Annotated in this window: 101 protein-coding genes, 1 tRNA gene and 2 pseudogenes (2 of these 104 running past the window's edge); 53 read left to right on the plus strand and 51 right to left on the minus strand. The window is 72.4% G+C overall.

Annotation, left to right across the window (positions count from 1 at the left end; all coding sequences use genetic code 11):
- The 3 genes from FQY79_RS04450 to FQY79_RS04460 form a co-directional block, all read left to right on the plus strand.
- A protein-coding gene (locus FQY79_RS04450) for a TonB-dependent receptor (protein ID WP_146311200.1) crosses the window boundary here: on the plus strand, positions 1-1,105 show its end. 1,247 nt of this gene lie to the left of the window's left edge; only the last 1,105 of its 2,352 coding nucleotides appear in the window; the start codon falls outside the window, past its left edge; it ends in the stop codon at positions 1,103-1,105.
- 92 nt (positions 1,106-1,197) lie between these two features.
- Positions 1,198-3,279 (plus strand): TonB-dependent receptor, encoded by a 2,082-nt coding sequence (locus FQY79_RS04455; protein WP_146311202.1) that lies wholly within the window; start codon positions 1,198-1,200, stop codon positions 3,277-3,279.
- A 10-nt stretch (positions 3,280-3,289) separates the two neighbouring features.
- Positions 3,290-5,434, plus strand: coding sequence for a prolyl oligopeptidase family serine peptidase (locus tag FQY79_RS04460; protein WP_146311204.1), 2,145 nt, complete (start codon positions 3,290-3,292; stop codon positions 5,432-5,434).
- Between the two features lie 156 nt (positions 5,435-5,590).
- Here the strand turns inward: FQY79_RS04460 and FQY79_RS04465 are convergent, their stop codons facing one another.
- Entirely contained in the window at positions 5,591-6,535 is a 945-nt protein-coding gene (locus FQY79_RS04465; protein WP_425463178.1) for a sensor domain-containing protein, read from the minus strand.
- Positions 6,526-6,900, minus strand: a complete 375-nt coding sequence (locus tag FQY79_RS04470; RefSeq protein WP_246122998.1) for a PadR family transcriptional regulator — start codon at positions 6,898-6,900, stop codon at positions 6,526-6,528. Before FQY79_RS04470 ends, FQY79_RS04465 begins: the two co-directional genes overlap by 10 nt.
- A 118-nt stretch (positions 6,901-7,018) precedes the next feature.
- Between FQY79_RS04470 and FQY79_RS04475 the strand changes: the two genes are divergently transcribed.
- Together FQY79_RS04475 and FQY79_RS04480 are read left to right on the plus strand one after the other, a co-directional pair.
- The gene (locus FQY79_RS04475; protein WP_146311206.1) at positions 7,019-7,936 is read left to right on the plus strand and encodes a peptidylprolyl isomerase; all 918 of its coding nucleotides are present in this window, start codon (positions 7,019-7,021) and stop codon (positions 7,934-7,936) included.
- A 75-nt stretch (positions 7,937-8,011) separates the two neighbouring features.
- The gene (locus FQY79_RS04480) at positions 8,012-8,308 is read left to right on the plus strand and encodes a hypothetical protein (RefSeq protein WP_027072260.1); all 297 of its coding nucleotides are present in this window, start codon (positions 8,012-8,014) and stop codon (positions 8,306-8,308) included.
- A gap of 107 nt (positions 8,309-8,415) precedes the next feature.
- On the opposite strand, the gene FQY79_RS04485 is transcribed toward FQY79_RS04480, so the two are convergent.
- The 11 genes from FQY79_RS04485 to FQY79_RS04535 all read right to left on the minus strand — a co-directional run bounded on the left by FQY79_RS04485 (position 8,416) and on the right by FQY79_RS04535 (position 22,574).
- Positions 8,416-9,369: an aldo/keto reductase gene (locus FQY79_RS04485; RefSeq protein WP_146311208.1), complete on the minus strand. Its 954-nt coding sequence runs from the start codon at positions 9,367-9,369 to the stop codon at positions 8,416-8,418.
- 97 nt (positions 9,370-9,466) lie between these two features.
- On the minus strand, positions 9,467-9,817 hold the full coding sequence (locus tag FQY79_RS04490) for a GFA family protein (RefSeq protein ID WP_146311210.1): 351 nt from the start codon (positions 9,815-9,817) through the stop codon (positions 9,467-9,469).
- 57 nt (positions 9,818-9,874) lie between these two features.
- Positions 9,875-11,704: a carboxypeptidase regulatory-like domain-containing protein gene (locus tag FQY79_RS04495; RefSeq protein WP_146311212.1), complete on the minus strand. Its 1,830-nt coding sequence runs from the start codon at positions 11,702-11,704 to the stop codon at positions 9,875-9,877.
- Positions 11,701-13,872: a hypothetical protein gene (locus FQY79_RS04500; protein WP_425463184.1), complete on the minus strand. Its 2,172-nt coding sequence runs from the start codon at positions 13,870-13,872 to the stop codon at positions 11,701-11,703. The genes FQY79_RS04495 and FQY79_RS04500 overlap by 4 nt, the downstream gene beginning before the upstream one ends.
- A 2-nt stretch (positions 13,873-13,874) precedes the next feature.
- Positions 13,875-15,026, minus strand: a complete 1,152-nt coding sequence (locus FQY79_RS04505; protein WP_146311216.1) for a BatA domain-containing protein — start codon at positions 15,024-15,026, stop codon at positions 13,875-13,877.
- Positions 15,023-15,919, minus strand: coding sequence for a DUF58 domain-containing protein (locus FQY79_RS04510; RefSeq protein WP_146311218.1), 897 nt, complete (start codon positions 15,917-15,919; stop codon positions 15,023-15,025). Before FQY79_RS04510 ends, FQY79_RS04505 begins: the two co-directional genes overlap by 4 nt.
- A gap of 14 nt (positions 15,920-15,933) precedes the next feature.
- Positions 15,934-16,932, minus strand: coding sequence for an AAA family ATPase (locus FQY79_RS04515; protein ID WP_146311220.1), 999 nt, complete (start codon positions 16,930-16,932; stop codon positions 15,934-15,936).
- 37 nt (positions 16,933-16,969) lie between these two features.
- Positions 16,970-17,680, minus strand: a complete 711-nt coding sequence (locus FQY79_RS04520; RefSeq protein WP_146311222.1) for a DUF4159 domain-containing protein — start codon at positions 17,678-17,680, stop codon at positions 16,970-16,972.
- Positions 17,681-17,783: 103 nt separating this feature from the next.
- Entirely contained in the window at positions 17,784-19,118 is a 1,335-nt protein-coding gene (locus FQY79_RS04525) for a TldD/PmbA family protein (protein ID WP_146311224.1), read from the minus strand.
- Positions 19,119-19,140: 22 nt separating this feature from the next.
- Positions 19,141-20,775 carry a TldD/PmbA family protein gene (locus FQY79_RS04530; protein WP_186759777.1) on the minus strand — a complete coding sequence of 545 codons (1,635 nt, stop codon included), beginning with the start codon at positions 20,773-20,775 and terminating at the stop codon, positions 19,141-19,143.
- Positions 20,776-20,939: 164 nt separating this feature from the next.
- On the minus strand, positions 20,940-22,574 hold the full coding sequence (locus FQY79_RS04535) for a TldD/PmbA family protein (RefSeq protein WP_146311225.1): 1,635 nt from the start codon (positions 22,572-22,574) through the stop codon (positions 20,940-20,942).
- A gap of 211 nt (positions 22,575-22,785) precedes the next feature.
- On the opposite strand from FQY79_RS04535, the gene FQY79_RS04540 reads away from it, so the two are divergent.
- The 3 genes from FQY79_RS04540 to FQY79_RS04550 all read left to right on the plus strand — a co-directional run bounded on the left by FQY79_RS04540 (position 22,786) and on the right by FQY79_RS04550 (position 26,048).
- Positions 22,786-23,631, plus strand: coding sequence for a DUF72 domain-containing protein (locus FQY79_RS04540; RefSeq protein ID WP_146311227.1), 846 nt, complete (start codon positions 22,786-22,788; stop codon positions 23,629-23,631).
- A 95-nt stretch (positions 23,632-23,726) separates the two neighbouring features.
- Positions 23,727-24,710 carry an aldo/keto reductase gene (locus FQY79_RS04545; RefSeq protein WP_146311229.1) on the plus strand — a complete coding sequence of 328 codons (984 nt, stop codon included), beginning with the start codon at positions 23,727-23,729 and terminating at the stop codon, positions 24,708-24,710.
- A 3-nt stretch (positions 24,711-24,713) separates the two neighbouring features.
- Positions 24,714-26,048 (plus strand): NTP/NDP exchange transporter, encoded by a 1,335-nt coding sequence (locus tag FQY79_RS04550; protein WP_146311231.1) that lies wholly within the window; start codon positions 24,714-24,716, stop codon positions 26,046-26,048.
- On the opposite strand, the gene FQY79_RS04555 is transcribed toward FQY79_RS04550, so the two are convergent.
- A complete protein-coding gene (locus FQY79_RS04555) occupies positions 26,030-27,289 on the minus strand; it encodes an amidohydrolase family protein (RefSeq protein WP_146311233.1) in 1,260 nt (419 codons plus the stop codon). The genes FQY79_RS04550 and FQY79_RS04555 overlap by 19 nt on opposite strands.
- Positions 27,290-27,453: 164 nt before the next feature.
- On the minus strand, positions 27,454-28,350 hold the full coding sequence (locus FQY79_RS04560) for a DMT family transporter (RefSeq protein ID WP_146311235.1): 897 nt from the start codon (positions 28,348-28,350) through the stop codon (positions 27,454-27,456).
- Between the two features lie 103 nt (positions 28,351-28,453).
- Between FQY79_RS04560 and FQY79_RS04565 the strand changes: the two genes are divergently transcribed.
- The 4 genes from FQY79_RS04565 (at position 28,454) to FQY79_RS04580 (ending at position 31,662) form a co-directional block, all read left to right on the plus strand.
- Complete coding sequence (locus FQY79_RS04565; RefSeq protein WP_146311237.1) at positions 28,454-29,338, plus strand: LysR substrate-binding domain-containing protein; 885 nt, start codon at positions 28,454-28,456, stop codon at positions 29,336-29,338.
- Between the two features lie 84 nt (positions 29,339-29,422).
- Positions 29,423-30,364: a DMT family transporter gene (locus FQY79_RS04570; protein ID WP_146311239.1), complete on the plus strand. Its 942-nt coding sequence runs from the start codon at positions 29,423-29,425 to the stop codon at positions 30,362-30,364.
- Positions 30,365-30,473: 109 nt separating this feature from the next.
- On the plus strand, positions 30,474-31,013 hold the full coding sequence (locus tag FQY79_RS04575; protein WP_146311241.1) for an RNA polymerase sigma factor: 540 nt from the start codon (positions 30,474-30,476) through the stop codon (positions 31,011-31,013).
- Positions 31,000-31,662, plus strand: a complete 663-nt coding sequence (locus FQY79_RS04580) for a hypothetical protein (protein ID WP_146311243.1) — start codon at positions 31,000-31,002, stop codon at positions 31,660-31,662. The genes FQY79_RS04575 and FQY79_RS04580 overlap by 14 nt, the downstream gene beginning before the upstream one ends.
- 62 nt (positions 31,663-31,724) lie before the next feature.
- Here the strand turns inward: FQY79_RS04580 and FQY79_RS04585 are convergent, their stop codons facing one another.
- Entirely contained in the window at positions 31,725-32,228 is a 504-nt protein-coding gene (locus tag FQY79_RS04585) for a DUF4019 domain-containing protein (RefSeq protein WP_146311245.1), read from the minus strand.
- A gap of 145 nt (positions 32,229-32,373) precedes the next feature.
- Here FQY79_RS04585 and FQY79_RS04590 point away from each other — a divergent pair, with 145 nt between their 5' ends.
- Together FQY79_RS04590 and FQY79_RS04595 are read left to right on the plus strand one after the other, a co-directional pair.
- The gene (locus FQY79_RS04590) at positions 32,374-32,928 is read left to right on the plus strand and encodes a LemA family protein (protein WP_146311247.1); all 555 of its coding nucleotides are present in this window, start codon (positions 32,374-32,376) and stop codon (positions 32,926-32,928) included.
- Positions 32,925-34,655, plus strand: coding sequence for a DUF2207 domain-containing protein (locus tag FQY79_RS04595; protein ID WP_146311249.1), 1,731 nt, complete (start codon positions 32,925-32,927; stop codon positions 34,653-34,655). Before FQY79_RS04590 ends, FQY79_RS04595 begins: the two co-directional genes overlap by 4 nt.
- A 10-nt stretch (positions 34,656-34,665) precedes the next feature.
- On the opposite strand, the gene soxR is transcribed toward FQY79_RS04595, so the two are convergent.
- Positions 34,666-35,103 carry a redox-sensitive transcriptional activator SoxR gene (gene soxR / locus FQY79_RS04600; protein ID WP_146311860.1) on the minus strand — a complete coding sequence of 146 codons (438 nt, stop codon included), beginning with the start codon at positions 35,101-35,103 and terminating at the stop codon, positions 34,666-34,668.
- A gap of 139 nt (positions 35,104-35,242) precedes the next feature.
- Here soxR and FQY79_RS04605 point away from each other — a divergent pair, with 139 nt between their 5' ends.
- Positions 35,243-36,184: a quinone oxidoreductase family protein gene (locus FQY79_RS04605; protein ID WP_186759782.1), complete on the plus strand. Its 942-nt coding sequence runs from the start codon at positions 35,243-35,245 to the stop codon at positions 36,182-36,184.
- Between the two features lie 77 nt (positions 36,185-36,261).
- Positions 36,262-38,115, plus strand: a complete 1,854-nt coding sequence (locus FQY79_RS04610; protein ID WP_146311253.1) for an ABC transporter ATP-binding protein — start codon at positions 36,262-36,264, stop codon at positions 38,113-38,115.
- Positions 38,116-38,119: 4 nt separating this feature from the next.
- Here the strand turns inward: FQY79_RS04610 and FQY79_RS04615 are convergent, their stop codons facing one another.
- Complete coding sequence (locus tag FQY79_RS04615; protein ID WP_146311255.1) at positions 38,120-39,262, minus strand: hypothetical protein; 1,143 nt, start codon at positions 39,260-39,262, stop codon at positions 38,120-38,122.
- Positions 39,263-39,511: 249 nt separating this feature from the next.
- Here FQY79_RS04615 and FQY79_RS04620 point away from each other — a divergent pair, with 249 nt between their 5' ends.
- The gene (locus FQY79_RS04620; RefSeq protein ID WP_146311257.1) at positions 39,512-39,871 is read left to right on the plus strand and encodes a DUF1428 domain-containing protein; all 360 of its coding nucleotides are present in this window, start codon (positions 39,512-39,514) and stop codon (positions 39,869-39,871) included.
- Between the two features lie 63 nt (positions 39,872-39,934).
- Positions 39,935-40,255, plus strand: coding sequence for a hypothetical protein (locus FQY79_RS04625; RefSeq protein WP_146311258.1), 321 nt, complete (start codon positions 39,935-39,937; stop codon positions 40,253-40,255).
- A gap of 34 nt (positions 40,256-40,289) precedes the next feature.
- Here FQY79_RS04625 and FQY79_RS04630 read toward each other — a convergent pair whose 3' ends face one another.
- Positions 40,290-40,556 carry a hypothetical protein gene (locus FQY79_RS04630; protein WP_146311259.1) on the minus strand — a complete coding sequence of 89 codons (267 nt, stop codon included), beginning with the start codon at positions 40,554-40,556 and terminating at the stop codon, positions 40,290-40,292.
- Positions 40,557-40,794: 238 nt separating this feature from the next.
- Here FQY79_RS04630 and FQY79_RS04635 point away from each other — a divergent pair, with 238 nt between their 5' ends.
- Entirely contained in the window at positions 40,795-42,666 is a 1,872-nt protein-coding gene (locus tag FQY79_RS04635) for an FUSC family protein (RefSeq protein WP_146311260.1), read from the plus strand.
- A gap of 43 nt (positions 42,667-42,709) precedes the next feature.
- Here the strand turns inward: FQY79_RS04635 and hutU are convergent, their stop codons facing one another.
- Positions 42,710-44,380: a urocanate hydratase gene (hutU, locus tag FQY79_RS04640; protein WP_146311261.1), complete on the minus strand. Its 1,671-nt coding sequence runs from the start codon at positions 44,378-44,380 to the stop codon at positions 42,710-42,712.
- A 149-nt stretch (positions 44,381-44,529) separates the two neighbouring features.
- On the opposite strand from hutU, the gene FQY79_RS04645 reads away from it, so the two are divergent.
- Entirely contained in the window at positions 44,530-45,111 is a 582-nt protein-coding gene (locus tag FQY79_RS04645; RefSeq protein ID WP_146311262.1) for a TetR/AcrR family transcriptional regulator, read from the plus strand.
- Between the two features lie 136 nt (positions 45,112-45,247).
- Here the strand turns inward: FQY79_RS04645 and FQY79_RS04650 are convergent, their stop codons facing one another.
- Positions 45,248-45,580 (minus strand): hypothetical protein, encoded by a 333-nt coding sequence (locus tag FQY79_RS04650; RefSeq protein ID WP_146311263.1) that lies wholly within the window; start codon positions 45,578-45,580, stop codon positions 45,248-45,250.
- Between the two features lie 172 nt (positions 45,581-45,752).
- Between FQY79_RS04650 and FQY79_RS04655 the strand changes: the two genes are divergently transcribed.
- The 3 genes from FQY79_RS04655 to FQY79_RS04665 are packed head-to-tail and all read left to right on the plus strand — an operon-like array spanning position 45,753 to position 49,127.
- Positions 45,753-47,021, plus strand: coding sequence for an alkaline phosphatase family protein (locus FQY79_RS04655; protein WP_246123000.1), 1,269 nt, complete (start codon positions 45,753-45,755; stop codon positions 47,019-47,021).
- A gap of 49 nt (positions 47,022-47,070) precedes the next feature.
- On the plus strand, positions 47,071-48,615 hold the full coding sequence (locus tag FQY79_RS04660; protein ID WP_146311264.1) for an AlkA N-terminal domain-containing protein: 1,545 nt from the start codon (positions 47,071-47,073) through the stop codon (positions 48,613-48,615).
- On the plus strand, positions 48,612-49,127 hold the full coding sequence (locus tag FQY79_RS04665) for a methylated-DNA--[protein]-cysteine S-methyltransferase (RefSeq protein ID WP_246123001.1): 516 nt from the start codon (positions 48,612-48,614) through the stop codon (positions 49,125-49,127). The genes FQY79_RS04660 and FQY79_RS04665 overlap by 4 nt, the downstream gene beginning before the upstream one ends.
- A 24-nt stretch (positions 49,128-49,151) precedes the next feature.
- Here FQY79_RS04665 and ubiM read toward each other — a convergent pair whose 3' ends face one another.
- Positions 49,152-50,333: a 5-demethoxyubiquinol-8 5-hydroxylase UbiM gene (gene ubiM, locus FQY79_RS04670; RefSeq protein WP_186759785.1), complete on the minus strand. Its 1,182-nt coding sequence runs from the start codon at positions 50,331-50,333 to the stop codon at positions 49,152-49,154.
- Between the two features lie 161 nt (positions 50,334-50,494).
- The gene (locus FQY79_RS04675) at positions 50,495-51,742 is read right to left on the minus strand and encodes a formimidoylglutamate deiminase (RefSeq protein WP_246123002.1); all 1,248 of its coding nucleotides are present in this window, start codon (positions 51,740-51,742) and stop codon (positions 50,495-50,497) included.
- A 152-nt stretch (positions 51,743-51,894) separates the two neighbouring features.
- Between FQY79_RS04675 and hutI the strand changes: the two genes are divergently transcribed.
- A complete protein-coding gene (gene hutI / locus FQY79_RS04680; RefSeq protein ID WP_146311269.1) occupies positions 51,895-53,115 on the plus strand; it encodes an imidazolonepropionase in 1,221 nt (406 codons plus the stop codon).
- Between the two features lie 87 nt (positions 53,116-53,202).
- Here hutI and FQY79_RS04685 read toward each other — a convergent pair whose 3' ends face one another.
- Positions 53,203-53,388 (minus strand): 30S ribosomal protein THX, encoded by a 186-nt coding sequence (locus FQY79_RS04685; protein WP_146311271.1) that lies wholly within the window; start codon positions 53,386-53,388, stop codon positions 53,203-53,205.
- A gap of 122 nt (positions 53,389-53,510) precedes the next feature.
- Positions 53,511-53,921 carry a MerC domain-containing protein gene (locus FQY79_RS04690; protein ID WP_146311273.1) on the minus strand — a complete coding sequence of 137 codons (411 nt, stop codon included), beginning with the start codon at positions 53,919-53,921 and terminating at the stop codon, positions 53,511-53,513.
- Between the two features lie 79 nt (positions 53,922-54,000).
- Between FQY79_RS04690 and FQY79_RS04695 the strand changes: the two genes are divergently transcribed.
- Complete coding sequence (locus FQY79_RS04695) at positions 54,001-56,241, plus strand: TonB-dependent receptor (protein ID WP_146311275.1); 2,241 nt, start codon at positions 54,001-54,003, stop codon at positions 56,239-56,241.
- A gap of 40 nt (positions 56,242-56,281) precedes the next feature.
- Here FQY79_RS04695 and FQY79_RS04700 read toward each other — a convergent pair whose 3' ends face one another.
- Both FQY79_RS04700 and gltX read right to left on the minus strand, forming a co-directional pair.
- Positions 56,282-56,809, minus strand: coding sequence for a transcriptional repressor (locus tag FQY79_RS04700; protein ID WP_146311277.1), 528 nt, complete (start codon positions 56,807-56,809; stop codon positions 56,282-56,284).
- Between the two features lie 31 nt (positions 56,810-56,840).
- Positions 56,841-58,244 (minus strand): glutamate--tRNA ligase, encoded by a 1,404-nt coding sequence (gene gltX / locus FQY79_RS04705; protein ID WP_146311279.1) that lies wholly within the window; start codon positions 58,242-58,244, stop codon positions 56,841-56,843.
- Between the two features lie 245 nt (positions 58,245-58,489).
- Between gltX and lpxH the strand changes: the two genes are divergently transcribed.
- Entirely contained in the window at positions 58,490-59,233 is a 744-nt protein-coding gene (gene lpxH / locus FQY79_RS04710) for a UDP-2,3-diacylglucosamine diphosphatase (protein WP_146311281.1), read from the plus strand.
- A 144-nt stretch (positions 59,234-59,377) separates the two neighbouring features.
- Here the strand turns inward: lpxH and FQY79_RS04715 are convergent, their stop codons facing one another.
- The 6 genes from FQY79_RS04715 to FQY79_RS04740 all read right to left on the minus strand — a co-directional run bounded on the left by FQY79_RS04715 (position 59,378) and on the right by FQY79_RS04740 (position 67,049).
- Positions 59,378-60,187 (minus strand): ferritin-like domain-containing protein, encoded by an 810-nt coding sequence (locus tag FQY79_RS04715; protein WP_146311283.1) that lies wholly within the window; start codon positions 60,185-60,187, stop codon positions 59,378-59,380.
- Positions 60,188-60,198: 11 nt separating this feature from the next.
- A complete protein-coding gene (purF, locus tag FQY79_RS04720) occupies positions 60,199-61,671 on the minus strand; it encodes an amidophosphoribosyltransferase (RefSeq protein WP_146311286.1) in 1,473 nt (490 codons plus the stop codon).
- A 61-nt stretch (positions 61,672-61,732) separates the two neighbouring features.
- Positions 61,733-62,743: an SPOR domain-containing protein gene (locus FQY79_RS04725; RefSeq protein ID WP_146311288.1), complete on the minus strand. Its 1,011-nt coding sequence runs from the start codon at positions 62,741-62,743 to the stop codon at positions 61,733-61,735.
- A gap of 40 nt (positions 62,744-62,783) precedes the next feature.
- The gene (gene folC / locus FQY79_RS04730; protein WP_146311290.1) at positions 62,784-64,079 is read right to left on the minus strand and encodes a bifunctional tetrahydrofolate synthase/dihydrofolate synthase; all 1,296 of its coding nucleotides are present in this window, start codon (positions 64,077-64,079) and stop codon (positions 62,784-62,786) included.
- 59 nt (positions 64,080-64,138) lie between these two features.
- A complete protein-coding gene (locus FQY79_RS04735; protein WP_146311292.1) occupies positions 64,139-64,783 on the minus strand; it encodes a histidine phosphatase family protein in 645 nt (214 codons plus the stop codon).
- A gap of 100 nt (positions 64,784-64,883) precedes the next feature.
- Entirely contained in the window at positions 64,884-67,049 is a 2,166-nt protein-coding gene (locus FQY79_RS04740; protein ID WP_146311294.1) for a S46 family peptidase, read from the minus strand.
- Positions 67,050-67,180: 131 nt separating this feature from the next.
- Here FQY79_RS04740 and tdh point away from each other — a divergent pair, with 131 nt between their 5' ends.
- Together tdh and kbl are read left to right on the plus strand one after the other, a co-directional pair.
- Positions 67,181-68,215, plus strand: coding sequence for an L-threonine 3-dehydrogenase (gene tdh, locus FQY79_RS04745; protein WP_146311296.1), 1,035 nt, complete (start codon positions 67,181-67,183; stop codon positions 68,213-68,215).
- A gap of 82 nt (positions 68,216-68,297) precedes the next feature.
- Complete coding sequence (kbl, locus tag FQY79_RS04750; protein WP_146311298.1) at positions 68,298-69,491, plus strand: glycine C-acetyltransferase; 1,194 nt, start codon at positions 68,298-68,300, stop codon at positions 69,489-69,491.
- Between the two features lie 45 nt (positions 69,492-69,536).
- Here the strand turns inward: kbl and FQY79_RS04755 are convergent, their stop codons facing one another.
- From FQY79_RS04755 to FQY79_RS04765, 3 genes are all read right to left on the minus strand, one after another.
- Positions 69,537-70,019: a hypothetical protein gene (locus FQY79_RS04755; protein ID WP_043741000.1), complete on the minus strand. Its 483-nt coding sequence runs from the start codon at positions 70,017-70,019 to the stop codon at positions 69,537-69,539.
- A gap of 143 nt (positions 70,020-70,162) precedes the next feature.
- Positions 70,163-71,209, minus strand: coding sequence for an OmpA family protein (locus FQY79_RS04760; RefSeq protein WP_146311300.1), 1,047 nt, complete (start codon positions 71,207-71,209; stop codon positions 70,163-70,165).
- Positions 71,210-71,415: 206 nt separating this feature from the next.
- Positions 71,416-72,465: an OmpA family protein gene (locus FQY79_RS04765; RefSeq protein ID WP_146311302.1), complete on the minus strand. Its 1,050-nt coding sequence runs from the start codon at positions 72,463-72,465 to the stop codon at positions 71,416-71,418.
- Positions 72,466-72,874: 409 nt separating this feature from the next.
- Between FQY79_RS04765 and uvrA the strand changes: the two are divergent.
- A pseudogene (gene uvrA / locus FQY79_RS04770) lies at positions 72,875-75,727 on the plus strand (excinuclease ABC subunit UvrA); the annotation flags it as partial.
- 45 nt (positions 75,728-75,772) lie between these two features.
- On the plus strand, positions 75,773-76,183 hold the full coding sequence (locus FQY79_RS04775) for an acyl-CoA thioesterase (RefSeq protein WP_146311306.1): 411 nt from the start codon (positions 75,773-75,775) through the stop codon (positions 76,181-76,183).
- Positions 76,184-76,190: 7 nt separating this feature from the next.
- Here the strand turns inward: FQY79_RS04775 and FQY79_RS04780 are convergent, their stop codons facing one another.
- Together FQY79_RS04780 and FQY79_RS04785 are read right to left on the minus strand one after the other, a co-directional pair.
- Positions 76,191-77,627, minus strand: coding sequence for a sigma-54 dependent transcriptional regulator (locus tag FQY79_RS04780; RefSeq protein WP_186759788.1), 1,437 nt, complete (start codon positions 77,625-77,627; stop codon positions 76,191-76,193).
- A 173-nt stretch (positions 77,628-77,800) separates the two neighbouring features.
- Positions 77,801-78,709, minus strand: coding sequence for a hypothetical protein (locus FQY79_RS04785; protein WP_222434247.1), 909 nt, complete (start codon positions 78,707-78,709; stop codon positions 77,801-77,803).
- A 411-nt stretch (positions 78,710-79,120) separates the two neighbouring features.
- Here FQY79_RS04785 and FQY79_RS04790 point away from each other — a divergent pair, with 411 nt between their 5' ends.
- Positions 79,121-79,870: an enoyl-CoA hydratase/isomerase family protein gene (locus FQY79_RS04790; protein ID WP_146311308.1), complete on the plus strand. Its 750-nt coding sequence runs from the start codon at positions 79,121-79,123 to the stop codon at positions 79,868-79,870.
- A gap of 11 nt (positions 79,871-79,881) precedes the next feature.
- On the opposite strand, the gene FQY79_RS04795 is transcribed toward FQY79_RS04790, so the two are convergent.
- The 3 genes and pseudogenes from FQY79_RS04795 to FQY79_RS04805 all read right to left on the minus strand — a co-directional run bounded on the left by FQY79_RS04795 (position 79,882) and on the right by FQY79_RS04805 (position 82,406).
- A complete protein-coding gene (locus FQY79_RS04795) occupies positions 79,882-80,733 on the minus strand; it encodes a sulfurtransferase (protein WP_146311310.1) in 852 nt (283 codons plus the stop codon).
- Positions 80,730-81,547: pseudogene (locus FQY79_RS04800) on the minus strand (NUDIX hydrolase). Before FQY79_RS04800 ends, FQY79_RS04795 begins: the two are co-directional and overlap by 4 nt.
- Positions 81,548-81,692: 145 nt before the next feature.
- Positions 81,693-82,406, minus strand: a complete 714-nt coding sequence (locus FQY79_RS04805) for an FKBP-type peptidyl-prolyl cis-trans isomerase N-terminal domain-containing protein (protein ID WP_146311312.1) — start codon at positions 82,404-82,406, stop codon at positions 81,693-81,695.
- Positions 82,407-82,612: 206 nt separating this feature from the next.
- Between FQY79_RS04805 and FQY79_RS04810 the strand changes: the two genes are divergently transcribed.
- The 8 genes from FQY79_RS04810 to FQY79_RS04845 all read left to right on the plus strand — a co-directional run bounded on the left by FQY79_RS04810 (position 82,613) and on the right by FQY79_RS04845 (position 89,934).
- Positions 82,613-83,395: an enoyl-CoA hydratase/isomerase family protein gene (locus FQY79_RS04810; RefSeq protein ID WP_146311314.1), complete on the plus strand. Its 783-nt coding sequence runs from the start codon at positions 82,613-82,615 to the stop codon at positions 83,393-83,395.
- A gap of 3 nt (positions 83,396-83,398) precedes the next feature.
- Positions 83,399-83,794 (plus strand): hypothetical protein, encoded by a 396-nt coding sequence (locus tag FQY79_RS04815; protein ID WP_425463179.1) that lies wholly within the window; start codon positions 83,399-83,401, stop codon positions 83,792-83,794.
- Positions 83,795-83,859: 65 nt separating this feature from the next.
- Positions 83,860-84,510, plus strand: a complete 651-nt coding sequence (gene nth, locus FQY79_RS04820) for an endonuclease III (RefSeq protein ID WP_146311872.1) — start codon at positions 83,860-83,862, stop codon at positions 84,508-84,510.
- A gap of 270 nt (positions 84,511-84,780) precedes the next feature.
- Complete coding sequence (gene asnB / locus FQY79_RS04825) at positions 84,781-86,751, plus strand: asparagine synthase (glutamine-hydrolyzing) (RefSeq protein ID WP_146311316.1); 1,971 nt, start codon at positions 84,781-84,783, stop codon at positions 86,749-86,751.
- Between the two features lie 3 nt (positions 86,752-86,754).
- Positions 86,755-87,012 carry an acyl carrier protein gene (locus FQY79_RS04830; RefSeq protein ID WP_146311318.1) on the plus strand — a complete coding sequence of 86 codons (258 nt, stop codon included), beginning with the start codon at positions 86,755-86,757 and terminating at the stop codon, positions 87,010-87,012.
- A complete protein-coding gene (gene prmC / locus FQY79_RS04835) occupies positions 87,009-87,923 on the plus strand; it encodes a peptide chain release factor N(5)-glutamine methyltransferase (protein ID WP_146311320.1) in 915 nt (304 codons plus the stop codon). The genes FQY79_RS04830 and prmC overlap by 4 nt, the downstream gene beginning before the upstream one ends.
- The gene (nadE, locus tag FQY79_RS04840) at positions 87,920-88,909 is read left to right on the plus strand and encodes an NAD(+) synthase (protein WP_146311322.1); all 990 of its coding nucleotides are present in this window, start codon (positions 87,920-87,922) and stop codon (positions 88,907-88,909) included. The genes prmC and nadE overlap by 4 nt, the downstream gene beginning before the upstream one ends.
- Complete coding sequence (locus FQY79_RS04845; protein WP_146311324.1) at positions 88,906-89,934, plus strand: hypothetical protein; 1,029 nt, start codon at positions 88,906-88,908, stop codon at positions 89,932-89,934. The genes nadE and FQY79_RS04845 overlap by 4 nt, the downstream gene beginning before the upstream one ends.
- A 24-nt stretch (positions 89,935-89,958) precedes the next feature.
- Here FQY79_RS04845 and FQY79_RS04850 read toward each other — a convergent pair whose 3' ends face one another.
- The gene (locus tag FQY79_RS04850) at positions 89,959-91,272 is read right to left on the minus strand and encodes an OprO/OprP family phosphate-selective porin (RefSeq protein ID WP_146311326.1); all 1,314 of its coding nucleotides are present in this window, start codon (positions 91,270-91,272) and stop codon (positions 89,959-89,961) included.
- Between the two features lie 250 nt (positions 91,273-91,522).
- Here FQY79_RS04850 and pstS (FQY79_RS04855) point away from each other — a divergent pair, with 250 nt between their 5' ends.
- The 11 genes from pstS (FQY79_RS04855) to FQY79_RS15335 all read left to right on the plus strand — a co-directional run bounded on the left by pstS (FQY79_RS04855) (position 91,523) and on the right by FQY79_RS15335 (position 101,705).
- Positions 91,523-92,542, plus strand: a complete 1,020-nt coding sequence (gene pstS / locus FQY79_RS04855) for a phosphate ABC transporter substrate-binding protein PstS (protein WP_027072725.1) — start codon at positions 91,523-91,525, stop codon at positions 92,540-92,542.
- Positions 92,543-92,710: 168 nt separating this feature from the next.
- On the plus strand, positions 92,711-93,772 hold the full coding sequence (gene pstS / locus FQY79_RS04860) for a phosphate ABC transporter substrate-binding protein PstS (protein ID WP_146311328.1): 1,062 nt from the start codon (positions 92,711-92,713) through the stop codon (positions 93,770-93,772).
- 69 nt (positions 93,773-93,841) lie between these two features.
- On the plus strand, positions 93,842-94,819 hold the full coding sequence (pstC, locus tag FQY79_RS04865; protein ID WP_146311330.1) for a phosphate ABC transporter permease subunit PstC: 978 nt from the start codon (positions 93,842-93,844) through the stop codon (positions 94,817-94,819).
- Positions 94,819-95,703 carry a phosphate ABC transporter permease PstA gene (gene pstA / locus FQY79_RS04870; RefSeq protein ID WP_146311332.1) on the plus strand — a complete coding sequence of 295 codons (885 nt, stop codon included), beginning with the start codon at positions 94,819-94,821 and terminating at the stop codon, positions 95,701-95,703. Before pstC ends, pstA begins: the two co-directional genes overlap by 1 nt.
- A gap of 19 nt (positions 95,704-95,722) precedes the next feature.
- Complete coding sequence (gene pstB / locus FQY79_RS04875) at positions 95,723-96,553, plus strand: phosphate ABC transporter ATP-binding protein PstB (RefSeq protein ID WP_146311874.1); 831 nt, start codon at positions 95,723-95,725, stop codon at positions 96,551-96,553.
- 52 nt (positions 96,554-96,605) lie between these two features.
- Complete coding sequence (gene phoU, locus FQY79_RS04880) at positions 96,606-97,310, plus strand: phosphate signaling complex protein PhoU (protein ID WP_146311334.1); 705 nt, start codon at positions 96,606-96,608, stop codon at positions 97,308-97,310.
- Between the two features lie 333 nt (positions 97,311-97,643).
- Positions 97,644-98,054 (plus strand): HvfA family oxazolone/thioamide-modified RiPP metallophore, encoded by a 411-nt coding sequence (locus FQY79_RS04885; protein ID WP_146311336.1) that lies wholly within the window; start codon positions 97,644-97,646, stop codon positions 98,052-98,054.
- Between the two features lie 22 nt (positions 98,055-98,076).
- On the plus strand, positions 98,077-98,949 hold the full coding sequence (locus FQY79_RS04890; RefSeq protein ID WP_146311338.1) for an HvfB family MNIO-type RiPP peptide maturase: 873 nt from the start codon (positions 98,077-98,079) through the stop codon (positions 98,947-98,949).
- Positions 98,942-99,724, plus strand: a complete 783-nt coding sequence (locus FQY79_RS04895; RefSeq protein ID WP_246123004.1) for an HvfC family RiPP maturation protein — start codon at positions 98,942-98,944, stop codon at positions 99,722-99,724. The genes FQY79_RS04890 and FQY79_RS04895 overlap by 8 nt, the downstream gene beginning before the upstream one ends.
- A gap of 111 nt (positions 99,725-99,835) precedes the next feature.
- The gene (gene rnt / locus FQY79_RS04900; RefSeq protein WP_146311340.1) at positions 99,836-100,471 is read left to right on the plus strand and encodes a ribonuclease T; all 636 of its coding nucleotides are present in this window, start codon (positions 99,836-99,838) and stop codon (positions 100,469-100,471) included.
- A 238-nt stretch (positions 100,472-100,709) separates the two neighbouring features.
- A complete protein-coding gene (locus FQY79_RS15335; RefSeq protein ID WP_186759791.1) occupies positions 100,710-101,705 on the plus strand; it encodes a hypothetical protein in 996 nt (331 codons plus the stop codon).
- Between the two features lie 27 nt (positions 101,706-101,732).
- On the opposite strand, the gene sugE is transcribed toward FQY79_RS15335, so the two are convergent.
- The 4 genes from sugE to rnr form a co-directional block, all read right to left on the minus strand.
- Entirely contained in the window at positions 101,733-102,056 is a 324-nt protein-coding gene (sugE, locus tag FQY79_RS04915; RefSeq protein WP_027072714.1) for a quaternary ammonium compound efflux SMR transporter SugE, read from the minus strand.
- 127 nt (positions 102,057-102,183) lie between these two features.
- Positions 102,184-102,441 (minus strand): CBU_0592 family membrane protein, encoded by a 258-nt coding sequence (locus tag FQY79_RS04920; protein ID WP_027072713.1) that lies wholly within the window; start codon positions 102,439-102,441, stop codon positions 102,184-102,186.
- A gap of 24 nt (positions 102,442-102,465) precedes the next feature.
- Entirely contained in the window at positions 102,466-103,227 is a 762-nt protein-coding gene (gene rlmB / locus FQY79_RS04925; protein WP_146311342.1) for a 23S rRNA (guanosine(2251)-2'-O)-methyltransferase RlmB, read from the minus strand.
- A gap of 64 nt (positions 103,228-103,291) precedes the next feature.
- Positions 103,292-105,712, minus strand: a complete 2,421-nt coding sequence (gene rnr, locus FQY79_RS04930) for a ribonuclease R (protein WP_146311344.1) — start codon at positions 105,710-105,712, stop codon at positions 103,292-103,294.
- 82 nt (positions 105,713-105,794) lie between these two features.
- Between rnr and FQY79_RS04935 the strand changes: the two genes are divergently transcribed.
- Positions 105,795-105,879: transfer RNA gene (locus FQY79_RS04935), tRNA-Leu, on the plus strand.
- A gap of 167 nt (positions 105,880-106,046) precedes the next feature.
- Positions 106,047-106,538 (plus strand): COG4315 family predicted lipoprotein, encoded by a 492-nt coding sequence (locus tag FQY79_RS04940; RefSeq protein WP_146311346.1) that lies wholly within the window; start codon positions 106,047-106,049, stop codon positions 106,536-106,538.
- Positions 106,539-106,636: 98 nt separating this feature from the next.
- Here the strand turns inward: FQY79_RS04940 and FQY79_RS04945 are convergent, their stop codons facing one another.
- Complete coding sequence (locus FQY79_RS04945; protein WP_146311348.1) at positions 106,637-107,230, minus strand: GIY-YIG nuclease family protein; 594 nt, start codon at positions 107,228-107,230, stop codon at positions 106,637-106,639.
- Positions 107,231-107,424: 194 nt separating this feature from the next.
- Here FQY79_RS04945 and FQY79_RS04950 point away from each other — a divergent pair, with 194 nt between their 5' ends.
- Entirely contained in the window at positions 107,425-107,925 is a 501-nt protein-coding gene (locus FQY79_RS04950; protein WP_146311350.1) for a YciE/YciF ferroxidase family protein, read from the plus strand.
- Between the two features lie 81 nt (positions 107,926-108,006).
- On the opposite strand, the gene FQY79_RS04955 is transcribed toward FQY79_RS04950, so the two are convergent.
- The 4 genes from FQY79_RS04955 to FQY79_RS04970 all read right to left on the minus strand — a co-directional run.
- The gene (locus FQY79_RS04955; protein WP_146311352.1) at positions 108,007-108,849 is read right to left on the minus strand and encodes an aldose 1-epimerase; all 843 of its coding nucleotides are present in this window, start codon (positions 108,847-108,849) and stop codon (positions 108,007-108,009) included.
- Entirely contained in the window at positions 108,839-109,861 is a 1,023-nt protein-coding gene (locus tag FQY79_RS04960) for a glycoside hydrolase family 43 protein (RefSeq protein ID WP_146311354.1), read from the minus strand. Before FQY79_RS04960 ends, FQY79_RS04955 begins: the two co-directional genes overlap by 11 nt.
- Before the next feature lie 22 nt (positions 109,862-109,883).
- A complete protein-coding gene (locus FQY79_RS04965; RefSeq protein WP_146311355.1) occupies positions 109,884-111,374 on the minus strand; it encodes an MFS transporter in 1,491 nt (496 codons plus the stop codon).
- Between the two features lie 221 nt (positions 111,375-111,595).
- A protein-coding gene (locus FQY79_RS04970; RefSeq protein ID WP_186759795.1) for a TonB-dependent receptor crosses the window boundary here: on the minus strand, positions 111,596-112,408 show its final stretch. The gene runs 2,100 nt beyond the window's last position; only the last 813 of its 2,913 coding nucleotides appear in the window; its start codon lies beyond the right edge, outside the window; the stop codon is at positions 111,596-111,598.

The following is a 112,408-nucleotide window of genomic DNA, read 5'->3' on the forward strand; positions in this document are numbered from 1 at the left end:
CACGGCGGGCCTGCTCGCCGTCGACGTGCCCGCCGAGCTTGCCGTCGGCATCACCGTGTCCACCTTCGAGGCGCGCTGGGCATCCACCGGGGGCGATCCGGGCTGGGTGTTCGGCTACAGCTGGCGCCAGGCCGACCGCGACGACCTCGTCGACGTGGACGGCCTCCCCACTTCCGCCAGCCAGCGCAACCACGCGCATGCCCTGTTCGCGGAGCTCGCCGGACGCAGCGACGACCGGCGCTGGTCGTGGTCGGGCGGCCTGCGCTGGTTCCGCGACCACGTCCACGCCGGGAGCGCCGCCACCGGCCACGACGCGGCGCTCGACGGCACGTTCGCGCGCTTCAACCCGAAGGTGAGCCTCAGTCGGCACCTGTCGCCGCGCCGCAGCCTGCACGCCAGCATCTCGACCGGTTTCCGCGCCGGGCAGCTGCAGCCGGCCAACTCGCGGCTGGCAGCCGAGGCGCTCGGCACCCACCTGCCCGGCCACGTCGACGGCGACCACATCGTCTCCTACGAACTCGGCTACACCCATGCCGCGGAATCGGGACGCGGCCTCTGGCAGGCCGCGCTGTTCCACGGCGACTGGTCGAAGCTGCCGGTGCGGGTCCCGCTCGACGGGGTCAACAACGGCCTGGCCAATTCCGGGGGGGCCCGCATCGATGGCGTCGAGTTCGGGCTGGGCCTGCTGCCTGCGCCAGGCTGGAAGATCGACCTCGGCACCACCCTGGTCGACGCGCGCTACCGCCGGGACGTGCCCGGTACGCCGATCGCGGCCGGTACTCCGGTCTACAACGTCCCGCGCAGTTCGATGTTCGCGGCCACCAGCTACCGCCAGCCGCTGCCGGGCGGACTGGAGGCGGTGGCCAGCGCGCATGCCAGCCACCACTCGGCGCGGCGCACCGGACTGGTGGAGGGCACCGCCGGCGATCCCATCACCCAGGTTGCGCTGCGGCTGGGCCTGGAATCCGCACGCGGATGGGCCGCCTGGCTCTACGGCGAGAACCTGCTCGATGAACGCGGCGCGGTGGATGCACGCGACCTGGCCGGCGCGGCCACCCGCCTGCGTCCGCGCAGCATGGGCGTGGAGCTGCACCTGGCCTTCTGAGCCGGGGCCGTTTCCATTTCCGCGTCCTGGATCGTCTGGATCCCTGACCGGCCACAGTCCGCGGCCGGCGCCACCACTTTCCAGGAGTCTCCATGCACCACGCCTCCCCCCCGTCCAGGCCGTTCCCGCGCAGCCTGCTGTCCTGCGCCATCCTCGCGTCCCTGCTCGCCGCCCCGGCGCTGCACGCCCAGACCGCCGTCGAGGAAGGGGCGGAGGATGAATCCACGACCACGCTGGGCACGGTCACCGTCACCGCACGCAAGCGCGACGAGCGCCAGCTCGACGTGCCGATCGCGCTGAGCGCGGTCACCGGCGAGGACATCCGCGAGCGCGGCCTGCTCAACGTCACCGACGTGCTCAACATCACCCCCGGCGCGGCCTCGATCGACGGCGGCGGCAGCTTCACCCAGGTGCAGATCCGCGGCGTGTCGAGCTCGCTGGGCGGCAACGACAACGGCTACTACATCGACGAGACCCCGTTCACCGGCGTGACCGTGCCGTGGTACCCGGACACCCGGTCCTTCGACATCGACCGCGTCGAGGTGCTCAAGGGCCCGCAGGGCACCCTGTTCGGCGAAGGCTCGATGGGCGGCACCGTGCGCATCATCACCAACAAGCCACAGTTCAACGAGTTCCGCGCCGGGGTGGAGATCGATGCCTCCACCGTGGACAAGGGCGGCGACGGCCACGGCGCCAAGGCCTACGTCAACGTGCCGCTGGTGGACGACCGCCTGGCCCTGCGCCTGGTGGTGACCGACGAGACCACCCCGGGCTGGATCGACGACAGCGTCACCGGCGGGAAGGACGTCAACGACAACGACATCCGCACCTGGCGCGCCAAGCTGCGCTTCGCGCCGACCGATCGCTGGAACATCGACCTGGCCTACTGGAAGTACGACTCCGGGTCGGCCGCGGGCAGCAACGAAGCGATGGACGACATGACCAACAGCTCGTTCCTGGCGGTCGACAACGTCTGGCATTCGGGCAGCCTGACCAGCACCTACGACTTCGACGGTTCGCAGCTCTTCTACGGCTTCTCCGACGCCAACCTCCTGTACGGCCAGGGTGGCGAACTGGCGCCGGGGATTCCGCTCGACGCGATCATCGACATCACCGTGCGCACCCACGAACTGCGCTGGTCTTCGACCGGCGACCGCACCCTGGACTGGACCGTCGGCTACTACCTGCGCGACGCGATCCGCGAGGATGCGCTCGACGTCCCCGGGATCCTGGTCAGCACCTCGCGCCAGACCAACGAAGCCTACGCATTCTTCGGCGAAGCCACGCTCAAGCTGCCGAACCCGGCCTGGGCGCTGACCGCCGGCCTGCGCTACTTCAACGACGAGCTCGACGCCTGGGACCGCGCCGAGGACGGGACCGTCAACTCGTTGCAGGCGGAGTTCGACAGCTGGAACCCGCGCCTGAGCCTGTCGTACAAGCCCTCGGCCGACACCACCTTCTACGCCAGTGCCGCGCGCGGCTTCCGCTCCGGCCAGCTGCAGCCGATCGGTTCGATCCTGCTCGCGCAGCTCTACGACATCGACCTGCCCTCCGAGATCGCGCCGGACTCGATCATGACCTACGAGCTGGGCGTGAAGTCGCTGTTCGCCGAGGGCCGCCTGCTGCTCGAGGCCGCGCTGTTCAGCAGCCGCTGGAAGGACGTGGCGGTCCGCGTGCCGATCACCGACCAGATCAACGGCCTGGCGAACTCCGACGGCACCCGCAACGTCGGCGTCGAGGCCAACCTGGTCTACAACCCGAGCCGCAACCTGACCCTGCAGCTGGGTGGCAGCTGGATCGACGCCACCTACTCGGCCGACGTCCCGGACACCCCGCTGTTCAAGGGCACGCCGGTCTACAACGTGCCCAAGACCAGCATCACCACGTCCGCCTCGTACCGCTGGGACATCGGCGAGAGCCTGCGCGGCAGCGCCTTCGTCTCGGCGCACCACGACTCCGCGCGCAAGACCTCGCTCACCGCGGGCTCCCCGGGCGATCCCATCACCCTGGCCAACCTGCGCGTGGGCGTGGAATCGCCGACCGGCTGGTCGGCCTACCTGTACGGCAACAACCTGACCAACGAGGACGGAGCCATCAACGCCCGCAACCTGTCGCTGGCCGCCAACCGTCCGCAGCCGCGCACCTGGGGCGTGCTGTTCCGCTACGACTACTGAGGGCAGACGCATGATCCGATCCTTCACCGCTCCGGCAAGGAGCCTGTTGCTGGCGGCCCTCGTGGCCGCCGGCGCCGCCGCCTGCAGCGCGCCCGCCGGCGACGACCCCCTGCTGTGGCTCGAGGACCCGCACGGCGCCGAGGCGCTGGAGTGGGCCCGCGCCGCCACCGAACGCACCCGCAGGGCGCTCGGCGCCGGGCCGAACCAGGCCGCGATCGGCAGGGAGCTCGAGACCCTGCTCCAGGCCGCGCCAACCGAACCGGACGTGCACGTGCTGGGCATGCGGGCGCTGCGACTGCAGCGCGACGCCGCGCATCCGTACGGCCTCCTGCAGGTGGCGACGCTCGACGACGCCGGCCGGCCAGGCGACTGGCGCACGGTGCTCGATGTCGCCGAACTGCGCGAACGCGAGGGCATCCCGTTCGAACTGCAGGCCTACGAACTCGACAGCGCCTGCCGCGCGCCCGATTACGGCCGCTGCCTGCTGCGCCTGTCCCCGGCCGGTGGCGACGAAGTCGAGCTGCGCGAGTTCGACCTCGCCCGGGGCAGCTTCGTCGAGGACGGGTTCCGCGTGCCGAAGTCGCGTGCCTTCGCCCACTGGCTCGATGCGGACACCGTGCTGGTCATGCACACGCTCGACGGTGCCCCCACCACCCTGCCCGGCTGGCCGGCCACCGCGCGGGTGTGGAAGCGCGGCGAGCCGCTGTCCTCGGCCACCGTGGTGTTCGAGGGCCAGCCGAGCGATGCGCTGCTGAACGCGACGGTCGTCGGCACCGGCGACGGCGCACGCGCGGTGATCACCCGCGCAATCGACTACTCGACGTTCGAGACCTGGCTGGTCGGCGCCGACGGCGAGCGGCAGGCGCTGCCGTTCCCGCAGGCGATCAAGGGCTTCGGCCTGAGCACGGTCATGGACCGCTACGTCGTGGTCCAGCTGGCGGCCGACGCGGATGTCGAAGGCAAGGCCTACCCGGCCGAGACCCTGCTGGCCTACGACACCGCGAAGACCGAAGGCGACCGGGTTTCGGTCGTGTACCAGCCGGGTGCCGGCGAGTTCGTCGACACCGCCTTCGGCGGCGTGGTCGGTACCGGGCGCGGCCTGGCCCTGGTCGCCGACCGCCACCTCGCGCAGCGAGTGGTGGAAGTCGAGGCCGGCGAGGACGGCTGGCGGGCGCGCGACGTGTTCGAGGCCACGCCGGGCGACACGATCTCGCTGCGGGCCGCGGGCGGCCGCGACGGCTTCGTCATGGCGCTGTCGGGCTTCCTGACCCCGCGCAGCCAGGTCCTGGTCGACGACTCCGGCGCGCAGGTGCCGCTGGCGCGCGACCCGGAGATCATCGACGCCTCGGGCTTCACCACCGAACTGGGCTCGGCGACGTCGAAGGACGGCACCAGCATCGACTACTTCCTGCTGCGTCCGAAGCAGGTGGTCGAAGGTGCGCAGCCGCTGCTGATGACCGGGTACGGCGCGTTCGGGATCTCGTTCCGCCCGGGCTACTTCGATCCGAGCGTGGGCGGTCCGGCGCTCAAGCTGTGGCTCGACCGCGGCGGTGCGCTGGCGATCCCGGCGATCCGCGGCGGCGGCGAGCGCGGCGCGCAGTGGCACGAGTCGGTGATCCGCGAGAAGCGCCAGACCTCGTACGACGACTTCATCGCCGTGGTCGAGCACCTCGTCGCCACCGGTTTCACCCGCCCGGAACGGATCGGCATTTTCGGCATGTCCAACGGCGGCCTGCTCACGGCCACGCTCGGCACCCAGCGACCCGACCTGTTCAACGCCGTGGTCAGCGACGTGCCCCTCACCGACCTGATCCGCATGCGCCACATGGGCATGGGCGCGGCCTGGATGAACGAGTACGGCAATCCCGACGTGCCCGAACAGGCGGCGGCGATGCTGGCCTACTCGCCATACCAGAACGTGCGTTCGGGCACCCGCTATCCGCCATTCCTGGTGACCATCTCGACCGAGGACAACCGCGTCGGCCCCGGCCATGCGCGCAAGTTCGCCCACCGGCTCGAGGAGGTCGGCGCCCCGGTGTTCTTCTACGAGGACGAGGAAGGAGGCCACGGGGTCAGCGACGCGCTGCGCAACCCCGAGCTCATGGCGCTGCGCATGGGCTTCCTGATCGACCGGCTGATGCCCGCCGCGAACTGACGCGGCGGCCTCCACCGGCCACGGCGCGGGGCCCCTCGGGGCCCCGCGTCGCATCCGCCGATCGCCAGGGCGGTCGTCCGCGGCCCGACGCTTCCGCCAGCCCCGGCCGAGGCCGGCAGACGGAAAGGAACGCGCGCCCTGCCGTGACCGTGCCCGTCAGGAGTACTGCGCGCTCTTGACCAGCAGGTGCTTGGCGAACTTGCCGTGGAACCGGCCGATGCCACGGGCGATGTGCATGGTGGCGAACAGCAGCAGCACCCCGGCCACCAGCAGCAGCGGCAGCCCCGGTGCCGGGACCGAGGTCGCCAGCACGTCGCCGTCGTAATCCAGGACCTGCCAGCCGTTCACCGAGACCCCGGCCTCGGCCACGCCGAGCCACACCAGCACCGGTGCGGCGATCGAGAACAGCGAGGTGGTCAACAGGGTCACCACCAGGGTGAAGTAGGCGATCCCCAGCGGCAGCATCAGCAGCATGTACAGCATCGTCGACCAGGTGCGCGCGTCGGTGAACATGTCGCCGATGCGTTGCCACAGGCGGCGCCCGCGCACGGTGTAGAGCGGGCGCCGTGGCATGCGCTCGCCGAGCATCACCTCCACCAGCCGCCCCTCGACCAGGGACAGCACCCGCACCGAGCCGAAGAACAGGATCAGCAGCGGGATGCCGATGATCGTGACCGACAGTCCCAGCGAAACCGACAGCCCGGTCACCACCCAGGTGAAGTAGAAGATGCCGGTCGCCAGCGCCAGCGCCATGTAGAACAGCGACGCATAGGCACGCGGATCGGCGAACACGCCGAAGAAGCGGCCCAACGCCGAGGCCCGGCGCGGCGGCGGCGGCGTGCGCAACGCGGTCTGCACCTTGACCTCGGTGTCGCGGTAGATCTCGGCCACCTCGTCCGGCGCGCCGTAGCTGGAGGCCACGGCCGCGATCACCTCGGCCTCGGTCTTGCCGGCCTGCTCGGCCAGCTCCGAGCGCAGGTACTCCTCGGCATCGTAGAGCGCATCCTGGACCAGGGCCGGGTCGGCGCCGGCCAGCGAGCGGCGCAGCTGCTCGAGGTACTCGGGGATGGTGGTCGGCAGCTTCTGGCTGTTCATGGACATGTCCCCTCCAGGACGGCGTCGACGGAGTCTCGGGTCGCGCGCCAGGCGGCGGCCCAGTCGCGCAGGGCCGCGTGCCCCGCGCCGGTGATGCGGTAGTAGCGCCGCGGCGGCCCGGCGTCCGAAGGCGCGACGAAGCTGTCCAGCAGCCCCGCGACCTGCAGGTTGCGCAGGACCGGGTACAGGGCGCTCTGCTTTCCGGCCAGCACCCCGTCGCCGAAGCGCTCCAGGGTCTTGGCGATCTGGTAGCCGTACATCGGCTCACCCGACGCGAGGACCGCCAGCAGGGTCAGCGCCACCGTGCCCGCGCTGAGCTCCTTCTGGAACTTGCGCAGCTGCGCCGCGCCCTGGTCTTCGCCTGTGTCCACGCCGCGATCCTCCGGATGGAGGACATGCTATTAAGGACTTCTCTATAGCGAATGTGCCATTAGTCGCCCCGCGTTCGGGAGGCCACAATCCGCGGACTCCTTCCTACGGCGCCCGCCCATGCCCCGCCAGCCCGCACTTGCCGTCCTGCTCGCCGCCGCCCTCGCGCTCCCGGCCGCGGTGGCCGGTGCCGACGCGCCGCCCACGCGCACGACCCAGGAGGTCCTGGAGGCCTCCACGCCCGCCGACTGGCGCACCCCGGATCCCGCCAACACCCTTTACATGGACCTGGACGCCGGCCGGGTGGTGATCGAACTGGCTCCGGACTTCGCCCCGCAACACGTGGAGAACATCCGGATCCTGGCCCGCGAGGGCTTCTGGAACGGGGCGGCGATCTACCGCTCGCACGACAATTTCGTGGTCCAGTTCGGCGACCCCCACGCCGACGATCCGGAACGGGCCAGGCCGACCGGCAGCGCGCGCACCCGGCTTCCGGCCGAGTTCGAGCGCCCCGCGCGCGACCTCGACTTCCATCCCCTGCCCGACCGTGACGGCTGGGCGCCCGAAGCCGGGTTCGTCGCCGGCTTCCCCGCCGCCCGCGAGGGCACGGACGGCGCCGCGTGGATGGCCCACTGCTACGGCGCGGTCGGCGCCGGCCGCGGCCTGGAGGCGGACAGCAGCATCGGCGCCGAGCTCTACGTGGTCACCGGCCAGTCCCCGCGCCAGCTCGACCGCAACATCACCCTGGTCGGACGCGTGATCCGGGGCATGGAGCTGCTCAGCGCGGTGCCGCGCGGCCCCGAGCCGCTGGGGATGCTCGAGGATCCGGCGCGGCACGTCCCGATCCGCGCCATCACCCTGGCCTCCGAGCTGCCCGCGGAGCAGCGAGAGCCGATCGAGGTGCTGCGCACCGACACCGCCACGTTCGATGCCTACGTCGAATCGCGCCGCAATCGTCGCGACGCGTTCTACAAGCGCCCGGCCGGCCACGTGGACCTGTGCAACATCGCGATTCCCTCGCGCACGCCGCGCGACTGACCCGCGCCGTCCTCACGCCGCGTTGGCCGAGGCCGCCCTAGTCTGCCCTGGAGCTTCCCGCAGCCCGAGGACACCATGGCCCTGCTCCGCATGCGCATCGCCGGCAACGACGACCAGGTCCGTGCGATCGCCAACCTGCTGCAAAGCCTCGACGGCATCGAGCACGTCGAGGAAGTCGACGACCTGATGCCGCACATGGACGACGCCGACTCCAGCTCGGCCGGACTGCACGACGTGCGCGGCACCGAGACCCACGAGATCGAGATCGAGGTCCCCAACCCCTCCACCGAACGCCGCGTGCGCGAAGCGGTGGAAGCGCTCGCCTTCGACCTGGAGGTCTTCGTCGAGTTCGAGACCGACGAGCCGGAGTAACCCGCGTCGCCGACGCGCGCCCCCGCAGGAGCGCTTCAGCCGCGACCCGCAGGCGGTGCAGTCCACGCGGCCATGGGCCAGGAGGCCGGTCGCGCCGGAAGCCGCTCCTACGGCGCGGGCGGCAGCGCGTCGATGAATTCGACCATGCGCCGGCGCTGGGCCTCATCGGGCAAGCGGCCGCGGCCGGCGCCGAGGTTGTCGAGCAGGTGGCGCGCCTTGCTGGTCGCCGGCGTCACGCAGGTCACCGCCGGGTGCGCGAGCACGAACTTGAGCATGAACTGCGCCCATGAGCCGCAGTCGAAGTCGGCCGCCCACTCCGGCAGCGGACGCTCGCCGATCCGGCTCCACAGCCGGGTGCGGCCGAACGGCAGGTACACCAGCACCCCGATCCTGCGTTCGAGCGCCAGCGGCAGGATGGTTTCCTCGACGTCGCGGTTGTCGATCGCGTAGTCCACGCCGATGAAGTCGATCTCCTCGTTGCGCATCACTTCGACCAGGCGCGGATAGGCCTGCTTGCTGGTGGAGGTGACGCCGATATGGCGGACCCGGCCATCGGCCCGGTAGCGCTGCAGCAGGCCCAGCTGGCTGGGGATGTCGGCCAGGTTGTGGACCTGCACCAGGTCCAGCGGATCCTTGCCCAGGCGCCGGAACGAGGTCTCGAGCTGTTCGCGCGCCGCCGCCGGGTCGGCGCTGTCGCCGCCGCGCGGCACGGCGTTGAGCTTGGTCGCCCAGAACACCTGCTCGCCGATCCCCAGCTCGCGCGCGATTGCACCGGCCACCTCCTCCGAGGCGCCGTAGGCCGGCGCGGTGTCGAACACCCGGCCGCCACCGGCCACCAGCGCCTGCAGCACCTCGCGCAGCGCGGAGACGTCCTCGCCGCGCGCCACCTGGGCGAAGGTCGCCGAACTGCCCAGCCCGACCACCGGCAGCCGTTCGCCGCTGCGCGGCACCGTGCGCGTCCGCATCGCGCCGGGGTCGGCAGCGGACAGGCGGGCATGCGGCAGCGTCGCGGCGGCGGCGGCGGCAAGCACGGATTTCAGGCACTCGCGGCGGGTGGTCATGGAAGGCTCCCTCGAAGATCGGATGGCGGGACATGGCCGCGCGTCGACGCCGGCGAGCGCGACGGCGGCCGGACCACGGGCATCGCCCGGGCCGGGTTCAATAGCTGGCGCCGTCGACCCGGGTCGGCTGCAGCGCGTCGAGATCCACCTCGGGCAGGCAGCGCAGGTTGACCATGGCCGAGGCGGTGCCGTCCGGGCCGATGCCCTCGCTGAAGGGCGCGATGCCGCAGGTGGCGCAGAAGTGGTGCGCGATCTTCTGGCGGTTGAACCGATAGGTCGACAGCTGCGCCTCGGGCGTCTTGAGCGTGAGCGCCGAGCGCGGGAACGGCGCGAGCAGGCCGCCGCGGCGCCGGCACATCGAGCAGTTGCAGTCGTAGACCGCCGTGATCTCGCCCTCCACCTCGAACGCGATCCGGCCGCAGTGGCAGCCGCCCTGGTAGGTCGCCATGGTGTCGCTCCTCGAACGGGTCGCCGGCGAGGATAACGCCACCGGCCGGCGCGTGCGTCATGGCGTTGCGACGGCGCGCAGGCCCCGGCGCGAACGTTCCAGCCACCAGGCCGCGCCCGCCAGCGCCAGCCACAGCACGAACCAGGGCCAGGCCGGACCCGGGACGCCGGGCGCGGCAACCGCGCGCGCGCGCGCGGCCGCGTCGGGCGCCGCGGCGGCGAGCGCCAGCGTGGCCTCGCGCAGTTCGGCCAGCCGCAGCGTCGGATCGGCGTCGGCCGCGGCCACGTGGAACCAGCGTTCGCGCTCGCCGTGGCGCAGCCGGTGCCAGCCCTCGACGCGTGGCCAGAACCCGGCGCAGCGGCGATCGCCGCTGGCCGGATCGGCCACCGGCGCGATCAGGCGGCCGTCGGGCGCCTCGACCACGGCGCCCTCCGGCCAGCCGCAGGCCTGGCTGCGCTGGCCCGCCCGTGGCGCGGCGGCGAACGCCGGCAGGGGCTCACCCCCGGCGCGCGCGAGCGTCGCGACCGCCTCGTTCCACAGCCCCGCGTACAGATCCTCGCGACCGTGCAGCGGCAGCACATAGGTGTCGAGCAGCGTCCACAGGCCGATGCGGCCGCGACCGCGCGCACGCCACCAGCCGGCGGGCGCCTGCACGCCCTGAGCCAGGGCCACCGCCTGTGCGCCCTGCACTCGCCAGTCGCGCCGCGACAGCTGCGGCACGGCAGCCTGGGCCTGCTCCAGGTCGAACGGCGCGTCCGGTCGGCCACTGCCCATCCACGCGCGCAGTGCCTGCTCGTCGTCCAGGCGCGGCGGCGGCAGGGTCCAGACGCGGCTGCCGCTGCCGCCGCCCACCTCGAACCCGGGGCCGCGGATGTCGCGCAATGCGGCCGCGCCCATCGCGGTGTCCGCGCGCAGCAACAGCCCCAGGCCGGCATCGACCGCGGCCAGCACGCGCGCGCGCGCCGTCTCGCCGAGGCCCGACCATGCGCGCGCATCGGCGATCACCAGGTCGGCCTGCGCGAGCGCACCGGCATCCAGCGCCGCCGTGCCCAGGTGCAGGCCGCCGCCGAGCGCGATACGTGCGTCCACCCGCGCGCCGGCATCCACCAGCCAACGGCGCAAGGCGCGGGTTTCCGGTCCCGGCGCACCGGCCAACAACAGCACCCGCGGCGGCACGTCGGCCTCGATCCACAGCGGCACGTCCAGCTGCGCCAGGATCCCGCCCCCGGCGTCGGCCAGGCGCAGCGCGAACCGCGCCGCCCCCGCCTCCATCGCCACGCCCCGCAGCTGGAAGCGCCCGTCGGCATCCGGTGCCACGGCGTCCACGCGACGGCCGGCCGGATCCAGCAGCTCGACCACGCGCTCCCCGTCGCCCGCGACGCGCCCGGCGACCGCGAACCCGGCGCCGCGGACCACCCGCGCGGGCAGCTGCAACTCGACCAGACCGGGCGTCGGCGGCAAGGGCTCGAACGCGATGTCGAGCCCACGCGCCGCCTCGCGGTCGCGGGCGGGCAATCCCGCGCCCAGCACCCGCAGGCGGGTAGTCCCGGGATGGCGGCGCAACGCGGTGGCCAGATCGGGCGTGCGCGGAATTTCCCCGACGTCGCCGGCCTCGGGCAGGGCCAGCACGCGGCCGTCGGCCGATGCCGCGTCGCCCGGCCCGGCGCCTTCCGTCAGCAGCACCAGGGTGGCCGCATCCACGGCCCGTTGCGGCGGGAACAGCGCGAGGTACAGCGCGCCGGCCAGCAGTGGCTGCAGCGCCAGCAGCACGGCCAGGCGCCAGGCGCGCGGTCCGCGCGGATCGCGGCGATGGGCCCTCCACAGCCGCGCCAACGCCACGGCCGTGGCCAGGACGAGGACCGCCAGCACCCACGACTGCAGGCTCATGGTGCCTCCCCGGACATGTCGAGCGCCTCGAGGTAGCGGCGCGACACCGGGTCGTCCGCGCGCGGCGCGCGGCCGCCGGCCGGCCGCGGCAGCGCGGCCCAGACCAGGCCGCGCAGGCTCCGCCGGCAGGACTCGCAGTCCGGGGCGTGGCGCAGCGCGTCGATCGCGGCCACCCACGCCAGTGGATCCTCCAACCGGTCGCCTCGTGAAGTGGCCCAGGCCTGGAGTGCGTCGAGCGTCTCCACGCGCACGCCGGCCGCTCCGCCCGACGACAGTTCCCGCCACGCCGTCGCCACTGCGTCCTCGCCCGCGCGCGGCGCCAGCGCCGGCAGCGGCCGGTCGCGCAGGCCGTCGCGGTCGCCGCCGAGCCGGCGCGACTCGTCGATCGGCGGCAGCCGGGTGCCGACGCGCTGCAGGTAGATGCGCTCGGCCTGCTGGACCTGCTTGATCAGCTCCAGCGCACGGTTTGCGTATGGCAACGCCTGGCGCGGGGCCGCCTGGCGCAGGTGCAGCTCGGACTGCCACATCTCGCGCAGGGCGCCGCGCAGAATCTCCCTGGTCTCCGGGTCGAGCAGGGTCGCGGCCTCGGCGATGTCGTGGGTATGCCCGAACTCTTCGAGCACGTCGCCGACCTCGCCAAAGCCGGAGGCGACCGGCGCGCCGGGAGCAGCGGCGTGGTCATGGGCGTGCCCGTCGTGGGCAGCGGAAGGAGGATCGCCGGTGGGCGGGTCGCCCGTCGGTCGATCGCTCGTGGGCAGGTCGCTGGTCGGCAGCGTAGGGCCGCCCTCGCTCTCTTCGCCCAGAAACTGGCCGTAGCGCAGCCGCAGCAGGCGCTGGTCCACGCCAAGCAGGTCGGACCGGCGCTCGAACTCGCCGCGCGCCAGGCGCGGCTGCTCGGCCAGCAGCGCCTCGGCGTCGATGATGATCTGGCGCTGGCTGCGGAAATACGCCGGCAGCACCTGGCGCGCGAGTCCGTCGAGCCCTTCCGCGCCCAGCACCGGCTCCGGCGGCCAGCGCAGGATCACGCTGGCGCTGCGCGCGCGCTGCGGCTGCGGCGCACGGTTGTCCACCACCTCCAGCCGCGCCACCAGGTCCTCGCCTCGCTGCAACCCGAACTCCGAGGGCCGCAGCACCGCCTCGAACCGCCGGTGGCGCGCATCGCCCTGCCCGCGCAGCACGCGCACGTGGTCCTGGAAGCGGATGTTCTCGCCGCTGCCCTCGGTGCGGGTCACCAGCAGTCGCGCGTGCGCCTGCACCCCGTGGTCGTCGCTGGCCTCGAAGCGCAGGGTCCAGTCGCGCTGCCCCGGCGCCATCAGGGTGAGGCTGCGTTCGGGCGCGAGCACGCGCACCTGCGGCGGCTGGTCCGGCACGGCGTCCAGGCGATGCAGCGGCGAGGCGCCGGCGTCCCCGCCTCCGGCGGGCACCACGCGGTAGAGCGTGGACGCCTGCAGCACGAACTCCGCCGTCCAGTGCTCGCCCTCGCGCGCCATCGCCAGGCGCTGTCCGTCATGGAAGACCAGGTCGACCGACTCGGGGCGCGGCGTGAAGCGCAGGCGCCAGCGCAGCGTGCTGCCGGCCGGCGCCTCGGCGTCCAGCGTCGCCAGCGCGGAAGGCTCGATCCCGGTGTAGCGCGGCGGCCGCACCTGCAGCGATTGTGCCACCAGGCGCGGCGCCGGGGCCTGCGGGGCGCCGCCGATGTCGATGCCGGCGGGCGTGGACGAAGGGCGCGGCCCCGGCCACCACGCGAGCAGCGCGCAAGCGGCCAGCAGGGCGAGCCAGGCGGCGGCGATCGCGCGCGGCGACCACGGCGGGCGCAGGTCGGGCGGCGGGCGCTCGCGCAGGCGCTGCAACAGCCGGTCGCGCTGCAGCGCCTGCAGGGGGCCGAGCGCGGCGGGCGCCGCGAACAGCAGCGCGCTGCTGTCGTCCAGGTCGCGGCGCGCGGCATCGAGGCGGCGCGCCAGCCAGGCGCGGTCATGGCATCGCATCGCCCGGGCCACCGCCAGGGCGACGAGCGCGAGCGCGGGCACGGCCAGCGCCAGCGCCACGGTCGCCGGCAGGCGCCAGGACAGCGCGAGCGCGGCCAGCGGCAGGGGACACCAGGCCAGCAGTGCATCGAGCCCGGCACGGCGGCGCGCCCGGGCCAGCAGCCGGTCGAGGTCCGCCACCACGCTCACGCCCCCTCCTCGCGCCGGCGCGACGTCGCCAGCCAGCGCTCGAGCAGCGCCAGCAGCGCGATGGCCAGCGCCAGCCAGGGCCGCAGGTCGAACGGTTCGGCGGCGACCGCCACCGCGCCGGCCTCGGGCGCGTAGTCCACGGCACCCACCACGGTCGGCGCCGGCGGCGGTTGCAGCAGCTCGCGCAATACGTGGGGAAACTCCGGTGCCAGCAGCTGCGGCATCTCCGCCGGCGCCAGCGCGCGCTCGAACCGCAGCAGGCGGCCCTGCCCAAGCCGTGCGGCCGACAGCAGCGGCTGGCCGGCATCGTCACGCCAGGCCGCGGCGGGCTCGACGCCGTCGGGCCAGGCGGCATCCGCCGCCAGCAGCGCCTGGGCGCCCTGCTCCACCCGCTGCAACAGCTCCGGCGGCAACTGGCCGGCGTGGAGCCAGGCCAGCGTAACGCCCGGCGCCGGCAGCCGGGTCGAGGCCGCCACGTCCGGCATCGTGCCGTCGTCCTCGTCGCGCCAGGCGATTGCCGCCGCACGCAGGTAACGCGCGGCGTCGCGATGCGCGTCGTCGTGCCGGACCGCGAGCACGGGCGCCTGGACCTGCGCCGTGGCGGGCAGCGCCTCGCCTTCGACGACGCGCCAGTCGACCTCGCGCGCCAGGCGCAACCGGCCGCCGTCCGCCCCGGCGAACCGCGCGGGCACCAGGACCGTCAGCGGCACGCCCGCAGGCAGCTGCGCATCGAACTCGCGCAGCAGGCTCGCCAACGGATGGGGACCGGACGGCGGCGCAACGTCCAGCGGCGGGAAGCCGGGCGCCAGCCAGCGCGCTTCCACGTCCTGCCGCGCGCGTGCCTGCGCGAGCGCGGCCGGCGCGATGCCGGGCACCGCCAGCAGCCGCGGCCGCGCGTCCACCACGCCCTGCAGCGCGGGCCGGGCCAGCAGCAGCGCGACCAGCGCGACCAGCAGCAGGCGTACCGCGAGCAGCCATGGCTCGTCGAAGCGCAGCTGCCGCCGCGGACGCGGGCGCGCCTGCAGCCAGCGCAACGCGGCGAACACCGTGGGCCGCTGCTGCTGGCGCCGGGCCAGGTGCAGCAGCAGCGGCAGCGCCAGCGCGGCCAACGCGGCCAGTCCCAACGGAAGCAGCAACACCGGGGTCATTCGCCGGCGCTCCCCTGGCCCGCGCCGAACAGGGCCTGCAGCGGCCGCAGCAGCGGCTCGCCGAGCACGTGCACCGCGTGGCGGATGCCGGCCCCGTCGAAGCGTGCGTGCAGTTCGCGCTGGGCCTGGCCGAACCGGGCCAGGAACCCGGCACGCAACGCGCGCGCGTCACCGGGCAGCGCCTGGCCGGTCTCCGGATCGATGAAACGGCGCCCGTCGTCGAACGGGAAATCGCGCTCGGCCACGGTCAGCAGCTGGATCGCCAGCACTTCCCGGCGCGCCGCGGCCAGGCGCGTGGCCAGCTCCGGCAGCGCCGGGTCGAGGAAGTCGCCCAGCACCACCACCAGCGCATCGGGCCCGACGCGCTCCCAGACGGGCCCCAGCCGCGCCTGGTCGGGCATGCCGCCCGCGGCCTCGATCCGGACCAGCTCGTGCTGCAGCCGCTCGCGCTGGCGGCTGCCGGCGGCCGCGGGCACCAGACGCAGCGCATCGCCACCCGCGGCGAGCAGTCCGGCATGGTCGCCCTGGCGCAGCGCCACCTCGGCGATGCAGGCGGCCAGCACCCGTGCCGCGTCCAGCCGGCTCCAGTCCGGGCGCGCCTCGTCGGCCTGCGCCATCGAGGCGCTGGCATCGAGCACGATCCAGGCCACGAGCGGACTGTCGCGCTCGGCCTCGCGCACGAAGAAGCGGTCGCTGCGCGCGTACAGCTTCCAGTCGATCCGGCGCGGCTCGTCGCCCGGCTCGTAGCCGCGGTACTGCGAGAATTCCAGCCCGGCGCCGCGGTCGCGACCGCGGTGCAGGCCGCCGCCGCGCAGCGGGCTGGCGCGGCGCGAGGCGATGCGCAGCCCGCGCAGCTGCGCGCGCAGCGCCGGGCCGACGGGATCCTGGACCATCGTGCCCGCGGCGCTCAGCCGCCCGGGAACGGCAGTTCGTCCAGCAGCGCCGCGACCAGCGCGTCCGGACGCTTGCCCTCGGCCTCGGCGGCGAACGACAGCAGCAGACGGTGCCGCAGTACCGGCGCGGCGAGCGCCTGCACGTCCTCGCGCGTGGCCGCCAGCCGCCCGTGCAGCAGCGCGCGCGCCTTCGCGGCCAGGACCAGCGCCTGTCCGGCACGCGGCCCAGCGCCCCATTTCACGTACTCGCGCACCAGCTGCGGTGCGCCTTCGCCCGGCCGCGTGGCGCGCACGAGGCGGGTGATCCAGGCCAGCAGGTCCTCGCCCACGTGCACCTGGCGCACCAGCGCCTGCAGCGCCAGCACGTCCTCGCCGCCCATCACCCGCGGGACCTGCGCCGGGGCCGCGCCGGTGGTCTGGGCGATGATCGCGCGCTCGTCCTCCTCGCCCGGGTAATCCAGGGCGATGTGCAGCAGGAAGCGGTCGAGCTGGGCTTCGGGCAGCGGGTAGGTGCCGGCCTGCTCGATCGGGTTCTGGGTGGCGAGCACGAAGAACGGCTCGGGCAGCGCGTGGGTCACGCCGGCGAAGCTCACGGTGTGCTCCTGCATCGCCTCCAGCAGCGCGGCCTGGGTCTTGGGCGGGGTGCGGTTGAGTTCGTCGGCGAGCAGCAGGTGGGTGAACACCGGGCCCTTCTGGAACCGGAACGCGCGGCGGCCGGTGCCGTGGTCCTCCTCCAGCAGTTCGGTGCCCAGCAGGTCGCTGGGCATCAGGTCGGGCGTGAACTGCACGCGCCGGAACTGCAGCTCCAGCGCCTGGCCCAGGGTCCGCACCAGCAGCGTCTTGCCCAGCCCCGGCACGCCCTCGAGCAGGCAGTGGCCCCCGGCCAGCAGCCCGGTGAGCAGCTGCTCGACCACGTCGTGCTGGCCGACGATCGCGCTGGCGATGGCGGCGCGCAGGTCGGCCAGGCGGGCGACGCGGGCCTGGATGTCGGATTCGGTGAGGGGGGCGTTCATGGGCACTCGGGGGCGGTGGATTGCGGGGCGGGCCTGCTCAGGCGGTGAGCGCGTAGACCACGATGTTGACCGCGAACTTCGTGTTGTCCTCGGCCAGGAAGCGCTTGTTGCGCCAGTCGTAGTCCCATTCGCAGCCATAGTCCTTGTTGCTGTAGAGCACCCCGAGGCGGCCGTCGATGCTGATCCCCTTGAGGTAGTCGTGGACCAGGTCGTCGCCCCAGCCGTTGAGTTCGTAGCTGGTGGCGGGCGGGCCGTCCGGGAACCGGAAGAAGCTGCTGTAGATCGGGTGGTCGTTTGGGAGCCTGGCCAGCGCGCGCGGGCCGAAGATCGCGGCCATCTGCGCCTCGAACGATTTCGCGAACAGGCCGTCGATGTCGTGGTTGCAGTCGTCGACGAAGACGAAGCCGCCGTTGCGCACGTAACGCTCGAAGTTGCGCCGTTCGGCCGGATTGAACTCGACCAGCTTGTGCCCGGCCAGGTAGCAGAACGGCGCCGAGAGCATCTTCGGGTCGGCCAGCTCGACCACGTGTTCCTCCGGGTCCACGCGCAGGCCGGTGTAGTCGATCAGCGCGGTGATCACGTTGGACGGCATGCGCTCGTCCACGTCCCAGTCGCCCGAGTCGTACTTGAGCCGGGTGAACCAGAAGTCGTAGCCCGCCGCCGACGCGCGCGCGGCCGGCGCGCGCGCGCCCAGCCAGGCGCCGGCGATCGCGCCGAGGCCCAGGCGCAGGAATCGCGCGCGGGTCATGGGCGTCCCGGTCATGCGCGCGCAACCGGACCGGGGACCGCGACGAGTCGTGGCGCCCGCCCCCCGCAGGCGGGGGCGGGGGCACGGCGGCTACGGCACGCGATCACACCGCGTCGGAGAGGGAGGTGAAGGTGAAGTCGCGCAGGCGCATCGGCGGGATCATCATCGCGAAGCGCGACTCGTCGCCGCTCACCCGCACCGGCTTGCCGAGCTCGTCGATGTTGTTGAGCATGATCACCGGCGACTCGTTGAAGCGGAAGTTCTTGATCGGATACCGGATCTGGCCGTTCTCGATGTAGAAGGTGCCGTCGCGGGTCAGGCCGGTGAGCAGCACCGTCTGCGGGTCGACCATGCGGATGTACCAGGTGCGGGTGACCAGGATGCCGCGTTCGGTCTCGCGCACCAGGTCCGCCGTGGACTTGGTGCCGCCGGCCATGATCAGGTTGCCCGGCCTGGCCACCGCCTCGCGGCCCTGCTGTTGCGCCCAGTATCGCGAATACAGCAGGTTGGCGACCTTGCCGTCCTCGATCACCGGCATGCGCGTGCGCGCCAGACCCTCGTCGTCCCACGGCAGCACCGGCACGTCGGGGTCGGCCGGGTCGGCCCAGATGCTCACGCGCGGGTCGTAGACCTGTTCGCCGAGCTTGTTGCCGCCGCCCTTCTTCGACAGGAAGCTGCGGCCCTCGTCGGCCTGGCGGGCGTCGAAGAAGTACATCATGAACGAGATCAGCCCCGCGGCCGCGTGCGGCTCCAGGATGACGGTGTACTTGCCCGGCTCCAGCGCCCTGGCGTCGGCGGACTCGCGGGCCTTGCGGATCGCGACGGCGATGTCGCGGCCGGCGTGGAACTGCGAGATGTCGGTGACGTTGCGGCCCACCCAGCCCGAGCCACGGCCGTCCTCGGTGCGCACGGTGCAGGTGTAGTCGGCGCTGGTCGCGGTCTGGTAGCCGAAGTTGCCGTTGCTGTTGGCGATCGCGGTGAACGAGCGGCTGTCCTCGAGGAAGCCGGCCGCCACCAGCCCGGCCTCGCGGCAGGGCGCGATGGAGCTGGCCGCCACCTGGGCGCGGTACTCGGGCGTGATCGCGGCGGTCGCCGCACTGTGGGTGGAGGTGGCCACGTAGGACTGCTTGCCGATCGCCGGCATGAACTCCGGGTTCTCCGGGGCGAGCTTCGCCAGGTCCTCGGCCCGGCCCACCACGCGCTCGAGCGAGGCATCGTCGAACTCGTTGATCGTGGCGGTGCCCACCCGCCTGCCGAAGGCGACCGACACCGCCAGTTCGACGTTGTCGACGATGCCGCTGGTGGACACGTTGTTCAGGGCGAAGCGGATGTTGCCGCTGTCGCCGCCCGACAGCACCGCGGTGCACTCGTCGGCGCCGGACAGGGCGATGACCTTGTCGAGGATGGCCTTGGCTTCGGCTTCGGTGAAGATGCTCATGTAATTCGTTCCTCCTGCGCCGTCAGCCGAGCGAACGCGCGGTGTTGATGACATTGATGCCGTTGAAGCGCGCGGTGCTCGCCCCGTGCGAGACCGCCGAGACCTGGCCCGGCTGGCCCTTGCCGTCGAAGAACGAGCCGCCCAGGCGGTAGTCGCTCTCGTCGCACACCGCCACGCAGGCGTTCCAGAACTCCGGGGTGCGGATCTGGTAGGCCACGTCCTCGAGCATGCCGGTGATCCGCCCGTTCTTGATCTCGTAGAACAGCTGGCCGCCGAACTGGGCGTTGTAGCGTTGCTGGTCGATCGAGAACGAGCCGTCGCCGATGATGTAGATGCCGTTCTCCACGTCCTTGATCATGTCGGCCACCGACAGCTTCGAGCGGCCCGGGGCCAGCGAGACGTTGGGCATGCGCTGGAACTGCACGCTCGACCACGAGTCGGCGTAGCAGCAGCCGTCGGACTCGGTCTTCCCCAGGATGTGGGCCTGGTCGCGGATGGCCTGGTAGTCGACCAGGATGCCGTCGCGGATCAGGTCCCAGCGCTTGCACTTCACGCCCTCGTCGTCGTAGCCGACCGCGCCGAGGCTGCCGGGCTGGGTCTTGTCGGCGAAGATCGTGACCTGGTCGCTGCCGTAGCGGAAGCCGGACTCGCGCTTGTCGAGCGTGGCGAAGCTGGTGCCGGCGTAGTTGGCCTCGTAGCCGAGCACGCGGTCGAGCTCGAGCGGATGGCCGACCGACTCGTGGATCGTGAGCCAGGTGTGCGAGGGGTCGAGCACCAGGTCGTAGCGGCCGGGCTTGACCGATGGCGCCTTGAGCTTTTCCTGGGCCTGCTTCGCCGCGGCCACCGCGTCCTCGAGCATGTCGTAGGAGTGGCCGTAGTTCACCACCCCGTTGGGGCTGACGAACTTCTGCGCCGGGTCGCCGTCGAGGTATTCGTAGCCCAGGCCCATCGGCGCGGACAGGCCGTCGCGGGTGCGGAACTTGCCGCTGGCCTTGTCGACCGCGGTGACGGTCATCGGCGCCCAGATCCGGTGCACGTCCTGGTCGATGTAGGAGCCGTCGGTGGAAGCGAAGTACTTCTGCTCGTTGACCAGGAACAGGGTGGAGTTGACGAAGCTGGCGCCGGCGTTGAGCGCGGCCGCGTTGACCGAGAGCAGCAGGTCGACCTTGTCCTTGAGCGGCACCTCCATCGCGTTGCGCTTGATCGGGGTGCGCCAGGACACCTCGCCATAGGCGGGCGCCGGGGCCAGCCGCACCGGCTCGGCCTGCACCCTGGCATTGGCCTTGGCGATCGCGGTGGCGCGGCGGGCGGCCGCGGCCACCGCGTCGGTGGTCAGGCCGTTGGTGGCGGCGAAGCCCCAGGCACCGTCGGCGATCACCCGCACGCCCACGCCGGTGGACTCGGTGTTGACCACGTTCTGGACCTTGTCCTCGCGGGTCATCACGAACTGGCGCAGGTAGCGGCCGATGCGCACGTCGCAGTAGCTGGCGCCGGACGAACGCGCGGCCTCGAGCCCGGCGTCGGCCAACTGCTTCTTGACCGCCACGTCCAGGGTGGTCACCAGCTGCTCGGTGGCCACCGCCTTGCCGAGCCAGGAAGGCAGCGCCAGGCTGCCGATGCCAAGGCCGCTCAGGGCCAGGAAATCACGTCGTTGCACGGAGCGTTCTCCGGTAGGTGGGGCACGGCGCCAACGCCGCCGCGGCAAACGCGCAGGTCCGGTGCGGACGTGCCGGGCGGGATGGTTTCATCCGATTCTGTGCGCCGCCGCCGCGGGGCGCAAATGACTTTCGGCACATCCGGGCGCATGCGCGGACGCCGGCCTCAGCCCAGCGAGCGGGCGGTGTTGATCACGTTCTGGCCGTCGAAGCGCGCGGTGGCCGCCCCGTGCGAGACCGCCGAGACCTGGCTGGGCTGGCCCTTGCCGTCGAAGAACGAGCCGCCCAGGCGATAGTCGCGTTCGTCGCAGATCGCCGAGCAGGCGTTCCAGAACTCCGGAGTGCGGATCTGGTAGGCGGCATCCTCTACCAGCCCCTGCACCTGGCCGTTGCGGATGGCGAAGAACAGCTGCCCGCCGAACTGGGCGTTGTAACGCTGCTGGTCGATCGAATAGGAGCCGCGGCCGTGGATGTAGAGCCCGTTCTCGACCCCGGCAATCATCTCCTGCACCGTGAGTGGCGCCTTGCCGGGCTGGAGCGAGACGTTGGGCATGCGCTGGAACTGCACGCTCGACCACGAGTCGGCGTAGCAGCACCCGTCGGACTCGGTCTTACCCAGGATGTGGGCCTGGTCGCGGATCGACTGGTAGTCGACCAGGATGCCGTCGCGCACCAGGTCCCAGCGCTTGGCCTGCACGCCCTCGTCGTCGTAGCCCACGGCGCCCAGGCTGCCGGGCTGGGTGCGGTCGGCGACGAAGTTCACGATGTCGCTGCCCCAGCGGAAGGTCCCGCGCTTGTCGAGGGTGGCGAAGCTGGTGCCGGCGTAGTTGGCCTCGTAGCCGAGCACGCGGTCGAGCTCGAGCGGATGGCCGACGTTCTCGTGGATGGTAAGGAACAGGTTGCTCGGGTCGATCACCAGGTCGTAGCGGCCGGGCTTGACCGACGGCGCCTTGAGCTTCTCCCGCGCCTGCCGCGCGGCGGCCACCGCGTCGGCGCGCATGTCGTAGGAGCGGCCATAGGCGACCACCCCGCCGGGCAGCTCGACGCGCTGTGCGGGATCGGCGTCGAGGTACTCGTAGCCCATCCCCATCGGCGCCGACAGGCCGTCGCGGGTGCGGAACCTCCCACTGGCCTGGTCGACCACGGTCACCGTGAACGGCACCCAGATCCGGTGCACGTCCTGGTCGATGTACGAGCCGTCGGTGGAGGCGAAGTACTTCTGCTCGTTGACCAGGAACATGCGCGAGTTGACGAAGCTCGCGCCCGCCTCCATCGCCGCGGCGTTGACCGACAGCAGCAGTTCGAGCTTGTCGCGGATCGGCACTTCCATGCCGTTCCTGGCGATCGGCGTGCGCCAGGACACCTCGCCGTGGGCCGGCGCCGGCGCCAGCCGCACCGGTTCGGCCTGCACCCTGGCATTGGCCCGGGCGATCGCGACCGCCTGGCGCGCGGCCCGCGCCACCGCGTCCACGTCGAGGCGATTGGTGGCGGCGAACCCCCATGCACCGCCGGCGACCACGCGCACGCCCGCGCCCACCGACTCCTCGTTGGCCACGTTCTCCACCCGCGCCTCGCGGGTGAGCAGGGACTGGCGCAGGTAGCGGCCGATGCGGATGTCGCAGTAGCTGGCGCCGGCGTCGGTGGCGGCCTGCAGGGCGGCATCGGCCAGCCGGCGCTTGATCGCACCATCGATGCGCTCGAGCAGCCGCTCGGCCGCGATCGCCCGCCCGTACGCCAGCGGCGGCAGCAACGCCGCGCCGGCGGCCAGTCCACCCAGGGCCAGGAATCCACGTCGCTGCATCGCCTTGCTCCCAACGTCGTCGTACCCGGCCAGCATAGTCCTGCCCGGCGCACGGGCGGACATGACTTCCGGCAGGTGCCTGGCGTGCAGGCCGGCGGGATGGTCGCCCCCGGGCCACGCGCGTGGCATCCTGCCCGCCGGACCGGAGCGGCGCCATCGCCATGCGAATCCTCGCACAAGGCCACCTGCGGCGGTTCGGGAACCCGGACCGATGGACGGCCTGACCCTCGCCCCGGCGGACGCCGGCGTACCGGCGGTGGACGGCATCCGCGTCGGCATCGGCGGCTGGGTGTTCCCGCCCTGGCGCGGGCGCTTCTACCCGAAGGGCCTCGTGCAGCGGCGCGAACTCGAGTACGCCAGCCGCCAGCTGTCGGCGATCGAGATCAACGGCACCTGTTACGGCACGCAGACGCCGGCGGTGTACGCCGGCTGGCGCGAGCAGACTCCGCCCGGCTTCGTGTTCACCGCCAAAGCCCCCAAGCGCATCACCCAGGCGCGCGCGCTCGAGCGCACCGGGCCGCAGGTGGAGGACTTCGTCGGCGGGATCGCGGCGCTGGAAGACCGGCTCGGCGCGCTCGTCTGGCAGTTCGACGCCGGCACCCGCATCGACCGCGACGCCTTCGCGGCCTTCCTCGGACTGCTGCCGCGCGAGGCCGGCGGGCGGCCGCTGCGGCACGTACTGGACGTGCGCGACCGCGGCTTCGTCGATGCCGGCTTCGTCGAACTGGCGCGCCGTCACGGCATGGCCACGGTGTACACCGACTCGGACGAGCACCCCAACGTCGCCGACCCCACCGCCGACTTCGTCTATGCGCGGCTGATGCGCTCGCGCGCGCACGTGGCCAGCGGCTATCCGGCGGACGAGCTCGCGGCCTGGGCCGCGCGTGCGCGCACCTGGGCGCGGGGCGGGACGCCCGGCGACCTGCCGCTGCTCGCCCCACCCGCGGCCGGGGCGGCGCGGCGCGACGTGTTCGTTTTCTTCATCAGCGCAGCCAAGGAACGCAATCCCGCGGCCGCGGTCGGGCTGCTGCGCCTGCTCGGCGCGCGCCCGGGGTGACGCAGGGGCGCCGCCACTGGATTCGCGCCCCGGCTTGTGCCTACCCTGCGCCGCGTCGATGCGCCGTCCAGCCCATGCCCCCCTGGAGTCCCGCCATGACCAGCCGCCGCCGATTCATCGCCTCCGTCAGCCTGGCCGCCACCGGCGTCGCCCTCGCCCCGCTCGCCGCCTGCAGCCAGGACCGCGCCGATCCCCTGCCCGGCCGGCCGCGCGAGAAGCCCGTCGGCGCCATCGCCGGCATCGCGCCGCTCGCGGGCGAACTCGTCATGCGCACCATCCCGGCCAGCGGCGAATCGATCCCGGCGATCGGCGTCGGCACCTCGGGCAGCTACGAGGTGCCGCTGGACTCGCCCGACTTCGACGCCCTGCGCGAGGTGGCGAGGATCTTCTTCGAGGGCGGCGGACGCCTGCTCGACACCTCGCCCAACTACAGCAACGCCGAGGACGTGGTCGGGGCCCTGCTCGAGCAGGGCGGCTGGCGCGAGCGCTGCTTCCTGGCCACCAAGCTCGCCGCCGACAGCCGCGAGGCGCTGGAGGCGCAGTGGGCCGCGTCGCTGCGGCGCCTGCGCACCGACCACGTGGAACTGCTGCAGGTGCACAACCTGCGCAACATGGCCGAGGCCATGCCCTACGCGCGCGAGCTCAAGGACGCCGGCAAGGTGAAGTACGTGGGCATCACCCACTACCTGGAGAGCGGCCACGCCGAGACCGCGCGCCTGATGCGCGCGGAAAAGCCGGACTTCGTCCAGATCAACTATTCGGTCAACGCGCCGCAGGCCGCGCGCACGATCTTCCCGCTGGCGCAGGAGCTGGGCATCGCGGTGATCGTCAACCGCGCCTTCGACGACGGCCGCCTGTTCGCCGCGGTGCGCGACCGCGAGCTGCCCGGCTGGGCGGCCGACGTCGGCGTGACGTCGTGGGCGCAGATGTTCCTGAAGTTCGCGATCAGCCACCCCGCGGTGACCGCGGTGATCCCCGCCACCGGCAAGCCCGAACGCCAGGCCGACAACCTGCGCGGCGGGACCGGGCCGCTGCTCGACGACGCGCAGCAGGCCGAACTGGTCGCGATGTTCGCCTGACCCATGCGCGGGCGCCTCGCGGACCTGTTCAACCTCCGGCACGGCGAACTGGCGCCGGTGCTGGTCGCCGCCGCGTTCTTCTTCTGCATCCTCACCGCGCTGATGATGCTGCGCCCGGCGCGCGATGCGCTGGGCATGGAGCGCGGCATCGACAGCGTGCGCTGGCTGTTCATCGGCACCGCCGTGGTCACGCTCGCGGTCAACCCGCTGTTCGGCGGGCTGGTCGCGCGGCTGCGGCGGCTGCACTTCATCTCCGCCACCTACGCCTTCTTCGCCCTGAGCCTGGCCGGTTTCTGGGCGCTGCTGGTGTTCGCGCCCGGCGCGGTCGGGACGCGCAGCGGCCAGGTGTTCTACGTCTGGTTCAGCGTGTTCAACCTGTTCGTGACCATGGTGTTCTGGGCCCTGCTGGCCGACCGCTTCAGCAGCGACCAGGGGCGGCGCCTGTTCGCGCTGGTCGCGGTGGGCGGCACCCTGGGCGCGATCTTCGGCCCCTGGCTGGCCTCGCGCCTGGCCGAACCGCTGGGCACGCCGAGCCTGCTGCTGGTCGCGGCCGGATTCCTGCTGCTGGCGATCCTGCTGGCCTGGGTGCTCGTGCACGTACGCAGCGACCGCGGGGCCTCCGCCGCCGCCGAAGCGGCGTCCGACATCGCCAGCGAGGAACGCCGCATCGGCGGCAGTGCGTGGGCGGGCCTGCGCGCGGTGTTCGCCTCGCCCTACCTGATGGGCATCGCCGGCTACGTGCTGGCGATGACCGTGGTGGCCACCTTCATCTACTTCACCCGGCTGCAGATGGTGGCCGCGGCCGAGAGCGACCTCGACGCGCGCACCGGCCTGCTCGGCAGCATCGACATGTGGACCCAGATCGCGGTGCTGGCGCTGCAGCTCACCCTCACCGGACAGATCATCCGCCGCTTCGGGCTGGCGGTGGCCCTGGCGGTGCTGCCGGTCGCCACCGCGCTGGGCTTCGTCGGCCTGGCGATCTACGGTTCGTTCGCGATGCTGGTCGTGCTCGAGGCGATGAACCGCGCCGTCCAGCGCGGACTGACCCGCCCCGCGCGCGAGGCGCTGTTCCCGGTGGTCAGCCGCGAGGAGAAGTACAAGGCCAAGGCCTTCATCGACACCTTCGTCTATCGCGCCGGCGACGTGGTCGGGGCGCAGGTCGAAGGCGCGCTCGGCCGGATCGGCCTGGCGCTGGGCGGGCTGGCGACCGTGGTAGTGCCGCTGGCCGTCGCCTGGGCGCTGCTCGGCCTCTGGCTCGGGCGGGCGCACGTGCACCGGGCGGCGACGCAGGCCGGACCCGGCGCCCGCCCCCCTGCTGCTCAGGGACCGGCGGCGTAGACGACCTTGCCTGCGCGCAGCGTGTAGCGCACGTCCGCCAGCACCGCGACGTCCTCGGCCGGATCACCGCCCAGCACCACCAGGTCCGCATCCATGCCCGGGGCGAGGCGCCCCTTGCGCCCCGCCTGGCCGAAGCGCTGCGCGGGCGCGGTGGTCAGGCTGGCCAGCACCTGGCGCCAGTCGAGGCCGGATGCGTGCATCTGCCGGAGTTCGTCGCGGGTGTCGTACCAGTCGATGTAGCCCGAGTCGGTGCCGAACAGGACCGTGCCTCCCGCGCGGGAGAACGCCTCGAGCTGCTGGCGGGAAACGGCCATCACGCGCTCGACGACCTCCGGCGTGCCACCCTCCTTCCGCACCTCGATCTCGATCAGCTTCAAGGTCGGGATGAGCGCGATGTCCTCGGCCAGCAGCCGCTGCACCAGGGCATCGTCCCACGGGCCCATGAGCGGCGCGGTATGCGCAAACACGCTGGTGCCGGCGGCGATCGCGGCATCGACCCCCGCCTGGTTGCCCGGGTGCGCGAACAGCGGCTTGCCCGCCTCACGCGCGATATCGCCCACCGCCTTGCCGATGGCGTCGTCCATCGGCAACACGCCGAGCTCGCCGCCGACCATGGCACCGGCGAAGATCTTCAGCCCGTCCGCGCCTGCGGCCAGCTGCCGGCGCGCGCGCCCGGCGGCTTCCTCAGGCGTCGCCACTTCGGCCTGCTTGAGCGACCAGCCTCCCAGATCGGTGGGCAGGTAGGCAGGAACGCCGTCCATCGGGAAAAACGGCGTGCCAGTGGTGAGAATGGCCGGACCCGTGACGTCGCCATCCTCGATGCGCGCACGCAGCACGAATGCGCTGCCCGGGGGAGACGCGATATCGAAGATCGTGGAAAAGCCCCAGCGCAGGTACCGGGTGAGCAGGGCTTCGGACAGGACGTCGCCCGGCTGGGTCGCGGACCGGTCGAGCGGCGGCGCAATCAGATGGACATGGCTGTTCCAGAAGCCCGCGACCACCGTTCCGCCACCGGCATCGAGCCGCTCCACGCCTTCGGGCACCGCGACTTCGGTCGAGTCGCCCACCGCTGTGATCCTGCCATCGCGCAGGAGGACCGTTCCCGAGGCGATCGGCTCGGCATCCGGCGCCGCCACGATCCGGGCATTGGTGATGGCAAGTTCCCTGGCCGTCGCCGGACACGTCATGGCGGCTACGCACAGCAGGCCCGCGACCAGCGCGGACGAACGGAACGACGGCATGGAACCCCTCCGCAGGACGATGGATGCGGGGGCGGAGTGTACGACAGCTCCCTGCGGCCGGACATCGCCGCAGATTCGTTTCCCGTTCAACCAGGCGTGGCGATCGCGCGCACCGGGAACGACACCGGCGAAGCCTGGCGGCAACGCGGTGCGCATCGTGCGCGTTACCTGGCCCTCTGGCTGAAGGCCACGCTGCCCAGGATCAGCATGCCGGCCAGCGCCATGGTCCAGGTCAGCGGCTCGTCCAGCAGCCACCAGGCCCAGCCCACGCCGAACAGCGGGACCAGGTAGGTCACGGTGGACGCGCGACTGGCGCCGATGCGCGCGATCAGACGGTAGTACATGACGAACGCGATCCCGGTGCACAGCACGCCGAGCATCGCCGCCGACAGCCAGGCGGCCGCCGGCAGCGGCTGCACCGGCCAGGTCGCGATCGCCACCGGCAGGGTGAGCAGCGCGGCGCTGCCGAGGGTGGCCGAGGCCACCGCCGCCGGCGGCAGGCCGCCGAGGTGGCGGCGCACCAGGTTGATGCCCAGGCCGTACAGCAGCGAGGCCAGCGCACCGGCCGCAGCGGCGGCGCCGATGCTCATGCCGGCGGCCTTGCCGCTCGCCAGCACCACCACGCCAACGAAGCCGACCACCAGCGCCAGCGCGCGCCGCGTGCCGATGCGTTCGCCGAAGAACAGGAAGCCGACCAGCGCGGTGAACAGCACCGTCATCGCGTTGGCGATGGCGCCGATCCCGGCCGGGGCGCGCTGCGCGGCCCAGGCGAACAGCAGGAACGGCAGCGCCGAGTTGATCGCGCCGATCAGCGCCAGCTTGGGCCACAGCCGCAGGGGGAACCGGGACCGGTCGCGCCACAGGAACGGCAGCAGCACCAGGCTGCCGAGCGCGAGCCGCACCTCGACCAGCGGCGCCGGGCCGAAGTCGTTGGCGGCCACGCGCATGAACAGGAAAGACGCGCCCCAGATCGCGCCCAGCACGCCCAGCTCCAGCGGGTCGAGCCAGCGGGCGGACTCCTGGCTCCGTGATGGCGCCGCGGCGACGTTCGGACAGGACATCGGGCAAGCCTCGGTGGGGGGAGGTCAAGGGGATTGTGCCTGTCATCCCGGCGGCGACAAGCGCATACTTTCAGGCCAAGGCACAAACGGGATTTGTGGCTCGATGGCGCTCCGCTCCGACTGGTTTCCCGCCCTGGCCGCGTTCGAATCCGCCGCGCGCCACCAGAACTTCGCCCATGCCGCCGAGGAGCTGCACCTGACCGCGAGCGCGGTCAGCCACCACGTGCGCAAGCTCGAGTCGCGACTGGGCGTGGCCCTGTTTACCCGGCACGCGCGCGGCGTGGCGCTCACCGCCGAGGGACGACGCCTGGCCGACGTCGCCAGCGCCGCGATCCACGACCTTGACGGCGCAATGCAGGAGCTGCGCAGCCGGCGCGAGGACGCACACACCGTGCGCCTGACCACCCTGCATTCGTTCGCCTACACCTGGCTGGTCCCGCGGCTGGGCGACTTCGCCGACGCGCACCCGGACATCCGGCTGCGGGTGGATACCGAGATCGCCCTGACCCGGTTCGACAACGTCGGCCCCGACCTCGGGATCCGCCACGGCCCGGGACGCTGGCCGCGGCTGTCGGCGATCCACCTGATGGACGAGTCGCTGTTCCCGGTGGCGGCGCCCTCGATGCCCGGCCTCGATCGCGTGCGGACCGCCGCCGACGTGGCCAGCCTGCCGCTGGTGGCCGACCTCGGACACCAGGGGTGGCACGACTGGTTCCGTACCAACGAAGTCCACGGCGCGCGCTTCGACGAGCGGTTCGTGTTCAGCGACAGCACCGACATGCTGCGCGCGGCGGCGTTCGGCCTCGGCGCGGCGCTGGCGCGCGAGCGCATCGTCGCCCCGTGGCTGGCCAGCGGCCAGCTGCGGCGCCTGCCCGGCGACCCGATGCCCGGGCGCTACGCCTACCACGTGGTCTACCCGGCACACCGCCGGCCGCGCACGGCGGTGCGCCGGGTGATCGACTGGCTGGTGGCGCAGGCGGCGGACTGAACCGCCCTTCCTGCGCGCCGGACCGGTGACGCCCGCCGCGCAAGCAGGCATGCTGGCCGGCCCGCTGCAGGCACGGTTGCGCGCATGACCCCCACCGCCAAGGCCCATTGGCAGATCCACCTGTGCGTGGCGCTGTGGGGGTTCACCGCCATCCTCGGCAAGCTGATCAGCCTGCCGGCGCTGCCGCTGGTGTGGTGGCGCATGGCGCTGGTGGTCGCGGCCCTGCTGCTGGTGCCGCGGGTGTGGCGCGGCCTGCGCGCGATGCCGCCGCGGCTGCTCGCGGCCTATGCCGGCATCGGCGTGGTGGTGGCCCTGCACTGGTTGACCTTCTACGGCGCGATCAAGCTGGCCAACGCCTCGGTCGCGGCGACCTGCATGGCGTTCGCCACCGTGTTCACCGCACTGGTCGAACCGCGCCTGGCGCGGCGCCCGTTCTCGCGCCGCGAACTGGCGCTGGGAGTGCTGGTGCTGCCGGGCGCGGCAATGGTCGTGGGCGGCGTGTCGACCGACATGCACGCGGGGATCGCGGTGGGCGCGGTCTCGGCGTTGCTGGTGGCGGTGTTCGGATCGCTCAACAAGCGGCTGGTGGACCGGGCCGACCCGCTCACCGTAACCGCGATCGAGCTCGGCGCCGGCGCCCTCGCCTTGGCCGCCCTCGCCCCCCTGATGCCACTGCTGTTCCCGGCCTTCGCCGGCCCGCTGCTGGTCGCGCCCGCACCTGCCGACGCGGCCTGGCTGCTGCTGCTGGCCGGCGCCTGCACGCTGTTCCCGTTCGCGCTGTCGCTGGTGGCGCTGCGCCACATGAGCGCGTTCTCGGCGCAGATGGCGCTGAACCTCGAGCCGGTGTACGCGATCGTGCTGGCCGCTGTGCTGCTGTCGGAGCAGCGGGAACTCACGCCGATGTTCTACGCCGGCGTCGCGATCCTGCTGGCGGTGGTGTTCGCCCATCCGTTGCTGCACCGGCAGCGCAGGATCGACCATCCCGAGGTGCTCGGGACGTCGGAGGCCAAAGGCATCGCGGAATAGCCGGGCGGGGCCGCGCGGCCGGTGCGTGTGACAATTTCCCCGCCGCCGCGAACCATCGGACATGGACCGTTCGTTCGCCCCTTCCCGCCCCGCGCCGGACCATGCCGCCATGGCCCATGACGACCACGCCGCGTTCGACGCGCTGCTGCAGCGCCACCGCGGCATCGTGCTCAAGGTGGCCGGCGCCTACGCGCGCGGCGCCGAGGACCGCGCCGACCTGGCCCAGGAGATCGCGATCCAGCTCTGGCGCGCCTGGCCGGACTACGATCCGGCGCGCAGCGTCACCACCTGGATGTACCGGATCGCGCTCAACACCGCGATCTCGCACCTGCGGCGCGAGGGCCGGCACCGCCGGCACTCGGTGCCGCTGGAGGACGGCCTGCACGAACTGCCCGACGAACGCGGCTGCGACCACGAGGTGCTCGGGCAGGTGCGGATGCTGCAACGCTTCATCGCCGCGCTGCCGCCGCTCGACCGCGCCCTGCTGGTGCTCTATCTGGAGGAGCACAGCAGCCGTGAGATCGCCGAGGTCCTGGGCCTGGGCGAAAGCAACGTCACCACGCGGATCAGCCGCCTCAAGCAGCGCATCCGCGAGTACGCCGCCCCGTCCACCCCGCCCACGACAGGAGCACGCCATGGAACCCGATGAACTCAAGCTCGCCTGGCAGGCGCTGGGCCGCCAGCTGGAACGGCAACAGGCCATCGAGTGGGAACTGCTGCGCGAGCACAGGCTGGCGCGGGTCCAGCGCCACCTGCGGCCGCTGGTCTGGGGCCAGGGACTGCAGTTCCTGCTGGGCGTCGGCCTGATCGCGCTCGGTGTCGCCTGCTGGACGCGCAACACCGACGTGCCGGGCCTGCTGCTGGGCGGCGTGCTGGTACATGCCTTCGGCGTGGCGAACGCGGTCATGGCGGCGATCACGTTGTGCCTGGCGGCGGGCGTCGACAGCGCCGCGCCGGTGCTCCGGATCCAGCGGCGGATGGCGGTACTGCGCTGCGTCCAGGCCCTCAATGCGGGCGTGTGCGCCGCGCCGTGGTGGGTGATGTGGATCCCGGTGGTGGTGGCGATCGCCGGAGTGCAGGCCCCCGGGCCGGAGACCGGCAACGCCCCCTGGCTGCTCGCGAGCCTTGCGATCGGCACCGCGGGCCTGGTCGCCACCTGGGGCTGGTCACTGTGGCGCTGGCGGCGCCACCGCGACCTGGACATGGCGCCCGACGCCACCGACGCGGGCGACGGCTGCGACGGCATCGGCCGCGCGCAGCGGCTGCTGGAGGAAATCGCCCGGTTCGAGCGGGGCTGAGCGCGCAGGGCGTGGCCGCGCGCGGCAGGCCGCCGCCGCGCGCGGCGGAGGCGCGCACGGGATCAGCGCACGCTGTAGCCCGACACCCGCCAGACCCGGTCTTCGTCGAGCCGGAACGAGACCAGCTCGCGCACCGGTTCGGGGTGGTTGGCGAACCGGGTCGCCGAGCGCACGTTGATGTACAGCCCCTCGGGCACCGGCTGCCCGGCCTGGAACAGCGACCGGCTGACCTGCGCGTCACCGCGCGAGGCCACCGGCCCCAGGCGGCCGCGGTCAGCGCCCACCTGGCGGATGAAGTCCTCGCGCGTGACCGCCTGCTTCATCGCGGCCGAGGCCCCGTCCCAGACCTCGCCGATCCGGTCGGCGTCCACCAGCTGCATCACCTGCAGCGCGGCGCGGGCCATGTCCGCGTCCTGCCTGGCCAGGGCTTCGCGCTGCTCGGGTGTCAGCTGGTCCATCGCCGGCTGGCCGGCGGCCGGCGCGGGCGCGGCGGTGGTCTGCTGGGCGGACGCGGCGCCGCACAGGGCCAGGGCCACCAGGGCGGTACACAGGCGCGTTCTGTCCATCGTCTGGCCTCCAGGGATCGGTTGCCGGAGTGTAGCGGCTGCGGCGGCCGAGGCCACGGGAGGCATCGGCCCTGGGCTACGCTGTCACATCGTGGCCCTGCGCGGGTCCAGTAGGGGCCTGCCGTCTCCCGGTCGCCGGAATCCGATGAACTCCACGCTGTTGATTGCCCTGTCCCTCCTCGTCCTGCTCGCGTGGGCGGTCGTGGCGTTCAACCGCCTGGTGCGGCTGCGCAACCAGGTGCGCACGGCCTGGGCCGACATCGACGTGCAGCTGGCCCGGCGCCACGATCTTGTGCCGGCCCTGGTGGCCGCGACGAAAGCCTACGCCGGGCATGAACGCGCGGTGCTCGAGGCGGTCACCGGACTGCGCGCGCGGGCCCTGGCCCAGGACAGCCGGCCGGGCCTGGCCGCGGTGGAGGACGAACTCGGGCAGGCGCTGGGCAGGCTGTTCGCGCTCAAGGAGGCCTACCCCGACCTCAGGGCCAGCGAGAACTTCCTGCGCCTGCAGCAGGACCTGGTGGAGGTCGAGGAGCACCTGCAGTCCGCGCGCCGCTTCTACAACGGCGCGGTGCGCGAGTACAACGACGCCACACAGCGCGTGCCCGACGTGCTGGTTGCGCGCCTGGCCGGCTTTCGGCCCGAGGAGTTCTTCGAGGCCGGCGAAGCGCAGCGCGCGGCGGTACGGGTGGAGCTGCCATGAACGCGAATCGCTTCGCCCTGCTCGCGCTGGTCCTGCCGTGGCTGCTGGCCTGGGCGACGACGACGGCCGCGGCCGAGCGCATCGAGGCCTACGACGTGCGGATCGACGTCGCCGCCGACGGCAGCCTCGTCGTCACCGAACACATCCGCGTGCACGCCGAGGGCGACCGGATCCGGCGCGGCCTCTACCGAGATTTCCCCACCCGCTACCGCGACCGCCACGGCAACCGCGTGGTGGTCGGCTTCGAGGTGCTGGAGGTGCTGCGCGACGGACGCCCGGAGCCCTGGTTCACCGAGCGACGCGGAAACGGCGTGCGGGTGAACACCGGCAACGACGACTTCCTCCCGGTGCCGGCCACCTACAGCTACGTCCTGCGCTACCGGACCACGCGCCAGCTCGGCTTCTTCGACGCCCACGACGAGCTGTACTTCAACGCGATCGGAACCGGCTGGGTCTTCCCGGTCCTCGCCGGCAGCGTCGAGGTGCGGCTGCCGCAGGCGGTGCCTCCTGAGACGATGCAGGCCGAGGCCTACACCGGCCCGCAGGGCGCGGGCGGCCGCGACTACGTGGTGCAACTCCCCGAGCCGGGCCTGGCGCACTGGCGCGCGTCGCGGCCGCTGGAGCCTGGCGAAGGGCTGACGGTCGTGCTGGCCTTCCCCAAGGGCATCGTGGCCGAACCCGACGCCGCCCAGCGGCTGCGCTGGCTGCTGGCCGACAACCGCGGCCCGCTGGTCGCCGCCTGCGGCCTGCTGGTGCTGCTGGCCTGGTGCCTGGTCCGCTGGTGGCAGGTGGGGCGCGATCCCGGGCCGGGCACGGTCGTGGTGCGCTACACGCCACCGGACGGCATCTCGCCGGCCGGATTGCGCTACGTGCGCAGGATGGGCTACGACACCCGCTGCTACACCGCCGACGTGCTGGCGCTGGCGGTTGACGGGGCGCTGGGGATCGAACGCGACCGGGACGACGACTGGACGCTGCGCCGCGGCGGCGGCGCGCCCACCGGCGACGAGCGCACGGCGCTGCTCGGGGCCCTGTTCGAACAGGGGTCGCCGGTGGCACTGGACCAGTCGAACGCCGTCCGCCTGCAGGGCGCCGTCCGTCGCCATGCCGACGCCCTCGCGCGGCGGTTCAAGGGCACGATGTTCCGCAACCACGGCGGCAGCTCCGCGATCGCGCTGCTGATCGCGATGGCCTCGGCCACCTTCGCCCTGTGGGCCGGGCGCGGCGACGCCTTGCCTCTCACCCTGCTGCTGATCGCGCCGATGGCGGTGGTGGTGGTCGGGTTCTTCGTCCTGGTCCGGGCGCCCACGCCGGAGGGGCGCAGGCTGCTGGACGAGATCGAGGGTCTGCGTCGTTACCTGGGCGTGGCCGAACGCCAGGACCTGCAGCGCCTGCCGGGCCCCGGGGACGCCGCGCCGCCGCTCGACGCGCACCGCTTCGAACAGCTGCTGCCGTACGCGGTGGCGCTGGACGTGGAGCAGGCCTGGACGGAGAAGTTCACCCGGGCGGTGGGCGCCGCGGCGGCCGCGGCGGCGACCGCGTCGATCGCCTGGTTCAAGGGCGGGCGCGCCGGCATCAACGACGTCGGCAGCTTCACCTCGGCGCTGGGCAAGGGGCTGACCTCGCAGATCGCGTCCTCGTCCACGCCGCCGGGCAGCGGTGCGGGCGGCGGTGGCGGCGGATTCTCCGGCGGCGGCGGCGGTGGAGGTGGCGGCGGCGGCCGCTGACGCCGGGGCATCAGTCGCGGTCGAGGGTGTTGGCGCCGGGGCCCAGCCGGGCCATGCGATCGCCGGGGTTGCGCAGCGGGCACTGCTTCAGCGACAGGCAGCCGCAGCCGATGCAGCCGTCCAGTTCATCGCGCAGGTGGACCAGCCGCGCGATGCGTGCGTCCAGTTCCGCGCGCCAGCGCCGGGACAGCCGGCGCCAGTCGGCCACCGTGGGCGTGCGCCCTTCCGGCAGCGAGGACAGCGCCTCGCGGATCTGCGCCAGCGGGATCCCGGTGCGCTGCGCGACCTTGATCACTGCGATCCGCCGCAGCACGTCGCGCGGGAAACGCCGCTGGTTGCCGGCGGTGCGGACACTGCGGATCAGCCCCTTGGCCTCGTAGAAATGCAGCGCCGACACCGCGACTCCGCTGCGCGCGGCCACCTCGCCGACCGTGAGTTCGCGCGCCATCGCCTCGTGATGTCGCATCCAGCACCCCCTTGACCTCAAGTTTACTTGAGGTTTTACCCTGCTCCGCGCCATCCGTCCAAGGGCCCTGCGCATGCCAACCGCGACCGCTGCCATTCCCCTGCCCCGCACCATGTCCGCGATGGCCTTCGTCCGCCATGGCGAAGGCGAACGCCCCGCGCCGCGCCTGCTCCCGGTGCCCGAACCCGGCCCCGGCCAGCTGCTGGTCCGGCTGGACGCAGCGGGCGTGGGACGCTGGGACCTGCTCGAGCGCGATGGCGCGTTTGCGCGCAGGCTGGGCGAACCGACCCGCTTCCCGCTGGTCACCGGCTCGGAGGGCGCGGGTACCGTGGTCGCGACCGGGCCCGGCGCGGGTGGCGTCGCCGTGGGCGAGCGCGTCTACGGCCTGCTCGCGCGGCGCACCCCGACGCCCGGCTGCCACGCCGAGTACGCGGTGCTGGACCGGCGGCTGGCCTGGCCGGTGCCCCCGTGGATGTCGATGGACCAGGCGGCGGTGCTGCCCGTGGACGGCGCGGTGGCCTTGCGCGGCGTGCGCGACGCCCTGCGCGCGCGGGCCGGCGACGCGCTGGTGGTGTTCGGGGCCAGCGGCGGGGTCGGCCACCTCGCGCTGCAGCTGGCGCGGGCGATGGGCCTGCGCACCTTCGCGGTCGCGTCCGGTGCCGACGGGCTGCGGCTCGCCGAACGCCTCGGCGCCGACGAAGCGGTCGACGGACGCCGTCCGGGCTTCGAGCGCGCCATCGCCGGGTTCGCCGGCCCCGGGACGCTGGCCCTGCTCACCGCCGGCGGCGACGACGCGGCGCGGACGGTCGCGGCGATGCCGCCACGCAGCCGCATCGCCTGGCCGCACGGCGTCGAGGTGCCCGCGCTCGCACGCGACGACGTCCAGGCCGGGCCGTACGCGACCGGCTTCGACCCCGCGCTGATGGCCGCGCTGCACGCATTCGCGGCCGGGGGCCGGCTGCTGCCGCACGTGTCGCGGCGGTTCCCGCTGGCGCAGCTGCAGCGGGCCTTCGACGCCGTGGCCAGCCACCACCTGGGCCGCGTCGCGGTGCTCGCGACATGAGCCGTTCCGCCCGCGCCACGAACCCCGTTACCGCCGATCGGCGACAATCCCCGCCCGTCCCGCCCGACTCCCCCGACATGTACCGCTGGTTCGAATCCAGGCTCGACCCTTTCCCCGCCGACCCGCCGCGGCAGCCGCCGCGCTCGCTCTACGCCTTCTGCCGCCACTACACCCGAGGCGCCGAGCCCTGGCTGCTGCTGATGGCGTTCACCACCGCCGGCATCGCGATCGCCGAGCTGGCGCTGTACGCCTACGTCGGCTCGCTGGTCGACCGCCTCGGCAGCACCACCCCGGCCACGTTCCTCGACGCCGAGGGCGGGCGCCTGCTGTGGATGGGCGTGCTGGTGCTGCTGGCGCTGCCGGCGATGGTGCTGCTCAACTCGCTGGTCCAGCACCAGACCCTGCTCGGCAACTTCCCGATGCGGATCCGCTGGAACGTGCACCGTTACCTGCTGCGGCAGTCGATGGGCTACTTCCAGGACGAGTTCGCCGGCCGCATCGCGACCAAGCTGATGCAGACCTCGCTGGCGGTGCGCGAGACCGTGATCAAGCTGCTGGACATCGGCAACTACGTGCTGGTGTTCTTCGCCGGCACCCTGGCCGTGGCCGCCTCCTCGGACTGGCGGCTGATGCTGCCGTTCGCCGCCTGGATCGCCGGCTACTCGCTGCTGATGTGGCACTTCGTGCCGCGCATGGAGAAGATCTCGCGCGCCCAGGCCGACGCACGCTCGGTGATGACCGGCCGGGTCGTCGACAGCTACACCAACATCGCCACGGTCAAGCTGTTCTCCCACTCGCAGCGCGAGCAGGCCTACGCGCGCGAGGCGATGGACGGCTTCCTCGGGACCGTCTATCCGCAGATGCGCCTGGCCACGCGGGTGTACAGCCTGCTGTACGCAATGAACATGGCGCTGCTGTTCGCCACCGTGGCCCTGGGCCTGTGGCTGTGGCACGGCGGCGCGATCGGCGCCGGCGCGATCGCGGCGACGGTGGCGCTGGTGCTGCGCATCCTGGGCATGTCGCAGTGGATCATGTGGGAACTGTCGATGCTGTTCGAGAACATCGGCACCGTCCACGACGGGATCAACTCGATCTCGCTGCCGCCCACGGTCGACGACGCGCCGGGCGCACCGCCGCTGCCCCGCGTGCGCGGCGACATCCGCTTCGAAGGCGTCGGCTTCCACTACGGCAAGGCCGGCGGCGTGATCGACCACCTCGACCTGCACGTGCGGCCCGGCGAGAAGATCGGCGTGGTCGGGCGCTCGGGCGCCGGCAAGTCGACCCTGGTCAACCTGCTGCTGCGCTTCCACGACGTCGAGAGCGGGCGGATCCTGGTCGACGGCATCGACATCTCCACCGTGCAGCAGGATTCGCTGCGCGCGCAGATCGGCGTGGTCACCCAGGACACCTCGCTGCTGCACCGCTCGGTGCGCGAGAACATCCTGTACGGGCGTCCCGACGCGAGCGAGGAGGAGATGGTCGAGGCCGCGAAACAGGCCCGCGCCCACGACTTCATCCTCGAGCTGGTCGACAGCGAGGGCCGCCGCGGCTACGACGCGCACGTCGGCGAGCGCGGGGTGAAGCTGTCCGGCGGCCAGCGCCAGCGCATCGCGATCGCGCGGGTGCTGCTCAAGGACGCGCCGATCCTGGTCCTGGACGAGGCCACCTCGGCGCTGGACTCCGAGATCGAGGCCGCGATCCAGGAGAACCTCTACCGGCTGATGGAAGGCAAGACGGTGATCGCCATCGCCCACCGGCTCTCGACCATCGCGGCGATGGACCGCCTGATCGTGATGGAACAGGGCGCGATCGTCGAACAGGGCAGCCACGCCGAACTGGTCGCCGCGGGCGGACTGTACGCGCAGCTCTGGGAGCGGCAGTCGGGCGGGTTCCTGGCCTGCGCGGCGGACGAGGCGATCGAAACCGGCTGACCGTTCAAGGGGCGCCGGCGTCGCCGCCCGGCCGCGCGTCGTCGCCCCCCGCGTCGCGACGCCGCGGCGCGGCCTGCTCCGGCGTTTCGGCGGCCAGCAGCGCGTCGAACTCCGACAGCGGGCTTTCCGCCGGGCACACCTCGTCGGGGAACCGGTACTGCTTGCGCAGTTCCAGGCCGCAGGCGTTCAGCGTCTCCAGATCGGTGCCCGGGGCCTTGCAGCTGGCGTCGAACGCCCGTGCGAAGGCGTCGCGCCGGGCCACGAAATCCTCGCCGCACTTGCGCATCAGGCGCAGCCGGTCGAGGTCGTCCTGGGCCGGGTTGATGCCGTCCAGGCCGTACAGGGCCAGTTCCGCGGCGGTGAGCAGGCGCAGCTTGCGGTTGGGCACCGCCATCATGATGTCGGCCATCGCCGCCGCCGCGCCGTTGCGCTCCAGGTAGTCGCGGACCCGGTCGTAGACCACGCGCAGCTCCCGGTTGAGCTCGGCCCGGGTGGTGGCGGTGGAACTCATGCGGATGATCCGGTGGATGCCCACGCGCCCGCTGACCATGCGCATGTCGCCGGCCGCCAGCACGAACACGCAGGCGCTGTGGCAAACCGCACCCTCGCGCACCCAGATCGTCCAGCGCGACTCGGCGATGCCATCGCCGGCGCGGATCGCGTCCTCGACCATGCCGCCGCTGGAATCGATGTCGAGCACGCGCTTGCCGATGCCCAGCTCGTCGGCGACGTGGGTCACCCGCTGCACCAGCTGGACGAAACCGCCGTTGATCTTGCCCACGTAGCGCAACCGCAGCACGCCGCGCGCGGTGCAAGGCTCCAGCGCCCCGGCCAGGGTCTCGCGGTCGAACGCCTGGAGCGGCTCGCCGTCGCCGTGCCCGGCGTAGTCCAGTTCGCAGCTGAGCGAAGCGGTGTCGGGCACCAGTTCCAGCGGCGACCAGTCGATGCCCGGTTCGTCGGGTTCGGGCTCGGGCTCCACGGCGGCCGCGGGATCGGCCTCGTCGTCCATCGGCACCGGCGCGGTGCTGACCGCGCCGCCCTCCTCCGGGCTGGCGACCGGCACGGTGCTGCCGGCCTGGTCGGGCTCGGGGGCACTGCATCCGAGCAGCAGACCCAGGAGACAGGCGGCGGCAAGCAAGGGTCGCATCGACGGGCATCCGGGTGCGGTGCGGCGGCGTCGGCCGGCAACCGCACGGGTGGGGGCGCCCCAGTGTAGGACGCGTCCGCGCAGCGAACCTAACGCGCGATGAACCGCACCGTTGCAGCGGGCGCGCCGCCACGACGCGTGTCGATCACCGGCGCCGCGGATCGTCGTTGCCACGGGCACCGCGCGGGAACCGCCCGGCCCTGCCCGCTTTCCCTCGCCGTGCTTTCGATCGCCATGCAGGAGACCACCATGCCTTACGTAGACGGATTCGTATTCGCCGTGCCCACGGCCAACCGCCAGGCGTTCCTGGACCATGCCGGGGCCTTCGACCGGGCGTTCCTGGATGCCGGCGCCACCCGCGTGGTCGAGGCCTGGGGCGACGACGTTCCCGAGGGCAGGCTCACCGACTTCCGTCGCGCAGTGCAGGCCGCGCCCGGGGAAACGGTGGTGTTCGCATGGGTGGAATGGCCGGACAAGGCCTCCCGCGACGCCGGCAACAGGAAGGTGATGGAAGATCCGCGCATGGCCTCGGGCGCGGAACAGATGCCGTTCGACGGCAAGCGGATGATCTTTGGCGGCTTCGAGGTGGTGCTGGACCTGGCCCGCTAGCCGGTCCGCTTGCCTGCGCGCCCGCGTTGCCGAACACTGGCCTTGCCAACCGCGGGGCCAGCCATGCCGACACAGACCGAAGAATTCCGTCGCGTTTTCCTGCCCTACTGCATCGAGCGCGTCGAGGGCCACGGCCACGTCGTCCTCAACCGCCTCCACAAGCCGCTGGGGATGCGCACCGGCGAACACGTGGACTACGCGCCCTACGCGGTGAAGCTGGTCGGCCTGACCCCGGCCAAGGCCGAACAGCTCAGCCATGCCCGGAGCCAGGACACCGACCGGATCCACCTGTATTCGGATGCCACCGCGCCCACCAGGAGCCCGGCGGACTGGGACGCATACCAGCGTCGCCTGCAGCTGCTGGCGACGCTGGAACTGGCGTAGGGCGCCGTCCCCGGCGGGGACGGCGGACACCGCGTCAGGCGACGCGGAACAGCGGCTGCGTGGCGCGGGCCGAGCGGCCTGCGCCGGAGAGATAGTGGCCGTGGATGTAGCCGGGGTGGGGAGCGCGGCGCCGCGACGCGCCGGCACGGGCGACGACCGCCCTGGCGGGCGCCTGCGGACGGGCCACGGGGCGGGCGATGCGCGCCGCGGCCGGGGGATGCGCGCCGGCCTTGGGACGGCGGCGGCGGGTGATCAGGCTCAGCACCGAACGGGTCAAGGAATTGCTGATGGCGTCCTCCATAAAGCTAATGATTACAACACGTTGCGCGTTGAATCATAACATATTCCGAACATTTTTGCTGCGCCGCACTATGGTGATTCAGGAACGGCCGAGCGTCCGTTCCCTGCCCGGCACCCAGACATGGCGGACGCGTGGCTGTCGGGTCGCCCGCCTCGGCGAACCACCGCCTTCTTCGCCGACCACCGTGCCCTGGCGCTGCGTGCGCCGCCGGGCACGGCGCGGGGGCTAGGATGTCCCGATGCCCGCTTCCTCCCTGCCGCCCGCCCCGCCGGCGCCGCCACGGCCGACCCCCAGGCGGCTGCTGCGTGACCTGCGCCAGGTGCGGCCCGCGCCGCCCCAGCGCTGGGCGTTCGCGCTGCGCGCGGCGCTGGCGATGGGCATTCCGGTGGCCGTGGGCACCTGGGCCGGGCAGCCGGGCGCGGGACTGATGGCGACCCTCGGCGCCTTCACCGCGCTTTACGGCGGCGGCCGGCCCTACGCGTCGCGCGCGATCACCCTGGCCGTGGTCGCCGCGGCGTTCGCACTGGCGGTGGTGTTCGGGCTATGGCTGGAAGGCCGGCCGTGGCTGGTGGTGCCGGCGCTGTCGTTGGTGGCGATGCTGGCCACATGGCTGTGCAACGCCACCCGTCTGGGCCCGCCGGGCGCCTACATGTTCGTGCTCGCCTGCGCTGCCGGCACCGCACTGCCGATCGGCGACCTCGCGCCGCTGCAGGCCGGCCTGCTGGTCCTGGGCGGCGGCGCCGTCGCCTGGCTGTTGCACACTGTGGGGGCGTTGTTCCGGTTGCGCGGGCCGGAGCGCCGCGCGGTCGCCGCCGCGGGACGCGCGGTGGTGGCCTGCATCCAGGCCGGACCGTCGCATCCGGGTGCCCGCCGGGCCGCGGCCCAGGCACTGCACGAGAGCTGGCAGATGCTGGTGGGGTTCCAGCCCGTTCCCGCGCGCCGCGGCGGCGAACTCGAGCGCCTGCGGGGCGTGAACCGCGAGCTGCACCAGCTGTTCGCCGCCGCGATCGACCCCTCGTCGCCGCACGCGGATCGCGACGTCCTGCTCCAGCGCGCGCAGGCGCTGGTCGACGAGGCCACCCGGCCGCCGATCGCGCGGCCGCGTTCGCTGCCGCCCGACGCCATCCCGCACGGCTATCCCCACTCTTGGAGGCTGCTGCGGGAAGGCATCGCCCCGGGGTCCAACGCGTTGCGCGTGGTGCTGCGCGTGGGCATGGCGACCCTGCTCGCGGGCGCCCTGGGCGCCGCGCTGGAGCTCGAGCGCGCCTACTGGGCGATCGCGGCGGCGCTGCTGATGCTGCACCAGGGCTTCGACTGGACCCGCACGCTGCTGCGCAGCCTCGAGCGCACGCTCGGCACCTGGGTGGGCCTGCTGCTGGCCGGGGTGATCGTGTGGTGGCAGCCGGCCGGGGCCTGGCTGGTGCTGGTGGTGATGCTGCTGCAGTTCGTGATCGAGGTGGCGGTGGTGCGCAACTACGCGCTCGCGGTCGTCTTCATCACCGGGGCAGCGCTGACCATCGCGTCGGGCGGCCAGCCGGTCGACGACGTCCCCGCCCTGCTGTGGGCGCGCGGCGTCGACACCCTGTTCGGCTGTGCCTGCGCGCTGGTCGCCTTCCGCCTGCTGCCCCCCAGGGCCGACGCCGCGACGCTGGGCGAAGGCATCGCGCACTGCCTGCTGGCGGTGCGCGACACCTGTCGCCTGCTCGCCTCGGGCGACGTGACCTCGCCGCACGCGCGGGCCACCCGGCGCGACCTGCAGCATCGCAGCTTCGAACTCGAACAGCGCATGGACGAGGCGCTCGCCGGCTCCCGCGCCCAGCAGGACACGGCCGAACGCCTGTGGCCGGCGGTCTCGGTCTGCCAGCGGCTGGCCTATCGGGCCCTCGCCGCCTGCTGGGACGCCGAGCGGCAGCTGGGCGCGGCCGCTCCCGGGCAACCGCCCGGACACGTGGAGCCTGCGGACCTGCCGCGCGTGTCGGCGGCGCTCGAGGCCCTCGCCGAGGCCTGGCGCCGGCTCGCGGCCCCGCCGCCGCCGGCGGCCCCCCTGCCGCGGCTGCTGGAAGCGGACGTGGAGGACCTGCGCGCCCTGCTCGCCAGCGCGCACGGCTGAAGCCGACGCGCCGCCGCGCCGTGCCGCACCGGGGGCCGCCCGATCAGGGCAGCATGGGCAGTTTCAGGCCCTGCTCCCTGGCGCACTGCACGGCGATGTCGTAACCGGCGTCGGCATGGCGCATCACCCCCGTGCCCGGGTCGTTCCACAGCACCCGGGCGATGCGGCGGTCGGCGGCCTCGCTTCCGTCGCAGACGATCACCACCCCGGCGTGCTGCGAGTAACCCATGCCCACGCCGCCGCCATGGTGCAGGCTCACCCAGGTGGCGCCGCCGGCGACGTTGAGCATGGCGTTGAGCAGCGGCCAGTCGGACACCGCGTCGCTGCCGTCGCGCATCGCCTCGGTTTCGCGGTTGGGACTGGCCACGCTGCCCGAATCCAGGTGGTCGCGGCCGATCACGATGGGCGCCTTCAGTTCGCCCTTGCGCACCATCTCGTTGAACGCAAGGCCGAGGCGGTGGCGCTGGCCCAGGCCGACCCAGCAGATGCGCGCCGGCAGGCCCTGGAAGCTGATCCGCTCGCGCGCCATGTCCAGCCAGTTGTGCAGGTGCGGGTCGTCGGGGATCAGCTCCTTGACCTTGGCATCGGTGCGATGGATGTCCTCCGGGTCGCCGCTCAGCGCCACCCAGCGGAACGGGCCGACGCCGCGGCAGAACAGCGGCCGCACGTAGGCGGGCACGAAGCCGGGGAAGTCGAAGGCGTTGGCGCAACCTTCGTCCTTGGCCATCTGGCGGATGTTGTTGCCGTAGTCCACGGTCGGGATGCCCTGGGCGTGGAAGGCGAGCATCGCCTCGACGTGCACGCGCATCGACTTGCGCGCCGCGTCGCGCACGCGCGCCGGGTCGGTCTTCTGCAGGTCCAGCCACTGTCCCACGGTCCAGCCGATCGGGAGGTAGCCGTGGACCGGGTCGTGGGCGCTGGTCTGGTCGGTCACGCAGTCCGGGCGCACGCCACGGCGCACCAGTTCGGGCAGGATCTCGGCCGCGTTGCCCAGCAGCGCCACCGACTTCGCCTCGGCCGCCCCGGTGTAGCGGCGGATGCGCGCCAGCGCGTCGTCCAGGTCGCTGGCCTGCTCGTCGACGTAGCGCGTGCGCAGGCGGAAGTCGATCGCCTCTTGGCGGCATTCGATGGTCAGCGAACAGGCGCCGGCCAGCGAGGCCGCCAGCGGCTGCGCGCCGCCCATGCCGCCCAGGCCCGCGGTCAGGACCCACCGGCCGCGCAGGTTGCCGCCGTAGTGCTGGCGGCCCATCTCGACGAAGGTCTCGTAGGTGCCCTGCACGATGCCCTGCGAGCCGATGTAGATCCACGAGCCCGCGGTCATCTGGCCGTACATCATCAGGCCCTTGCGGTCGAGCTCGTTGAAGTGCTCCCAGTTGGCCCAGGCCGGCACCAGGTTGGAGTTGGCGATCAGCACCCGCGGCGCGTCGGGATGGGTCGGGAACACGCCCACCGGCTTGCCCGACTGCACCAGCAGGGTCTCGTCATCGCCGAGCGTGCGCAGGGTGGCGAGGATGGCGTCGAAGCAGGCCCAGTCGCGCGCGGCGCGGCCGATGCCGCCGTACACCACCAGGTCCTGCGGTCGCTCGGCCACGTCCGGATCGAGGTTGTTCTGCAGCATCCGGTACGCCGCCTCGGTGAGCCAGCTGCGGCAGTGCAGGGCGGTGCCGCGCGGCGCGCGGACCTCGCGGGACGGGTCGTGGCGGGGGCTGGCCATGGCAACTCCAGGAAAACGTGCGAATGCAGCCGGAAAGTGTGCGCTGGCGGCGCGGGCCCCGCCAGCCGCGCACCTGCCACGGCAGGGGGAAACCGGCCGACACGGGGCGCGGTTGCACCCGGAACGCGCCCGCAGTATACAGTGTATACATGAGCCGCCCGCCCACCGCCCGGCGCATCCTCGCGGCCGCGCGCGCCCTGCTCGAACGCGAAGGGCCCGGGGCGGTCACCATGCGGCGCGTGGCCGAGGCGGTCGGGATCACCCCGATGGCGATCTACCGCCACTTCGCCAGCCGCGACGCGCTGTTCAGGCGCATCGGCGACGACAGCTTCCAGGAGATCGCCCGCCACTGGGCCGCGCGCAAGTCGGGCGGCGATCCGTTAGCGCAGCTGGTCGCGATCCAGATGATCTACCTCGACTATGCGCTGGCGCATCCGCACCTGTTCGACTACGCGTTCTCGGTACGACGCGACGACGCCCGCCGCTTCCCGGAGGACTTCCGCGCCCGTCGTTCGCCCACGCTCAACGTGGTCCACGACGCGGTGGTGGACGCACAGGCGCGCGGCGTGCTGCGCGAGGGCGACCCGTGGGACATCGCGATGACGCTCTGGGCGCATTCGCACGGCCTGGTCGCGCTCTACCGCGCCGGGCGCTTCAGCTACGACGACCGCCGCTTCCAGGCGTTCTACAAGGCTTCGCTGGGGAGACTGCTCGACGGCCTCAAGGCCTGAGTCGCGCGCCGGGGCCATCCGGCCGCCGCGCGCCAGGCCGGGGCTTCGCCGCGGGCCAGTGGAACGGGCGGCAGGACCGGCGCCACCGCTGCCGGCGCGCGCTGCGGCGTGCCGGCCACGGCGCACGGCCGCGGGATCAGCGGATCGACGGATCCAGCCGGCGCAGCGCGTCGCGCAGGTCGGCCGAGCCGCTCTTCTCGATGTCCTCGCGGGTGTAAACGCGGCCGGAGGCGTTCACGCACTCCTGCTCGTCGCTGCGGCCCCGGTTGCGGGTGGCGACGATGCGCGAGCCGGTCTCGCGGATGCAGAAGCGGTCGTCGGGATCGCCCTTGCGGACCGCGGCCCTGCGCTCCTCTTCCGGTTCTTCGTCCTGCGCCAGGGCGACGGCCGGCAGGGCAAGCACCAGCAGCCCCGCGGCGAGGCCGGCGAGCAGGGTGCGACTGGCGTAGTGGCGGGGGTGGATGGTCATGCGACACCTCTCCGGGATCGGCCAGGGGATGGCCAACGCTACAACATGGGCCCGGACGCGTCGGGATCAAGCGACCGCGGCGCCCCGGTTCAGGGCATCGTCATCGCGGACCGCCCTGGCCGGCGGCGCCGGGCGGCCATCGCCTGTCATTGTCGCCTCGTATGATGGGCCGATGAAGATGTTCCGGCACCTGTGCGTGCTGGCCTGGCTGCTGAGCCTGGCCGCCTGCGCCACCCCCTCGTCCCCCCCCGCTTCTTCCCGCCCCGCCGCCGCGCCGCGCAGCCTGCTGCTGGTGTCGCTGGACGGCGTCCACCCCGACGACCTGGCGCGCGGCGACACCCCGCACCTGGAGCGGCTCGCGCGCGAAGGCGTGCGCGCGCAGTGGATGGTGCCGTCCTATCCGGTGCTCACCTTCCCCAACCACTACACGATCGTCACCGGCCTGCGCCCCGACCGCCACGGCATCGTCCACAACACCATGCATGACCCGGCGCTGGGCCGCTTCACCCTGCAGCTGCGCGATGCGGTCGGCGACGGCCGCTGGTGGGGCGGCGAGCCGCTGTGGGTGACCGCCGAACGCGCCGGGATGCCCACCGCCGTGCTGGCTTGGCCCGGCAGCGAGGCGCCGGTGCAGGGCGTGCGCCCGACGCGCTGGCACCTGTTCGATGCCTCCCGCCCGATCGACGAGCGGGTCCGGACCGTCGCCGGTTGGCTCGCCGAGCCCGAGGCCACCCGCCCGCGCCTGGCGCTGCTGTACTTCGAGCATCCCGACGGCGCGGCCCACGCGCACGGGCCGGGTTCGCCGCAGATGCGCGCGGCCATGCGCGAGGTCGACGCGGCGATCGGCGCCCTGCGCGCTGCGCTCGAGCGCAGCGGCGCGGCGGCGCGCACCGATATCGTCGTGGTCTCCGACCACGGCATGGCCGAGGTGCCGGACGGGCAGGTGGTGGCGGTCGAGGACATGGTCGACCCGGCGGACGCGATCGAAATCAGCCATGGCCAGGTGGTCGGGTTCCGCCCGCGTCCGGGCCGCGAGGCGGCGGCCGAACGCCAACTGCTGGGCCGCCACGACCACTACACCTGCTGGCGCCGGGACGCACTTCCCGCACGCTGGCAGTACGGCCGGCATCCGCGCGTGCCGCCGATCGTGTGCCAGATGGACACCGGCTGGGACGCCCTGCCACGCGAGCGCCTGGCGCGACGTCCCGCGGGCCGGCGCGGCTCGCACGGCTTCGATCCGGCCGAACCGTCGATGCGCGCGATCTTCATCGCCCACGGCCCATCGTTCAGGCGCGGGTTCACCCTGCCGCCGGTCGACAACGTCGACGTCTATCCGCTGCTGGCGCGGCTGCTCGGCCTGCCGCCGGTCGGGGACGATGGCGACCCCGCCGCGCTGCTGCCCGCGCTGCGCCCGGAGGCCGCACGCACGCCCGGGCATTGATGTCCGGAAACGGCGAGTCCGGCGACAGGGGCGGCGCTAGACTGCCCCCATGCCGACCCTTGGCCTGCCCGATCCGTCCATCTGCGAACAGGCGCGCCTGAGCCGCGACGCCAGGTTCGACGGCCTGTTCTTCACCGCGGTCGCCACCACCGGGATCTACTGCCGTCCCACCTGTCCGGCGCCGCCGGCCAGGTCGCGCAACGTGCGTTACTTCGCCAGCGCCGCGGCCGCGGAGGCCGCCGGGTTCCGGCCGTGCCTGCGCTGCCGGCCCGAGCTCTCGCCGGCCGACGGCAGCTGGCGCCGCGGCGACGATGTGCTGGCGCGCGCGTTGCGGCTGATCGACGAGGGTGCGCTGGCCGATGCGCCGCTGGCGACACTGGCCGCACGCGTGCACGTGGGCGAACGCCAGTTGCGACGGCTGTTCCGCGAACGCCTCGGCGCGCCGCCGATCGGCGTGCACGGCACCCGCCGCCTGCTGTTCGCGCGCCAGCTGCTCACCCAGACCCCCCTGCCGGTGACCCGGGTGGCGATGGCGGCCGGCTTCGGCAGCCTGCGTCGCTTCAACGCCTGCTTCCGCCAGGCCTACGGGATGGCGCCGCGCGAACTGCGGCGGCGGCCGGAAGCCGGCGACGGCGAGGTCGTGACCCTGCGCCTGAACTACCGCCCGCCGTACGACTTCGCCGCCACCCTCGACTTTCTGCGCCAGCGCGCCCTGCCCGGGGTCGAGCGCGTCGACGACGAGGCCTACGCCCGGGCCTTCGCCGACGCGGGCGGCACCGGCTGGTTCCGGGTCAGCCGCTGGCCACGCCGCGCAGGCGACGATGGCCACGCGCTGAAGCTGGAACTGCACGGCTGCCCACCGTCGCGGATGCTGGCGACGGTGGAGCGGGTGCGGCGCATGTTCGACCTCGACGCCGATCCCCAGGCGATCGGCGCCGTGCTCTCGCGCGACGCGGCATTGCGGCCGCTGCTGCGCCGGCGCCCGGCCCTGCGCCTGCCAGGCGGCTGGGACGGGTTCGAGACCGCGGTACGCGCGGTGCTCGGCCAGCAGGTGAGCGTGGCCGCCGCGCGTACCCTCGTCGCGCGCCTGGCCCGCCTCCACGGGACGCCGTTGCCGCCGGGGCTGGCGGGCTCCGGCCTGCAATGCCTGTTCCCGGAGCCGGCGCAGATCGCCACAGCGGACCTGTCGGGCCTCGGCGTGCCCGAGGCGCGCGCACGCACGATCCACGCGATCGCACGCGCCCTGCTCGACGGCCGGGTCGACTTCAGCGCCGCGCGCACGCTGGAGGACTTCGTCGAACGCTGGACCTCCCTGCCCGGCATCGGCCCCTGGACCGCGCACTACATCGCCCTGCGCGCGCTCGGCCATCCGGATGCGTTCCCGGCCGGTGACCTCGTGCTGCAGCGGCAGCTGCTCACCGACGAAGACTGTCCAGCCTCCCCGGCCGCGCGCGCCGCCGCGCTCGAAGGGCGCGCGGAGGGATGGCGGCCATGGCGCGCCTACGCCGTCGTCCATGCCTGGCGCGAAGCCGCCCTCGCCCCCGCGCAGCCGCCATCGCGACGTGCGCCCCCGACCAGGAGGAAAACCGCGTGACCGTCCTCACCACCACCCTCGACAGCCCGCTCGGCCCGCTCTTCATCGCCGCCGGAGACACCGCCCTGCACGCGATCGAATTCCGGCGCAACCGCCATCGCGTGCGTCGCGGCGACGACTGGCGCGAAGGCGACAGCCCGCTGTTGCGGCGCGCGCGCCAGCAGCTGGAGGAATACTTCGCCGGACGCAGGCGCGTATTCGACCTGCCACTGGCGCCCCGGGGCACGGCGTTCCAGCGCGAGGTCTGGCACGCGCTGGCCTTGATCCCGTACGGCGCGACCATCAGCTACGCCGAACTGGCCGCGCGCGTCGGCCGGCCCATGGCGGTGCGCGCGGTCGGCGCCGCCAACGGGCGCAATCCGCTGCCGATCGTGCTGCCGTGCCACCGCGTCATCGGCGCCGACGGCTCGTTGACCGGCTTCGGCGGCGGACTGCCGGCCAAGCAGTACCTGCTCAAGCTCGAAGGCGCGTTGCCCGACACATTCGACCTGTTCCCGCTGGCGGTCGCCTGAGGCGCAGCCGGCGCCGCGGGCCGCCTACACTGCCTGGGTGAGCCGTCCCGCGATCACCCTGCGCAGGGGCGGCAGCCGGTTGGCCGTGCGCAGGATCGCCGTGCGCAGGCCGCGCATGCGCGTGCGGTCGTCGGTGTACAGCCGCACCACCAGGCGGGTGCCGGCATACATCGGCCAGGCGGCCGCGCGGTGCCGGCGGTCGTAGCGCGCCAGTACTTCCATGGCGCCGATGCCCACGCCCTGGCGATGGGCCCGCAACACTTCTTCGGCCAGCGTCGCCTGTCCCTGCAGGCCGAGGTTGAAGCCATGCGCGGTCACCGGATGCATGCCCACCGCGGCATCGCCGACCAGCGCCGCGCCGGGGACGGCGAAGCGGTCGGCAAACACCGATACCAGCGGATACACGTGGCGCGTGCCCGACGCCTGGATCGCGCCGACCTGCCCGCGGAAACGCCGCTCCAGCTCCGCGCCGAACGCGGCGTCGTCCATCGCCACGACCCGCGCCATGTCGGCCGGCGGCAGGGTCAGCACCACGGAAGCGCGCTGGCCGTTGAGCGGCAGCAGCGCGAGCGTCTGGCCATAGCCGAACCACTCCCAGGCCACGTGCCCGTGGGGGCGTTCGATCCCCACCCGGGTCACAAGCATCTGCCTGCCGTGGTCGCGCGAGCGCGCGCCGATGCCCAGCGTCCGCCGCACCTGGGAGAAGCGGCTGTCGGCGGCGACCAGCAGGCGCGCATGCAAGGTGCCGCCATCCTCGAGCGTGAGCGCCACGCCGCCGGCCTCGCGCGCCACCCCGGCCACGCCCCGCCCGGCGAGCAGCTGCACGCCCGGCTGGGCCGCCACCAGGTCGTACGCGGCCTGGCGGATCAGGTGGTTGGGCACCAGCCAGCCGAGCTGTCCGCTGCGCCCATCGTCCGCGCTGATCTGCAGTCCGCAGACGGCCTCGCCATTGCTCACCCGCGCGTCGCGCAGCACCGATACCTCGTCCGGATCGAAGCGCTGCCATAGCCCCAGCCGTTCCAGGATCGCGCGCGAGGCGTGGGTGAGCGCGATCTCGCGGCCGTCGAAGGCCGGCTGCGCGATCGCGTCCAGCGGCTGGCGCTCGAGCACGGCCAGCGACAGCCCGCTGCCCTCGAGCGAACGGGCGAAGCACAGGCCGGCCGGGCCGGCCCCGACGATCGCGACGTCGACGTCCATGCGGTTCATCCCCGGATTGCAACGACGCGAAGGTTCGCGCACCGCGCGCGGGCGCTGCATTGATCCAGGTCAGGCCTGCCTCGCCGCGCCGCCGCACGGGCGGGGCCGCGGCACCGGCGCGCGGCGGCATCGGTGGCGGCGACACGCCAACGGCGCCTGGCCGGCATCCCTCACTCCTGCAGCAGCGACTGCATCGTCGCGGCGTAGCGCGCGGCGATCCCGTCGCGCCGCGGATGCATCCCGTCCACCACCACCTGCCGCCCGCCCACGTGCACCTCGCGCACCAGCGGCACGTTGCCGCCGAAGATCCAGCGCTCGGCCACGTCGCCGGCCTGCGCGGCGGCCAGCGCGGGCGCCCCGGGATCCAGCACCACCAGGTCGTCGTCGAGCCGGTCGAACGCGGTCGCCCGCGCGCGGCTGGCCAGTACCCCGCGCAGCAGGGTGGTGCCCACGCCCGGCGAGTCCGGGGCCACCGCGATGTTGCGCCGGCGCGTCGCCAGCCGCTGTCCGTACTCGAGCCAGCGCAGCTCCTCCACCGGCGACACCGACACGTGGGAATCCGAGCCGATGCCCCAGGCGCCACCCGCATCGAGGTAGTCACGCAGCCGGAACAGCCCGTCGCCGAGGTTGGCCTCGGTGGTCGGGCAGATCGCCACCGTCGCTCCCGAGCGGGCGATGTCGCGCACCTCGCCATCGTTGAGGTGGGTGGCGTGGACCAGGGTCCAGCGCGCATCGACCGGGGCGTTGCGCAGCAGCCATTCCACCGGGCGCAGGTCGCGCATCGCCAGGCAGTCCTGGACCTCGCCGATCTGCTCGGCAACGTGGATGTGGATCGGCACGTCGTGCGGCAGTGCGGCCAGCACCTCGCGCATCGCCGCTTCCGGCACCGCGCGCAGGCTGTGCAGGGCGCACCCCACCCGCAGCATCCCGCCGCGCCGCGCGTACAGCGCCTCGAACAGGCGCAGGTAGCCATCGACGTCGTGCCCGAAGCGCTTCTGGCGCTCGCCCAGCGGGCGTCCGTCGAAGCCGCCGGTCATGTACAGCACCGGCAGCAGGGTCAGGCGGATGCCGGTGTCGCCCGCAGCGGCGACCAGCGCATCGGACATCGCGGTCGGCGTGCCGTAGGGGCGGCCGTCCGGCGCATGGTGCAGGTAGTGGAACTCGCAGACGCTGGTATACCCGGCCTCCAGCATTTCCACGTACAGCTGCGAGGCCACCGCGTGCAGCGAGTCCGGATCGAAGCGCGCCGCCATCCGGTACATCGTCTCGCGCCAGGTCCAGAACGAATCCGAACGGTCGGTCTGGCGCTCGGCCAGGCCGGCCATGGCGCGCTGGAACGCATGCGAATGCAGGTTGGCGATGCCGGGCAGCTGCCAGCCCGCGGCGCTGCGCTGGACGATGGGCGTGTGCGTGTGCATGGACCGGACCGGTGCGGACATGGGCGGGTTAGGCTACCTTGCCGGGATGTCCCAATCATCGGGTGCCGCCATGCTCGAAACCTCCGCGGTCGCGGAACCGGCCCTGCCCGTCGTCGCGGTGGCGCCGGCGGACGCCTGCGCCGGAGGCCCCGATGCCTGAGCTCTGGGACGGCCTGGTGGTCGGCGCCAGCCTGGCCACGCTGGAGGGCGATGCGGGCTGGGGCGCGATCGAGGATGGCGCGTTGGGCTGGCGCGACGGCCGGATCGTGTTCGCCGGACGCCGCGCCGACCTGCCGGGCGAACCCGAGCGCCTGGCCGACGCCGTGGTCGAGGCCGGTGGCGGCTGGATCACGCCCGGCCTCGTCGACTGCCACACCCACCTGGTGTTCGGCGGCCATCGCGCCGCGGAGTTCGAACAGCGGCTGCAGGGCGCGAGCTACGAGGAGATCGCGCGCAGCGGCGGCGGCATCGTCTCGACCGTGCGCGCGACCCGCGCGGCCGACGAGGAATCGCTGTTCGCGCAGTCGCTGCCGCGGGCCCGGGCGCTGCTGGCCGACGGCGCGACCACGCTGGAAATCAAGTCCGGCTACGGCCTGGACCTCGACGGCGAGCGCAGGATGCTGCGCGTGGCGCGCCGCATCGGACAGTCCCTGGGCGTGGACGTGCGCACCACCTTCCTCGGCGCCCACGCCGTGCCGCCGGAATTCGCCGGGCGCGCCGAGGCCTACATCGACGCCGTGTGCCAATGGCTGCCGCGGTTGCATGGCGAAGGCCTGGTCGACGCAGTGGACGCCTTCGCCGAACGCATCGGCTTCACCCCCGCGCAGACCCGCCGCGTGTTCGAGGCCGCGCGCGCGCTCGGCCTCCCGGTGAAGCTGCACGCCGACCAGCTCAGCGACGGCGGCGGCGCGGCGCTGGTGGCCGAATACGGGGGGCTGTCGGCCGACCACGTCGAGTACACCTCGTCCGCGGGCGTGGCCGCCATGGCCCGTGCCGGCACGGTAGCGGTGCTGCTGCCCGGGGCGTTCCACGTGCTGGGCGAGACGCGCCTTCCGCCGCTGGCGGAGTTCCGCGCCCAGGGCGTGCCGATGGCGGTGGCCACCGATTGCAACCCGGGTACCTCGCCGCTGCTGTCGCTGCGCCAGGCGATGCAGCTGGCCTGCACGCATTTCCGGCTCACGCCGGAGGAGGCGCTGCGCGGCGCCACCGTGCACGCCGCACGCGCCCTGGGCCTGCACGATCGCGGCATCCTGCGGCCCGGGCTGCGCGCCGACTTCGTGCACTGGGATGTGTCGCATCCAGCCGAACTGGCGTACTGGCTCGGCGGCAACCTGGTGCGCTCGGTGCACGCGGGCGGGCAACGGCTCTGCTGAGGCCGCCGGCGCCGCAGCCGGCTCCACGAAGAACGGAAGCCCCGCGTGGCGGGGCTTCCGGATCGGCCTTGCGGCGGGGGCGCCGGCTCAGTCGGCCTTCGCCACCACCTTCTTGACCGCCTTGCGGGCGGGCGCCTTGGCCGACGCCTTGGCAGCCTTGGCCACCGGCGCGGCGGCGCTGCCGCTGGCCTTGGCCACGACCTTCGGACGCGCATTGCCGTAACTGGAGATGTAGCGCTTGCCCTTGGCCGTCTTGCGGTCGCCCTTGCCCATCGTCTTGCTCCTGGATCCTTGAAAAATCGGCGGAAAGATGTCCGGCCCGTGGGGCCGCCGCGCGGTGGCGCGAGGTGGCGGATTCTACCATGCGGCCGCCTGCCGCCCCGCCGTGCCAGCCTTCAGTGCGTGCAGCTGGCGTCGTGGACGTGGCCGTGGTTCAGGCGCAGGTTCACCAGGTGCCCGAGCCCCACCAGGGTGCCGCCGAAGGTCATCGCCACCGCGTGCGGCACCACGGTCTCGTGCAGGGGGGCATAGAGGACCGCGGCCCACAGCACCGCCAGGCCGGGCAGCAGCAGGCCCAGCGCACGCAGGGCGCGATGGCGACGGTATCCCCAGAGCAGGCTGAACCCGCCCAGCAGGGTGGCGAACACCACGAAGCCCAGTTCCACGCCGTCGCTCAGCCAGATGGCCAGGCCGAGCGAAGGCAATGCCGCGATCAGCAGCGGCAGCAGGGCGCAATGGAGCGCGCAGGCCAGCGAGCCCGCGGCGCCGAACCGGTCCAGCCAGCGATGGTGGTGGGTGGGGGGCATGACGAAGGTTGGTTGACAGCGGTCCACGACCCGGATCGTAATAATATAACATCACTTTTCTTGCCACCATCCCCTCCCCATGCCTGACCGCCCGTCGATGCGCCCCCTCGCCACCGCGATCCTGCTCGCCCTGTCCACCGCCGCCGCCAGCCACGACGACCCCCGCCATGCCGAGGTCAAGGACCTGGACGAGGTGGTGGTGCGTGCCAATCCGCTGCCCCGCACCGCCGAGGACCTGGCCCGTCCGGTCGAAGTGCTGGCCGGCAGCCGCCTGGACGAGGTCCGCGCGGTCAGCCTCGGCGAAACGGTGAGCCGCCTGCCGGGCGTGCAGTCCTCGTACTTCGGCCCTGGCGTGGGCCGGCCGGTGATCCGCGGACTCGATGGCGCGCGCGTGCAGGTGCTCAACGACGGCCTCGCCTCGGGCGACGTGTCGACGGTGAGCGTCGACCATGCGGTGGCGATCGAACCGTTCCTCGCCGACCAGGTGGAAGTGCTCAAGGGGCCGTCCACCCTGCTCTACGGCAGCGGCGCGATCGGCGGCGCGGTGAACGTGGTCGATGGCCGGGTACCCGAGCAGGCGACGGCCGAACCGCTGCAGGGCCGCGCCGAGCTGCGCGCGGCCAGCGGCAACGACGAACGCACGGGACTGATGCGCCTGGACGGCACCTCGTCGTCCGGGCGGCTGGTGTTCCACCTCGATGCGTTGCACCGTGAAACCGGCGACTACCGCATTCCCGGCCATGCCCAGAGCGCGGCCCTGCGCGCGCACGAACACGGGCATGCGGACGGTGACGATGATGCCGATGGGCACGCCGTGCGTGGCCGCCTGGCCAACAGCTTCGTGCGCACCGACAGCGCCGCGCTCGGCCTGTCCTGGGTGGGCGACCGCGGATTCATCGGCGCCGGCGCCAGCCTGTACGCCAGCCGCTACGGCGTGCCCGGCCACGCCCATGCCGGCGACGGCCAGGGACACGGGCATGGGCATGGGCATGGGCATGGGCATGACCATGACCACGAACACGGACACGAGCACGACGACACCGTCGGCCACGACGGCGACGCCCACGGCGAGGTGCACATCGTCATGGACCAGCGCCGCCAGGAAGTACGCGGCGGCCTCGACGACCTGGGCGCGTTCGAAACCCTGCGGGTGAAGCTGGCGCGCACCACCTACACCCACACCGAGTACGAAGGTGGCGCGGTGGGCAGCGTGTTCGACAACGACAGCACCGAGCTGCGGGTCGAGCTGGCGCACCGCCCCTGGGCCGGCTGGCACGGCGCCTTCGGCCTGCAGGCCTGGCAGCGCGACTTCCACGCCGAAGGCGAGGAGGCCTTCGTCCCCGGATCGGATTCGCGCGACGTGGGACTGTTCTGGATCGGCAGCCGTCGCTTCGACGGGCTGGAACTGGAACTGGGCGCCCGCCACGACCGCAACCGCATCGACATCGACCAGGCCGGGGCGGCGGGACCCTCGCGCAGCTTCGGCGCGACCAGCCTCTCGGCGGCGGCGCGCTGGCACTTCGGCGAGGACCTGCACCTGTCGTTCGGCCTCGACCGCGCGCAGCGCTCACCGACCGCCGAGGAGCTGTATTCCCACGGCCTGCACGTGGCCACGCGCAGCTGGGAGTTCGGCGACCCGGCCCTGCGTCCCGAGACCGCCAACCGCATCGAGGCCGGCGTGCACTGGCACCACGGACGCGTGCGCGTGGGCGCATCGCTGTACGCGATCGACTATCGCGATTTCATCCACCTGGCCGACACCGGGGTGGAGGACGGCGGCACGCCGGTACGGATCTGGCACCAGGCCGATGCCCGCTTCACCGGCGGCGAGATCGACCTGCAGTGGACCGTGCATGACGGCGCGCACGGGCTCTGGACGCTGCGCACGTTCGCCGACGCGGTCCGCGGCCGGCTCGACGGCGACGGCACGCGCGAGGTCGCGTTCGAAGTGCCCCACGGCGACCACGTCCACCACCATGTCGCGCAGCTGGCGCTGGACGGCAACCTGCCCAGGCTTGCCCCCCGGCGCACCGGCGCCGAACTGCGCTGGGAAGCGGGGGCCTGGCGTGCCGGCATCGGCGCGATCCACCACGCCCGCCAGGGACGCGTGGCCGCGCACGAGGCACCCACGCCCGGCTACCTGCTGGTCAACGCCAACCTGGCCTGGCACCTGGATACCGCGGACGGCAGTGCGCTGGAAGTGTTTTTCGACGCCAGCAACCTGCTTGACCGCGAGGCGCGTCCGCACACGTCGTTCCTGCGCGACCTCGCGCCGCTGCCGGGGCGCAGCGTGGCCGCCGGGATCCGCTTCTTCTTCTGAGAACCCGCCACCGGCGCCGCGCGCCGGCGCCGTGCATGCGTCAGGCCGCGCCGTCCCCGTCGCGGCCGGCGTCCGCGCACTCCGCGCACAGGCCGTGCACTTCCAGCGTCTGCGCCTGTGGCACGAAGCCGAGCGCGCGGGCACGCGCATCGAGGGCGGCGACCACGTCGGCGTCCTCGAGTTCCACCGCGCCATGGCAGCGGTTGCAGATCAGGAACGGCACCGAGTGTTGCGCGCTGTCGGGGTGGTGGCAGGCGACGAAGGCGTTGACCGACTGCAGCTTGTGGATGAAGCCGTTGGCCAGCAGGAAGTCCAGCGCGCGGTACACCGTGGGTGGCGCGTCGGCGCCCACGCCCTTGCCGGCGCGCACCTGGTCGAGCAGGTCGTACGCCTTCACCGGGCGCCCCGCCTCGGCGACCAGGCGCAGCACCCGCGCCCGGATCGGGGTCAGGCGCAGCCCGCGCTCCTGGCAGGCGCGCTCGACGGCGCGCACGAAGCCGCCCGCGTCGTGTACATGGTGGCCGGGGGCGATGCACGCCGAAGCGTGCGTGTGCGCGTGCTTGCCCATGCCCCGATGATGGCCCCGCGCCCGCGCTTTCTCAACCGGCGGGCACCCGCGCGATCGCGGCGTCGATGCGCTGCAGCGCCTGTGCGCGTCCGGCCAGGTACACGGTGTGGGCGATGTCGGGGCTGACCTGGGTGCCGGTGATCGCCACCCGCATCGGCTGCGCCACCTTGCCCATGCCCAGGCCCAGGGCCTCGGCCGTGGCCTGCAGCGCGGCGGCGATCGCCTCCACGGTCCACTCGGGCAGCGCTTCCAGTCGTGCACGCGCCTCCTTCAGCGGCGCATCCGCACCCGCCTTGAGGTGCTTGGCCACCGCCGCTTCGTCATAGTGCTCGAGCGGGCGGAACCAGACCGCGGCGCGCTCGGCCATGTCGCGCAGGGTCTGCACGCGCTCGCGCAGCGCGACCACGATGTCGGCCGGAGCCGGCCCGGTGGCGAGGTCGTAGCCGCACTGGCGCAGGTGCCACTCCAGGTGCCGGGCAACGTCGGCCGGGTCGTCGTTCTTCAGGTACTGCTGGTTGAGCCAGCCGAGCTTGGCCGGATCCAGGCGCGCCGCCTTGGCGTTGACGTCCTTGAGCTCGAACAGGCGCTGCATCTCCTCGATCGAGAAGATCTCCTGGTCGCCGTGCGACCAGCCCAGGCGCACCAGGTAGTTGAGCAGCGCGTGCGGCAGGTAGCCGGCGTCGCGGTATTGCATGACGTCGGCCGCGCCGGTGCGCTTGCTGAGCTTGGCGCCGTGCTCGTCGAGGATCATCGGCAGGTGCGCGAAGTCGGGCACCGGCGCGCCCAGCGCGCGATAGAGGTTGATCTGGCGCGGGGTGTTGTTGACGTGGTCGTCGCCGCGCACCACGTCGGTGATGCGCATGTCCATGTCGTCGACGACCACCGCGAAGTTGTAGGTGGCGTAGCCGTCGGCGCGCAGGATCACAAGGTCGTCGAGTTCGCTGTTGGCGATCTCGATCCGGCCCTTGACCTTGTCGTCCCAGGCCACCACGCCGCCCTGCGGGTTCTTGAACCGGATCACCCGGTTCGGATCGTCCCGCCTGGGTTCGTTGCGGTCGCGGTACGCGCCGTTGTAGCGCGGCTTCTCGCCGCGCGCCATCGCCGCCTCGCGCATCGCGTCGAGTTCTTCCTTGCTCTCGTAGGCGTAGTAGGCCTTGCCCTCGGCCACCAGCCGTTCGGCGACCTCGCGGTAGCGGTCCAGGCGCTGGGTCTGGAAGATCGGGCCTTCGTCGTAGTCCAGCCCCAGCCAGTCCATCGCCTCGAGGATCGCGTCGATCGCGGCCTGGGTGCTGCGCTCGCGGTCGGTGTCCTCGATCCGCAGGATGAACTGGCCGCCGCGGTGGCGCGCCTCCAGCCAGCAGTACAGCGCGGTGCGCGCGCCACCGATGTGCAGGTAGCCGGTGGGACTGGGGGCGAAGCGGGTACGACAGGACATGGCAGGACCATCGGAAGGAGCACGGCATTTTACCCCTGCCCGGCGCGCCCCGCTCCGGCCCGGCCGGTGACCGCGGCCGCGTTGGCGAGGAAACCGACAAACCAGGCCCGACCGCGCTGCCACGCGGTGCCCGGGGGCCAAATCCAGTGCGCCTCCACAGGCTTGTCCACAGCGTCCGTGGACAACTTCGATGGCCACGGCCGCGGCGCCCGAACGCGCCTCGCCCCAGCCACTACAATCCACGCATGGCCACCCTGTTCGTCTCCGACCTGCACCTGGATGCGACGCGTCCGGAGATCACCGCGCACTTCCTGCGCTTCCTCGCCACCGAGGCGCGCACGGCCGACGCGCTGTACATCCTCGGCGACCTGTTCGAAGCCTGGGTCGGCGACGATGATCCCTCCGACGCCGGCCGCGCCGTGGCCCAGGCCCTGCACGGCGTGGCCGATGCGGGCGCGCCGGTGTACTTCCAGCGCGGCAACCGCGACTTCCTGGTCGGCGCCGCCTATGCCGCGCGTGCGGGCTTCGCCATCCTGCCCGACCCCGCGGTCATCGTGCTCGGCGGCGCGCCGGTCCTGGTCAGCCATGGCGACCTGCTGTGCACCGACGACCACGCCTACCAGGCTTTCCGCGCCCAGACCCGCGATCCGGCCTGGCAGGCGCAGTTCCTCGCCCAGCCGCTGCAGGCGCGGCTCGCGTTCGCCGCCCAGGCGCGCGCGGCCAGCCAGGCGCGGCAGGGCGAGCTGCAGCAGGCCGGCACGATGGAGACCATCACCGACGTCGCCGCAGCCGCCGTCGACGAGGTGTTCGCCCGCTACGGCGTGGACACGATGATCCACGGCCATACCCACCGGCCGGCGATCCATCGCCTGACGGCCGGCGGTCGCCAGTGCCGGCGCATCGTCCTGGGCGACTGGTACACGCAGGGCTCGGTCCTGCGCGTGGCAGACGGCCATTACGACCTGCAAACCCTTCCCCTCGCCCTGTAGGAGCGGCTTCAGCCACGATGCCTGGTGTCGACCCGATCGGGATGCCTTGCCGGCCGGGCGAAGGTCGCGGCTGAAGCCGCTCCCACAGGCGGCGAGGGCTTGGGCCCGGCATCCGGAACGATGGCACGTCCCCGGACGAGATGGCTAGGCCTGGTGCGCGGCCTGCTGCAGCGCGGCCAGTTCCTCCTCGCTGAAGCCGGCGGCGCTGCGCGCCTCGACGTTGAACGGGCCATGCAGCACCGCGCGCGCGTACTCGGCCAGCAGCTCACGGAACTTCGGCTCGGGCTCGATGCCGCGCCGTTCGCAGAACCAGCGGAACCAGCGGCTGCCGGCGGCCACGTGCGCCACCTCCTCGCGCAGGATCACCTCCAGCACGCCGGCGGTCGCATCGTCGCCGAGCGAACGCAGCTTCGCGATCATCCCCGGGGTCACGTCCAGCCCGCGGGCTTCCAGCACCCGCGGCACCAGGGCCATGCGCGCCAGGCCGTCGTGCGCGGTCTTCTCGCACATCTCCCACAGCCCGTTGTGGGCGTCGAAGTCGCCGTAGTCGTGGCCGAGCGCGCGCAGTCGCTCGCGCAGCATCAGGAAGTGGCGGGCCTCGTCGTCGGCGATCCGCACCCAGTCCGCGTAGTAGTCCGGGGGCAGGCCGCGGAAGCGGTAGGCCGCATCCCAGGCCAGGTCCACCGCATTGAGTTCGATGTGGGCGATCGCGTGGATGAAGGCGGCGCGGCCGTGGTCGCTGCCCAGGCCGCGGCGCGGCAGCTCGCGCGGGTGCACCAGGCGCGGCCGTGGCGGCCTGCCGGGCATGCGGATCGGCGCCGGCGGCGGGGCGTCCCCGGGCACCGCCAGTTCGCCGCGGGCGAAGGCCGCGGCGTGGCGGCGGGTGCGCGCGATCTTGTCGTCCACCGCCGCCGCGTCCAGGCACTCGCGCGCGGCCTCGAACAGGGTCGGCATCGGTCCGGCGCTCAGAGCGCGAGCCGGCGCTGTCGCTTGGCGTCGTCCGAGCGCAGCTGGCGCAGGCCCTCGAAGTAGCCCGGGTCGACCCCGGTCACGTACTCGCCGCTGAAGCAGGAGCTGTCGAACTTCATGCCGGCGAACTTCGGCCCGGCAACCGCGCTCTCCAGGTCTGCCAGGTCCTGGTACACCAGCCAGTCGCAGCCGATCATGCGCTCGATCTCTTCCTCGCTGCGGCCGTGCGCGATCAGCTCCTCGGGCGTGGGCATGTCGATGCCGTAGATGTTCGGGTGGCGCACCGGCGGCGCGGCCGAGGCCAGGTACACCTTGCGCGCCCCGGCATCGCGCGCCATCTGCACGATCTGCTGCGAGGTGGTGCCGCGCACGATCGAATCGTCGACCAGCAGCACCACGCGGTTGCGGAACTCCAGCGGGATCGGGTTGAGCTTGCGCTTGACCGACTTCACCCGCTCTCCCTGCCCCGGCATGATGAAGGTGCGGCCGACGTAGCGGTTCTTGATGAAGCCCTCGCGGTATTTCACCCCGAGCACGTTGGCCAGTTCCAGCGCGGCGTCGCGCGAGGTGTCGGGGATCGGGATCACGGTGTCGATGTCGTGGTCCGGCCGCAGGCGCAGGATCTTCTCGCCCAGGGTCACGCCCATGCGCATGCGCGCCTTGTGCACCGAGATGTTCTCGATCATCGAGTCCGGGCGCGCGAAGTACACGTACTCGAAGATGCACGGCGCGTGCGTCCCCGGTTCGGCGCACTGGCGGGTATGCAGCTCCCCGCGCGAGGTCACCACCACGCCCTCGCCCGGCGCGATGTCGCGCACCCGCTCGAAGCCGAGGATGTCCAACGCAACCGACTCCGAGGCGATCGCGTACTCGTCTCCGGCCTCGGTCCCGCGCTTGCCCAGCACCAGCGGGCGGATGCCGTGCGGATCGCGGAACGCCACCAGGCCCAGGCCCAGTACCGTCGCCACCGCGGCATAGCCCCCCCGCGCGCGCCGGTTCACGCCCTCGACCGCGCGGAACGCCGCCTCGGGCGTGAGCGTGGGACTCTTGTCGAGCTCGTGCGCGAACACGTTGAGCAGCACTTCCGAGTCGGACTGGGTGTTGATGTTGCGCCGGTCCTGCTCGAATACCTCGCGACGCAGGGTGTCGGTGTTGACCAGGTTGCCGTTGTGCGCCAGCGCGATGCCGTAGGGCGAATTGACGTAGAACGGCTGTGCCTCGTCGCTGCCCTCGCTGCCGGCGGTGGGATAGCGGCAGTGGCCGATGCCCACCCTGCCCTGCAGCAGCCGCATCGCCCGGGCGTCGAACACGTCGCGGACCAGGCCGTTGCCCTTGTGCACCCGCAGCTGGGTGCCGTTGGCGGTGGCGATGCCCGCCGCGTCCTGGCCGCGGTGCTGGAGCACGGTCAGCCCGTCGTAGAGCGCGGTCGCGACCTCGGTGGTGGCGACGATGCCGATGATGCCGCACATGGCTGGGGTTCCGGTTGGATGTCCTGCGGGACTGCGAATCGGGGATGGGGCTGGCGGACGCTCAAGGATGCGGGCGGACCAGCCCGTCGGCGAGCCCGGCCCTGGCCTGCAGCTGCGCCTTCAGCCGCTCCGCCTCCTCGCGGCTGGGCACCGGCCCGGCCTTGACCCGGGTGAGGCGACCGCGGTCGGTGTCCACGGTATCGGTGAACGCAGCGAAGCCCAGGCCGCGCAGGCGGTCGCGCAGGCGGTTGGCCTCGGCCGCGTTGCCGAAGGCGCCGACCTGCACCGCGAACCCGACCCCGCTGGCGGCCGCCGCGGGCGTCGCCTGCGCGGCCGGCGGAGCGGGCGCGGCCGCCGATTCGCGGGCCGGCACCTGGGCGACAGGCGCCCCGGCATCGAGCACCACCACCCGCGGGCTGACGTCGTCACGGACCTGGGCGGCGCGCACCCGCACCACCTCCGCGGCTTCGCGCGACGCGTAGGGCCCCAGGCGCACGCGATGCGCGGGACGCCCGTTGAGGGTGAAGGGCTCGGCATAGGCGGAAAGGCCCGCCTCGCCGAGCTGGCGCACGATCAGGCGCGCATCGCGCTCGCTGGCGAAGGCGCCGAAGTGGACCGCGTAGTCGCCGCCGGCCGTGGTGGGCGGCAGGCGCATGTCCGCGGCTGGCGCGCGCTCCTGCGCCGCGGCCGCTGGAGCGGGGGCGGGCCTGGCCACGGCCGACGGGGGCGGGTCGCTGGCGGGAGGCGCGGCCAGGTCGGCGGCATCCTCGTTCGCGTCCTCCGCCGCCACGTCGCCCTCGGGCGGGGCGGTCGCGGTATCGACCAGCGGCAGCCCGTCGCCGGAGAGCGGTTCGTGCATCGGCAGCACGCCTTCGGCCGGCGCCTCGGGCGGCACCACGAGCGGCAGGTCGACGGTGCGGTAGCCCTCCTGCGGCGCGTCGGGCACGCGCATCGACAGGTCGGACACCCCGCTGTCCGGGGCCGGGCCCTTGACCAGCATCGGCAGGAAGATCACGGCCAGCGCGACCAGCACGGCGGCACCGATCAGGCGCTGTTTCAGTCCGGCATCCATCAAGGTTCCGACCAGGTTCGGCGAGGCGGCGGCAGGGGGATTATACGCCGCGGCCGCCGCCGGCTTCTGAATCCGCGCCGCGCAGCCGTCGCAACGCCAGCTCCGCGGCATGGAACGAGCCGAACACCAGCACGCGGTCGCCGGCGACGGCCGCCGCGAGCACCGCGTCCAGCGCCACGCCCGGATCGTCGAAGCGTGCCCCCCGCGCGACGGCCCGATCGTGCAGGCGCGCGGCCAGGTCGGCCACCGCGAGCCCCCGCGCGCCCGCGCCGGGCGTCCCCGCCAGCCACCACTGGTCGACTTCCCCGGCCAGGGCCTGGACGACCCCCGCGACGTCCTTGTCGGCCAGCGGCGCGTACAGGACGTGGACGCGACCGGGCACGCGGTTGGCCCGCAGCCATGCCGCCACCTCGCGCGCGGCCTGGGGGTTGTGGCCGACGTCGACGCGCACCTCCACGCCGTGGTGGCGCAACGCCTGCAGCCGGCCGGGCAGCCGCGCGGCCGCCACCCCGCGCGCCACCGCCTCGTCGGGAAGCTCGATATCCAGGGCGTGCAGCGCGGCGATGGCGGTCGCCGCGTTGCGCAGTTGCACCGGGGCATCCAGCGCCGGCGACGGCAGTTCCAGCACATGGCCCAGCTCGCGCCAGCGCCAGCCACCGGCGGCAAGCGGCTCGAAGAAGAAGTCGCTGCCGGCCCGGATCGCGGGGGCGCCGAGCGCATAGGCATGTCGCAGCACGCTGGCCGGCGGATCGTCCTCGCCCAGGACCACCGGCTTCCAGGCCCGCACGATCCCGGCCTTCTCCAGTCCGATCGCCTCGCGGTCCGGCCCCAGCCACTCCTGGTGGTCGAGGTCGACGGTAGTGATCACGGCCACGTCGGCATCGACCAGGTTGGTCGCGTCCAGGCGCCCGCCCAGCCCCACTTCCAGGAGGGCCAGGTCCAGGCCGGCACGTTCGAACAACCGCAGCGCGGCCAGGGTGCCGAACTCGAAGTAGGTCAGCGGCGTGCCGTTGCGCGCCGCCTCCACCGCGGCGAGGGCCTGCGCCAGCGCCGCGTCGCCGGCATCGGCGCCGTCGATGCGCACCCGCTCGCGGTAGTCGAGCAGGTGCGGCGAGGTGTACGCGCCCACCCGCAGGCCGGCGGCACGCGCGATCGCCTCGATGAAGGCCACGGTCGAGCCCTTGCCGTTGGTGCCGGCCACGGTGACCACGCGCCGCGCCGGCCGGCCCAGGCCCATGCGCGCGGCCACCTCGCGCACGCGGTCGAGGCCCATCTCGATCGCCCGCGGGTGCTGGCGCTCGATGTAGGCGAGCCACTCGGGAAGCGTGTCAGGCATGGTCGGGAGCTGGGGCGCGCCACGGCGGAGGATCCGCCGGAGGCCGACGACGCGGCGGATCAGAGCGCCCGGTGCACTGCCTCGCCGAAGAACGCGGTGTGGTGGGAGCAGTCGTTGAGCCGCACCACTTCCAGCCGCGACAGGTCGTCTCCCTCCAGCAGGTTGAGCGTGGTCGGCGCCTGGCGGAAGGACCAGAGCCGCGACAGCGGGATGCCCAGCACCTGGCACAGGATCACGCGATTGACCGCGTCGTGCGCGACCACCAGCAGCGTGTCGTTGCCGCCGAGGCCCTCGACCGACCACTCAAGCGCCTCCCAGGCGCGCCGCAGGACCTGCTTGAGCGATTCGCCTCCGGGCATCTGCACGGTGTCGGGAGCCTCGCGCCAGGCGCGCAGCAGCTCGGGATCGCGCTCGGCGATCTCGCTGGCGAGCAGGCCCTCCCAGGTGCCGTGGGCGATCTCCATGAAGCCCATCTCGGTGGTGAGCATCGGCGCGCGCGCCTCGCCCAGCGCCAGCTGCCCGGTGTGGTAGGCGCGGGTCAGGGGCGAACTGACTGCCTTGTCGATGCGCACGTCGCGCAACCGTTCGCCCAGCAGCCGCGCCTGCTTCTCGCCCACCGGCGACAACGGAATGTCTTCCTGTCCCTGGTAACGGCCTTCGGCATTCCACGGCGTCTCGCCGTGGCGGGCAAGCAGGATTCTCATGCGGCAGCGGGTCCGGATATGGAGGAATGCGGGCACTCCCCGGCGCCCGCGCGGCGCATAGTCTAAGCGAAGCCGCCCGCCCGTTGCCGCGCGGCCGCGCTCAGCGCGTGGCCGGGACGCCCATCTCCTCCAGCAGGCGCGGGGCCGGGTACACCTCCTGCATGATCCAGCGCATGTAGCGCTGGTCGACCGAGATGGTCCGGGTCATCTCCGCGTCGAAGACCCAGTTCGACACCACCGCCTCCCAGTTCATGTCGAACAGCAGCCCCACCAGGCGCCCCTGCGCGTCGAGCACCGGCGAGCCGGAGTTGCCGCCGGTCACGTCGAGGTCGGACAGGAAATTCACCGGCACGCTGCGCAGCCGGCGATCGGCCAGTCCGCCATGGCGGCCCTCGGCCACCGCGTCGAGCAGCGCCTGTGGTGCGTCGAACGGCGCCTCGCCGGTGGCTTTGGCGGCCACTTCCTCCAGCCGGGTGAAGGCCTGGTGCCGGGTGCCGTCGAGCCCGATGTACGGCACCACCTTGCCGAAGGTGATCCGCAGCGAGGAGTTCGCATCCGGGTACACGTGGCCGCCCTGGCTGCGGCGGTAGTCCGCCAGCGCCTGCAGGTAGACCGGACGCGCCGCGAGCCGCTCGCCGGCCCGCGCCTTGCGCTCCTGCTCGAGTTCGAGCAGGGTCGGCATCAGCGCCACCGCATAGGCGAGCGCCGGATCGCGGTTGCCCTCGAGCTCCTTGCGCCCGGCTTCGAACCAGGCCATGCGCACCGCGGTGTCGCCGATGCGGGTCCTGGACAGTCTCTCCAGGGCGGCCTCGATCGCGGCGGCGTCGTCGCCGCCCAGCCACGCGTCGAGCGCCGGCAGGCGCTGCCCGGGCGGCAGCTTCAGGTATTCGGCCAGCCAGTAGCGCTGCAGTTCGCGGTCCATCTCGGCCACGTAGCGGCGCTCCATCTGCCGCAGGCCGCCCTCGATCGTGGGCAGGTCGCGTTCCTGGTAGCCCTGCTCGCGTTCGGCGTCGGGCTTCTCGCGCTCGATCGCCAGGCGGTAGAGTGAGGTCGCCGCCGACAGCGCGCCCGTGCCGTTGAGCATCCGCAGCACCAGGTCGCGCTCGCGGGTGGCGCGTTCGGCATCGTCCAGGGCCAGCAGCCGGCGGTGCGCCTCGAGCGCGGCCTCGCCCGCCTCGCCCTGCCCGGCCAGCCACGCCAGCACGGCCTCCTCCTCGGCACGCTTGCGCGCGAGCGCATCGATCCGGGCGAAGCCCTCGAGCTGCCCCTGGTAGTTCTTCATCGTGTTTTCCCAGCCGCGCACGGTGCTGGCGTAGCGGACCTCGATGTCGGGGTCGGCCTTGCCGCGCGCCCCGACCAGCGCGGTCATCGCGCGGTAGTGGCGCACGATCGAGGGATACGACCACTCCACCGTGTCCTCGAACTCGCCGGCCAGCGCGTAGCGGCTGGTACGCCCGGGGTAGCCGGCGACCATCACGAAGTTGCCCTCGCGCAGCGGCCGGTCGGCGATCTTCAGCCAGTGCCTCGGCTGGTAAGGCACGTTGTCCGGGGAGAACGCCGCCGGCGTGCCGTCGGGACCGACATAGGCGCGGTAGAACGCGAAGTCGCCGGTATGCCGCGGCCACATCCAGTTGTCGACCTCGCCGCCGAAGTTGCCGATGCCGCCGGGCGGCGCATAGGCCAGGCGCACGTCCCGGATCTCGAGGTTGCGGAACAGGCGGTAGGCGTTGCCGCCCAGGAAGCTGTACAGGCGGCAGCGGTAGCCGGGCTCGGCTTCGCATTCGGCAACCAGCCGCTTCTCGATCGCGTCCAGCGCACGGGTCCGCTCGAGCGGCCCATCGGCGGCAGCGATGGCCGCGTGCACGCGCTCGCTGACATCGGTGATCGCGTCGAGCACGTAGATGCGCGCGTTGGGGCCGGCGGTAATCTCCTCGCCGGGCGCGGCAGCGTTGAAGCCGTCGCGCAGAAGGTTGTTCCCGGGGGTCGAATTGAGCTGGATCGCACCGTAGGCGCAGTGGTGGTTGGTCACCACCAGGCCCTGCGGCGAGACGAAGCTGGCGGTGCAGCCGCCCAACGACACCACCGCCCCCAGCGGGTCGCCGGTGAGGTCGGCCAGGCGCTCCGGATCCAGCCGCAGCCCCGCCTTCTTCAGCGACCTGGCGATCTCTGGAAGCTGCTGCGGCACCCACATGCCCTCGGCGGCGCGGGCGGCGGAGGACACGGCCAGGACGGCGGCGGCGGACAGGCTCAGCAGGGCAAGGCGCATGCAACGGTTCCAACTGAAAGGACCGCGCGATTGTAGCCCCCACCCCGCGACGGTCCCGCCACGCGCCCCGGCGGCGTCGGTTTCCCGTGCAACCTATAATGCCGATCCCTTCCCCCCGACGGCATTCCCCGATGTCCGCAACCATGAAGGCGCTGGTCAAGCGCGAGACCACCAAGGGACTGTGGATGGAGGAAGTGCCGGTCCCGGTCCCCGGCCCCAACGAGGTCCTGATCCGGGTCGAGAAGACCGCCATCTGCGGCACCGACCTGCACATCTACCTCTGGGACGAGTGGGCCCGGCGCACGATCCGGCAGGGGCTGGTCGTCGGCCATGAGTTCGTCGGCCGCATCGCCGGACTCGGCCCCGGCGTGTCCGGCTACGCCGTCGGCCAACGCGTCTCGGCCGAGGGCCACATCGTCTGCGGCCACTGCCGCAACTGCCGCGCCGGCAAGCAGCACCTGTGTCCGAACACCGTGGGCATCGGCGTCAACCGCGACGGCGCCTTCGCCGAGTACATCGTGATGCCGGCGTCCAACCTGTGGCCGGTGCCCGACCAGGTGCCGTCGGAACTGGCCGCGTTCTTCGATCCCTACGGCAACGCCGCGCACTGCGCGCTCGAGTTCGACGTCGTCGGCGAGGACGTGCTGATCACCGGCGCCGGCCCGATCGGGGTCATGGCGGCCGGGATCTGCAAGCACATCGGCGCGCGCAACGTGGTCGTCACCGACGTCAACGACTACCGGCTCAAGCTCGCCGCCGACATGGGTGCGACCCGGGTGGTCAACGTCGCCAACACCCCGCTGCGCGAGGTCATGGCCGACCTGCACATGGACGGCTTCGACGTTGGCCTGGAGATGAGCGGCAACCCGCGCGCCTTCAACGACATGCTCGAGGCCATGTACCACGGCGGCAAGGTGGCATTGCTGGGGATCCTGCCCAAGGGCGCGGGCGTGGACTGGGACCGGATCATCTTCAAGGGCCTGACCGTTCAGGGCATCTACGGCCGCCGCATGTACGAGACCTGGTACAAGATGACCCAGCTGGTGTTGTCGGGCTTCCCGCTGGGCAAGGTGCTCAGCCACCAGCTGCACGCCGACGACTTCCAGAAGGGCTTCGACCTGATGGAAGGCGGCAAGTGCGGCAAGGTCGTGCTGAGCTGGCCCTGATCCGCGTCAGCCGCCGCGGCGCCCCGCGACGCACGCATCCGCCCCCATACCCTGCCCCTTTGGGCGACAGGAGGTTCCACCGATGTCCCTGACCACCCGTTACGCCGAGACCCTGGACGAGATCCGCGAAGCGGGACTGTTCAAGTCCGAGCGGATCATTACCAGCCCGCAGGCGGCGGAGATCACGCTCAAGGACGGTCGCCGGGTGCTGAACTTCTGCGCCAACAACTACCTCGGCCTGGCCGACCACCCCGCCATGATCGAGGCGGCGAAGCAGGCGCTCGACAGCCACGGCTTCGGCATGGCCTCGGTGCGCTTCATCTGCGGCACCCAGGACCTGCACAAGCGGCTCGAGCGCACCATCGCCGACTTCTTCGGCAAGCAGGACACGATCCTCTACGCCGCCTGCTTCGACGCCAACGGCGGCCTGTTCGAGCCGCTGCTGGACGAGAACGACGCGATCATCTCCGATGCGCTCAACCACGCCTCGATCATCGACGGCGTGCGCCTGTGCAAGGCCAGGCGCTACCGCTACGCCAACTGCGACATGGCCGACCTGGAGAAGCAGCTGCAGCAGGCGAAGGCGGACGGCGCGCGCACGATCATGATCACCACCGACGGCGTGTTCTCGATGGACGGGTTCGTCGCCCCGCTGGACGAGATCACCGCGCTCGCGGAACGGTATGGCGCCCTGGTCCACATCGACGAATGCCACGCCACCGGCTTCCTCGGCGCCACCGGCCGCGGCTCGGCCGAGGTCAAGGGCGTGCTGGACCGCATCGACATCATCACCGGAACCCTCGGCAAGGCCATGGGCGGGGCGCTGGGCGGTTTCACCACCGCCAGCGCGGAAGTCATCGAGCTGCTGCGCCAGCGCTCGCGTCCGTACCTGTTCTCCAATTCGCTGCCGCCGCACGTGGTCGCCGCCGGGATCCGCGCGTTCGAGATGCTCGCCTCCGCCGACGAGCTGCGCCAGCGGCTGCGCGAGAACACCGCCTATTTCCGCGAACGCATGTCCGCCGCGGGCTTCGACCTGCGCCCGGGCGACCACCCGATCTGCCCGGTCATGCTCTACGACGCCCCGCTCGCGCAGCGGTTCGCCCAGCGCCTGCTGGAAGAAGGGGTGTACGCGATCGGCTTCTTCTTCCCGGTGGTGCCCAAGGGGCAGGCCAGGATCCGCACCCAGATGTCCGCAGCGCACACGCGCGAACACCTGGACCGGGCAATCGACGCCTTCGTCCGGGTCGGGCGGGAACTGGGCGTACTCGGGGGCTGAGCACGCGCCGGGCGGGTCGCGGCACCCTGCCGCGGCCCTCGCGCCTTACTGCTGCGGCGCGGCCTCGGCGGCGCCGGCCTCGGCGGGCGCCTGCTGCTGCGCGTTGGGATCGACGCGGCGACCGGCGCTGTAGCCGTTGGCCTGCAGCCACGCGTCGAAATCGTCGGCCGTCATGCGCCGGCCGTTCTGGGTCATGTTGAACCGGTACGGCGTGTTGTCGAATTCGGTCTTCTTCACGTAGCCGGCCGGGGTGGCGGTCGCGGCGGGGGCCGCGGCCAGGCTGCGGCAGCCTTCCACCTTCAGGCGCCAGAGCACGTTGTCGACCGACTGCGTCTCGTCGTAGTCGGGCGCCAGCACGCCACGCTGCGAACCCAGCTGCGGATTGACCACCGCGAAGCCGGCCGCCACCGGCGTGAGGACGGTGGGACGCACCGCCGTCGGCCGGGCGGCGATGTCCTGGCACTGGCTCGACGACGCCTGCGCGCCGAACGCCGCCATCGAAAGCACCACCATCGCCAGTCCACGCATCGTCGCTACCCCTTGCACAGTTGCGGCGGAGTGTAGCAGCGCCTGAGGCGACGACAAGGGCATGGATGCCACGGCGGGCGACCGCGCACATAAAGGAAGCCCGGCACGTGGCCGGGCTTCCTGGTCTGCACTGTGCGTCCGGATCAGTTCTGGACGTTCAGCTCGGTGCGACGGTTCACCTCGCTCTTGCACCCCGGCAGCGTCTGCGGGGTCGGCTCCAGCGGACGGCTCTCGCCGTAACCCACCGGGCCCGACAGACGGCTGGCGTCGATGCCGTTGCTGGTCAGGTAGTCGTACACCGCGGCCGCACGACGCTCCGACAGGCGCTGGTTGTAGGCGTCCGGACCGCACAGGTCGGTGTGGCCGGCCACTTCCACGCGCAGCTCCGGATAGCGGCGCAGGATCTCCACCGCCTCGTTCAGGATCTGCACCGCGTCAGGACGCAGCGTCGCCTTGTCGAAGTCGAAGTTCACGCCGTTCAGGTCGATCGTGATCGGCGCCGGCGGCGGCGGCGGGGCCGGCTCGGCCGGCGGCGGCGGCGGCGGCGGGGCCACCGGCTTGGTCGGCTCCGGACCCAGCGGCACCACCACGCCCAGCGACGCGATCACGTCGGAGAAGTAGCTCTCCTCCATCTGGTGCGGGTAGCCCGACGAGTCGGTGCCGCTCTCGGCCGCGTAGCTGCTGGTGTCGAAGTCGAAACGGGCCGCCAGCTCGGCACGCACCGCCACGCGGCGCGAGAAATCGCCCTGCAGGCCGAAGCCCAGCTTCGCCGCCAGGTTCCCGTCCTCACGCTGCAGCGGGGACTGCGTGCCCGCCGTCGCCTCGTACTCTTCCTCCGAACGCTGGTAGCCCAGGCCCATCACCACGTACGGGTTCCAGTTCCGCGACTCGTTGATGAAGTGGCGGCGGAAGTCCAGCGACACGCCGTACTGGCTCCACAGCAGGTTGTTGTTGTGGCGGAAGCTCGGGTTCTGGTAGTTCAGCGCTCCTTCCACCGACCACTCCGGGCTGATGAAGCGGCCGACGCCCAGGCCCAGCGCGAACGCGTCTTCCGTGCGACGGTCCTTGTCCTGCAGGTTGTAACCAACCGAACCGGACAGGTACCAGCGGTCGTCGTAGTCCTGCGCGGAAGCGACTTGCGTCACGGCCAGGCCCGCGAGCAGGGCGGCGCTCAACAAGTGGATTTTCATGGGTATGACTCCTTGGGGATGTCCTGAAGTTTGAAACTCGACTGTTCGCACACTCGTTCCGTCAGGCGCCCGGGCGACGAGGCCGGGCCAGGCCGCTGCTTCTCTGGCGCCGCGGAATCATATCAATTCAAACGGATCCTTAACAAGAATCCGGACCCGTCCGGAAAGGGGCGGAGCGGCCGGCGGACCGGCCGCTCCGGTCCGGATCAGTTCTGGACGTTGAGCTCGGTGCGGCGGTTGACCTCGCTCTTGCACCCCGGCAGCGTCTGCGGGGTCGGCTCCAGCGGACGGCTCTCGCCGTAACCCACCGGACCCTGCAGGCGGCTCGCGTCGATGCCGTTGCTGGTCAGGTAGTCGTACACCGCGGCAGCGCGACGCTCCGACAGACCCTGGTTGTAGGCATCCGAACCGCACAGGTCGGTGTGGCCCGCCACTTCCACCCGCAGGTCCGGGTAGCGCTTCAGGATCTCCACCGCCTCGTTCAGGATCTGCACCGCGTCAGGACGCAGCGTCGCCCGGTCGAAGTCGAAGTTCACGCCGTTCAGGTCGATCGTGATCGGCGCGGGCGGCGGCGGCGGGGCCGGCTCGGCCGGCGGCGGCGGCGGCGGCGGGGCCACCGGCTTGGTCGGCTCCGGACCCAGCGGCACCACCACGCCCAGCGAGGCGATCACGTCCGCGAAGTAGCTCTCCTCCTGCTGGTGCGGATAGCCCGAGCTCTCCGCCGGACCACCCTCGGCCGCGAAGCTCTGGTCGTCGAAGTCGAAACGGGCCGCCAGCTCGGCGCGCACCGCCACGCGGCGCGAGAAATCGCCCTGCAGGCCGAAGCCCAGCTTCGCCGCCAGGTTCCCGTCCTCACGCTGCAGCGGGGACTGCGTGCCCGCCGTCGCCTCGTACTCTTCCTCCGAACGCTGGTAGCCCAGGCCCATCACCACGTACGGGTTCCAGTTCCGCGACTCGTTGATGAAGTGGCGGCGGAAGTCCAGCGACACGCCGTACTGGCTCCACAGCAGGTTGTTGTTGTGGCGGAAGCTCGGGTTCTGGTAGTTCAGCGCTCCTTCCACCGACCACTCCGGGCTGATGAAGCGGCCGACGCCCAGGCCCAGCGCGAACGCGTCTTCCGTGCGACGGTCCTTGTCCTGCAGGTTGTAACCAACCGAACCGGACAGGTACCAGCGGTCGTCGTAGTCCTGCGCCAGGGCGGACTGGGCGACGCCGAGTCCACCCAGCAGGGCGAGGCCGAGGATTGTCTTTTTCATTGTTGAGGTTCCTTGTGAGGGCTTCCAAACTCGGTCAGGCCCGTGCGCGGACTGCGTGAACGGCGCCTTTGCGCGTGGTCCCCGTCCCGCACGAGGCTGAACGGACGCCGGCAGGTTAGATTTCGCGCCGTGAAGGGCATGTTAACGAGGAAATAACGACCGCTCCGGTCCAGACGGGGGTGTTGCCTGGCGTTCAGCCCGACACCCCCGGAACCGGCCGCCTGCGCTCCCGGACGGCTTACGGGGCACAGCCGGGCCCGGGCGCGGTGTCTTACCGCCTGCGACGCCCGCGGCGCACACTGGCCCAGCCCCGGTTTGCCCCCGCCCCGGCGCCTCGCTAGGCTGATCGATTGCGTCCGGTCCGTTGCGGCGCCCCCTCCCCTGCCCCCTGTTCCCGGAAACCAGCCCGATGGCGATGGACACCATCCGCATCCGCGGTGCCCGTACCCACAACCTCAAGAACGTCGACCTCGACCTGCCGCGCGACCGCCTGATCGTGATCACCGGGCTGTCGGGCTCGGGCAAGTCGTCGCTGGCGTTCGACACTATCTACGCCGAGGGCCAGCGCCGCTATGTCGAGTCGCTGTCGGCCTACGCGCGCCAGTTCCTGAGCGTGATGGAGAAGCCCGACGTCGATCACATCGAGGGCCTGAGCCCGGCGATCTCGATCGAGCAGAAGTCGACCAGCCACAATCCGCGCTCGACCGTCGGCACGATTACCGAGATCTACGACTACCTGCGCCTGCTCTACGCCCGGGTCGGCCTGCCGCGCTGCCCCGACCACGGCTTCCCGCTGGAGGCGCAGACGGTCAGCCAGATGGTCGACCAGGTGCTGGCGCTCGACCCCAGGATCCGCTGGATGCTGCTGGCCCCGGTGGTGCGCGAGCGCAAGGGCGAGCACGCCCAGGTGTTCGAGCAGCTGCGCGCCCAGGGCTACGTGCGGGTGCGGGTGGACGGCAACCTGTACGAGATCGACGAGGTGCCGCGCCTGGCGTTGCGGCAAAAGCACACCATCGAGGCGGTGATCGACCGGTTCCGGGTGCGCGAGGACCTCAAGCAGCGCCTGGCCGAGTCGTTCGAGACCGCGCTCAAGCTCGGCGACGGGATGGCCTCGGTCCAGGCCATCGATGGCGACGCCGCGGCCCAGCCACTGCTGTTCTCCTCGCGCTACAGCTGCCCGGTCTGCGACTACGCCCTGCCCGAGCTCGAGCCGCGGCTGTTCTCGTTCAACTCGCCGGTCGGCGCCTGCCCGACCTGCGACGGCCTGGGCGTGTCCCAGTTCTTCGACCCGGCCCGGGTTGTGGTGCATCCCGAACTGTCGCTGGCCGCGGGCGCGGTCCGCGGGTGGGACCGCCGCAATGCTTATTACTTCCAGCTGATCCAGTCGCTGGCGCGGCACTACGGCTTCAGCGTCGACACTCCGTGGCAGGAGCTGCCCGAGGCCTCGCGCCAGGCGGTGCTGTTCGGCAGCGGCGATACCGTCATCACGTTCAGCTACATCACCGAGGCCGGCGGGCGGACCCAGCGCAAGCACCGCTTCGAGGGGATCATCCCGAACCTCGAGCGCCGCTACCGCGAGACCGAGTCGGCCGCAGTGCGCGAGGAGCTGGCCAAGTACATCAGCGAGCGCCCCTGCGTGGACTGCGGCGGCGCGCGCCTGAACCGTGCCGCGCGCAACGTGTTCGTGGCCGAGCGGCCGCTGCACGACGTGGTGGTGATGCCGATCGACGAGGCCCTGCGCTTCTTCGGCGAGCTGCACCTGCCGGGCTGGCGCGGCGAGATCGCCGCCCGCATCGTCAAGGAGATCCGCGAGCGGCTGAGCTTCCTGGTGGACGTGGGCCTGGACTACCTCACCCTGGAGCGCAAGGCCGACTCGCTGTCCGGCGGCGAGGCCCAGCGCATCCGCCTGGCCAGCCAGATCGGCGCCGGCCTGGTGGGCGTGATGTACGTGCTCGACGAACCGTCGATCGGCCTGCACCAGCGCGACAACGAGCGCCTGCTCGGCACCCTCACCCGGCTGCGAGACCTGGGCAACACGGTGATCGTGGTCGAGCACGACGAGGACGCGATCCGGCTCGCCGACCACATTGTCGACATCGGCCCGGCCGCCGGCGTGCACGGTGGCGAGGTCGTCGCCCAGGGCACCCTGGAGGACGTGCTCCAGGCCCCGCGTTCGCTCACCGGGCAGTATCTGTCGGGCAAGCGCTCGATCGCGGTCCCGAAGCGGCGGCGCAAGGCGAACCCGAAGATGCAGCTGCGGCTGCTCGGTGCCTCGGGCAACAACCTCAAGGACGTGGACCTCACGATCCCGTCGGGGCTGTTCACCGCGATCACCGGGGTCTCGGGGTCGGGCAAGTCGACCCTGATCAACGACACCCTCTACGCCCTGGCCGCGAACGAGATCAACGGCGCCTCCCACACGCCGGCGCCCTATCGCGAGGTCCACGGCCTGGACCTGTTCGACAAGGTGGTGGACATCGACCAGTCGCCCATCGGCCGTACGCCGCGCTCCAACCCCGCGACCTACACCGGCCTGTTCACACCGCTGCGCGAGCTGTTCGCGCAGGTGCCCGAGGCGCGCGCCCGCGGCTACTCGCCGGGCCGCTTCAGCTTCAACGTGCGCGGCGGCCGCTGCGAGGCCTGCCAGGGCGACGGCTTGATCAAGGTCGAGATGCATTTCCTGCCCGACGTGTACGTGCCTTGCGACGTATGCCAGGGCAAGCGCTACAACCGCGAGACGCTGGAGATCCGCTACAAGGGCTACAGCATCCACGACGTGCTGGAAATGACCGTCGAGGACGCGCTGGCCCTGTTCGAACCGGTGCCGGCGATCGCGCGCAAGCTCGAGACCCTGCTGGACGTGGGCCTGAGCTACATCAAGCTCGGCCAGCCGGCGACCACCCTGTCCGGCGGCGAGGCGCAGCGGGTGAAGCTGTCGAAGGAGCTGTCGCGCCGCGACACCGGCCGCACCCTGTACATCCTCGACGAGCCGACCACCGGCCTGCACTTCCACGACATCGAGCACCTGCTTGCGGTGCTGCACAAGCTGCGCGACGACGGCAATACCGTGGTCGTGATCGAGCACAACCTCGACGTGATCAAGACCGCCGACTGGGTGATCGACCTCGGCCCCGAGGGCGGCCACCGCGGCGGCACCATCGTCGCCGAGGGCACCCCTGAGCAACTGGCCGCGGTCGAGCACTCGCACACCGGGCGCTTCCTCGCCAAGGTGCTCGGCCTGGAGCGTCCGCGGCGCCGCAAGTCCGCGGCCTGACCGCCGCGCCCCGCCCCCTTCCGTCCCGCCCCCATGAGCCTCGACAACCAGACCGCCCTGATCCGCCTTCCGATCGAACTGCGCTGGCGCGACCTCGACGCGTTCAACCACGTCAACAACTCCAACTTCATGACCTACCTGGAGGAGGCGCGGATCCGCTGGTTCCAGTCGCTGGGCGAGGACTGGATGACCGAGGAGGCGATCCCGCTGCTGGCCGCGGTGCAGATGAACTACCGGGTGCCGATCCCCTACCCGGCGCGCGTGGTGGTGGAACTGTTCGCCGACCGCATCGGCAACACCAGCCTCACCCTCGGCCACCGCATCGCCAGCGACGACGGCACGATCCTCCATGCCGACGGGCACGTGGTGATGGTGTGGGTCGGGCGGGTGAGCGGGCGGCCGACCGCGCTCCCGGACGTGGTGCGGCGGATCGCATCGGGCTGATCGCCGTTCAGGCGTTCCGGCCGCCGCCCTTGGCCATCGCCGGCCGGTCGTCCGACGCCTCCGGCGTGCCCGTTCGCGCCACGTGCAGCCCGTGGCGCAGCATCAGCCGGTACAGGGTGACCCGCGAGATCCCGAGTTCGTCGGCGGCCTGGCCGACGCGATGGGCGTTGCGCGCCAGCGCGCGCTCGATCGCGGCGCGCTCGCCCTCGCGGCGGGCCAGGTCGATGGTGACCACTTCCTGGTCGCCGTCCGCGTCGCCGAGCTGCAGGTCCCGGGCCGAGATGTAGCAGCCCTCGGCCATCACCATCGCCTCGCGCACCCGGTTGATCAGTTCGCGCACGTTGCCGGGCCAGGAGTAGGCCTGCATCGCGCGCAGTGCGCAGGCCGTGAAGCCCTTGGGCCGGGACGTCACCTCGCCGGCGTGGCGCCGGAGGGCGTGCTGCGCCAGCAGCACGATGTCGTTCCCGCGCTCGCGCAACGGCGGGATCCGCAGTTCGATCACCCGCAGGCGGTGGTAGAGGTCGGCGCGGAAGCGACCCTCGTCCACCGCCCGCCACAGGTCGGCGTGGGTCGCGGACACGATCCTGGCGTCGACCCGGATCGACTCGTGCCCGCCCAGTTGCTGGATCCGTCCCTCCTCCAGGAAGCGCAGCAGCGAGGCCTGCGACTCCATCGGCAGGTCGGCCACCTCGTCCAGGAACAGGGTGCCGCCGTGCGCCATCTCGACCCGGCCGAGCTTGCGCTGGTTCGCACCCGTGAACGCCCCGCGCTCGTAGCCGAACAGTTCCGACTGCATCAGGCTGGGCGGGATCGCGCCGCAGTTGATGCCGACGAACGGCATGCCGCCGCGCCGGGAGGCGCGATGGATCGCGGTTGCCACCAGCTCCTTGCCGGTTCCGGTTTCCCCGGCGAGGAAGACCGGCGCCCCGCAGCCCGCGGCCCTGGCCACGCGACAGGCCAGGCGGCGCATCCCGCCGCTGTCGCCGACCATGCCATCGATCCGCGGGCCAGCGGCCCCGCCGCCGGCGTCGCCCGCCGCCAGCCGCGCCATGCCCAGCGCATGGCCGAGCACCACCGACAACGTCGCCGGATCGCAGGGGTGGACCACGAAATCGCGGCAGCACGCGCGCACCAGCCCGGCCAATGCCGGGACGGACCGCTGCCCGGGGCGGAGCACCGCCACCCATTCCAGCCCCGGATTGGCCAACGCGGCCGCCAGGCCGGGCTGCGTGGACAGCTCCTCGGCGAAAGCATCGTCCACGCCGCGCAGGTCCAGCAGCGCGACCCCGGGCGTCGCCCGGGGCGGCAGGTTGGCCAGGTCGCCGGGATCGTCGAGGATCCGGGGCTTCCAGTCGGCGGCGCGCAGCGCGCGCTCGAGTGCCGCGTCGTCACCACAGGGACGGGGCCGGAAATGGATCAGGGGATGGGGGCAGGGGCGCGTCATGCGGGACTTCTCCGCGCATCCTCCCCCCGGGATGCAGTCCTTGTTGTCGTGACCAGTCCAACGCGACCGGTCGCCGGCGCCGGCCAGCACGGGCTGGCGCGCGCGCAGCATGGCGCAGCCGGCAACGTGCGCGAACTGATCAACCGGGTGCGCGAGGCGGGACGTCGATTGCATCACTGGCCGACGGTGAGGTTGGCCTGGACGGTGACGCCCTGCTGGACCAGGGCCGCGGCGCCGCTGTTCTGCGCCATCACCATGATGCCGGCGGCCGCGTTGCCCGAGCCATTCATCGCATTGGACATGTTGAACGTGCCGGCATTGGCCGTGGCCGTGCCGCCGTCGCCGCCGGGGCCGCCGTTGCCGCCGGTACCGTTGCCGGCGGTGGCGTCGCCGCCACTGCCGTTGCCGCCCGCGCCACCGGCGCCGCCCCAGGACGAGGCATCTCCGCTGCCGCCGCTGTTGCTGGCGGTGCTGGCGCCGCCGGTGGCCGAGGCGTCGTTGGTCGACGAGGTGTCGGCCTGCGCCTGGCTGTCGGCGGTGGACGCACCCGCCCCGCGCTCGCGCGAGCGGCTGCGCGCATCGGCGTCGGCCCCCGCGGCCGACAGCCCGGCCGCAGCGGCCAGCGTGGCGCTGCCCGAATCGCCGGAGCGCTGGCTCCAGGCGCTGGAGTCGCCGCCGTCGCCGCCATCGCCGCCGGCGCCCGCGCCGCCGACCACGGCGCCGCCGACGCCTGCGCCGCCTGCGCCACCGGCCCCGCCGGCGGCATCGCCGGCATTGCTGGCGACGTTGCCCAGGTTGCCCACGCCGTTGCCGGTCACCGTGCCGTTGAGCTGGGTGGTGGCCACGACGGTGTTGGAACTGGTGTTGAACGCGTCGGTGGTGGTCGACGTCGCGGTGCTGTTGTTGTCGGCCGCGGCGCTGCCGCCGAGCGCGAGCGCCAGGCCGATGCTGTCGCGGTTGTTGCCGCGGGTGGAGCTGTTGTCGCCGGCGCCGGACTCGTTCTGGTCCTGGGCCATCGCCTGGCCGGAAGCGCCGAGCACGACCAGTACGGCCGCCGTGAGGATGCAGTATCGAATGCGCATGGTTTGACTCCTTCAAGTGCTTGCGCCAAAGGCCGGTCGTCATGACGGACGCTCGCGCCGCACTCTCCTCGCAAACCCGATGCCAGCCGTCGTGGCGATACGCAACCGCTTGAAAACCTTGCGATCGCGACCACGATGGACGTGGCCTCGGAGCCGCTGCCCCGCGCATCGCGCAGCGGCATGTTGCACGCCCGAAACAGGATCGGCGCGCGGATCCTGGGCACCGTGCGTACCGGCGATGGGCGAGCCGCACCACCAGGCGGCGCGCAGCCGGATCGTGCGCGGGACGGGGATGTTTCAGCGACGCAACACGCGCGACCGGCCGGACGCTGGCCGCGCGTCGCACCGGCCGGGAAGGGCGCGTGCATGGCGGCGATATGATGGCCGCCTCCCGGCTCGGAACCCCGCCCCATGATCGAACACAGCCGCCACCAGGACATCCACGAACTGCGCCTGGCGCGGCCACCGGTCAACGCGCTCGACCCGGCCCTGTGCCGGCGCCTGCGCGACGGGGTGGCCGAAGCGCTCGCCGAAGGCGCGCAGGGCCTGGTGCTGAGCGGCGGGGCCGGCGTGTTCTCGGCCGGGCTGGACGTGCCCTATCTGCTCGGGCTCGAGCGCGCGGACGAGGTGCGCGAGGCCTGGGCGGCCTTCATCGACGCGGCGCGGGCGCTGGCGCAATCGCCGGTGCCGGTGGTCGCGGCGCTCACCGGTCATGCGCCGGCCGGCGGCTGCGTACTGGCGCTGTGCTGCGACTACCGGGTGATGGCGCAGGGCGATTACCGGATCGGCCTCAACGAAACCCAGGTGGGACTGGTCGCGCCCGAGGGCATCCAGCGGCTCATGCGCCGGACGGTGGGCCCGCATCGCGCGGAGCGGCTGCTGGTGGCCGGGGAAATGGTCGAGGCCGGGCAAGCGCATGCGCTCGGGCTGGTCGACGAACTGGCGCCGCTCGAGGAGGTGGCCGCACGGGCGCGTGGATGGCTTGCGCGGCTGCTGGCGCTGCCGCGCAAGCCGATGCTGGCGACCCGCGCGATCGCGCGCGCCGAAGTGGTCGAGGCGCTGCGCCCGGAACTGCTGGAGCTCGACCGCTTCGTCGCCGCCTGGACCGAACCCGACACCCAGGCCGCGCTGCGGGCGCTGGTGGCGAAGCTGGGCAAGTAGGGCGCCCGCCCTCAGCCGCCGGTCGCCACCGGCCGCGCCGGGTCGCTGATCCAGCCGCTCCACGAGCCGGTGAACAGCGCGGCGCCATGCAGCCCGGCATGTTCCAGCGCCAGCAGGTGGTGGCAGGCGGTGACGCCCGAACCGCACATCGCCACCAGGGCGCCGGCGCCGCGCCAGCCGGGCAAGGCCTCGAACTCTTCGCGCAGGCGCGCGGGCGGCTTGAACCGGCCCGAGTCCAGGTTCGCGGCATAGGGACGATTGACCGCACCGGGGACATGGCCGGCGACCGGATCGATCGGCTCGACCTCGCCACGGAACCGCTCCGGCGCGCGCGCATCGACCAGCAGCCCGCCCCGGGCGAGGTGGCGCGCGGTGGCCTCGGCGTCGAGCAGCCGGGAGGCGTCGAACGCGGCCACATAGGCGGCCGGCACGGGCCCGGGCCGCGCGTCGTCGACCGGCAGGCCCAGCGCGGTCCAGCGCGCGAAGCCGCCGTCGAGCACCGCCACCGCCTCGTGCCCCAGCATCCGCAGCAGGCACCACAGGCGCGCGGCGAACGCACCGTCGCCGGCGTCGTAGGCCACCACGCGGCTGTCCGGCCGGATGCCCCATGCCGCCAGCCTGCCGGTGAAGCCGGCGGCGTCCGGCCAAGGGTGGCGACCGCGTCCCGGGCCGGGGCCGCCCGACAGGTCGCGGTCCAGGTGCGCATAGCGCGCACCGGGGATGTGCGCCTGCCGGTAGTCGCGTTCGCCCGCCGCCGGATCGGCCAGCGAGAACCGGCAGTCGACCACGACCAGGCCGGGCGCATCGAGCGCCGCGGCCAGCGCCTCCGCCTGCACCAGCGTGTTCCACCCGTCCGCGTTCATCGCGATGCCTCCAGCCGCTGGCGCAGGTTGTACAGGATCGATGCGGTGACCCCCCAGATCCGCTGTCCGGGGGCGCCGGGATAAGGAAGATACTCCAGCACCCGGCGCGGCCGCCCCGCGTACGGCACCGACAGCGCGCGCAGGTTCGCGGGCGCGAGCAGGAACGACAGCGGCACCTCGAACACCGCCGCCACCTCGGCCGGGTCCGGACGTGCCACGAAGCCCGGGTCCACCTGCGCCAGCAGCGGGACCACGCGGAACCCGGTGACGGTGCGCACCGGCTCCAGGTAGCCCAGCGGCCGGGCCTGCGCACGCGCCAGGCCGATCTCCTCGCCTGCCTCGCGCAGCGCCGCGTCGAGCGCGCCCGCATCGCCCGGGTCGATCCGTCCGCCCGGCAGGCTCACCTGCCCGGCATGCAGGCGCAGGCGCTCGTTGCGGCGGGTCAGCAGCAGGTTGGGGCCGGCGCCGCGATCCACCAGCCCCAGCAGCACCGCCGCGGGCCGCGGGCGGGCCGTCCCGAGCAGGCCTTCGAGCTCGTCCAGGTTCCATTCCGGTCCGGCCGGTTCGGACTGCAGCGGAAGCAGGGCCCGGGCGATCCGGTCCAGCGGTGGTACCAGGGCCTGCGTCACGCCGTCCGCTGCCTCCCGCGGCGCGGCAGTTCCTCGTCCACCAGCCGCCGCCGCTCCTCCTCGGCCATGGCGGCCCAGCGGCTGATCTCGCCGATGCTGCGATGGCAGCCCATGCACAGCCCGTCCGCGTCGAGCATGCACACCCCGATGCACGGGCTGGAAAGCGGGCGCGAAGGGTCGTTCATCCGGTCGATCGCAACAGGTCTGGACGAGAAACGCAAAACGCCGGCAAGGTGCCGGCGCTGTGCGGGGGTGGCGGCAGCGGGGCCGGGAGGCGGCAGGCGCCACCGCGGTCCGCGCCGCCGGCGACGGGCCAGCGGCCCGCCGGCGTTACTTGACGCTGACCAGCTTGACGTCGAACACGACCGCCTGGTTGACCATGCGCCCGGCGCGCATGTCGGTGCCATAGGCCTTGTCGCCCGGCAGCACCACTTCCCAGCGCGCGCCGGTGGGCATCTGCAGCAGGGCCTCGCGCAGGCCGACGAGCGGGATCTGGCTCACCTTCAGGGTCACCGGACCGGCCTGCTGGCCCTCCGGCGCCTGGTTGGTGTCGACGAACACGGTGCCGTCGGGCAGCGTGCCGCGGTAGTTGAGCACCACGTCGCTGTTCTGGGTGGGCTTGGCGCCGCTGCCGGCCTCGATCACGCGGTACTGCACGGTGCTGCCCGGCAGGGTCTGCACGCCCTGCTTGGCGCGGTTCTGGGCCAGGAATGCATCGCTCTGCGCCTTGTTCTCGCTGGCGAGCCTGGCGAACTCGGCTTCCAGCTTGGCCTGCTGGCGCTTCTGCATGTTCTCCACCGCGGTCTTGAGCTCCTCGACCGGGACCGCCGGCTGCTTCTTGGCGTAGGCGTCCTGGATCGCCTTGATCACGGTGTTTACGTCGACCTGCTCGCCGCGCGCGGCCAGTTCGGCCAGTTCGACGCCGGTGTTGAAGCCGATGGCATAGCTGAGCTTGCCCCGTTCGGAGGTCGTGTCCTGCGCGGACGCCGCGGCGGAAACCAGAGTCATCGCCGCAAGCGAGGCGGCAAGCAAACGCACTTTCATTCGGTCACTCTCCAGAGGGGTACGATTCGGCCAGCATGCGGGCCCAGAAACGACACGGGGCGGTCGAGCCGCCCCCTGCAGGACGCGCTAGGATAACGACCGGGGGGCTTAACCGCCACTGACGCCTCCCTGTGACCCGGAGGCGCGTGGCAAGTTCCCGCCCCCGACCCGATTCCGGCCCCGATTGCCCTGCCATTGCCCATTCCATGACCGAAGCCCGCCTGCGCATCGACGACCAGGACGCCATCCGCGTCATCACCGTCCATCGGCCCGAGCGCCTGAACGCCCTGGACTCGGCCACCCTCGACGCCCTCCACGCGGCCGCGGACGCCGCCGCCGCCGACCCCTCGGTGCGGGTGGTGGTGCTGACCGGCGCCGGCCCCAAGGCATTCGTGGCCGGCGCGGACATCGCCGAGATGTCGGCCCTCACCCCGGCCCAGGGACGCGATTTCGCGCTTCGCGGGCAGCGCATGATGCGCCGCTTCGAGCGCCTGCCCAAGCCGGTGATCGCGATGGTGAACGGCTACGCCCTGGGCGGCGGGCTGGAGCTGGCGATGAGCTGCCACCTGCGCATCGCCGCCGACACCGCCCGCCTCGGGCAGCCCGAGATCGGCCTCGGCCTGGTCCCGGGCTTCGGCGGCACCCAGCGCCTGCTGCGGCTGGCCGGGCGCGCGGCGGCGCTGGAGCTGTGCCTGACCGGGGAGCCGGTCGACGCCGCCCGGGCGCTGCAGCTGGGCCTGGTCAACCGGGTGGTCCCGGCCGCCGAACTGGAGGCCGAAACGATGGCCCTGGCCCGCCGGCTCGCGACCTCGGCACCGCTGGCGCTGCGCGGCATCCTCGACTGCATCCTGGCCGGCGGCGAATGCACGATCGGGGAGGGGCTGGAGTACGAGGCCACCCAGTTCGGCCTGGTCTTCGCCAGCGAGGACATGCGCGAAGGCACCCGCGCCTTCCTCGAGAAGCGCAAGCCGGCGTTCCAGGGGCGCTGAGGCGTGGTGCGCGGCACCGGCGAAAGAAAAAGAACACGCCCGTCCGACGGCAACGATGCACGCGATCCGGCGCGCATCGCCGCGCTGCTGCGGGCCGGCGACCTGGACGCGGCCATCGAGGCCGGGCTGATGGCGCCTGGTGCCGGCGCGAACGGCGCGCTCGACCATGGCGACCAGGCGCTCATCGCCCGCACCCGGCAGCGGCTGCAGGCGGCCTGGGACGCCCGTGAGCGCTACCGCGCACGGCAGGCGCGCCTGGCGCGGCGCGCGGCCGAACGCGAGGCGCGCCGCCGAGCCACCGGCGGCGTCCCGGCGACCCGCGCCGCCGGCGCCACGGCCCTGCCCGCGGCCGCCGCGGCCGCGCTGGCGCGCGCCAGGGCCCGCGCCGGCCAGCCGTGAGCGGTCCCGGGTCCGCCACCCCGCGGGCGCGCAAGGCGCGGGGGACCGGCCGACGCCGCAGCCGGCTGTCGCGGGCCGAAGTGCACGAGCTGTTCTCGCGCCTGGCCGAACTCGATCCCTCGCCCACCACCGAACTCGAATACCAGACCCCGTTCGAACTGCTGGTCGCGGTGGTGCTCTCGGCCCAGGCTACCGACGTGGGCGTGAACAAGGCCACGCGCCGCCTGTTCCCGGTGGCCAACACGCCGCAGGCGATCCTCGGGCTGGGCGAGGAAGGCCTCAAGCGCTACATCTCCACGATCGGCCTGTTCAACGCGAAGGCGAAGAACGTGGTCGCGCTGTGCAGGATCCTGCTGGAGAAACACGGCGGCGAGGTTCCGCGCACGCGCGAGGAACTCGAGGCCCTGCCGGGCGTGGGCCGCAAGACCGCGAACGTGGTGCTCAACACCGTGTTCGGCGAGGGCACGATCGCCGTCGACACCCACATCTTCCGCGTCGCCAACCGCACCGGGCTGGCGCCGGGCAAGGACGTGCGCGAGGTCGAGGACGGACTGATGCGGGTCGTACCGGAGGAGTACCTGCTCGGGGCGCACCACTGGCTGATCCTGCACGGCCGCTACGTGTGCAAGGCACGCCGGCCGGACTGCCCCAGGTGCATCATCCGCGACCTCTGCCGCTATCCGGACAAGACGCCGCCGGACCCCAGGCGCGACTGACGCCATTCCACCTGCGGGGGTGCGCTGCGGACCCACCGCCGGGCCCGCGCACGTGGCTGTCCTGCCCCGCGCCCCGGATCCGTTCGTATCCACAAGGGGAACACCGGTCGCCCGTGCGCCGGTTCCGGCGGTGATGTCGCCGGCCTCCGCCGCGCACCGATCCATGATGCCGACCGACGCCACGCCACCACACGCCGACCGCTTCCCGGGCCGCGCCAGCGGACCGGCCGGGGGGGCGGCCGCGCACGGGCCGGCGGGGAGCCGCTGACGATGTGCGGACTGGCCGGTTTCGCGGGCGGCGCGGCGCCCACCCCGGAGGATCGTCGCGAGCTGCAACGCATGGCCGCGACGCTCCGCCACCGCGGCCCCGACGCCCACGGCATCCACCTCGCCCCCGGCATTGGCCTGGCCCACACCCGACTGTCGATCATCGACCCGGCCACCGGCCAGCAGCCGCTGCACGACGGCACCGGGGCGGTCTGGACCGTCTTCAACGGCGAGATCTTCAACTACCTCGAACTGCGCGAGGAGCTGCAGCGCGAGGGCTACGCCTTCCGCACCCGCTCCGACACCGAGGTGATCGTCCACCTCTACCACCGCCACGGCGACCGCTTCGTCGAGCGCCTCAACGGCCAGTTCGCGATCGCGCTCTGGGACGCGCGCCGCCAGCGCCTGGTGCTGGCGCGCGACCGCGCCGGCATCCGCCCGCTCTACCACGCGCGTGCACGCGGCCGGCTCTGGTTCGCCTCGGAGGTGAAGGCGCTGCTGGCGGCCCTGCCCGAATGCGCGCGCCTGGATCCGGACGGGCTGGTGCAGGCCTTCACCTTCTGGGGCCCGGCCGACCCCGACACGCTGTTCGAAGGCGTGCGCAGCCTGCCGCCCGGACACCTGCTCGCGGTCGAGGCCGACGGCAGCCAAACCCTCACCCGCTACTGGGACTGGGAGTTCCCCGACGCGGGCGCCCCGGCGCCGTTCGCCTCACTCGACGAGGCGGTTGACGAACTGCGCGCGCTGCTGCTCGATGCGGTGCGGCTGCAGCTCCGCGCCGACGTGCCGGTCGGTGCGTACCTCAGTGGCGGACTGGATTCCTCCGGCATCGTGGCGCTCGTGCGCCAGGCCGGCATCGCCTCGGTGCGCACCTTCTCGGTCACCTTCGACGACGACGAATTCGACGAGCGCGAGCAGCAGCAGGCGATGGTCCGGCACCTGGGCACCGAACACACCGCCGTGCACTGCACCCGCCGCGACATCGCCGAGGCCTTCCCGGCGCTGGTCCGCCACACCGAGGCGCCGGTGCTGCGCACCGCCCCGGTGCCGCTGATGCTGCTCTCGGGCGAGGTGCGCCGCAGCGGCTACAAGGTCGTGCTGACCGGCGAAGGCGCCGACGAGGTGTTCGCCGGCTACGACCTGTTCAAGGAAGCGAAGGTGCGCCGGTTCTGGGCGCGCCGCCCGGACTCGGCCTGGCGCCACCTGCTGCTCGGCCGCCTGTACGGCTACCTGCCGCACTCGCCGGTGGGTACGCCCGGCTTCGCCCGCGCGTTCTTCGCCCAGGGGCTCGAGCACATCGGGCGCCCGGTGTTCGCACACGCCCCGCGCTGGGCCACCTCGCGCCGCGCGCTGGCCTTCCTGTCGCCGGACCTGCGGCAGCGGGCGATGGCTTTCGACCCCCTTGCCTTCCAGGAACGCCGGCTGCCGCCGGACGCGGCGCGCTGGGCGCCGCTGTCGCGCGACCAGTACGTGGAGGCGAAGTCGCTGATGGCCGGGTACCTGCTGTCCTCGCAGGGCGACCGGGTGGCGATGGCGAACTCGGTCGAGGGCCGCTTCCCGTTCCTGGACCACCGCGTGGTCGAGTTCGCCAACCGCCTGCCCCCGCGCTGGAAGCTGCGCGGGCTGACCGAGAAGCACATCCTGCGCAAGGCGCTCGAGCCGCTGCTGCCGCCGGCGATCGCGCGCCGGGCCAAGCAGCCCTACCGGGCGCCGGACGCGAGCAGTTTCTTCGAGGACGGTCGCCCGGCCGACTACGTGGCCGAGCTGCTGTCGCCCCCGCGCATCCGCGACGCCGGCCTGTTCGACGCGGACAAGGTCGCGATGCTGCTGGCGAAGTGCCGGCGCGGACGCGCGGCCGGCTTCGGCGACAACCAGGCCTTCGTCGGCATCGTCTCCACGATGCTGCTGCACGACACCTTCATCCGCCGCCGCGACGCGGCGGCCCCCGCACTGCGCGCCACCGGAACGGAGTAGGACATGACCGAGACCGCCATCCGCGAGACGATCCGCGGCCACATCCTCGAAAACCTGATGTTCACCGACGATCCGTCGCGGCTGCCCGACGACGCCTCGCTGCTTGAGATGGGGGTGATCGACTCCACCGGCGTGCTCGAACTGGTGCTGCTGATGGAGGAGAACTTCGCCATGAAGGTGCAGGACGCAGCGATCATCCCCGAGAACTTCGACTCGGTGGACCGGATGGTCTCGTTCGTGCTGCGCTCGAAGTCGGCATGACCCTGGCCGACGCGTACGCCGCCAGGCTCGACCGGTTGCGCCGGGCCTGGCGCCCCAGCCCCGACAAGCCCGAGGAGTCGCCCGAGAACACGCTGCAGGCACTGGCCTGGACCGCGGCGGGCGCGCCGCGTTCGGCGGTCGCGGCGGGCGCGGCCGCCCGGCCCCTGCCCGACCTGGACCAACCGGCGCTGCAGCGGCTGGACGCCATGCTGGAGCGGCGCCTGGCGGGGGTGCCGCTGGCCCACCTCACCGGCCGCCAGCACTTCCTCGGGCTGGAACTGCTCGCGGGGCCCGAAGCGCTGATCCCGCGCGCCGAGACCGAACTGCTGGGGCGCGCCGCGATCGACCTGGCGCGGGCGACCGGCGCGCGCGTTGCGATCGACGCGTGCACCGGTTCGGGCAACCTCGCCCTCGCCCTGGCGCACCACGTGGACGGTCTGGCCGTGCACGGGACCGACCTGAGCGCGGAGGCGGTCGGCCTGGCGCGGCGCAACGCGTCGCAGCTGGGGCTGGCACATCGCGTCCGGTTCCACGCCGGCGACCTGCTCGCGCCGTTCGACACCCCGCGCTACCGCGCCGGGGTGGACCTGGTGGTGTGCAACCCGCCCTACATCAGCAGCGCCAGAGTGGAGACGATGCCACCGGAAATCTCCGGGCACGAGCCGCGCCTGGCCTTCGACGGCGGCGCCCTGGGGGTGTCGATCCTCACCCGGCTGATGCACGAAGCCCCATGCCTGCTGCGCGCGGGCGGCTGGCTGGCGTTCGAGGTCGGCAGCGGACAGGGCGCGACGATGGCCCGGCGGCTGCGCAACGACGCCGCCTGGGACGAGGTGCGCGAGTGCGCCGACGGCGAGGGCGTGGTGCGGGCGGTGCTGGCCCGGCGCGCCGCCGGCAGCGGGGAGCGGGAATGAGCGGACTGGACTGGAGCGTGCTGGACATGGACCACGGCAGGGAGGCCGAGCGGATCTGCGCCGGCCTGCGCGAAGCCGTGGCCACGCGGCTGCGCCGGCGCGGCGTGGTGGTGGCGATCTCCGGCGGCATCGACAGCTCGGTCTGTGCCGCGCTCGCGGTGCGCGCGTTCGGACCGGCCAAGGTGCACCTGCTGATCCTGCCCGAGCGGGACTCCGACCCCGACAGCGCGGCGCGCGCCAACCTGCTCGCCTCGCACCTGGGCGTCGAGCCGGAGACGTTCGACATCGCCCCCGCGCTCGAGGCCATCGGCGCCTACGCCGCGCGCGACGCGGCGGTGCGGACCGTGCTTCCGGAGTACGACGACCGCTGGAAGATGAAGCTGGCGATCTCCGGCGGCAGCGAGGGCGCGATCAACCGCTTCCGGCTGGTCGCGCGCTCCCCGGACGGCGCGATGCACGAGCGCGAGCTGCGCCTGCACGAGTACCTCACCATCGTGGCCGCCACCAGCTACAAGCAGCGGCTGCGCAAGACCATCGAGTACTTCCACGCCGACCGCCTGCACTACGCGGTGGTGGGCACGCCCAACCGGCTCGAGTACGACCAGGGCTTCTTCGTCAAGAACGGCGACGGCTCGGCCGACGTCAAGCCGATCGCGCACCTGTACAAGACCCAGGTCTACGCCATGGCGCGCCACCTCGGCCTGCCCGACCGCGTGTGCGAGGCGCAGCCGACCACCGACACCTACAGTCTCGAGCAGGGCCAGGACGAGTTCTACTTCGCCCTGCCCTATCGCTCGATGGACCTGGCGCTGTGGGCACTCGAGCACGGGGTCGAAGCCGGCGAACTGGCGAAGGCGCTCGACATCACCCCGGTCCAGGCCGCGGCGGTGTACGAGGACATCGCGCGCAAGCGCCGCACCACGCGGCCGCTGCACCTGCGCCCGCTGCTGCTGGGCACGGTGCCTTCGGTGGACGCGGCCACATGAGCGCGCAGGCGCACGGCGGCTACCGCGTGGAGGAAGCCGACCTCGCCCGCGACGGCGACGCGGCGGTGGGGGTCTGGCGCGCCAGCCTGCGCGATGGCGCCGGCCGGGCGGCGAAGCTGGAGTGGTTCTACCGGGCCGCGCCCGAGGGCGCGCACCTGCAGGTGCTGCGACCCGGGACCGGCCACGAGGTCCTGGGCACCGCGGGCGTGGGCTGGCGCCGCATGCGCGCGGGCGCGCGCACGCTGCGCGGCGGGCTGCTCGCGGACATGGCGGTGCTGCCCGGCCACCGCACCCTGGGCCCGGCCATGCAGCTGCAGCGCGCGGCGAGCGACCGTGCGCTGGCCGAGGGCGACCTGGTGTACGGGTTCCCCAACGCCAATGCGGTGCCGGTGGTGAAGCGGCTCGGCTACGTGCACCTCGGCGACATGGTGCTCTACGTCCGCGCCCTGCGCCACGCGCCCTACCTCGAACGCCGCCTGCCCCGGCCGCTCGCGACCCTGCTCGGGCGCGCCATCGACACCGCGTTCGCGCTGCACGACCGGCTGCGCAACCTGCACCGCGGCGCCCTGCACGCGCAATGGAGCGAAGGGCCCCTGGACCTGGTGCACCCGCGCTGGCCGCGGCCGGGCATGCTCGAAGGCGTGCGCGACAGGGCCGCGCTCGAATGGCGCTTCGCCCACAACCCGCTGGCCGCCTTCCGCTTCCTGTATCTGCGCCGCGCACCCGACGCGCAGCCCATGGCCTGGTTCGTATGCCGCCGCGACGGCGACGTGCTGCACATCGCCGATTTCGGCTTCGCCCCGGGCGCCCCGGTGGCCCACTGCGTCGCGACCCTGGCGCGCGAGGCGACCGCCCGGGGCGGGCGGTCGCTGGTGGTGGAATGCTGCCTGCCGGACGAGGAACGCTCGGCGCTGCTTCGCGCCTGGTTCCGCGAACGGCAGCGGCGCCCGATCTACGCCCGCTGGCGCGACCCGGAGCAGGCCGCGCGGGCGGTGCGGTTCACCTCGTTCGACGAGGACGAATAACAACCGGCGCGGCCGCCGCGACGCTTACCAGGCGAACTGCGCGCGCACCGCGTACTGGCCGGTCTCATCGCCGGTCAGGCCGTTGTCGCCACGGGTGTAGTTGAACATGAAGCGCAGGTTCGGGTTGACGTAGTAGTTCATGCCCAGGATCCAGCTGCTCACCTCCAGGCCGGCGACGTCGCGGTTCTCGATCGAGTCGTAGCGCGCGGTCAGTTCCCACAGGCCGCGGTCGGCCACCGGCGCCGAGCCGAACACGCCGGTACCCGCCTTGTACGGCTTGTGCCCGCCGTTGAGGTGCCAGCTGCCCTGCAGGTACCACGCGGTGACGTCCTGGTCCGGGCCCAGCGGCTGGCCGAAGCTGGCGTTGGCGTACTCGCCCTGGAAGAACAGCGGCCCGAACGCACCGGCGGCCTCGACGCCCCAGGCGGTGACTTCGTCGCCGCTGGTACCGGTGACGGTCGCGATGGTCTGCGAGGGGCCGCGGCGGCCGGCGTAGCCGGCAGAGGCGCGCAGGTCGGCCGAGCCCTTGTTGGCGTTCTCGTGGCTGCCCCACGCGCCGAAGTGCAGGGTGTTGTCCCCGTCGTTCACCGGGGCGAAGGTCACGCGGCCGGCGTAGCCCATGCCTTCGTTGCGCGGGCCGCTGGCGCCGCGGAGGTTGAACACGCTGAAGCCCGCGGTGTAGCGCCCGCCGCCGCGCAGGTAGCCGACGCCCTGCTGGAACTGGCGGCCGCTGAACAGGCCGGTGGCGCTGGCGAACGGACGCTCCATCATCAGGATCTCGTTCGAGCTGGTGAGTTCCTCCATCGACCGGTACGGCTTGAAGTGGCCGATGGTGACCTTGCCGCCGAGCGCGGACCTGGCGATGTACGCGTCGCGGAACCCTTCGAGCCCGCCGCCGGCGGCGAAGTCGTTCTCCAGCTTGTAGTCCCAGCCGAGCGCCTTGCCCTGCAGGGTCAGGCGCGCGCGCCGGAACTCGCTGGTGCCGGTGACGTCGGCCTGGTCGCGGTCGAAGGCGTAGGCGTCGAAGTGGATGCGGCCGCCGAGCGAGGCCTCGAACTTCCTGTCGGCGGAGGTGACCTTGATGCCACCCTTGGTCGACACCGTCGGCGTGGCCGCCGACAGCCGGTCGAGGTTTTCCCGGGTGGCGATGTTGATGTCCGACTGGGCGTCGGTGCGCGTCTCCAGCTCCTCGACCTTGGCCGCCAGCGCGGCGATCTGGGCCTTGAGTTCAGCGACTTCGCGTTCCTGCGGGGTTTGCGCCGCGGCGGCCAGGCTGGTGGTGCCGAGCACGGTGGCGAGCGCGGTGGCGAGCGCGGTGGCGAGGATCGTGTGGCGCATGCGGGGTTCCTGTCATGGGAGGGTCGGGGCGGGCGCGGAGCCGCCATGCAGCCGCGGCCCTGCCGCGTCACGCACGGGGCGGCGCCCGCGGTCGCGACAGAGGATGGGGCGGCCGCATGACGATTCAATGACAGTCGTGGAGCGCGCCACCGTCATGCGTGCGTCACCTGGCTGCCACGCGACGGTCACCTGGCGCTCGTGCAATGGCGCCCGGAGCGGGATGGTCCCGCGCAACGCACCCAGGAGCCCCATGCACATCCTAGCCAAGACCACGGTTGCCGCCCTCGTGCTGTCCGCCGCCGGCATCACCACCGCCCGCGCGAACGACGCCACCGGCGCCGGCGCCTCGTTCGTCTACCCGGCCATCGCGCGCTGGTCGGCCGACTACCGCCAGGCCACCGGCAAGCAGGTCAACTACCAGTCGATCGGCTCCGGCGGCGGGATCGCCCAGATCAAGGCCGGCACCGTCGACTTCGGCTCCAGCGACAAGCCGCTGCCGCCGGAGGAACTGGAGAAGTCCGGCCTCGCCCAGTTCCCGTCGGTGATCGGCGGCGTGGTCCCGATCGTCAACCTCGAAGGCGTGCGTGCCGGGGCGATGAAGCTCGACGGCGCGACCCTGGCCGACATCTTCCTCGGCCGGATCACCCACTGGAACGATCCGGCCATCGTCGCCCTCAACGGCGGCATCCCGCTGCCGGACGCGAAGATCACCGTGGTCCACCGTTCCGACGGCTCGGGCACCAGCTTCAACTTCACCAACTACCTGTCCAAGGTCAGCCCGGCCTGGAAGGAGGCCGTCGGCGAGGGCACCTCGGTCGCGTGGCCGGTGGGCATCGGCGGCAAGGGCAACGAAGGCGTGGCCGCCTACGTCAAGCAGATCCGCGGCAGCATCGGCTATGTCGAGCTGTCCTACGCGCTGCAGAACCGGCTGGCGTACTCGCGCCTGAAGAACGCGGCCGGCAATTTCGTCAACCCGAGCGACGAGACCTTCTCGGCCGCGGCCGCGAGCGCGGACTGGGCCTCCACCCGCGACTTCCACCTGGTGATGACCAACGCGCCCGGCGAGAACGCCTGGCCGATCACCGCGACCAACTTCATCCTGATGAAGAAGCAGCCGCGGAACGTGGAAGGCGCGCGCAACGCGCGCGAGTTCTTCCGCTGGGTCTACGCCAACGGCGACGCCCAGGCCCGCGCACTCGGCTACGTGCCGCTGCCCGACACCCTGGTGCACCAGGTCGAGGCGTACTGGCGCGACGCACTGCCCTGGTGAACCGACGGTTCCTCTCTCCCTCCCCGGAGATCCCTGGCGCGGGCCCCTTCGGGGGCCCGTTTTCCTGGCGCCGTTCCGGGCGCGCGGGCTCCGGGTGTCATACGGCGGTAACAAAAACATCATTTCATGGCGCCATCCCGCCACCACGGCCCCACGACGGAGACCTCCATGCAAGTCCGCTTCGCCCCCCTGGGCGCCCTGGCGCTGACGGTCGCGCTGTTCGCGACCGCATGCTCGCCAAGGGCCGACACCCCCGCGACCGCGGACGCCGGCGACCAGCCCGGCACCGGGATTTCCGGGGCCGGCGCCTCGTTCATCTATCCGCTGGTCTCGAAGTGGTCGGCCGACTACAACGCGGCCACCGGCGCGCGCGTCAACTACCAGTCGATCGGATCGGGCGGCGGCATCGCCCAGATCAAGGCCGGCACGGTCGACTTCGGCTCCAGCGACAAGCCGCTGTCCAGCGCGGAGCTGGCCGAGGCGGGGCTGGGCCAGTTCCCCTCGGCGATCGGCGGCGTGGTGCCGGTGGTCAACCTCGACGGCCTGGAGCCGGGCCAGTTGCGGCTCACCGGCGAGGTGCTCGCCCGGATCTTCATGGGCGACATCGCCACCTGGAACGATCCCCGCATCGGCGCCCTCAACCCGGGCACGCCGCTGCCGGAGGTGAAGATCAGCGTGGTCCACCGCTCCGACGGCTCGGGCACCACGTTCAACTTCTCCAACTACCTCTCCAAGGTCAGTGCGGAGTGGAAGCAGCGGATCGGCGAAGGCACCTCGCTGCAGTGGCCCACCGGCGTGGGCGGCAAGGGCAATGAAGGCGTGGCGTCCTACGTGCGCCAGATCAAGGGCGCGATCGGCTACGTCGAGCTGGCCTACGCACTGCAGAACGACATGCCCTACGCCTCGCTGCGCAACGCCGCCGGCCACTTCGTCCAGCCGGGCGAACACAGCTTCGCCGCGGCGGCGGCGACGGCCGACTGGGCCAGCGCCAGTGACTTCGACCTGGTGATCACCAACGCCCCCGGCGACGAAGCCTGGCCGATCACCGCCACCAACTTCATGCTCATGCACAAGCGGCCGAAGGATCCGGCGCGCAGCAAGGCGGCGCTCGACTTCTTCCGCTGGGCCTTCGAACACGGCAAGGCGCAGGCCAGCGAACTGCACTACGTGCCGCTGCCCGACCCGCTGGTGGAGCAGATCGAAACCTACTGGGCGGCCGAGTTCGAATGACGCGCCCCCCGCCCCGCGCGGGCCGGTACCGGCCCGCGCGCGGCTGCATCCACTGGTGACGGATCCCCGATGAGCGCCATTCCCGTTCCCGCTCCCCCGCCCTCGCAGGCACGCAGCCGCGACCTGCGCGACGCGCGCAACGACCGGCTGTTCCGCTGGCTGCTCGCCGGCACCGTGGTGTTCATGTTGCTGGCCCTGGCCAGCGCCGCGCTGTCGATGCTCTGGGGCGGCCGCGAGGCGCTGGCCTCCCAGGGCTGGCGTTTCTTCCTCTCGGCCGAATGGAATCCGGTGGAGGATCGCTACGGCGCCCTGGTGCCGATCTACGGCACCCTGGTCACCGCGGTCATCGCGATGCTGATCGCGGTGCCGGTGAGCTTCGGCATCGCCTTCTTCCTGACCGAGGTCGCCCCGCGCTGGATGCGCGGGCCGGTGGGCACCGCGATCGAACTGCTGGCCGGCATTCCCTCGATCATCTACGGCATGTGGGGCCTGTTCGTGCTGGTCCCGGTGATGACCACGCACGTGACCCCGTGGCTCAACGACCATCTGGGCACGATCCCCGGCCTGGGCGTGCTGTTCCGCGGTCCGCCGCTGGGCATCGGCATGCTCACCGCGGGCCTGGTGCTCGCGATCATGGTGATCCCGTTCATCTCCTCGGTGATGCGCGAGGTGTTCCTGACCGTGCCCGCGCGGCTGAAGGAATCGGCCTACGCGCTGGGCTCCACCAGGTGGGAAGTGAGCTGGGACATCGTGGTGCCCTACACCCGCTCGGCGGTGATCGGCGGCATCTTCCTGGGCCTGGGCCGCGCCCTGGGCGAAACCATGGCCGTGGCGTTCGTGGTCGGCAACTCGGTGCGGCTGACGCCGTCGCTGCTGGAGCCGGGCACCACGATCGCGGCCCTGATCGCCAACGACTTCGCCGAGGCCACCGACACCTACCGCTCGGCCCTGTTGCTGCTCGGTTTCGTGCTGTTCCTGGTGACCTTCGTGGTGCTGGCGATCGCGCGCCTGATGCTGATGCGGATCTCGCGCCGGGAGGGCAACTGATGTCTTCGACCAGCGCCCGCGCCGACGCGGTGGCCGGCCGCCTCCACGCCCGCCGCCGGCTCCGCAACGCCGTGGCCATCGTCCTGGCGGTGCTGACCGCCGCCTTCGGCCTGTTCTTCCTCGGCTGGATCCTGTGGACCCTGGCCAGCAAGGCCATCGGCGGCATCAACTGGGCCCTGTTCACCCGGATGACCCCGCCGCCGATGCAGGAAGGCGGCCTGCTCAACGCGTTCTTCGGCAGCGCGGTGATGTGCGTGCTGGCGATCGCCATGGGCACGCCGCTGGGCGTGGCCGCCGGCACCTGGCTGTCGGAGTACGGCCGCGCGCGCAAGGCCGGGATGGTGGTCCGGTTCGTCAACGACATCCTGCTCTCGGCGCCGTCGATCGTGCTCGGCCTGTTCGTCTACACCCTGGTCGTGATGCAGACCGGCGGCCGCTTCTCGGCCCTGGCCGGCGCGATCGCCCTGGCCTTCATCGTGCTGCCGGTGGTGGTGCGTACCACCGACGAGATGCTGCAGCTGGTACCGGTGCAGATGCGCGAGGCCGCGCTGTCGCTGGGCGTGCCGCAGTGGAAGGTGATCGTCCAGGTGCTCTACCGCAGCGCCTCGGCGGGCATCGTCACCGGCATCCTGCTGTCGCTGGCGCGCATCTCCGGCGAAACCGCGCCACTGCTGTTCACCGCCTTCGGCAACCAGTACTGGAACAGCAACATCCTCCAGCCGATGGCCAGCGTGCCGGTGGTGATGTACCAGTACGCCGGCAGCCCCTACGAATCCTGGCAGCAGCTCGCCTGGGCCGGCGCCCTGGTGCTGACCGTGTTCGTGCTGCTGGTCAGCCTGTCGGCACGCGCGCTCCTGCTGCGCAACACGATCCCTCATGACTGACCTGTCCCTGGACCCCACCATGACCGACTTCCACGCCGTGGCCGCACCCCAGCGCATCGCCGTCTCCGCCCGGCCGCGCGACGCCCTTGCGCCCAGCCCGACCAAGCTCTCGGTCCAGGGCCTGGACTTCCACTACGGCAAGTACCGCGCGCTCCGGAACATCAGCCTCGACATCCCGGACCGGCGCGTCACCGCGCTGATCGGCCCGTCCGGCTGCGGCAAGTCCACCCTGCTGCGGGTGTTCAACCGCATCTACGCGCTGTATCCCGGGCAGCGGGCCAGCGGCCGGATCCTGCTCGACGGCGAGGACATCCTCTCGCCGAAATACCCGATGAACCGGCTGCGCAGCAAGGTCGGGATGGTGTTCCAGAAGCCGGTACCGTTCCCGATGACCATCTACGAGAACATCGCCTACGCCATCCGCCACCACGAAAAGCTGTCGAAGGCGCAGCTCGACGGGCGGGTCGAGCAGGCGCTGCGTCAGGGCGCGCTGTGGGACGAGGTCAAGGACAAGCTCGGCCAGTCGGCGCTCGGCCTGTCCGGCGGGCAGCAGCAGCGCCTGTGTATCGCGCGTGCAGTCGCGCTGCGCCCAGAGGTGCTGCTGCTGGACGAACCGACCTCGGCGCTCGACCCCATCTCGACCAGCCGGATCGAACAGCTGATCGAGGAGCTCAAGCTCGACTACACCATCGTCATCGTCACCCACAACATGCAGCAGGCCGCGCGCGTGTCCGACTTCACCGCCTTCATGTACCTGGGCGATCTGGTCGAACACGGCCCCACGGAGACGATCTTCTCCAATCCCTCGAAGCAGCAGACCGAGGACTACATCACCGGCCGCTTCGGGTGAGGCGGGCCGCATCCCGCCGCGCCCCGGCCGCCCAGCACCGGACCCCGCGACCATGAGTACCCAACCCCACGACCACATCGTCCGCAGCTACGACGAGGAGAGCCAGCGGCTCAGCGGCGAACTGCTGCGCATGGGCAGGATGGCCGCCGCCCAGCTCGAGGCCGCGCTCGACGTGGTCGACCGCCGCGACGACGCCGCGGCCGCGCGCATCGTCGCCAACGACGAAGCCATCGACGCGCTCGAGGCCGAGGTCAGCCACGACGTGATGAAGCTCGCCCTGCGCGGGCCGCTGGCCCGCGACCTGCGCGGGATCCTGGCCGCGTTGCGGATCGCGGCGGACATCGAACGCATCGGCGACTACGCCGCCAACATGGCCAAGCGCTCGACCGCGCTCAACACCGCGCCGCCGCTGCCGCACACGCGCGGGCTCAACGCCCTCGGCCAGCTGGTGTTGCGCCAGCTGCGCGAGGTGCTGGATGCCTACGCCGCCGACGACGCCGACGCCGCACAGCGCGTGCGTGATTCCGACGCCGAGGTCGACACGTTCTACACCGGCCTGTTCCGCGAACTGCTCACCTACATGATGGAAGATGCGCGCGCGATCACGCCGTGCACCCACCTGCTGTTCATGGCCAAGAACCTCGAGCGCATCGGCGACCACGCCACCAACATCGCCGAGAACGTCTGGTTCCTGGTCCACGGCGCGGACGCCCTGCCGCCGCGGGAGAAACGCGACACGACCAGCGTCCCCGGCTGACGCTGCAGCGCAGCATCGACTTGCTGACCTGCCGTTAATCCAGGCTCCGCGATACTGCCGCTTCTCACACCGCGGGGCGACGGCAGTGGACCGATCCGGACGGACTGGCGCAACGACAGCGCGAGGCAGGCGGCGGCCCGCCGTTCCCCCCGGATCCACACGCCCGCCGTTCCGGGCCCCACCCCCCACGCTGCTCCACGCCGATGCCGGCAGGGCGATTCCTGCTTCCCGGTGGACGTGCCTGTCCGTCGATCGCCGGCCCGTGCGCTGCCGCCGCCACGCCATGCCTCTCTCCCCCACGCCTGGCGCCCAGCCCATCCACAGGAGTTCACCATGACCCATCAGTCCAGCAAGAAGCCCGTCGCCATCGCCGTCGGCACCGCCCTGGCCGGCGGCCTGTTGCTGTCCGGCTCCGCGTTCGCCGTCAACCCGCTCCCCCAGGGCTACCTGCTCGGCGCCCAGGAAGCCGCGACCGCCCATACCCAGGCCGAAGGCGCCTGCGGCGGCGACAAGGCCAGGGCGGAAGGCCAGTGCGGGCTCGCCAAGGCCGATACCGACGGCGACGGCCGGATCTCGCGCGCCGAGTTCGACGCCGCGCATCCGGACAAGGGCGACAGGTTCGCCGCGATCGACGCCAACGGCGACGGCTTCATCGACCAGGCCGAACACGACGCGCACAAGGCGGCCGGCAAGGCCGACATGGAAGGCAAGTGCGGCGAAGGCAAGTGCGGCGGCATGGCCTGAGCCGTCGCCCGGCGCCACCGCCATGATCCAGGCCGTACCTGCGCTCGCGGAGCATGCTGCCGGCCTCGGCCTGCGGCGCGGGCTGCTGCCCGCGCTGCAGGCGGTTGGCGAAGGCGCGTTCGACTTCCTCGAATGCGCACCGGAGAACTGGATCGGCGTCGGCGGCCGGCTCGGCGACACGTTCGAAGCCCTGGCCGAGCGCTACCCGCTCACCTGCCACGGCCTGTCGCTCTCGCTCGGCGGGCCGGCGCCGCTGGACGAGACCTTTGTCGCCCGCGTCGGCCGCTTCCTCGAACGCCACCGGGTCCCGCTCTACAGCGAGCACCTGAGCTGGTGCAGCGACGACGGCCACCTCTACGACCTGCTGCCGCTGCCATTTACCGAGGAGGCGGTGGAGTACGTGGCGGCGCGGATCCGCCGCGTCCAGGACATCCTCGGGCGCCGGATCGCGGTGGAGAACGTGAGCTACTACGCCACGCTCCCCGTGCCCGCCGCGCAGGCGCTGGACGAGGCCGACTTCGTCAACGCGGTGCTCGAGCGCGCCGACTGCGACTTGCTGCTGGACGTCAACAACATCCACGTCAACGCGGTCAACCACCGCTACGACGCGCACCGGTTCCTGCGCCGGATGCCGTCGGCGCGGATCGCCTGCTACCACGTGGCCGGCCACCACGACGAAGCGCCGGGACTCAAGGTGGATACCCACGGCGCGCAGGTCCGCGACGAGGTCTGGGACCTGCTGGCCGAAGCCTACCGCGTGCACGGGGTGCGTCCGACCCTGCTCGAACGCGACTTCAACTTCCCGCCGTTCGACGTGCTGCTCGCGGAGCTGGCGCGGATCCGCGGGCTGCAGCGCGACGCCGCGGGCCCCGGCGCACGGGCCGCGCGTGGCTGAGGCGCCGGCCACCCTGCGCGCGCAGCAGATGGCGCTGGCGCGCCACCTGCGCGATCCCACGGCGGCCCCTCCGCCCGACGGTATCGAGGACCGCCGCCTGGCCGTCTACCGGGACCTGTTGCACAACAATATCCAGCGCCTGCTGTCGGGCAATTTCCCGGTGATCCGCAGGATCCTCGGGGACGAGGCCTGGGGCACGCTGGTGCGCGGCTTCTTCGCCGGTCACCGCTGCCACACACCGCTGTTCACCGAGATCGGCCGCGAGTTCCAGCGCTGGCTGGAGCAGCAGGCCACGGCCGATCGGGCGTTGCCGCCCTGGCTGCCGGAACTGGCGCACTACGAGTGGGTGGAACTGGCGCTGCAGATCTCCGACGCGCGCCCCGCCTGCCCCGTCGATCCGCTGCCGGACCGCGCGGACGTGGCCGATGCGCTGCTCGACGGCATCCCGGTGGTCTCGCCGCAGGCCTGGGCCCTGGCCTACCGCTGGCCGGTGCACCGCATCGCCCCCGACTACCGGCCGCAGGTGCCGCCCGATGCGCCGACCCTGCTGCTGGTGCGCCGCGACCGGGACGGCGAAGTGCGCTTCGCCGGGCTCTCGCCGCTGTCCTTCCGCCTGCTCGAACTCCTGGGCCAGGCGCGCTGGAGCGGCCGCGACGCGCTGCAGCTGCTCGCCGACGAGGCCGGCGCCGGGCCCGACGCACTGCTCGCGGAAGGTCGTGCGATGCTGGCGCGCATGCATGCCGAGGGCACGCTCGCCGGAGTCCGCGCCGGCTGAAGCGGCATCCCCCTCGATCCGTCCGGGGGATTGCATGGCGGCGGCCGCGACCGCCCTGCGGGCATCACCGGCCACGGATCGCGCCTGCCGACGCTCTGCTAGGCTTCACGCATGCAATCCCCTTGCCCCCCGCCCGCCGGCGTCAGCCTGCTGACCCGCCGTTTCCGCGGCTACCTGCCCGTCGTGGTCGATGTCGAGACCGGCGGGTTCGACTGGAACCGCCACGCCCTGCTGGAGATCGCGGTGGTGCCGATCGACGTCGACGGCGACGGCGCGCTCGTGCCCGGAGAACCGGCCAGCACCCACGTCGAACCGGCGCCCGGCACCGCGATCGATCCGCAGTCGCTGGAAGTCACCGGCATCGACCTGGACCACCCCTTCCGTTTCGCCAAGGCCGAGAAGGACGCGCTGGACCACGTGTTCGCCACCGTGCGCGCCGCGGTGCGCAAGCACGGCTGCCAGCGCGCGATCCTGGTGGGCCACAACGCCCACTTCGACCTGAACTTCCTGAACGCCGCGGTGGCGCGCACCGGCCACAAGCGCAATCCGTTCCATCCCTTCAGCGTGTTCGACACGGTGACCCTGGCCGGCGTGGCCTACGGCCAGACCGTGCTCGCGCGCGCAGTGCAGGCTGCCGGCTTCCCCTGGAGCGGCGAGGACGCGCATTCGGCGCTGTACGACGCCGAGATGACGGCCAAGCTGTTCTGCACCATCGTCAACGCCTGGCCGACGCCGCCGCTTCGCTGACCCCCGGGCTTCCGCGCCTCGCGCGCAGCGTCCTCCGTCGTTCGCCCTGCCGACCCGCACGCGCCACCTTGGCTGGCGCAGCGCGGACGTCGGCGGCGCCACTTCCCGCCCGTGCAAGAGGGCTGGGTGGGAGAGCCCGCGGCGCCGGTCGGCATCGCAACGCCCGGCTGCCCCCTCTGGACTCGGGCTAAACATCGCCCGTGCTCCACTGGCGGCATCCCACCCGAGGAGAAGCCGCATGCCCATCACCCGTGCCCAGGCCACCCAGCTGCTCAACCAGGGGGAAATGGCGCTCTACGACGACAGCCGCATCAACGGCCTGCGCCAGCTCGACGCACGCGCGCTGGGCGCGCGCATCCGGCGTGCCCGCACCGCCCGGGACCGCGCCCGCGACCTGGTGCAGAAGCACGCCCTGGCCTCGCGCGCCCGCACCGGCAGCAAGCGCGGCGATAGTGGCCTGGCCAACCGGCGCAGCCGGGACAAGGCGGAACTGCTGGCCGACATCCTGCGCCGCTTCGAGCAGCGGCTGAAGCAGGTCGAACGCGCCGACGCGTCCGCGGAGAAGGCCGGCGCAGGCGCCACCGGCAAGACGGCGGGGAAGGCCTCCACCGGCCGCGGCCGCAAGAGCGCTGCGAAGGCCGCGACGAAGACGGCCGCGACGAAGAAGGCCACGACAAAGAAGACGGCTACGAGGAAGAGCACTGCGAAGAAGGCCGCGGCGGGAAAGAGCACCACGGCAAGGGCCGCCACGAAGAATGCGGCCGCGTCGGCAAAACGCTCCACCACACGCAAGTCCGCGACCGGATGGGCTGCCGCAAGCACCTCCTCCACCAGGAAGGCGACCACGAGGAAATCCGCTGCGAAGACGGCGGCGACATCGGCCGCGAAGAAGCGGGGCGCGAAGACCGCGTCGAAGACGCCGGCAATGAACGGCACGGCCACACGCGGCAAACCCGTGCGCAAGGGCCACATCACCCCGGAGCAGGCGCTGGCGCAAACCCATGCCCTGCTCGAGGCCAAGCAGGCGCAGGACGCCGCGCCCAGACCCTGGCAGGCACTGGCCAACGGCGCGGCGCCGGCCGTCGGCCAACCGGGCTACCAGTCGGACGAAGCCGCGCGCCGCGCCCAGGACCTGCATGCCGCCGAATCGCGCATCCCGGCGATCCAGGGCAGCGCCAGCACCCGCGACCGCATCCAGCAGGGCAAGCGCGACCACCGCGGCGACGGCGATTGATGGCCGTCCCGCGCTCCGTCCCCGGGCTCAGCCCGGGGACGAGGCCAGCTTGAGACCGATGATGCCGGCCACGATCAGCGCCAGGCTCAGCACCCGGCCCAGGTTCGCCGGCTCGCCAAACAGCACGATGCCCAGGATCGCCGTGCCCACCGCACCCACGCCCACCCAGACCGCGTACGCGGTGCCCACCGGCAGCGACTTCATCGCGATCCCGAGCAGGAACAGGCTGACCGCCATCGCCCCGGCGGTGCCCAGCGTGGGCCACAGACGGGTGAACCCCTCGGTGTACTTGAGCCCGATCGCCCAGCCGATCTCGAACAGGCCGGCCAGGACGAGGATGAACCAGGACATGCGATGACCTCCATCGGTCGATGGGGTCGTCCCCGTGGATGCGCGCGGCGCGGGGTCGTCCCCGTGCGCGCATATCATCGCATGCGGGGGGCGGCGCCCCGGGCGACGCCCCCGGGACACTGCGTGCTCAGTCGGCCGCCGATCCGCGGACCAGGCGATAGGTGCACACCAGCACCCAGCCCACCAGCAGGAAGAACAGCGGCGCGCGGAACGCCAGCCACGCCGCCGGCAGCAGGGCGGCGGCGCCGGCCAGGCCCAGCAGTGCGCGCCAGCGACCGCCGGCCTGGCCGCGCGCGAACGAGTGCAGGAACAGCGAGAGGAGCATCAGGCAGGCGCCGGCCAGCCCCAACCAGTCCTGCCACTGCAGCGTGTCCAGCATCGCCATCGCGTCCTCCGTCCTGCCGGTCCATCAACCGGCGCGCTGGCGCACCGCCTCGAACAGGGCCACGCCCGCCGCCACCGAAACGTTGAGACTCTCCACGCCCGGGGAAGTTTCCTGGCCGGGCATCGGGATCGACACCAGCTCGTCGCAGTGCTCGCGGGTCAGCCGGCGCAGGCCATCGGCCTCGCCGCCCAGTACCAGGGCGACGTTGCCGCGCAGGTCGAGCGCGTACAGCGGGGCCCCGGCGTCGCCGGCCAGCCCGTAGATCCACACGCCCAGCTTCTGCAGCCCCGACAGCGTGCGCGCCAGGTTGGTCGCCCGCACCACCGGGATGCGGTCGGCGGCACCGGCCGAGGTTTTGCGCACGGTGGCGGTGACCTGGGCCGACCTGTCCTTGGGGATCACGACCGCGGTCGCGCCGGCGGCGGCTGCGCTGCGCAGGCAGGCGCCGAGGTTGTGCGGATCCTGGACCCCGTCGAGCACCAGCAGCAGCGCCCGGCCGCCTGCCTGTTCCACCAGGCCGGGCAGGTCGCCCTCCTCCCAGGTCCGGGTCGCGGCGTAGCGCGCGGCCACGCCCTGGTGGCGCACGCCGCCGGCCACGCCGTCGAGCGCCTGCTGCGCCACCCGTCGCACGTCGATGTCGCGGCGCCGCGCCTGCTGCTCGATCTCGGCCAGGCGCGGGTTCCTGGCGCCGGCCTCCAGCAGCACCTCGCGCACGTTCCCGGCATCGTGCTCGACCGCGGCCCAGACCGCGTTGATGCCGACGATCCACTGGTTCTGCCTGGACATGCTGGGGGAATTCCGGTGGGGGCGTGCCAGCGGCCATTCTACCGGCCGCGGCCGTCGCGCCGGATCAGTATTTGCGCTTCTGCCGCCGCGCCGGCTGCCCACGCGGCGGCAGCGGCTTCACCCCGCCCTCGCCCGGCAGGCCGAAGTCGATCTTGCGTTCCTCCAGGCTGGCCTTGAGCACGACGATCCGGATCCGGTCGCCGAGCCGGAACTCGCGGCCGGCGCGCTCCCCGGTGAGGGTCTTGCGCACCGGGTCGAAGTGGTAGAAGTCCTTGGGCAGCTGGGTGACGTGGACCAGGCCATTGACCTTCGACTGGTCGAGCTCGACGAACAGGCCGAAGCTGGTCACGCCGCTGATCGTGCCGTCGAACTCGCCGCCGACGTGCTGTTCCATCCACGCCGCGCGATAGCGTTCATCGACTTCGCGCTCGGCCTCGTCCGCGCGGCGCTCGCGTTCGGAGCACTGCAGCGCCAGCGCAGCCATCTCGCTCGGGGTGTAGAGGAAGGCCTTGCGCCGGCCCCTGGCCAGCGCGTGCTTGATCGCGCGGTGCACCAGCAGGTCGGGATAGCGCCGGATTGGCGAGGTGAAGTGCGCGTAGGCCTCCAGTGCCAGGCCGAAGTGGCCGATGTTCTCGGGCGAGTACACCGCCTGGCTCTGCGAGCGCAGGATCACCGATTCGAGCAGGGTCGCGTCCGGGCGGTCGCGCACCTTCTCCAGCAGGTTGGCGAAGTCCTTCGGCCGCACCCGCGCCCAGGCCGGCATCCGCAGCGCGAACTCCTTGAGGAACTCCAGCAGGTCGGCGTACTTCGACTCCGGCGGCCTGTCGTGGATGCGGTACGGCGCCGGCACCCCGGCCTCGAGCAGGAACTTCGCCGCCTCCACGTTGGCGGCGATCATGCATTCCTCGATCAGCTTGTGTGCGTCGTTGCGCTGGAGCATCCCGGCCTGCACCACCTCGCCGCGGTTGTCGAGCACGAAGCGCACTTCCGAGGACTCGAACTCGATCGCGCCGCGCCTGGCCCGCGCCTTCGCCAGCGCCTTGTAGAGCTTGTGCAGGTGGCGGACCTGCGGCATCAGGCCGCCGATCTGCGCCTGGGCCTCGGGATCCTCCTCGCCCACCGCCTTCCACACCTGGGTGTAGGTCAGGCGCGCGTGCGAGCGCATCACCGCCTCGGCGAACCTGGACTTCACCACCTCGCCGTCGCGGTTGACCTGCATGTCGCAAGCGAAACACAGCCGGTCGACGTCGGGGTTGAGCGAGCAGATGCCGTTGGACAGGGTCTCGGGCAGCATCGGCACCACGAAGCCCGGGAAGTACACGCTGGTCGCGCGCAGCTGGGCCTCGTCGTCGAGGGGCGTGCCGGGACGCACGTAGCTGGAGACGTCGGCGATCGCCACCACCAGCCGGAAACCGTCGCGCGTGGGTTCGCAGTACACCGCGTCGTCGAAGTCCTTGGCGTCCTCGCCGTCGATCGTCACCAGCGGCAGGTCGCGCAGGTCCAGGCGCCCGGCCGTCGTGGCGGCATCGACCTCCAGCGGCACCGCGGAGGCCTCGGCCAGCACCTCGGGCGGGAACTCGTGCGGCAGCTCGTGGCCGTGGATCGCGGCCTCGACCACCAGCGAGGGCGTGAGCGCATCGCCCAGCACCGCCAGCACGCGGCCGATCGGCGGCCGCCGGTCGTCGGCGGGCCGGGTGATCTCGCACACCACCAGTTGTCCGTGCTGCGCCTCCAGGCGCGCGTCGGACGGGATCTGGACGTTGCGCTGGATGCGGCGGTCGTCGGGCACCACGAAGCTGATGCCGGATTCGACGGTGAAACGGCCGATGAGGCGATTGAGCCGGCGTTCCAGGACCTCGGCGATCACGCCCACGCGGCGGCCACGGTGGTCGAGCCCGACCACGCTGGCCATCGCCCGGTCGCCATGCATGACCTTGCGCATCTCGGCCGGCGGCAGAAACAGGTCGTCGCCGACGCCGCTGTCGGGACGCAGGAAACCGAAGCCATCGGGGTTGGCGATGATGGTGCCGGCCACCAGGTCGAGCCGCTGCACGGGGACGTAGCCGCCGCGGCGGTTCTGCAGCAGCTGGCCGTCGCGGACCATGGCCGCCAGGCGCTTGCCCAGCGCCTCGACGCGGTCCGGCCCGGCCAGCCCCAGCTGCGCGGCGATCGTCTCCCCGGTCAGCGGGCCATCGGCGTCGGCCAGCAGCTGGAGGATGGCCTCGCGGCTGGGGATGGGCCGTTCGTAGCGCTCGGCTTCGCGCTGCGCATACGGGTCGTGGAACCCGCCCGGCGGCGCCGTGCCGGCCTTTCCGCCCCGCCGGGCCGGCGCGGGCGGCGGCGGATCGGGCAGCCAGCCCGGCCGGCTGCCCGCACCGCGCTTGCCGCGCCCGCCCTGCGATCCTTGTCCACGCGAGGAGGTGCCGTCGCGTCCGTTGCCGCGGCCACCGCCGCGCTTGCCTGGGGTCTTCGTCATCGGCGGCATGTTACACAGGCCGCGTCGGCGGGCAGTCGAGGCGCGGAGCGTTGACATCGGAGCCGCCGCACCGCAACATACGCGGCCACCTGCCCAGGTGGCGGAATTGGTAGACGCACTAGTTTCAGGTACTAGCGGGTAAAACCGTGGAGGTTCGAGTCCTCTCCTGGGCACCAAGACACGGCACTCGAGCGCACTCGGGTCCACGCGAGAAACCCCGCGCCAGGCGGGGTTTTTTGTGCCCGGGCGCCGGCTCGCCCGGCCGGCCGCCGCGCCACGCACCTTGATGCTCCGGTCACGACCGGGCCGGCAGCATGCCCGGGATCCGAACCGGAGACCGGACATGATTGGCAGGACCCTGCTTCCCGCGCTCGCGCTGGCCCTGCTGGCCGGCTGCGGCTACGACGCCACCCCGCCCGAGCGGGCGCCGGACCCGGCCGCCGCCGGCGCCGCGCCAGCGGCGCCGGCCGAATCCACCCCTGCCCCGGCGGCGCAGCCGCTGCTGGTGCGCGAAGATCCAGGCCACCTGGCCGACGCCAGCGGCGCGGCGCTGTACTTCCTCGAAGGCAACCGCGACGGCCGCCGCTGCGACGACGCCTGCGAGCAGGTCTGGCCGCCGGTCACCAGCGACGTCCCCAACCCGTCCGCAGGGCCCGGCGTGGACGCTTCCGCGGTGGGCACCCTGCAGGGAGGCGACGGCCGCAACCACGTGACCTATGGCGGCGAGCCGCTCTACCGTTACGCCGGCGACCGCGGCGCCCGGACCACCACCGGCGACGACGTCGAGGACGAATGGGGGCGCTGGCGGCTGGTGACGCTGGGCGAGGGGCAGTAACCCGCGGGTGGCAGCCAGGCCCGCGGGCGGTCCGCAGCGCCGGCGGCAGCGCCACCGCAGCCACGCATGGCGGGGCCCTCGGGCGCGGCGTCGAGGCATCAGCGCCCCGACCCTGGCTCCAGCCCGGTGCACCACGCGCGGCGGTAGGCCCGGTAGCGCCGGGCCATCGCCGGCGGCAGCGCGTGCACGACCCCAAGCCCGAGCGCGGGCCAGGCGTCGAGCACGTCCGCGATGCGCGTCCAGGCCTGCGGCGCCAGCGGCTCGTCGGCGGCGACCTCGCGCAGGCAGGCCTCGGCCCACTCGTACAGCAGCGGCTCCTCCCCGCGCAGCCGCTCGCGCCACCAGTCCAGCGCCGGTGCCCACACCGCATGCCCGCGGCCGGCCTCCTCCGCGACCGCGTCCAGCACCTGCGGCATCGCCCCGCGATACCACTCGGTCGCGCCTCCCGCCGCGGTCGCCACGGTCAGCGGCGCCGGTGCGTTCCACTGGCGCAGCCGGCGGTGCAGCGCGGTCTCCAGGCGTCGCGCGTCGCCCCCGTCCTCGAACCGCACCACCACGCTGCGCGCCAGGTCAAAACCCTCGTAATAGCGGGCCGAGAACGACCGCACCCGCGCCAGCGGATCCACCGAGATCCCGATCTTGGCGAGGTCCTCGCAGAACAGCGGCAGGACATAGAGGTGGCGGGCGGGCATGGCGGCGGAGGGGATCGGCGCCGGCGATGCTGCCCCGGCCGGGTCGCGCGGGCTGCGATGACGGGCGCGGCGGCAGCCAGGCAAGGATGCGCCGAGGACGTTCGCGACGGGTGAACGCGCGGCGCGGAATCCTTCACCACCGGTTCCCCGGCCGATCCCTAGAGTGCGCCACTCCCCACCGAAGGAGCACGACCATGGCGGTCAAGACCCTCGAAGAGCTTTTCGTCCATCAACTGTCCGACATCTACAGCGCCGAGAAGCAGCTGACCAAGGCGCTGCCGCGCCTGGCCCGCGCCGCGGCCGCGGAGGAACTGTCGGCCGCGTTCGAGGCGCACCTGGAGGAAACCCGGGGCCAGGTCGAGCGCATCGACCAGGTGGTCGAGCTGCTGGGCATCCGCCTCAAGCGGATCAAGTGCGCGGCGATGGAAGGCCTGGTCGAGGAAGGCAAGGAGGTGATCGACAGCGTGGAGGAAGGCCCACTGCGCGATGCCGCGCTGATCGGCGGCGCGCAGAAGGTCGAGCACTACGAGATCGCGGCCTACGGCACCCTGTGCGCGCTGGCCAGGCAGCTTGGCTACCGCGACGCCCTGCCCCTGCTGGAGGCCACTCTCGAGGAGGAGAAGGCGACCGACCGGAAGCTTACCCTGCTGGCGGAAGGCGGCGGCAACCAGCGCGCGGCCGCGCAGGCGGCCTGAAGCACCGCACCGGTGGCGGCGCGGTGGCGGCGCGTCGGCAACCTCCTGCCCCGCCATCGGACCGCCGCCGCGCGCGGCCGCCTACTCCCAGCGCAGCGAGAACCGCGCCGCCAGCGTTTCCCCCGGCTGCAGCGCCTGCCCGGGCACCAGGTTGAACGCATCGGGCGGGGCGGTCTGCGGCTCGACGCAGGTCGCGAACGCCGGTGCGTCGTACACCACCCAGTCGCTGCACTCCGACGCCAGGCGGATGCACTGGCCGCCGCGGTACAGCACGACCTCGCGGCGGTTCACGAAGCAGTCGTCCCAGGGGCCGGGCTGGACCGGTCCCGGCGGCAGCACGGCGATGCCCTGGGAATCGCGCGGGTACATCGCCTCGGGCTCGAACACCATGCGTTCGGGCTTGCGGAACCACGGATGCCAACCGATCGCCACCGGCATCGCCTGCGCGCCGGCGGTGACCGACAGTTCCAGCGCCAGGCCGCGCCCCGACACCTCGATGCGCTGTGCCGCGGTGCCGCCGAACGGCCAGCGGTGGTCCTGCGGCAACGCCAGTTCCAGCCGCGCGTGGCGCGGGCCGTGCGAATGCAGCGTCCACGGCACGAGGAACCCGACGCCGTGGATCGCGTGGTCGCCCAGGTTCACCGGCAGCCGGTATTCCCGCCCTTGGAACGCGAAACGCCCCTCGCGGATGCGCCCGCACCACGGGACCATCGGATAGCAGCCCCAGGCGATCGCCGCCTCGGCCCCGTGCTCGCCGTGGCCGACCAGCTGCTCGACGCCGTCGCAGCGGATCTGCGCGATCCGTCCCCCGGCCCGGGCCGCGATGTCGACCTCCAGCGCGCCGTCGCCGATGGTGACCAGCGGGCCAGGCGCGAGCGGGGTGGCCGGCCCGGGCCCTTCGCCGCCGGCGGCGTCATCCACCATACGGGTGCAGCGTCCTGATCCGTCCCTGCGCGTCGTGCTCGATCTCCACCACCTTGGCCGAGCGCAGGTGGGTCACCCCGCCCGAGAGCAGCGAGTCGTGGTAGTACAGCCACCAGCGGCCGTCGAACTCGACGATCGAATGGTGCGTGGTCCAGCCCACCACCGGCTCGAGGATCCGGCCCTGGTACACGAACGGCCCGTACGGGTTGTCGCTGGTGGCATAGCACAGGTAGTGGGTGTTGCCGGTGGAGTACGAGAGGTAGTAGCGGCCGCCGTACTTGTGCACCCACGGCGCCTCGAAGAAGCGGCGGTCGTGGTCGCCGGCGCGCAGCGGCTTGCCGTCCTCCGGGTCGAGGATCAGCACCTCGCGCGGGGTTTCCGCGAACTGCTTCATATCCTCGGTCAGCCGCGCGATGATCGGGCCCAGGGCCGGTTCGTCGTCGGCCGGCTCCTCGTGCGCCGGGTCGTAGCGGTTGTCGCGGTACTTCTGCAGCTGCCCGCCCCAGATGCCGCCGAAGTACATGTAGAACTCGCCGTCCTCGTCGCCATACACCGCCGGGTCGATCGAGTAGCTGCCGCGGATCGGCTCGGGCTCGGCCTTGAACGGGCCTTCCGGCCGGTCGCCCACCGCCACCCCGATCTGGAAGATGCCGTCCGGGCGCTTGGCCGGGAAGTACAGGTAGTACTTGCCGTTGCGCGTCGCCGCGTCCGGGGCCCACATCTGCCGCTCGGCCCACGGCACGTCGTCCACGCTCAGCGCCAGGCCGCAGTCACGCGCCGGGCTGGTGGGCGAGTCCTGGACCAGCACGTGGTAGTCGCGCATCTGGAAATGGCCGCCGTCGTCGTCGAACGCCGCGCCGGCCTCGATGTCGTGCGAGGGATAGATGTAGATCTTGCCCTCGAACACGTGCGCCGACGGGTCGGCGGTGTAGATGTGGGTCACAAGCGGTTGCGAGATCGCCTTCGCCTTGAGGGCTTCGATCTGCTCGGGGGTGTATTCCTGGTCGGCCATGTCGGGACTTGTTTCCTCCGGGTCAAGCGGCCTGGCCGGCGTGGCGCGCGGCCAGGTCGTGTTCGATGCGCGATTCGGTCGCCTTGTCGATGCGGTAGAAGAACAGCAGCGCCACCGCGACGAGGAACGGGATCGAGCAGTACAGGCTCACCGACAGGCGGATGCCGTCGATGGCTTCCTGGCTCTGCGCCTGTTCGCCGGCCTGGTAGCCGTGGGTGGACAGGATCCACGCGACCAGCGCGCCGCCCACCGCCAACCCCGCCTTGAGCCCGCACAGGATGGCCGAGAAGATGATCGCGGTCGCGCGCCGGCCGTTCTTCCATTCCGAGTAGTCGGCTACGTCGGCCACCATCGCCCACAGCAGCGGGATGGTGATGCCGTAGAAAAAGCCGTGCAGGATCTGCGACAGGAACACCAGGCCGATCGCATCCGGCCGGAACACGTAGAAGGCGAGCATGAACAGCGTGGACACGAACAGGAACACGCCGTACACGTCGCGCTTGCCGAAGCGGTCGGCCAGCTTCTTGGAGAAGCCGATGCCCACCACCATGAAGATGATGCCGCCGGCGTTGAACAGGCTGAACGCGGAGGTGGTCGCGTCCTCGGGCCACTGGAAGCCGGACAGCCCGATCCCGGTCAGCGCGGCGTTGAGGCCGGCGATGAACCCGTTGAAGCCGATCCGCTCCAGGAACGCGGCCATCGCCGCCTCGTCCAGGTAGTACTCGAAGTAATAGACGTAGGTGCCGCCCTTAAGGGCCAGGGTGATGAACACCAGCACGGTGACCAGCAGCAGCACCAGCCACGGCCGGTTGTGGACCAGGTCGGACACGTCCTGGCGGATGGTCGACTTCTGCTCGGGCGGCGGCACCACCCGCTCGCGCGTGGTGAGGAAGGTGATGACCATGAAGATCGTGCCCACCACCGCGAACAGCAGCATCGTGTTCTGGAAGCCCTGCACCCGGTCGCCGTCGCCCAGGATCAGCACCAGCGGCAGCAGCAGCGACTGCACCACCAGCTGCGCGACCATCACCGCCACGAAGCGGTAGGCCGACAGGCTGTTGCGTTCGCCCATGTTGCCGGTGAGCACGCCGCTCAGCGCCGAGTACGGCAGGTTGTTGGCGGCGTACACCAGCACCAGCAGGGTGTAGGTGGCCGCGGCGTAGAACACCTTGCCCTGCGGCCCCAGGTCGGGCGTGGTGAATGCCAGCAGCGACAGCACGCCGAACGGCACTGCGGTCCACAGCACCCAGGGGCGGAACTTGCCCCAGCGCGAGTTGGTGCGGTCGGCCAGCACCGCCACCAGCGGGGTGAACACGAAGGCGCCGAGCATGCCGACGACGAAGATGATCGTCGCCGCGGTGCCGGCGGGGATGCGGTAGATGTCGGTGTAGAAGAACGCCAGGAACGTCGTGAGCGTCTGGAAGATCAGGTTGGCGGCGAGGTCGCCGAGGCTGTAGCCGACCTTCTCGGTGACCGACAGCCGGTCGGTCCGCGTGTTCTGTGCCGTGCTCATGGCGATGCGAGGTTCCCGTGTGGTGTCCGGATCGATGATGCCGGCGCGCAACCTGCCGCGCCAGCGCCCCCTGCGACGCGGCCGCCTTTCGGCGGCCGTCTCCCGAAGGATCGCATTTTCCGCCGCCCCGGTGCACTCCCCCCGAAAAAGATCACGACCCGCCCGGCGCGCGGCGGCGCCGGAGGGGTCGTGGGGAGAAAACAGTCCCGGGAGGCAGACGGTCAGAACGTGCCGCGGATCCCCACCAGGAACGTCCGTCCGGGCTCGTAGATCTCGCCGGGGACGTTCGGGAACGCGAGATAGTTGCGGGTGTTCTTATTCGTGATGTTGAGGACGTTGAAGGTCAGCTGCGGGCTGGACGGCAGCCACGACAGCGTGTAGCTGGCCGACAGGTCGAGCTGGCCGCGGTCCTCGCCGAAGTACTGGGCGTAGGTCAGGCCGCCCTCGTTGTTGCCCAGCGCGCGCTGGGCCGACCCCTCTACCCAGTTGTACGACAGGCGCACCGAGGCGACGTCGTTCTCCCAGTAGGCGGTGGCGTTCCACATCACCGGCGCGATGCCGAACAGGTTGCCGGCCAGCTGGTCGGCTTCCTGCCCGGTGGGCTCGAGGTCGATGTCGGTGTAGTTGGCCATGAAGCCCAGGCCCTGGAACACGAAGTCCAGCGGCTGCACCCAGATCAGCTCCCAGCCCTGGATGTCGAGGGTCGCGTTCGCGTTCACCTGCTGGCGCACGTTGATCGGCGCGTCCAGCCCGCCATTGGCGTTGAGCGCCGCCAGCTGGTTCTCGCTCAGCGCATCCAGCGGGATGCCGAGTTCGCGGAACGGGCGCACGGTGATGCCCTGGTAGGTGTAGCCCGACACCCGCTTGTTGAACAGGGTCAGCGCCACCATGCCCTCGTCGCCCGTGTACCACTCCAGGCCCAGGTCGAAGTTGGTCGACAGGTAGGGCGACAGGTCCGGATTGCCCTGGTCGGCGATCTCGGCCGACGGATCGGAGAAGGTGGTCGCCGGCAGCATCGAGCGCGGGTTCGGCCG

It is taken from the genome of Luteimonas wenzhouensis (assembly GCF_007859305.1).
GTDB classification, from domain to species: domain Bacteria; phylum Pseudomonadota; class Gammaproteobacteria; order Xanthomonadales; family Xanthomonadaceae; genus Luteimonas; species Luteimonas wenzhouensis.

Bases quoted from the DNA above. Each gene is read 5' to 3' on its own strand.
- FQY79_RS04650 (WP_146311263.1), bottom strand. From the start codon at position 45,580: ATGACCATCCACCCCCGCCACTACGCCAGTCGCACCCTGCTCGCCGGC.
- hutI (WP_146311269.1), top strand. From the start codon at position 51,895: ATGCCTGAGCTCTGGGACGGCCTGGTGGTCGGCGCCAGCCTGGCCACG.
- FQY79_RS15335 (WP_186759791.1), top strand. From the start codon at position 100,710: ATGCCCATCACCCGTGCCCAGGCCACCCAGCTGCTCAACCAGGGGGAA.
- nadE (WP_146311322.1), top strand. From the start codon at position 87,920: ATGAGCGGACTGGACTGGAGCGTGCTGGACATGGACCACGGCAGGGAG.
- sugE (WP_027072714.1), bottom strand. From the start codon at position 102,056: ATGTCCTGGTTCATCCTCGTCCTGGCCGGCCTGTTCGAGATCGGCTGG.
- tdh (WP_146311296.1), top strand. From the start codon at position 67,181: ATGTCCGCAACCATGAAGGCGCTGGTCAAGCGCGAGACCACCAAGGGA.
- FQY79_RS04830 (WP_146311318.1), top strand. From the start codon at position 86,755: ATGACCGAGACCGCCATCCGCGAGACGATCCGCGGCCACATCCTCGAA.
- FQY79_RS04965 (WP_146311355.1), bottom strand. From the start codon at position 111,374: ATGAGCACGGCACAGAACACGCGGACCGACCGGCTGTCGGTCACCGAG.
- phoU (WP_146311334.1), top strand. From the start codon at position 96,606: ATGAGTACCCAACCCCACGACCACATCGTCCGCAGCTACGACGAGGAG.
- FQY79_RS04460 (WP_146311204.1), top strand. From the start codon at position 3,290: ATGATCCGATCCTTCACCGCTCCGGCAAGGAGCCTGTTGCTGGCGGCC.
- FQY79_RS04555 (WP_146311233.1), bottom strand. From the start codon at position 27,289: ATGCCGTCGTTCCGTTCGTCCGCGCTGGTCGCGGGCCTGCTGTGCGTA.
- FQY79_RS04960 (WP_146311354.1), bottom strand. From the start codon at position 109,861: ATGGCCGACCAGGAATACACCCCCGAGCAGATCGAAGCCCTCAAGGCG.
- FQY79_RS04690 (WP_146311273.1), bottom strand. From the start codon at position 53,921: ATGCCCCCCACCCACCACCATCGCTGGCTGGACCGGTTCGGCGCCGCG.
- FQY79_RS04465 (WP_425463178.1), bottom strand. From the start codon at position 6,535: ATGTCCATGAACAGCCAGAAGCTGCCGACCACCATCCCCGAGTACCTC.
- FQY79_RS04570 (WP_146311239.1), top strand. From the start codon at position 29,423: ATGACCCCCACCGCCAAGGCCCATTGGCAGATCCACCTGTGCGTGGCG.
- FQY79_RS04620 (WP_146311257.1), top strand. From the start codon at position 39,512: ATGCCTTACGTAGACGGATTCGTATTCGCCGTGCCCACGGCCAACCGC.
- soxR (WP_146311860.1), bottom strand. From the start codon at position 35,103: ATGGCGCGCGAACTCACGGTCGGCGAGGTGGCCGCGCGCAGCGGAGTC.
- FQY79_RS04775 (WP_146311306.1), top strand. From the start codon at position 75,773: ATGAGCCTCGACAACCAGACCGCCCTGATCCGCCTTCCGATCGAACTG.
- FQY79_RS04725 (WP_146311288.1), bottom strand. From the start codon at position 62,743: ATGGATGCCGGACTGAAACAGCGCCTGATCGGTGCCGCCGTGCTGGTC.
- lpxH (WP_146311281.1), top strand. From the start codon at position 58,490: ATGGCCACCCTGTTCGTCTCCGACCTGCACCTGGATGCGACGCGTCCG.
- FQY79_RS04495 (WP_146311212.1), bottom strand. From the start codon at position 11,704: ATGAGCCTGCAGTCGTGGGTGCTGGCGGTCCTCGTCCTGGCCACGGCC.
- FQY79_RS04525 (WP_146311224.1), bottom strand. From the start codon at position 19,118: ATGAGCATCTTCACCGAAGCCGAAGCCAAGGCCATCCTCGACAAGGTC.
- asnB (WP_146311316.1), top strand. From the start codon at position 84,781: ATGTGCGGACTGGCCGGTTTCGCGGGCGGCGCGGCGCCCACCCCGGAG.
- FQY79_RS04655 (WP_246123000.1), top strand. From the start codon at position 45,753: ATGAAGATGTTCCGGCACCTGTGCGTGCTGGCCTGGCTGCTGAGCCTG.
- FQY79_RS04490 (WP_146311210.1), bottom strand. From the start codon at position 9,817: ATGGCGACCTACCAGGGCGGCTGCCACTGCGGCCGGATCGCGTTCGAG.
- purF (WP_146311286.1), bottom strand. From the start codon at position 61,671: ATGTGCGGCATCATCGGCATCGTCGCCACCACCGAGGTCGCGACCGCG.
- FQY79_RS04645 (WP_146311262.1), top strand. From the start codon at position 44,530: ATGAGCCGCCCGCCCACCGCCCGGCGCATCCTCGCGGCCGCGCGCGCC.
- FQY79_RS04790 (WP_146311308.1), top strand. From the start codon at position 79,121: ATGATCGAACACAGCCGCCACCAGGACATCCACGAACTGCGCCTGGCG.
- ubiM (WP_186759785.1), bottom strand. From the start codon at position 50,333: ATGAACCGCATGGACGTCGACGTCGCGATCGTCGGGGCCGGCCCGGCC.
- pstA (WP_146311332.1), top strand. From the start codon at position 94,819: ATGTCTTCGACCAGCGCCCGCGCCGACGCGGTGGCCGGCCGCCTCCAC.
- pstB (WP_146311874.1), top strand. From the start codon at position 95,723: ATGACCGACTTCCACGCCGTGGCCGCACCCCAGCGCATCGCCGTCTCC.
- FQY79_RS04615 (WP_146311255.1), bottom strand. From the start codon at position 39,262: ATGCGACCCTTGCTTGCCGCCGCCTGTCTCCTGGGTCTGCTGCTCGGA.
- FQY79_RS04635 (WP_146311260.1), top strand. From the start codon at position 40,795: ATGCCCGCTTCCTCCCTGCCGCCCGCCCCGCCGGCGCCGCCACGGCCG.
- pstS (WP_027072725.1), top strand. From the start codon at position 91,523: ATGCACATCCTAGCCAAGACCACGGTTGCCGCCCTCGTGCTGTCCGCC.
- FQY79_RS04560 (WP_146311235.1), bottom strand. From the start codon at position 28,350: ATGTCCTGTCCGAACGTCGCCGCGGCGCCATCACGGAGCCAGGAGTCC.
- folC (WP_146311290.1), bottom strand. From the start codon at position 64,079: ATGCCTGACACGCTTCCCGAGTGGCTCGCCTACATCGAGCGCCAGCAC.
- FQY79_RS04545 (WP_146311229.1), top strand. From the start codon at position 23,727: ATGACCAGCCGCCGCCGATTCATCGCCTCCGTCAGCCTGGCCGCCACC.
- gltX (WP_146311279.1), bottom strand. From the start codon at position 58,244: ATGTCCTGTCGTACCCGCTTCGCCCCCAGTCCCACCGGCTACCTGCAC.
- FQY79_RS04595 (WP_146311249.1), top strand. From the start codon at position 32,925: ATGAACGCGAATCGCTTCGCCCTGCTCGCGCTGGTCCTGCCGTGGCTG.
- FQY79_RS04755 (WP_043741000.1), bottom strand. From the start codon at position 70,019: ATGCGTGGACTGGCGATGGTGGTGCTTTCGATGGCGGCGTTCGGCGCG.
- FQY79_RS04550 (WP_146311231.1), top strand. From the start codon at position 24,714: ATGCGCGGGCGCCTCGCGGACCTGTTCAACCTCCGGCACGGCGAACTG.
- rnr (WP_146311344.1), bottom strand. From the start codon at position 105,712: ATGCCGCCGATGACGAAGACCCCAGGCAAGCGCGGCGGTGGCCGCGGC.
- FQY79_RS04520 (WP_146311222.1), bottom strand. From the start codon at position 17,680: ATGACCCGCGCGCGATTCCTGCGCCTGGGCCTCGGCGCGATCGCCGGC.
- FQY79_RS04455 (WP_146311202.1), top strand. From the start codon at position 1,198: ATGCACCACGCCTCCCCCCCGTCCAGGCCGTTCCCGCGCAGCCTGCTG.
- rnt (WP_146311340.1), top strand. From the start codon at position 99,836: ATGCAATCCCCTTGCCCCCCGCCCGCCGGCGTCAGCCTGCTGACCCGC.
- FQY79_RS04685 (WP_146311271.1), bottom strand. From the start codon at position 53,388: ATGGGCAAGGGCGACCGCAAGACGGCCAAGGGCAAGCGCTACATCTCC.
- FQY79_RS04805 (WP_146311312.1), bottom strand. From the start codon at position 82,406: ATGAAAGTGCGTTTGCTTGCCGCCTCGCTTGCGGCGATGACTCTGGTT.
- FQY79_RS04485 (WP_146311208.1), bottom strand. From the start codon at position 9,369: ATGACCACCCGCCGCGAGTGCCTGAAATCCGTGCTTGCCGCCGCCGCC.
- FQY79_RS04625 (WP_146311258.1), top strand. From the start codon at position 39,935: ATGCCGACACAGACCGAAGAATTCCGTCGCGTTTTCCTGCCCTACTGC.
- FQY79_RS04780 (WP_186759788.1), bottom strand. From the start codon at position 77,627: ATGACGCGCCCCTGCCCCCATCCCCTGATCCATTTCCGGCCCCGTCCC.
- FQY79_RS04955 (WP_146311352.1), bottom strand. From the start codon at position 108,849: ATGGTGGATGACGCCGCCGGCGGCGAAGGGCCCGGGCCGGCCACCCCG.
- FQY79_RS04630 (WP_146311259.1), bottom strand. From the start codon at position 40,556: ATGGAGGACGCCATCAGCAATTCCTTGACCCGTTCGGTGCTGAGCCTG.
- FQY79_RS04740 (WP_146311294.1), bottom strand. From the start codon at position 67,049: ATGCGCCTTGCCCTGCTGAGCCTGTCCGCCGCCGCCGTCCTGGCCGTG.
- FQY79_RS04510 (WP_146311218.1), bottom strand. From the start codon at position 15,919: ATGGTCCAGGATCCCGTCGGCCCGGCGCTGCGCGCGCAGCTGCGCGGG.
- FQY79_RS04580 (WP_146311243.1), top strand. From the start codon at position 31,000: ATGGAACCCGATGAACTCAAGCTCGCCTGGCAGGCGCTGGGCCGCCAG.
- FQY79_RS04505 (WP_146311216.1), bottom strand. From the start codon at position 15,026: ATGACCCCGGTGTTGCTGCTTCCGTTGGGACTGGCCGCGTTGGCCGCG.
- FQY79_RS04515 (WP_146311220.1), bottom strand. From the start codon at position 16,932: ATGAACGCCCCCCTCACCGAATCCGACATCCAGGCCCGCGTCGCCCGC.
- kbl (WP_146311298.1), top strand. From the start codon at position 68,298: ATGTCCCTGACCACCCGTTACGCCGAGACCCTGGACGAGATCCGCGAA.
- FQY79_RS04535 (WP_146311225.1), bottom strand. From the start codon at position 22,574: ATGCAGCGACGTGGATTCCTGGCCCTGGGTGGACTGGCCGCCGGCGCG.
- FQY79_RS04565 (WP_146311237.1), top strand. From the start codon at position 28,454: ATGGCGCTCCGCTCCGACTGGTTTCCCGCCCTGGCCGCGTTCGAATCC.
- FQY79_RS04795 (WP_146311310.1), bottom strand. From the start codon at position 80,733: ATGAACGCGGACGGGTGGAACACGCTGGTGCAGGCGGAGGCGCTGGCC.
- FQY79_RS04480 (WP_027072260.1), top strand. From the start codon at position 8,012: ATGGCCCTGCTCCGCATGCGCATCGCCGGCAACGACGACCAGGTCCGT.
- FQY79_RS04945 (WP_146311348.1), bottom strand. From the start codon at position 107,230: ATGCCCGCCCGCCACCTCTATGTCCTGCCGCTGTTCTGCGAGGACCTC.
- FQY79_RS04660 (WP_146311264.1), top strand. From the start codon at position 47,071: ATGCCGACCCTTGGCCTGCCCGATCCGTCCATCTGCGAACAGGCGCGC.
- pstC (WP_146311330.1), top strand. From the start codon at position 93,842: ATGAGCGCCATTCCCGTTCCCGCTCCCCCGCCCTCGCAGGCACGCAGC.
- FQY79_RS04715 (WP_146311283.1), bottom strand. From the start codon at position 60,187: ATGCCGACCCTGTTCGAGGCCGCGCGCGAGTGCCTGGACGCGGCGGCG.
- FQY79_RS04950 (WP_146311350.1), top strand. From the start codon at position 107,425: ATGGCGGTCAAGACCCTCGAAGAGCTTTTCGTCCATCAACTGTCCGAC.
- FQY79_RS04735 (WP_146311292.1), bottom strand. From the start codon at position 64,783: ATGAGAATCCTGCTTGCCCGCCACGGCGAGACGCCGTGGAATGCCGAA.
- FQY79_RS04810 (WP_146311314.1), top strand. From the start codon at position 82,613: ATGACCGAAGCCCGCCTGCGCATCGACGACCAGGACGCCATCCGCGTC.
- FQY79_RS04920 (WP_027072713.1), bottom strand. From the start codon at position 102,441: ATGGCGATGCTGGACACGCTGCAGTGGCAGGACTGGTTGGGGCTGGCC.
- FQY79_RS04785 (WP_222434247.1), bottom strand. From the start codon at position 78,709: ATGCGCATTCGATACTGCATCCTCACGGCGGCCGTACTGGTCGTGCTC.
- pstS (WP_146311328.1), top strand. From the start codon at position 92,711: ATGCAAGTCCGCTTCGCCCCCCTGGGCGCCCTGGCGCTGACGGTCGCG.
- FQY79_RS04675 (WP_246123002.1), bottom strand. From the start codon at position 51,742: ATGCACACGCACACGCCCATCGTCCAGCGCAGCGCCGCGGGCTGGCAG.
- FQY79_RS04585 (WP_146311245.1), bottom strand. From the start codon at position 32,228: ATGGACAGAACGCGCCTGTGTACCGCCCTGGTGGCCCTGGCCCTGTGC.
- FQY79_RS04575 (WP_146311241.1), top strand. From the start codon at position 30,474: ATGGCCCATGACGACCACGCCGCGTTCGACGCGCTGCTGCAGCGCCAC.
- FQY79_RS04760 (WP_146311300.1), bottom strand. From the start codon at position 71,209: ATGAAAATCCACTTGTTGAGCGCCGCCCTGCTCGCGGGCCTGGCCGTG.
- FQY79_RS04540 (WP_146311227.1), top strand. From the start codon at position 22,786: ATGGACGGCCTGACCCTCGCCCCGGCGGACGCCGGCGTACCGGCGGTG.
- FQY79_RS04610 (WP_146311253.1), top strand. From the start codon at position 36,262: ATGTACCGCTGGTTCGAATCCAGGCTCGACCCTTTCCCCGCCGACCCG.
- FQY79_RS04475 (WP_146311206.1), top strand. From the start codon at position 7,019: ATGCCCCGCCAGCCCGCACTTGCCGTCCTGCTCGCCGCCGCCCTCGCG.
- FQY79_RS04605 (WP_186759782.1), top strand. From the start codon at position 35,243: ATGGCCTTCGTCCGCCATGGCGAAGGCGAACGCCCCGCGCCGCGCCTG.
- FQY79_RS04890 (WP_146311338.1), top strand. From the start codon at position 98,077: ATGATCCAGGCCGTACCTGCGCTCGCGGAGCATGCTGCCGGCCTCGGC.
- FQY79_RS04850 (WP_146311326.1), bottom strand. From the start codon at position 91,272: ATGCGCCACACGATCCTCGCCACCGCGCTCGCCACCGCGCTCGCCACC.
- prmC (WP_146311320.1), top strand. From the start codon at position 87,009: ATGACCCTGGCCGACGCGTACGCCGCCAGGCTCGACCGGTTGCGCCGG.
- rlmB (WP_146311342.1), bottom strand. From the start codon at position 103,227: ATGTCCAGGCAGAACCAGTGGATCGTCGGCATCAACGCGGTCTGGGCC.
- FQY79_RS04765 (WP_146311302.1), bottom strand. From the start codon at position 72,465: ATGAAAAAGACAATCCTCGGCCTCGCCCTGCTGGGTGGACTCGGCGTC.
- FQY79_RS04845 (WP_146311324.1), top strand. From the start codon at position 88,906: ATGAGCGCGCAGGCGCACGGCGGCTACCGCGTGGAGGAAGCCGACCTC.
- FQY79_RS04695 (WP_146311275.1), top strand. From the start codon at position 54,001: ATGCCTGACCGCCCGTCGATGCGCCCCCTCGCCACCGCGATCCTGCTC.
- FQY79_RS04700 (WP_146311277.1), bottom strand. From the start codon at position 56,809: ATGGGCAAGCACGCGCACACGCACGCTTCGGCGTGCATCGCCCCCGGC.
- FQY79_RS04590 (WP_146311247.1), top strand. From the start codon at position 32,374: ATGAACTCCACGCTGTTGATTGCCCTGTCCCTCCTCGTCCTGCTCGCG.
- FQY79_RS04940 (WP_146311346.1), top strand. From the start codon at position 106,047: ATGATTGGCAGGACCCTGCTTCCCGCGCTCGCGCTGGCCCTGCTGGCC.
- hutU (WP_146311261.1), bottom strand. From the start codon at position 44,380: ATGGCCAGCCCCCGCCACGACCCGTCCCGCGAGGTCCGCGCGCCGCGC.
- FQY79_RS04885 (WP_146311336.1), top strand. From the start codon at position 97,644: ATGACCCATCAGTCCAGCAAGAAGCCCGTCGCCATCGCCGTCGGCACC.